Origin of the sequence: Burkholderia sp. AU31652, assembly GCF_002223155.1 — a bacterium.
Classification (GTDB): domain Bacteria; phylum Pseudomonadota; class Gammaproteobacteria; order Burkholderiales; family Burkholderiaceae; genus Burkholderia.
Genome location: NZ_NKFG01000003.1, coordinates 1,599,456 through 1,712,750 on the forward strand (window position 1 = coordinate 1,599,456; position 113,295 = coordinate 1,712,750).

Annotated in this window: 108 protein-coding genes, 1 other RNA gene and 1 pseudogene (2 of these 110 running past the window's edge); 38 read left to right on the forward strand and 72 right to left on the reverse strand. The window is 66.6% G+C overall.

Translation table 11 applies throughout. The annotated features are described in order from the left end of the window. Positions 1 to 579 carry the 5' portion of a hypothetical protein gene (locus tag CFB40_RS09955; RefSeq protein ID WP_089425553.1) on the reverse strand. Its footprint begins 174 nt before the window's first position, so only the first 579 of its 753 coding nucleotides appear in the window; it begins with the start codon at positions 577 to 579; its stop codon lies beyond the left edge, outside the window. Positions 580 to 739: 160 nt separating this feature from the next. On the opposite strand from CFB40_RS09955, the gene CFB40_RS09960 reads away from it, so the two are divergent. Continuing rightward, a complete protein-coding gene (locus CFB40_RS09960) occupies positions 740 to 3,067 on the forward strand; it encodes a Tex family protein (protein WP_089431156.1) in 2,328 nt (775 codons plus the stop codon). 111 nt (positions 3,068 to 3,178) lie between these two features. On the opposite strand, the gene CFB40_RS09965 is transcribed toward CFB40_RS09960, so the two are convergent. The 17 genes from CFB40_RS09965 to ndk all read right to left on the reverse strand — a co-directional run bounded on the left by CFB40_RS09965 (position 3,179) and on the right by ndk (position 21,913). After that, on the reverse strand, positions 3,179 to 5,095 hold the full coding sequence (locus CFB40_RS09965; protein ID WP_069248096.1) for a potassium transporter Kup: 1,917 nt from the start codon (positions 5,093 to 5,095) through the stop codon (positions 3,179 to 3,181). A gap of 276 nt (positions 5,096 to 5,371) precedes the next feature. Then, positions 5,372 to 5,968: a phosphoribosyltransferase gene (locus CFB40_RS09970; protein WP_011352251.1), complete on the reverse strand. Its 597-nt coding sequence runs from the start codon at positions 5,966 to 5,968 to the stop codon at positions 5,372 to 5,374. A gap of 7 nt (positions 5,969 to 5,975) precedes the next feature. Then, entirely contained in the window at positions 5,976 to 7,322 is a 1,347-nt protein-coding gene (locus tag CFB40_RS09975; protein WP_039360238.1) for an adenylosuccinate synthase, read from the reverse strand. Positions 7,323 to 7,435: 113 nt separating this feature from the next. After that, on the reverse strand, positions 7,436 to 8,584 hold the full coding sequence (locus CFB40_RS09980) for an ATP phosphoribosyltransferase regulatory subunit (RefSeq protein WP_011352253.1): 1,149 nt from the start codon (positions 8,582 to 8,584) through the stop codon (positions 7,436 to 7,438). Between the two features lie 114 nt (positions 8,585 to 8,698). Then, a complete protein-coding gene (locus tag CFB40_RS09985; RefSeq protein WP_011352254.1) occupies positions 8,699 to 8,890 on the reverse strand; it encodes a DUF2065 domain-containing protein in 192 nt (63 codons plus the stop codon). A gap of 36 nt (positions 8,891 to 8,926) precedes the next feature. Beyond that, positions 8,927 to 9,826, reverse strand: a complete 900-nt coding sequence (gene hflC / locus CFB40_RS09990; RefSeq protein WP_089431157.1) for a protease modulator HflC — start codon at positions 9,824 to 9,826, stop codon at positions 8,927 to 8,929. Positions 9,827 to 9,841: 15 nt separating this feature from the next. Next, positions 9,842 to 11,182 (reverse strand): FtsH protease activity modulator HflK, encoded by a 1,341-nt coding sequence (gene hflK, locus CFB40_RS09995; RefSeq protein WP_089425556.1) that lies wholly within the window; start codon positions 11,180 to 11,182, stop codon positions 9,842 to 9,844. A gap of 47 nt (positions 11,183 to 11,229) precedes the next feature. Next, the gene (gene hflX, locus CFB40_RS10000) at positions 11,230 to 12,405 is read right to left on the reverse strand and encodes a GTPase HflX (RefSeq protein ID WP_174946413.1); all 1,176 of its coding nucleotides are present in this window, start codon (positions 12,403 to 12,405) and stop codon (positions 11,230 to 11,232) included. 72 nt (positions 12,406 to 12,477) lie between these two features. Then, positions 12,478 to 12,717 carry an RNA chaperone Hfq gene (gene hfq / locus CFB40_RS10005; protein ID WP_006399927.1) on the reverse strand — a complete coding sequence of 80 codons (240 nt, stop codon included), beginning with the start codon at positions 12,715 to 12,717 and terminating at the stop codon, positions 12,478 to 12,480. Between the two features lie 154 nt (positions 12,718 to 12,871). Continuing rightward, positions 12,872 to 14,209: a ribosome biogenesis GTPase Der gene (gene der / locus CFB40_RS10010; protein WP_046545849.1), complete on the reverse strand. Its 1,338-nt coding sequence runs from the start codon at positions 14,207 to 14,209 to the stop codon at positions 12,872 to 12,874. A 247-nt stretch (positions 14,210 to 14,456) separates the two neighbouring features. Further along, positions 14,457 to 15,602: an outer membrane protein assembly factor BamB gene (bamB, locus tag CFB40_RS10020; protein WP_089425558.1), complete on the reverse strand. Its 1,146-nt coding sequence runs from the start codon at positions 15,600 to 15,602 to the stop codon at positions 14,457 to 14,459. Between the two features lie 41 nt (positions 15,603 to 15,643). After that, positions 15,644 to 16,273, reverse strand: coding sequence for a tetratricopeptide repeat protein (locus tag CFB40_RS10025; protein WP_039360256.1), 630 nt, complete (start codon positions 16,271 to 16,273; stop codon positions 15,644 to 15,646). Between the two features lie 55 nt (positions 16,274 to 16,328). Next, positions 16,329 to 17,669, reverse strand: coding sequence for a histidine--tRNA ligase (hisS, locus tag CFB40_RS10030; RefSeq protein ID WP_039360260.1), 1,341 nt, complete (start codon positions 17,667 to 17,669; stop codon positions 16,329 to 16,331). A gap of 16 nt (positions 17,670 to 17,685) precedes the next feature. Then, positions 17,686 to 18,990 (reverse strand): flavodoxin-dependent (E)-4-hydroxy-3-methylbut-2-enyl-diphosphate synthase, encoded by a 1,305-nt coding sequence (ispG, locus tag CFB40_RS10035; protein WP_089425933.1) that lies wholly within the window; start codon positions 18,988 to 18,990, stop codon positions 17,686 to 17,688. Positions 18,991 to 19,102: 112 nt separating this feature from the next. After that, positions 19,103 to 20,128 (reverse strand): helix-turn-helix domain-containing protein, encoded by a 1,026-nt coding sequence (locus CFB40_RS10040; protein WP_089431158.1) that lies wholly within the window; start codon positions 20,126 to 20,128, stop codon positions 19,103 to 19,105. Between the two features lie 164 nt (positions 20,129 to 20,292). Further along, positions 20,293 to 21,432: a 23S rRNA (adenine(2503)-C(2))-methyltransferase RlmN gene (gene rlmN, locus CFB40_RS10045; protein WP_089431159.1), complete on the reverse strand. Its 1,140-nt coding sequence runs from the start codon at positions 21,430 to 21,432 to the stop codon at positions 20,293 to 20,295. A gap of 55 nt (positions 21,433 to 21,487) precedes the next feature. After that, on the reverse strand, positions 21,488 to 21,913 hold the full coding sequence (gene ndk / locus CFB40_RS10050) for a nucleoside-diphosphate kinase (RefSeq protein ID WP_006478674.1): 426 nt from the start codon (positions 21,911 to 21,913) through the stop codon (positions 21,488 to 21,490). Between the two features lie 249 nt (positions 21,914 to 22,162). Between ndk and CFB40_RS10055 the strand changes: the two genes are divergently transcribed. Beyond that, entirely contained in the window at positions 22,163 to 22,861 is a 699-nt protein-coding gene (locus CFB40_RS10055; protein WP_006761414.1) for a Bax inhibitor-1/YccA family protein, read from the forward strand. 63 nt (positions 22,862 to 22,924) lie between these two features. On the opposite strand, the gene rlmD is transcribed toward CFB40_RS10055, so the two are convergent. Then, positions 22,925 to 24,379 carry a 23S rRNA (uracil(1939)-C(5))-methyltransferase RlmD gene (gene rlmD / locus CFB40_RS10060; RefSeq protein ID WP_306427338.1) on the reverse strand — a complete coding sequence of 485 codons (1,455 nt, stop codon included), beginning with the start codon at positions 24,377 to 24,379 and terminating at the stop codon, positions 22,925 to 22,927. Between the two features lie 163 nt (positions 24,380 to 24,542). Here rlmD and CFB40_RS10065 point away from each other — a divergent pair, with 163 nt between their 5' ends. After that, entirely contained in the window at positions 24,543 to 25,397 is an 855-nt protein-coding gene (locus CFB40_RS10065) for an endonuclease/exonuclease/phosphatase family protein (protein WP_089431160.1), read from the forward strand. A 33-nt stretch (positions 25,398 to 25,430) separates the two neighbouring features. Here CFB40_RS10065 and CFB40_RS10070 read toward each other — a convergent pair whose 3' ends face one another. The 10 genes from CFB40_RS10070 to ffs form a co-directional block, all read right to left on the reverse strand. Then, entirely contained in the window at positions 25,431 to 26,207 is a 777-nt protein-coding gene (locus tag CFB40_RS10070; RefSeq protein WP_039360281.1) for a 3'-5' exonuclease, read from the reverse strand. A gap of 3 nt (positions 26,208 to 26,210) precedes the next feature. Then, a complete protein-coding gene (gene rpoS / locus CFB40_RS10075; RefSeq protein WP_089425561.1) occupies positions 26,211 to 27,299 on the reverse strand; it encodes an RNA polymerase sigma factor RpoS in 1,089 nt (362 codons plus the stop codon). An 11-nt stretch (positions 27,300 to 27,310) separates the two neighbouring features. Beyond that, positions 27,311 to 28,198 (reverse strand): peptidoglycan DD-metalloendopeptidase family protein, encoded by an 888-nt coding sequence (locus CFB40_RS10080; protein WP_089431161.1) that lies wholly within the window; start codon positions 28,196 to 28,198, stop codon positions 27,311 to 27,313. A 5-nt stretch (positions 28,199 to 28,203) separates the two neighbouring features. Beyond that, a complete protein-coding gene (locus CFB40_RS10085; RefSeq protein ID WP_089425935.1) occupies positions 28,204 to 29,136 on the reverse strand; it encodes a protein-L-isoaspartate(D-aspartate) O-methyltransferase in 933 nt (310 codons plus the stop codon). Then, on the reverse strand, positions 29,133 to 29,894 hold the full coding sequence (gene surE / locus CFB40_RS10090; RefSeq protein ID WP_089425562.1) for a 5'/3'-nucleotidase SurE: 762 nt from the start codon (positions 29,892 to 29,894) through the stop codon (positions 29,133 to 29,135). The genes CFB40_RS10085 and surE overlap by 4 nt, the downstream gene beginning before the upstream one ends. 222 nt (positions 29,895 to 30,116) lie before the next feature. Continuing rightward, positions 30,117 to 31,322, reverse strand: coding sequence for a CaiB/BaiF CoA transferase family protein (locus tag CFB40_RS10095; RefSeq protein WP_089431162.1), 1,206 nt, complete (start codon positions 31,320 to 31,322; stop codon positions 30,117 to 30,119). Between the two features lie 47 nt (positions 31,323 to 31,369). Further along, the gene (recR, locus tag CFB40_RS10100) at positions 31,370 to 31,966 is read right to left on the reverse strand and encodes a recombination mediator RecR (protein WP_006478665.1); all 597 of its coding nucleotides are present in this window, start codon (positions 31,964 to 31,966) and stop codon (positions 31,370 to 31,372) included. 31 nt (positions 31,967 to 31,997) lie between these two features. After that, entirely contained in the window at positions 31,998 to 32,324 is a 327-nt protein-coding gene (locus CFB40_RS10105) for a YbaB/EbfC family nucleoid-associated protein (RefSeq protein ID WP_006482124.1), read from the reverse strand. Positions 32,325 to 32,416: 92 nt separating this feature from the next. After that, positions 32,417 to 34,780: a DNA polymerase III subunit gamma/tau gene (locus tag CFB40_RS10110; protein ID WP_089431163.1), complete on the reverse strand. Its 2,364-nt coding sequence runs from the start codon at positions 34,778 to 34,780 to the stop codon at positions 32,417 to 32,419. Positions 34,781 to 34,908: 128 nt separating this feature from the next. Next, an RNA gene (gene ffs / locus CFB40_RS10115) (signal recognition particle sRNA small type) lies at positions 34,909 to 35,007 on the reverse strand. A gap of 403 nt (positions 35,008 to 35,410) precedes the next feature. Between ffs and trxA the strand changes: the two genes are divergently transcribed. The 8 genes from trxA to CFB40_RS10155 all read left to right on the forward strand — a co-directional run bounded on the left by trxA (position 35,411) and on the right by CFB40_RS10155 (position 44,011). Beyond that, on the forward strand, positions 35,411 to 35,737 hold the full coding sequence (trxA, locus tag CFB40_RS10120; protein ID WP_006402348.1) for a thioredoxin TrxA: 327 nt from the start codon (positions 35,411 to 35,413) through the stop codon (positions 35,735 to 35,737). A gap of 193 nt (positions 35,738 to 35,930) precedes the next feature. After that, positions 35,931 to 37,193: a transcription termination factor Rho gene (gene rho, locus CFB40_RS10125; protein WP_006478662.1), complete on the forward strand. Its 1,263-nt coding sequence runs from the start codon at positions 35,931 to 35,933 to the stop codon at positions 37,191 to 37,193. A 133-nt stretch (positions 37,194 to 37,326) separates the two neighbouring features. Then, positions 37,327 to 37,827, forward strand: coding sequence for a MerR family transcriptional regulator (locus tag CFB40_RS10130; RefSeq protein WP_089431164.1), 501 nt, complete (start codon positions 37,327 to 37,329; stop codon positions 37,825 to 37,827). Further along, positions 37,824 to 39,380 carry an MFS transporter gene (locus CFB40_RS10135; protein WP_089425566.1) on the forward strand — a complete coding sequence of 519 codons (1,557 nt, stop codon included), beginning with the start codon at positions 37,824 to 37,826 and terminating at the stop codon, positions 39,378 to 39,380. The genes CFB40_RS10130 and CFB40_RS10135 overlap by 4 nt, the downstream gene beginning before the upstream one ends. 38 nt (positions 39,381 to 39,418) lie before the next feature. Next, complete coding sequence (locus tag CFB40_RS10140; RefSeq protein ID WP_089425567.1) at positions 39,419 to 40,252, forward strand: zinc-dependent peptidase; 834 nt, start codon at positions 39,419 to 39,421, stop codon at positions 40,250 to 40,252. 157 nt (positions 40,253 to 40,409) lie between these two features. Beyond that, a complete protein-coding gene (locus CFB40_RS10145; RefSeq protein ID WP_006753671.1) occupies positions 40,410 to 40,670 on the forward strand; it encodes a type B 50S ribosomal protein L31 in 261 nt (86 codons plus the stop codon). Positions 40,671 to 40,814: 144 nt separating this feature from the next. Beyond that, positions 40,815 to 42,647, forward strand: a complete 1,833-nt coding sequence (locus CFB40_RS10150; RefSeq protein ID WP_089425568.1) for an ArnT family glycosyltransferase — start codon at positions 40,815 to 40,817, stop codon at positions 42,645 to 42,647. Between the two features lie 2 nt (positions 42,648 to 42,649). Continuing rightward, on the forward strand, positions 42,650 to 44,011 hold the full coding sequence (locus CFB40_RS10155) for an MATE family efflux transporter (protein WP_089431165.1): 1,362 nt from the start codon (positions 42,650 to 42,652) through the stop codon (positions 44,009 to 44,011). Positions 44,012 to 44,022: 11 nt separating this feature from the next. On the opposite strand, the gene lipA is transcribed toward CFB40_RS10155, so the two are convergent. The 6 genes from lipA to CFB40_RS10185 form a co-directional block, all read right to left on the reverse strand. Continuing rightward, positions 44,023 to 44,988, reverse strand: coding sequence for a lipoyl synthase (gene lipA / locus CFB40_RS10160; RefSeq protein WP_089425570.1), 966 nt, complete (start codon positions 44,986 to 44,988; stop codon positions 44,023 to 44,025). 2 nt (positions 44,989 to 44,990) lie between these two features. Beyond that, a complete protein-coding gene (locus CFB40_RS10165) occupies positions 44,991 to 46,106 on the reverse strand; it encodes an acetoin dehydrogenase dihydrolipoyllysine-residue acetyltransferase subunit (RefSeq protein ID WP_089431166.1) in 1,116 nt (371 codons plus the stop codon). A 4-nt stretch (positions 46,107 to 46,110) separates the two neighbouring features. Then, complete coding sequence (locus CFB40_RS10170) at positions 46,111 to 47,115, reverse strand: alpha-ketoacid dehydrogenase subunit beta (RefSeq protein ID WP_060372406.1); 1,005 nt, start codon at positions 47,113 to 47,115, stop codon at positions 46,111 to 46,113. Positions 47,116 to 47,169: 54 nt separating this feature from the next. Beyond that, a complete protein-coding gene (locus tag CFB40_RS10175) occupies positions 47,170 to 48,189 on the reverse strand; it encodes a thiamine pyrophosphate-dependent dehydrogenase E1 component subunit alpha (RefSeq protein WP_089431167.1) in 1,020 nt (339 codons plus the stop codon). Between the two features lie 77 nt (positions 48,190 to 48,266). Then, complete coding sequence (locus tag CFB40_RS10180; protein WP_089425573.1) at positions 48,267 to 49,043, reverse strand: SDR family NAD(P)-dependent oxidoreductase; 777 nt, start codon at positions 49,041 to 49,043, stop codon at positions 48,267 to 48,269. Positions 49,044 to 49,101: 58 nt separating this feature from the next. Further along, complete coding sequence (locus CFB40_RS10185; RefSeq protein ID WP_089425574.1) at positions 49,102 to 50,160, reverse strand: ATP-NAD kinase family protein; 1,059 nt, start codon at positions 50,158 to 50,160, stop codon at positions 49,102 to 49,104. A gap of 529 nt (positions 50,161 to 50,689) precedes the next feature. Between CFB40_RS10185 and CFB40_RS10190 the strand changes: the two genes are divergently transcribed. After that, positions 50,690 to 52,606, forward strand: coding sequence for a sigma-54-dependent Fis family transcriptional regulator (locus CFB40_RS10190; protein ID WP_089431168.1), 1,917 nt, complete (start codon positions 50,690 to 50,692; stop codon positions 52,604 to 52,606). Between the two features lie 19 nt (positions 52,607 to 52,625). Here the strand turns inward: CFB40_RS10190 and CFB40_RS10195 are convergent, their stop codons facing one another. Together CFB40_RS10195 and CFB40_RS10200 are read right to left on the reverse strand one after the other, a co-directional pair. Then, a complete protein-coding gene (locus tag CFB40_RS10195; protein WP_089431169.1) occupies positions 52,626 to 53,060 on the reverse strand; it encodes a carboxymuconolactone decarboxylase family protein in 435 nt (144 codons plus the stop codon). Continuing rightward, entirely contained in the window at positions 53,044 to 53,511 is a 468-nt protein-coding gene (locus CFB40_RS10200; protein WP_089431170.1) for a MerR family transcriptional regulator, read from the reverse strand. Before CFB40_RS10200 ends, CFB40_RS10195 begins: the two co-directional genes overlap by 17 nt. 286 nt (positions 53,512 to 53,797) lie before the next feature. Between CFB40_RS10200 and CFB40_RS10205 the strand changes: the two genes are divergently transcribed. Then, positions 53,798 to 54,418, forward strand: coding sequence for a ComEA family DNA-binding protein (locus tag CFB40_RS10205; protein WP_089425577.1), 621 nt, complete (start codon positions 53,798 to 53,800; stop codon positions 54,416 to 54,418). An 88-nt stretch (positions 54,419 to 54,506) separates the two neighbouring features. Continuing rightward, entirely contained in the window at positions 54,507 to 54,944 is a 438-nt protein-coding gene (locus CFB40_RS10210) for a YidB family protein (RefSeq protein ID WP_069248127.1), read from the forward strand. Positions 54,945 to 55,047: 103 nt separating this feature from the next. Here the strand turns inward: CFB40_RS10210 and clpB are convergent, their stop codons facing one another. Both clpB and CFB40_RS10220 read right to left on the reverse strand, forming a co-directional pair. Next, on the reverse strand, positions 55,048 to 57,645 hold the full coding sequence (gene clpB, locus CFB40_RS10215) for an ATP-dependent chaperone ClpB (protein WP_089431171.1): 2,598 nt from the start codon (positions 57,643 to 57,645) through the stop codon (positions 55,048 to 55,050). A gap of 157 nt (positions 57,646 to 57,802) precedes the next feature. Next, the gene (locus CFB40_RS10220; protein WP_089425579.1) at positions 57,803 to 58,318 is read right to left on the reverse strand and encodes an Rrf2 family transcriptional regulator; all 516 of its coding nucleotides are present in this window, start codon (positions 58,316 to 58,318) and stop codon (positions 57,803 to 57,805) included. Positions 58,319 to 58,566: 248 nt separating this feature from the next. On the opposite strand from CFB40_RS10220, the gene CFB40_RS10225 reads away from it, so the two are divergent. After that, a complete protein-coding gene (locus CFB40_RS10225) occupies positions 58,567 to 59,127 on the forward strand; it encodes a group III truncated hemoglobin (RefSeq protein WP_089431172.1) in 561 nt (186 codons plus the stop codon). Between the two features lie 67 nt (positions 59,128 to 59,194). Here CFB40_RS10225 and CFB40_RS10230 read toward each other — a convergent pair whose 3' ends face one another. The 6 genes from CFB40_RS10230 to CFB40_RS10255 form a co-directional block, all read right to left on the reverse strand. Then, on the reverse strand, positions 59,195 to 59,671 hold the full coding sequence (locus CFB40_RS10230) for a molybdenum cofactor biosynthesis protein MoaE (RefSeq protein WP_089431435.1): 477 nt from the start codon (positions 59,669 to 59,671) through the stop codon (positions 59,195 to 59,197). A 10-nt stretch (positions 59,672 to 59,681) separates the two neighbouring features. Further along, a complete protein-coding gene (gene moaD, locus CFB40_RS10235; protein WP_089425581.1) occupies positions 59,682 to 59,939 on the reverse strand; it encodes a molybdopterin converting factor subunit 1 in 258 nt (85 codons plus the stop codon). A gap of 19 nt (positions 59,940 to 59,958) precedes the next feature. Next, positions 59,959 to 61,206: a molybdopterin molybdotransferase MoeA gene (locus tag CFB40_RS10240; protein ID WP_089431173.1), complete on the reverse strand. Its 1,248-nt coding sequence runs from the start codon at positions 61,204 to 61,206 to the stop codon at positions 59,959 to 59,961. Between the two features lie 242 nt (positions 61,207 to 61,448). Then, the gene (gene thrC / locus CFB40_RS10245) at positions 61,449 to 62,900 is read right to left on the reverse strand and encodes a threonine synthase (RefSeq protein ID WP_089425583.1); all 1,452 of its coding nucleotides are present in this window, start codon (positions 62,898 to 62,900) and stop codon (positions 61,449 to 61,451) included. Between the two features lie 12 nt (positions 62,901 to 62,912). Beyond that, positions 62,913 to 64,241, reverse strand: coding sequence for a homoserine dehydrogenase (locus CFB40_RS10250; protein WP_046545878.1), 1,329 nt, complete (start codon positions 64,239 to 64,241; stop codon positions 62,913 to 62,915). Between the two features lie 53 nt (positions 64,242 to 64,294). Further along, positions 64,295 to 65,533, reverse strand: coding sequence for a pyridoxal phosphate-dependent aminotransferase (locus CFB40_RS10255; protein WP_089425584.1), 1,239 nt, complete (start codon positions 65,531 to 65,533; stop codon positions 64,295 to 64,297). Between the two features lie 316 nt (positions 65,534 to 65,849). On the opposite strand from CFB40_RS10255, the gene CFB40_RS10260 reads away from it, so the two are divergent. From CFB40_RS10260 to CFB40_RS10300, 9 genes are all read left to right on the forward strand, one after another. Continuing rightward, positions 65,850 to 66,224 carry an Mth938-like domain-containing protein gene (locus tag CFB40_RS10260; RefSeq protein ID WP_012328660.1) on the forward strand — a complete coding sequence of 125 codons (375 nt, stop codon included), beginning with the start codon at positions 65,850 to 65,852 and terminating at the stop codon, positions 66,222 to 66,224. A 124-nt stretch (positions 66,225 to 66,348) separates the two neighbouring features. Further along, positions 66,349 to 68,025: a glycosyltransferase family 39 protein gene (locus CFB40_RS10265; protein ID WP_089425585.1), complete on the forward strand. Its 1,677-nt coding sequence runs from the start codon at positions 66,349 to 66,351 to the stop codon at positions 68,023 to 68,025. A 13-nt stretch (positions 68,026 to 68,038) separates the two neighbouring features. After that, positions 68,039 to 68,410 carry an EamA family transporter gene (locus CFB40_RS10270; RefSeq protein ID WP_011352303.1) on the forward strand — a complete coding sequence of 124 codons (372 nt, stop codon included), beginning with the start codon at positions 68,039 to 68,041 and terminating at the stop codon, positions 68,408 to 68,410. 134 nt (positions 68,411 to 68,544) lie between these two features. Next, a complete protein-coding gene (locus CFB40_RS10275; protein WP_089425586.1) occupies positions 68,545 to 69,696 on the forward strand; it encodes a DegT/DnrJ/EryC1/StrS family aminotransferase in 1,152 nt (383 codons plus the stop codon). 6 nt (positions 69,697 to 69,702) lie between these two features. After that, positions 69,703 to 70,740: a glycosyltransferase gene (locus tag CFB40_RS10280; RefSeq protein WP_089425587.1), complete on the forward strand. Its 1,038-nt coding sequence runs from the start codon at positions 69,703 to 69,705 to the stop codon at positions 70,738 to 70,740. Next, positions 70,737 to 71,684 carry a formyltransferase gene (locus tag CFB40_RS10285; protein WP_089425588.1) on the forward strand — a complete coding sequence of 316 codons (948 nt, stop codon included), beginning with the start codon at positions 70,737 to 70,739 and terminating at the stop codon, positions 71,682 to 71,684. The genes CFB40_RS10280 and CFB40_RS10285 overlap by 4 nt, the downstream gene beginning before the upstream one ends. Beyond that, positions 71,681 to 72,736: a bifunctional UDP-4-keto-pentose/UDP-xylose synthase gene (locus CFB40_RS10290; RefSeq protein ID WP_006482864.1), complete on the forward strand. Its 1,056-nt coding sequence runs from the start codon at positions 71,681 to 71,683 to the stop codon at positions 72,734 to 72,736. Before CFB40_RS10285 ends, CFB40_RS10290 begins: the two co-directional genes overlap by 4 nt. A gap of 13 nt (positions 72,737 to 72,749) precedes the next feature. After that, positions 72,750 to 73,646: a polysaccharide deacetylase family protein gene (locus tag CFB40_RS10295; protein ID WP_089425589.1), complete on the forward strand. Its 897-nt coding sequence runs from the start codon at positions 72,750 to 72,752 to the stop codon at positions 73,644 to 73,646. A gap of 107 nt (positions 73,647 to 73,753) precedes the next feature. Continuing rightward, positions 73,754 to 74,215 carry a peroxiredoxin gene (locus tag CFB40_RS10300; protein ID WP_006756046.1) on the forward strand — a complete coding sequence of 154 codons (462 nt, stop codon included), beginning with the start codon at positions 73,754 to 73,756 and terminating at the stop codon, positions 74,213 to 74,215. A 192-nt stretch (positions 74,216 to 74,407) separates the two neighbouring features. On the opposite strand, the pseudogene CFB40_RS39045 reads toward CFB40_RS10300, so the two are convergent. Next, positions 74,408 to 74,652, reverse strand: a pseudogene (locus CFB40_RS39045) (hypothetical protein); the annotation flags it as partial. Here CFB40_RS39045 and CFB40_RS10310 point away from each other — a divergent pair. Both CFB40_RS10310 and CFB40_RS10315 read left to right on the forward strand, forming a co-directional pair. Then, positions 74,548 to 76,350 (forward strand): PhoH family protein, encoded by a 1,803-nt coding sequence (locus CFB40_RS10310; RefSeq protein WP_089425590.1) that lies wholly within the window; start codon positions 74,548 to 74,550, stop codon positions 76,348 to 76,350. The pseudogene CFB40_RS39045 and the gene CFB40_RS10310 overlap by 105 nt on opposite strands. Positions 76,351 to 76,586: 236 nt before the next feature. Continuing rightward, on the forward strand, positions 76,587 to 77,681 hold the full coding sequence (locus CFB40_RS10315; RefSeq protein ID WP_089431174.1) for a C40 family peptidase: 1,095 nt from the start codon (positions 76,587 to 76,589) through the stop codon (positions 77,679 to 77,681). A gap of 148 nt (positions 77,682 to 77,829) precedes the next feature. Here CFB40_RS10315 and CFB40_RS10320 read toward each other — a convergent pair whose 3' ends face one another. The 10 genes from CFB40_RS10320 to CFB40_RS10365 all read right to left on the reverse strand — a co-directional run bounded on the left by CFB40_RS10320 (position 77,830) and on the right by CFB40_RS10365 (position 86,507). Next, entirely contained in the window at positions 77,830 to 78,840 is a 1,011-nt protein-coding gene (locus CFB40_RS10320) for an inorganic phosphate transporter (RefSeq protein WP_046543500.1), read from the reverse strand. A 10-nt stretch (positions 78,841 to 78,850) separates the two neighbouring features. Further along, the gene (locus CFB40_RS10325; protein ID WP_034188683.1) at positions 78,851 to 79,477 is read right to left on the reverse strand and encodes a DUF47 domain-containing protein; all 627 of its coding nucleotides are present in this window, start codon (positions 79,475 to 79,477) and stop codon (positions 78,851 to 78,853) included. Positions 79,478 to 79,615: 138 nt separating this feature from the next. Continuing rightward, on the reverse strand, positions 79,616 to 82,039 hold the full coding sequence (gene dnaB / locus CFB40_RS10330; RefSeq protein ID WP_089431175.1) for a replicative DNA helicase: 2,424 nt from the start codon (positions 82,037 to 82,039) through the stop codon (positions 79,616 to 79,618). 139 nt (positions 82,040 to 82,178) lie between these two features. Continuing rightward, positions 82,179 to 82,631, reverse strand: a complete 453-nt coding sequence (rplI, locus tag CFB40_RS10335) for a 50S ribosomal protein L9 (protein WP_021156519.1) — start codon at positions 82,629 to 82,631, stop codon at positions 82,179 to 82,181. A 27-nt stretch (positions 82,632 to 82,658) separates the two neighbouring features. Beyond that, positions 82,659 to 82,934 carry a 30S ribosomal protein S18 gene (rpsR, locus tag CFB40_RS10340; protein WP_006486248.1) on the reverse strand — a complete coding sequence of 92 codons (276 nt, stop codon included), beginning with the start codon at positions 82,932 to 82,934 and terminating at the stop codon, positions 82,659 to 82,661. 4 nt (positions 82,935 to 82,938) lie between these two features. Beyond that, entirely contained in the window at positions 82,939 to 83,238 is a 300-nt protein-coding gene (gene priB / locus CFB40_RS10345) for a primosomal replication protein N (RefSeq protein ID WP_011657069.1), read from the reverse strand. A 40-nt stretch (positions 83,239 to 83,278) separates the two neighbouring features. Then, on the reverse strand, positions 83,279 to 83,653 hold the full coding sequence (gene rpsF, locus CFB40_RS10350; RefSeq protein WP_006402295.1) for a 30S ribosomal protein S6: 375 nt from the start codon (positions 83,651 to 83,653) through the stop codon (positions 83,279 to 83,281). Between the two features lie 243 nt (positions 83,654 to 83,896). Then, the gene (locus CFB40_RS10355) at positions 83,897 to 84,787 is read right to left on the reverse strand and encodes an anti-sigma factor family protein (RefSeq protein WP_089431176.1); all 891 of its coding nucleotides are present in this window, start codon (positions 84,785 to 84,787) and stop codon (positions 83,897 to 83,899) included. Then, positions 84,777 to 85,418: an RNA polymerase sigma factor gene (locus tag CFB40_RS10360; RefSeq protein WP_089431177.1), complete on the reverse strand. Its 642-nt coding sequence runs from the start codon at positions 85,416 to 85,418 to the stop codon at positions 84,777 to 84,779. The genes CFB40_RS10355 and CFB40_RS10360 overlap by 11 nt, the downstream gene beginning before the upstream one ends. A 177-nt stretch (positions 85,419 to 85,595) precedes the next feature. Next, complete coding sequence (locus CFB40_RS10365) at positions 85,596 to 86,507, reverse strand: LysR family transcriptional regulator (RefSeq protein ID WP_089425595.1); 912 nt, start codon at positions 86,505 to 86,507, stop codon at positions 85,596 to 85,598. Between the two features lie 172 nt (positions 86,508 to 86,679). Between CFB40_RS10365 and gcl the strand changes: the two genes are divergently transcribed. From gcl to lysM, 5 genes are all read left to right on the forward strand, one after another. Beyond that, on the forward strand, positions 86,680 to 88,455 hold the full coding sequence (gene gcl / locus CFB40_RS10370) for a glyoxylate carboligase (protein WP_089431178.1): 1,776 nt from the start codon (positions 86,680 to 86,682) through the stop codon (positions 88,453 to 88,455). Between the two features lie 44 nt (positions 88,456 to 88,499). Next, entirely contained in the window at positions 88,500 to 89,309 is an 810-nt protein-coding gene (hyi, locus tag CFB40_RS10375; RefSeq protein WP_089431179.1) for a hydroxypyruvate isomerase, read from the forward strand. A gap of 41 nt (positions 89,310 to 89,350) precedes the next feature. Continuing rightward, a complete protein-coding gene (locus CFB40_RS10380; protein ID WP_089431180.1) occupies positions 89,351 to 90,244 on the forward strand; it encodes a 2-hydroxy-3-oxopropionate reductase in 894 nt (297 codons plus the stop codon). Positions 90,245 to 90,565: 321 nt separating this feature from the next. Continuing rightward, positions 90,566 to 90,691 carry a hypothetical protein gene (locus CFB40_RS39050; RefSeq protein WP_256093589.1) on the forward strand — a complete coding sequence of 42 codons (126 nt, stop codon included), beginning with the start codon at positions 90,566 to 90,568 and terminating at the stop codon, positions 90,689 to 90,691. 11 nt (positions 90,692 to 90,702) lie between these two features. Then, entirely contained in the window at positions 90,703 to 91,173 is a 471-nt protein-coding gene (lysM, locus tag CFB40_RS10385; protein ID WP_039367010.1) for a peptidoglycan-binding protein LysM, read from the forward strand. 97 nt (positions 91,174 to 91,270) lie between these two features. On the opposite strand, the gene CFB40_RS10390 is transcribed toward lysM, so the two are convergent. Continuing rightward, positions 91,271 to 92,293, reverse strand: coding sequence for an asparaginase (locus CFB40_RS10390; RefSeq protein ID WP_089425598.1), 1,023 nt, complete (start codon positions 92,291 to 92,293; stop codon positions 91,271 to 91,273). 261 nt (positions 92,294 to 92,554) lie between these two features. On the opposite strand from CFB40_RS10390, the gene CFB40_RS10395 reads away from it, so the two are divergent. The 3 genes from CFB40_RS10395 to CFB40_RS10405 all read left to right on the forward strand — a co-directional run bounded on the left by CFB40_RS10395 (position 92,555) and on the right by CFB40_RS10405 (position 94,394). Then, positions 92,555 to 92,845 (forward strand): PsiF family protein, encoded by a 291-nt coding sequence (locus CFB40_RS10395; RefSeq protein WP_043188161.1) that lies wholly within the window; start codon positions 92,555 to 92,557, stop codon positions 92,843 to 92,845. A 281-nt stretch (positions 92,846 to 93,126) separates the two neighbouring features. Then, positions 93,127 to 93,576, forward strand: a complete 450-nt coding sequence (locus CFB40_RS10400) for a hypothetical protein (RefSeq protein WP_174972708.1) — start codon at positions 93,127 to 93,129, stop codon at positions 93,574 to 93,576. Positions 93,577 to 93,806: 230 nt separating this feature from the next. Next, a complete protein-coding gene (locus CFB40_RS10405; protein ID WP_069248150.1) occupies positions 93,807 to 94,394 on the forward strand; it encodes a BPSL1445 family SYLF domain-containing lipoprotein in 588 nt (195 codons plus the stop codon). Between the two features lie 110 nt (positions 94,395 to 94,504). On the opposite strand, the gene CFB40_RS10410 is transcribed toward CFB40_RS10405, so the two are convergent. The 9 genes from CFB40_RS10410 to mltG form a co-directional block, all read right to left on the reverse strand. Next, on the reverse strand, positions 94,505 to 95,569 hold the full coding sequence (locus tag CFB40_RS10410; protein ID WP_089425599.1) for a glycosyltransferase family 4 protein: 1,065 nt from the start codon (positions 95,567 to 95,569) through the stop codon (positions 94,505 to 94,507). Between the two features lie 239 nt (positions 95,570 to 95,808). Then, complete coding sequence (locus tag CFB40_RS10415; protein ID WP_089431181.1) at positions 95,809 to 96,984, reverse strand: AAA family ATPase; 1,176 nt, start codon at positions 96,982 to 96,984, stop codon at positions 95,809 to 95,811. A 30-nt stretch (positions 96,985 to 97,014) separates the two neighbouring features. Next, the gene (locus CFB40_RS10420; RefSeq protein ID WP_089425601.1) at positions 97,015 to 98,187 is read right to left on the reverse strand and encodes a mechanosensitive ion channel family protein; all 1,173 of its coding nucleotides are present in this window, start codon (positions 98,185 to 98,187) and stop codon (positions 97,015 to 97,017) included. 89 nt (positions 98,188 to 98,276) lie between these two features. Continuing rightward, positions 98,277 to 98,633, reverse strand: a complete 357-nt coding sequence (locus CFB40_RS10425; protein WP_006485939.1) for a Rap1a/Tai family immunity protein — start codon at positions 98,631 to 98,633, stop codon at positions 98,277 to 98,279. Positions 98,634 to 98,752: 119 nt separating this feature from the next. Then, positions 98,753 to 99,463 carry an ankyrin repeat domain-containing protein gene (locus CFB40_RS10430; RefSeq protein WP_089425602.1) on the reverse strand — a complete coding sequence of 237 codons (711 nt, stop codon included), beginning with the start codon at positions 99,461 to 99,463 and terminating at the stop codon, positions 98,753 to 98,755. Between the two features lie 43 nt (positions 99,464 to 99,506). Continuing rightward, positions 99,507 to 100,286: a TatD family hydrolase gene (locus CFB40_RS10435; protein ID WP_089431182.1), complete on the reverse strand. Its 780-nt coding sequence runs from the start codon at positions 100,284 to 100,286 to the stop codon at positions 99,507 to 99,509. Between the two features lie 141 nt (positions 100,287 to 100,427). Continuing rightward, the gene (locus CFB40_RS10440) at positions 100,428 to 101,456 is read right to left on the reverse strand and encodes a DNA polymerase III subunit delta' (RefSeq protein ID WP_069248155.1); all 1,029 of its coding nucleotides are present in this window, start codon (positions 101,454 to 101,456) and stop codon (positions 100,428 to 100,430) included. 19 nt (positions 101,457 to 101,475) lie between these two features. After that, positions 101,476 to 102,096: a dTMP kinase gene (gene tmk, locus CFB40_RS10445; RefSeq protein ID WP_039367036.1), complete on the reverse strand. Its 621-nt coding sequence runs from the start codon at positions 102,094 to 102,096 to the stop codon at positions 101,476 to 101,478. Then, positions 102,096 to 103,115, reverse strand: coding sequence for an endolytic transglycosylase MltG (gene mltG, locus CFB40_RS10450; protein WP_089431183.1), 1,020 nt, complete (start codon positions 103,113 to 103,115; stop codon positions 102,096 to 102,098). The genes tmk and mltG overlap by 1 nt, the downstream gene beginning before the upstream one ends. A gap of 77 nt (positions 103,116 to 103,192) precedes the next feature. Here mltG and ygfZ point away from each other — a divergent pair, with 77 nt between their 5' ends. Beyond that, positions 103,193 to 104,227: a CAF17-like 4Fe-4S cluster assembly/insertion protein YgfZ gene (gene ygfZ, locus CFB40_RS10455; protein WP_089425605.1), complete on the forward strand. Its 1,035-nt coding sequence runs from the start codon at positions 103,193 to 103,195 to the stop codon at positions 104,225 to 104,227. A gap of 76 nt (positions 104,228 to 104,303) precedes the next feature. Then, positions 104,304 to 105,149 carry an NRDE family protein gene (locus tag CFB40_RS10460; RefSeq protein ID WP_089431184.1) on the forward strand — a complete coding sequence of 282 codons (846 nt, stop codon included), beginning with the start codon at positions 104,304 to 104,306 and terminating at the stop codon, positions 105,147 to 105,149. 20 nt (positions 105,150 to 105,169) lie between these two features. Here CFB40_RS10460 and CFB40_RS10465 read toward each other — a convergent pair whose 3' ends face one another. The 4 genes from CFB40_RS10465 to CFB40_RS10480 all read right to left on the reverse strand — a co-directional run bounded on the left by CFB40_RS10465 (position 105,170) and on the right by CFB40_RS10480 (position 107,585). Continuing rightward, complete coding sequence (locus CFB40_RS10465) at positions 105,170 to 105,610, reverse strand: GNAT family N-acetyltransferase (RefSeq protein WP_089425937.1); 441 nt, start codon at positions 105,608 to 105,610, stop codon at positions 105,170 to 105,172. Positions 105,611 to 105,661: 51 nt separating this feature from the next. Further along, a complete protein-coding gene (locus tag CFB40_RS10470) occupies positions 105,662 to 106,621 on the reverse strand; it encodes an alpha/beta hydrolase (protein WP_089425938.1) in 960 nt (319 codons plus the stop codon). 173 nt (positions 106,622 to 106,794) lie between these two features. Then, on the reverse strand, positions 106,795 to 107,274 hold the full coding sequence (locus tag CFB40_RS10475) for a PaaI family thioesterase (protein WP_046545900.1): 480 nt from the start codon (positions 107,272 to 107,274) through the stop codon (positions 106,795 to 106,797). After that, the gene (locus tag CFB40_RS10480; RefSeq protein WP_027787175.1) at positions 107,271 to 107,585 is read right to left on the reverse strand and encodes a Dabb family protein; all 315 of its coding nucleotides are present in this window, start codon (positions 107,583 to 107,585) and stop codon (positions 107,271 to 107,273) included. The genes CFB40_RS10475 and CFB40_RS10480 overlap by 4 nt, the downstream gene beginning before the upstream one ends. A 514-nt stretch (positions 107,586 to 108,099) precedes the next feature. Here CFB40_RS10480 and CFB40_RS10485 point away from each other — a divergent pair. Then, complete coding sequence (locus CFB40_RS10485; protein ID WP_089425608.1) at positions 108,100 to 109,023, forward strand: recombination-associated protein RdgC; 924 nt, start codon at positions 108,100 to 108,102, stop codon at positions 109,021 to 109,023. A 272-nt stretch (positions 109,024 to 109,295) separates the two neighbouring features. Here the strand turns inward: CFB40_RS10485 and CFB40_RS10490 are convergent, their stop codons facing one another. Continuing rightward, on the reverse strand, positions 109,296 to 109,826 hold the full coding sequence (locus CFB40_RS10490) for an isochorismatase family protein (RefSeq protein WP_089431185.1): 531 nt from the start codon (positions 109,824 to 109,826) through the stop codon (positions 109,296 to 109,298). 814 nt (positions 109,827 to 110,640) lie between these two features. Between CFB40_RS10490 and CFB40_RS10495 the strand changes: the two genes are divergently transcribed. Beyond that, a complete protein-coding gene (locus CFB40_RS10495) occupies positions 110,641 to 112,785 on the forward strand; it encodes a hypothetical protein (protein WP_089431186.1) in 2,145 nt (714 codons plus the stop codon). A 164-nt stretch (positions 112,786 to 112,949) separates the two neighbouring features. Here CFB40_RS10495 and CFB40_RS10500 read toward each other — a convergent pair whose 3' ends face one another. Further along, positions 112,950 to 113,295 carry the final stretch of a GGDEF domain-containing protein gene (locus CFB40_RS10500; RefSeq protein WP_089431187.1) on the reverse strand. It continues 1,055 nt past the right edge of the window, so the window shows 346 of its 1,401 coding nt (coding positions 1,056-1,401); its start codon lies beyond the right edge, outside the window — the gene reads right to left on this strand; its stop codon occupies positions 112,950 to 112,952.

Genomic DNA, 113,295 nt, shown 5'->3' on the forward strand with positions numbered 1-113,295 from the left:
CTGGAAGTCGCCCTGCTTCTGGTCGTATGCCTGCTTGTTCGCCGCGCGCTGCGGCCCTTCCGCGCCACGCTGCGCCTGCTTCAGCGCATTCTGCTCCTGCTTGTCGCGGAACGCAGCCGCGTTTGCCGCATCGTTCGCCGCGCGCTGCGGTGCTTCCGCCGCGTTCTGCGCCGCCTTCAGCGCCTGCTGCTGGTCGCGCTGCTGCGCACGCACCGCCCGCTGCTCGTCGTTGAGTGCGAGCTGCTCCTGGCGGATGCTCGCCCGCTCGTCGCGCATCTTTTCACGCGCCTTGCCGAGACAGTGATTGACGAAGAACTTGCTGTAGCAATCGTGCTCGGCCACCGCATAACGATAATCGTTTTCTGCGGAGCGTTGATTGAGCACTTTTTGACGGGCGTCGAAATCCGGTGCGGCCGTGGCCGTCACGGGCGCCGCCGCGGCGGCGGCCGGCGCGGTTGCGTCCGAAGCTTGCGCGAACGCGCTGGAAGGCCCGGCAGACAAAGCCGCGGCGAGCGCTGCGCCGAGCGCGACGAGAGAAATTCGGGAAGTTGGCAACGTCGTAGGAAAGCTGCGGGACATGTGTCAAATTCTATCACCCCCGGCTGGGCGCTCCGCCATTTATGGCAAAATGCCCCGCTTCACTCACCCGCGGCATCCGGCCCGTCGGGCCCGCCACGCAGCCCGCCGCTTCGGGCCTGCCGGCCCCCGCCGCGATTTCAGCAGGCAGATCATCCACGACATGACGGAAACCGTAGCACTCAAGATCGTACAGCACATCGCCACCGAACTGTCCGTCCAGCCGCGCCAGGTCGCGGCGGCCGTGCAACTCCTCGACGAAGGCTCGACCGTTCCGTTCATTGCCCGGTACCGCAAGGAAGTGACCGGCAACCTGGACGACACGCAGTTGCGCCAGCTCGAGGAACGCCTCCTGTATCTGCGCGAACTCGAGGATCGCCGTGCGTCGATCCTGTCGAGCATCGACGAACAGGGCAAGCTGACCGACGAACTGCGCGCCGCGATCGACGCGGCCGACAGCAAGCAGGTGCTCGAAGACCTTTATCTGCCGTACAAGCCGAAGCGTCGCACGCGTGCGCAGATCGCCCGCGAAGCCGGCCTCGAGCCGCTCGCCCAGGCGCTCCTCTCGAACCCGCTGCTCGACCCGCAGGCCGAGGCAGCCGCGTACGTCGACGCCGACAAGGGCGTCGCCGACATCAAGGCCGCGCTCGACGGCGCGCGCGACATCCTGTCCGAACAGTTCGGCGAGACGGCCGAGCTGCTCGGCAAGCTGCGCGACTATCTGCACAACCAGGGTGTCGTGTCGTCGGCCGTCGTCGAGGGCAAGGAAAACGAGGAAGGCGAGAAATTCCGCGACTATTACGACTACGCGGAAACGATCAAGACCGTGCCGTCGCACCGCGCCCTCGCGCTGTTCCGCGGCCGCAACGCGGGCGTGCTGACGGTCAAGCTCGGGCTCGGCGAAGAACTCGACGCGCAGGTGCCGCATCCCGGCGAGGCGATGATCGCGCGCCATTTCGGCATCGCGAACCAGAACCGCCCGGCCGACAAGTGGCTGTCCGACGTATGCCGCTGGTGCTGGCGCGTGAAGGTGCAGCCGCACATCGAGAACGAGCTGCTCACGCAATTGCGCGAAACGGCCGAAACGGAAGCGATCCGCGTGTTCGCACGCAACCTGAACGACCTGCTGCTGGCCGCGCCGGCCGGCCCGAAGGCCGTGATCGGTCTCGACCCCGGCCTGCGCACGGGTGTGAAGGTCGCGGTCGTCGACCGCACCGGCAAGGTGCTCGCGACCGACACGATCTACCCGCACGAGCCGCGCCGCGACTGGGATGGCTCGATCGCGAAACTCGCACGCATCGCCGCGCAGACGCAGGCCGAGCTGATCAGCATCGGCAACGGCACGGCGTCACGTGAAACCGACAAGCTCGCGGGCGAACTGATCGCGAAACACCCGGAGCTGCGCCTGCAGAAGATCGTCGTGTCGGAAGCCGGCGCTTCGGTCTATTCGGCATCCGAGCTGGCCGCGAAGGAATTCCCGGAGCTCGACGTGTCGCTGCGCGGCGCCGTCTCGATTGCACGCCGCCTGCAGGATCCGCTCGCCGAGCTCGTGAAGATCGAGCCGAAGGCCATCGGCGTCGGCCAGTACCAGCACGACGTGAACCAGCGCGAACTCGCCCGCTCGCTCGACGCGGTCGTCGAGGACTGCGTGAACGCGGTCGGCGTCGACGCGAACACCGCGTCGGCCCCGCTGCTCGCCCGCGTATCGGGCCTGAACGCGACGCTCGCGCGCAACATCGTCGACTACCGCGATGCGAACGGCCCGTTCCCGTCGCGCGAGCACCTGCGCAAGGTGCCGCGCCTCGGCGACAAGACCTTCGAGCAGGCCGCAGGCTTCCTGCGCATCAACGGCGGCGAGAATCCGCTCGACCGCTCGTCGGTGCACCCGGAAGCGTATCCGGTCGTCGAGCGGATGCTCGCGAAGATCAGCAAGCGCATCGACGACGTGCTCGGCAACCGGGAAGCGCTGTCGGGCCTGTCCCCGACGGAATTTGTTGACGACCGTTTCGGTCTGCCGACCGTGCGCGACATCCTGTCCGAACTGGAGAAGCCGGGCCGTGATCCGCGCCCCGAATTCAAGACCGCGACGTTCCGCGAAGGCGTCGAAAAGGTGTCGGATCTCGTGCCCGGCATGACGCTCGAAGGCGTCGTGACGAACGTCGCCGCGTTCGGCGCGTTCGTTGACATCGGCGTCCACCAGGACGGCCTCGTCCACGTATCCGCGATGTCGACCAAGTTCATCAAGGATCCGCACGAAGTCGTGAAGGCCGGCCAGGTCGTCAAGGTGAAGGTGATTGACGTCGACGTGAAGCGCCAGCGCATCGCGCTGACGATGCGCCTCGACGACGACGCGGCGGCGCCCGGCATGTCGTCGCGCGGCGGCCAGGATCGCGGCAACGCGGGGCGCGGCGCGGCCCGCCCGCAGCAGCGTTCGCGCGAGCCGGAACCGGCAGGCGCGATGGCCGCGGCATTCGCGAAGCTGAAGCGCTGAGCACCCGCAAGCCCCTGCGCGACAGATAAAAAAGCCCGCCGAAAGGCGGGCTTTTTTACGACTTCGGCAAACACGGCGCGCGGCCCGACGGCCTACGCGCCACACCTTGTGTCAGATCTCGATCTTCGTCCCGAGTTCGACCACGCGGTTTGCGGGGATCGAGAAGAAGTCGGTCGGCTTCGCGGCATTCTGGTGCATCCAGGCGAACACGCGCTCGCGCCAGATCGACATCCCGGGTAGATGCGTCGGCACGACCGTTTCGCGCGCGAGGAAGAACGACGTGTCCATCAGCTCGAACGTCATGTCGTGCGTGCGGCCGAATTCCTCGAGCACGGCCTTCACGTCCGGCGTCTCGTTGAAGCCGTACTCGGCCTTGACGATATACAGCCCGCCGCCCGCATCACGCGAGGACTGACGCTTGTCGTCGCGCACGTAAGGAAAGTCGCGCGTGACGAACGTGAGGAAAATGGTGCGCTCGTGCAGCACCTTGTTGTGCTTCAGGTTGTGCAGCAGGCTGACGGGCACGAGCTTGTCGTTGCCGGTCAGGTAGATCGCGGTACCCGACACGCGATGCGGCGGATGCGCGAGCAGCCCCTGCAGGAACGGCTCGAGCGGGATACCGTCGGCCGCCGTGCGCTCCTTGACGATGTGACGCCCCTTGTACCAGGTCATCAGCAGGAAGAACAGCAGCGCGCCGATGCCGAGCGGCAACCAGCCGCCCTGCGCGACCTTCAGCAGGTTCGCGCCGAAGAAGCCGAGGTCGACTGCGAGAAACACCGCGATGATCGCGCCGACCAGCAGCCGGTTCCAGTTCCACACCTTCACCATCACGACCGCGGCGAGCACGGTCGTGATCACCATCGTCGCAGTCACCGCGATACCGTACGCGGCCGCGAGGTTGTCGGAGCTCTTGAAGCCGATGACGATGCAGAGGATCACGAACAGCAGCAGCCAGTTCACGACCGGCACGTAGATCTGGCCGATCGCGAGTTCCGACGTGTGCAGCACCTTCATGCGCGGCACGTAGCCGAGCTGGATGGCCTGCGACGTCAGCGAATACGCGCCCGAGATCACCGCCTGCGATGCGATCACGGTCGCGACCGTCGACAGCACGACGAGCGGCAGCAGCCCCCATTCGGGTGCCAGCAGGAAGAACGGGTTCTCGATCGCCTTCGGGTTCTGGATCAGCAGCGCGCCCTGGCCGAAGTAGTTCAGCACGAGCGACGGCATCACGAGCCCATAGGCGGCGATGCGGATCGGCTTCGCGCCGAAGTGGCCCATGTCCGCGTAGAGCGCTTCCGCACCGGTCAGCACCAGCACGACCGAGCCGAGCACGACGTACGCCTGCAGCAGGTGATCGGCCATGAACGACGCCGCGTAATACGGGTTGATGGCGGCCATGATGCCCGGCACGCGCACGATGTGGTACACGCCGAGTGCCGCGATCACGACGAACCACAGCACCATGATCGGGCCGAACAGCTTCCCGACCAGCGCGGTCCCGTGACGCTGGATCCAGAACAGCGCGATCAGGATCACGATCGTGATCGGCAGCACGAGATGGGACAGGTGTGGTGTCGCGATTTCGAGACCTTCGACCGCCGACATCACCGAGATCGCCGGCGTGATCACCGCGTCCCCGTAGAACATGCACGCGCCGAAGATCCCGAGCGCCATCAGCGCGCCCGCGACGCGGGTCTTCGAGTCGAGCGGCCGCAATGACAGCGCCATCAGCGCGAGCACGCCGCCTTCGCCGTTGTTGTCCGCGCGCATCACGAACAGCAGGTACTTGATGCCGACCACCAGGATGATTGCCCAGAACAGCAGCGAGATCACGCCGAGAATCGATCCTTCGGTGAGCGGAATGCCGTGTGCGGGGCTGAACGCCTCCTTGAGCGAATACAGCGGGCTGGTGCCGATGTCGCCGAACACGACGCCGATGGCTGCTATCGCTAGCGCCCGCATCGAGTGTTGTTGCGTCGAATGCGGCGCGTGTGCTGCGTCGGTCGCGTGGATCGTGTCGTTCATATGAAGCGTAATAATCGGGTCCGGGTCGGACAAAACGAGCGCTATTCTACTCGCGCCCCCGTGAAACGCCGCCCTGCTCTGTTGCCTTGTCACCACGTGATCCACGCTGCGCATGCAATCCGGCGCGAGCTGTGGCAGGGCTGCCAATCATAGCCGGGGCAGCGGCGCCTGCCTACCGGATCCACGGTTCGCGCGGTGCCGGCAAGGATGGCGCCCCAATGAAAAACGGCGCCGCAAGCGGCGCCGTACAAGGCTTTTCGTCGATTGGCCGGCCGCTTATGCGCCCGAGCCGTCGCGCTGCGCGCGACCGCGCTTGATCCACGCCTCGAGGTTGTGCGGGCGAACCGTGTCCCACTCCTCGAACGGCTGATGAATCCACGGATTCGTCGGCAGGAACTGCGTGTGATAGTCGGGCTTGACCTTCGAGCAACCCTTGTACCAGAGCACGGCCGAGCGCACGGCCGTCACCGACGGATAGCGCTCCTTCAGATGCTCCTGCACGCGCGCAAGCGTGACGCCCGAATCGACGAGATCGTCGACCAGCAGCACGTTGCCCGCCAGGTTGCCGCGCGTCATCGTGATGTACTGCGCGATGTCGAGGTCGCCCTGCTCCGTGCCGGCCGCTTCACGGTACGAACTCGTCGCGAGGATCGCGAGCGGCACGTCGTAGATACGCGACAGTTGATCGCCGACGCGCAGACCGCCGCGCGCAAGGCACAGGATCTGGTCGAACTTCCAGCCCGATGCATGCACCTGGAGCGCGAGCAGCTCGATGAGACGGTGATACTCGTCCCAGCCTACCCACAGGTTCTTGTCGTCGTTGCGCGGATCGGTCATCAAGTCTGCCGCCGTCATCGTGATTTGCTGCGTCATCTGAAAATTACACCTTGAACGGATGGCGGAGCAGGATCGTTTCGTCGCGGTCCGGACCCGTCGACACCATGTCGACCGGCACGCCAGCCACTTCCTGGACGCGGGTCAGGTAAGCCTGTGCGTTCGCCGGCAGTGCTTCCCACGTCTTGATGCCGACCGTGCTTTCCTTCCAGCCGGCAAACGTTTCGTATACCGGCTCGCAACGTGCCACGTCAGCGGCGCCGCGCGGCAGGATGTCCACATCCTTGCCGTCGATCTTGTAGCCGACGCACAGCTTGACTTCGTCGAGGCCGTCGAGCACGTCGAGTTTCGTCATGCACAGGCCCGACACGCCGTTGATCTGGATCGAGCGGCGCAGCGCGGCTGCGTCGAGCCAGCCGGTGCGGCGCGGACGGCCGGTGACCGAACCGAATTCCTTGCCGACGTTCGCGAGCGTGACGCCAACCTGGTCCTGACGCTGCGGATTGTCCGCATCGTACAGTTCGCTCGGGAACGGGCCCGAGCCGACGCGCGTGCAATAGGCCTTCGTGATGCCGAGGATGTAGTTGAGCTTCTGCGGACCCACGCCCGCGCCAGCCGATGCCGCACCTGCGACGCAGTTGCTCGACGTGACGAACGGATAGGTGCCGTGGTCGATGTCGAGCAGCGTGCCTTGTGCGCCTTCGAACAGCAGGTTCTGGCCCGCATTGTTCGCGTCGTACAGGCGGCGCGACACGTCGGCCACCATCGGCTTCAGGCGGTCTGCATAGCCCAGCATCGTGTCGAGCGTGGCCTGGAAATCGACAGCCGCGCCGCCCAGGTACTGGGTCAGCACGAAGTTGTGGAAATCGAGGTTTTCGCGCAGGCGGTCAGCGAAGGTCTTCGCGTCGAACAGGTCCTGCACGCGCAGCGCGCGGCGGCCGACCTTGTCTTCGTACGCGGGGCCGATGCCGCGGCCCGTCGTGCCGATCTTGCCCGCGCCCTTGCGCGCTTCGCGCGCCTGGTCGATCGCGATGTGGTACGGCAGGATCAGCGTCGTGGCTTCGGAAATGAACAAGCGATCGCGCACGTTCACGCCCGCTTCTTCCAGCTCGCCGATTTCCTTGAACAGTGCTTCGGGGGACAGGACGACGCCGTTGCCGATGTAGCAGGCGACGCCTTCACGCATGATGCCCGACGGAATGAGGCGCAAGATCGTTTTCTTGCCGCCGATGATGAGGGTGTGGCCGGCGTTGTGACCGCCCTGGAAACGCACGACGCCCTGAGCGTGGTCCGTCAGCCAGTCGACGATCTTGCCCTTGCCTTCATCACCCCATTGCGTTCCCACGACGACGACATTGCGCCCGGGAGTCACGTTCACTGCGCTGGCAGACATGTTGATTCGTTAGCTGGTTAAAAACGTATTCTACCTATGTTCGCGGGCGATTCCGAATTTTTCCGTTTCGCTTCAACGATATGCACGCCGAAGCACGTCCCGCGAACGCCTGTTTATCGGGGTTCGACCACCCATGCGCCGTTGCGCTCGACGAGCGAACGGTCGCACGCGAACTCGTCGAGCACATGATCGTGGCCCGGCAGCGCCTGGATCACGACCTCACCCGCATCGCGCAGCGCCGCGACGGCCGCGCTCAGCGCGTCGTCCTGCGCCCACGGCGCGAGAATCGCGGTGCCGCGCGCCTCGACCGGCGAAATCCGCGCGAGCTCACGCAGGTCGAGCGAGAAGCCCGTAGCGGGACGGGCGCGGCCGTACGCCTGGCCGACGTGGTCGTAGCGGCCGCCCCGCGCGATCGCGTTCGGCACGCCGTCGATGTAGGCGCTGAACATCGCACCGCTGTGATATGCATAGCCGCGCAGGTCGCCGAGATCGATCGCCACTTCGGCACCTTTCGCCTGTGCCGCGAGCTGCGCCAGATCGTCGAGCGCCCGCGTGATTTCGGGCAGCACCGGCAAGCGTGTGCGCGCCTCGGCGAGCACGCTTGCGTCGCCATAGAGATGCGGCAGCGCGCGCAGCGCGGCGCGCGTATCGGCGCCGAGATCGTCGGTGAGCTCGTTCAGCAGCGGCACGTCCTTGCCCGACAGCGCGTCGTACAGCGACTCGCCGCGCTCGGCGGCCTGCGCATCGCGCGCCAGCAGCGCCGCGAGCACGCCCGCGTGGCCGAGGTCGAGACGAATGCGCGACAGGCCCGCGAGATGCAGCGCGTCGAGCATCAGCTGCTGGATCTCGAGGTCGGCTTCCAGCCCGGCATGCCCGTAGATTTCGGCGCCGATCTGGATCTGCTCGCGCGTCGCGTGCAGGCCGCGCGGACGCGTATGCATCACGTGGCCCGCATAGCAGAGGCGCGTCACGCCCTGGCGGTTCAACAGGTGCGCGTCGATCCGCGCGACCTGCGGCGTGATGTCCGCACGCAGGCCGAGGGTGCGACCCGACAGCTGGTCGACCAGCTTGAAGGTGCGCAGGCGCAGGTCTGCACCGCCGCTCGTCAGCAGCGATTCGAGATACTCGAGCAGCGGCGGCATCACCATTTCGTAGCCATACGAACGGAAGCGGTCGAGCAGCCTGCGGCGCAGCTCCTCGATCTTGCGCGCTTCCGACGGCAGTACGTCGGCGATATTCTCGGGAAGTAACCAGGTCGACATCGGTACGGTCCTACGACGGGAAACAGCGCGCGACACGCGCGCCGCGATGTGAATCGGAAATTCTGAATTCGGGCGGGACGAACGGCGGATAAGCCGTCCGGATCAAGTCTGCGGTCAGGTGGCGAGCAGCAGCAGTATGAGCCCGAGCACCATCACGATCAGCCCGCCGATCCGGATATGATGCGGCGGCCGCTCAGCTATTCTACGAAACGTGTCGCGCCAGGCGACGGGAAACACGAAGGGGAACGCCCCCTCGATGATCAGCATCAGCGCTACTGCGAGCAACAACGAGCCAGCCAGGTCCATGCGAGCGACGGCGCCGCTCGACGCGGCGCCCCAAGGTCAGTGTTTGCGGGGAGCAGGCGCCGCCGGTGCGGCACCGCCCGTCGGGCTGCGCATGAAGCGGAAGAACTCGCTGTCGGGGTCGACGACGATGATGTCGTTGCGCTTGAACGTGTTCCGGTAAGCCTGCAGGCTCGCGTAGAACTGGTAGAACTGCGGATCGCGGCCGAACGCGTCGGCGGCAATCGTCGCGGCCTTCGCGTCGCCCTCGCCCTTGATCGTCTGCGCGGACTTGTACGCGTTCGCGAGCACGGCCTGCTGTTCGCGTTCGGCGTCCGCCTTGATCTGCTCGACGTCGGCCGCGCCTTGCGCACGCACCTGCGCCGCCTGATCGCGCAGCGCGCCGATCATCCGCTGATAGACGGCATCGGTCTGCGCGGCCGGCAAGTCGACGCGCGTCAGCTGGACGTCGACCACGTCGACGCCGAAACCGGATGCCTTCGCCTTCACTTCGTCGCGGGCCGCATCGGCGATCGCACGCTGGCCGCCGAGCGCGTCGTCGAGCGCGCGCTTGCCGAACGCGTCACCGAGTGCGCTCTTCAGCGCGCCGGCGAGACGATCGCCGGCTGCCGACGGGTCACCGCCCGTCGTCGTGAAATACTTCATCGGATCGCTGATCCGGTACTTCACCGCGTAGGCGACGAGCAGGTCGCGCTTGTCTTCCGTTGCCAGTTGCAGCGGATCCGACGACTCGAGCGATTGCAGGCGCGTGTCGATCAGCGTGGCCGTCTGCAGCGGCGGCGGCAATTTGAAATGGATGCCAGGGCCCGCCAGTTCGGGTTGCGCGCCATCGCGCCCCGACAGCACGGCCGCATGGCGCGGATCGACGGTAAGGACGGTCGACGATGCCGCGAAGGCAACGATCACGATTGCGACGACGAGCGCAATGATTCGGTTCATGTTCTGCGCTCCCCGTTACTTCAGATCGTCTTCGCGCGACCGGCTGCGAAACGCCTCGCGCGATCGCAGCACGTCGGTGCCCGACGCCGCCACGGCCGACGCCGCACTCGCGGGCGCCGCCGCAGCCGGCGCGGCAGCCGCCGGTGCCGACGCGGCGTCGGGTGCAGATGCGCCCGTGGACGTCGCGGCGTTTTGTCGCCCCTGCTCGACGAGCTTGTCGAGCGGCAGATACACGACGCTGTTGCCGCCCTTGTTGCCGACGAACACCTTCGTCGAATTCGAATAGATTTCCTGCATCGTCTCGAGATACATCCGCTCGCGGATCACCGCAGGCGCCTTCGAGTACTGCGCATAGACCTGCTTGAAGCGATCGGCATCGCCTTCGGCTTCCGTGACCACGCGATCGGCATACGCCTTCGCTTCGTCGACGAGCTTCGCCGCATCGCCCTGCGCCTTCGGCAGCAGGTCGTTTGCATATGCTTGCGCGGCGCGCTTCGCGGCCTCGCGCTCATCACGCGCCTTCGCGACTTCACCGTACGCAGCCTGCGTCTGCTCGGGCGCCGCAACGCTCTGCATCGTGACGGCCGTCACCTCGAGCCCCGACTGGTAGCGATCGAGATCGCGCTGGATCGCGGCGGAGAGCTGCTCGCGCAGCGCGTCGCGGTCCTGGTTCAGCACGTCGGCCGCACTGCGCGTGCCGACGATCGCACGTACCGCGGCCTGGGCGGCCTGCGAGACGCTGCGCTCGGGGTCGACACTGCGGAACAGGTAGTCGGTCGCGGAACGGATGCGGTACTGGACGATGAAGCGCACGTCGACGATATCGGCGTCGCGCGTCAGCATCGCCGCTTCCTTCACGTTCGCGAGACGCACGACGTTGTTGCGGCCGATTTCGATCGAGCGGACCTGCGACGTATCGACGATCTCGTGCGACGCGAACGGATAAGGCGCACGCCAGTGCACGCCCTGGCCGACCGTGCCCGACAGCTTGCCGAGCTGGAGCACGACGCCCGTCTGCCCTTCCTGCACGACGAACAGCCCGCTGCCCGCGTAGACCGCGACCAGCACGCCGATCACGATGCCGACGCCGACGCGCGCGGCTCGCCCGTTGTCAGGACGGAAGCCGTTGCCGCCCTTGCCGCCGAACAGGCCGTTCAGGCGCCGGTTGAAGTTGCGCCACATCTCGTCGAGATCGGGCGGACCATCGCCGTCGCCGCCTTGCGGACGCTTCGATTCGTTCGGGCGGGGACGGGATCCGTCTTTGCCATTGCCTTCGCCGCGTCCCCAGCGGGGATCGTTGATCGACAGCAAGGCGCGCATCCGCCGCCAGGTACTCCGCTCGTTGTATTCGTTCACCAGAGTTTGTTCACCAGATTAGACGCCGACGAACCGGCCGGGACCGGTTAGCGCCCGTGTTCGGAAATCGTGTGGTCTTCGTGTGGTTCAGCGGGGGCGCCGTCGAGCGCGCCGTTGGGTAACGTCGCGCTGGAAAGGTGTTCCGCGGAGGCGATTTCGGCGATGGCGGCACGCAACGCGTCAAGACCCTGACCGGTGCGCGCGCTCAAAAAGACGCGCGAAATATTACCATACTCGTCCCGCTCGACCGCGTCGCCGCGGGCCGCCAGCTCAGGCACGGCGTCGATCTTGTTGAACACCAGCACCTGGCGGATCGTGTCCGCGCCGATCTCGTGCAGCACGCCATTGACCTGCTCGATCTGTTCAAGCCTGACCGCGCTCGACGCATCGACCACGTGCAGCAGCAGATCCGCGTGGATCGTTTCCTCGAGGGTCGCGCGGAACGCGGCGACCAGCTGGTGAGGCAACTCGCGAATGAACCCGACCGTATCCGACACGACGATCTGGCCGACCTCGTCGCCGAGGTACACGCGTCGCGACGTCGTATCGAGCGTGGCGAACAGCTGGTCGGCCGCGTAGGCCTGCGCTTTCGTCAGCGCATTGAACAGCGTCGACTTGCCCGCGTTCGTATAGCCGACGAGCGACACCGACATCGTGCCGCTGCGCGCGCGCTGGCGGCGTTGCGTGCTGTGTTGCCGACGCAGCCGGTCGAGCCGCGACTTCAGCATCTTGATGCGTTCGCCGATCAGCCGGCGGTCGGTTTCGAGCTGGGTTTCACCGGGGCCGCGCAGGCCGATACCACCCTTCTGCCGCTCAAGGTGGGTCCATGCGCGAATGAGCCGCGTCGACAGGTACTGAAGCTGCGCGAGCTCGACCTGCAGCTTGCCTTCGTGGCTGCGGGCACGCTGGGCAAAGATGTCGAGGATGAGGCTGGTGCGATCGACCACGCGCCTGTTAAGTGCCTGCTCCAGATTACGTTGCTGGGCCGGCGCCAATGCGTGGTTGAAGATGACGATTTCGACGTTGTGCGCGTCGCAGGCGAGCCGGAGTTCTTCGGCTTTGCCGCTGCCGATGAACATCTTGGCATCGGGACTGGAGCGACGACCCGTGAGGGTGACTGCGGGACGGGCCCCCGCGCTGGAGGCGAGAAGACTGAGTTCTTCGAGACTGGCTTCGAAATCGGTCTTGCCGAAATCGATGCCGACGAGCGCTGCGTTGATCAAATTTTCAGGTGTCAAGATAAGGCGGCTGGCATCGGTCGCTCGCGGCGACCGGATGCCGGCCGCTGCGATAGGTTAGGACGAGGCTTCCGCGTCCGGGTGGAAATTCACCGGGCGCGCCGGCACGACCGTCGAGATGGCGTGCTTGTACACCATCTGGGTCACCGTATTACGGAGCAACACGACGTACTGGTCGAACGATTCAATGTTCCCTTGAAGCTTGATGCCGTTGACGAGGTAGATCGAAACGGGAACGTGCTCTTTGCGCAGTGCGTTCAAAAACGGGTCTTGTAACAATTGCCCTTTGTTGCTCATGGCGTACTCCATCTTTTTTTGCAGGTTGATCTGGACTGGCGGCGAAGAAAAAGAGATCCGGCGCCAATCGCTACACTATAGCCGATTTTGCCTGGCCCGCCCGGGGCATAGGCCTTGCGGCCAACCCCTTGCGTGACGCGTGTAACAGACGTCTTCAGCTCTTGTCCGCGTACGGATTGTTCGACGAACGGAACTCTATGCGCAATGGAGTCCCTGTCAGCGAGAAAGTTTCGCGGAACCGGTTTTCCAGGTAACGCTTGTACGTTTCCGTCACGGCGTCGAGCGCGTTACCGTGGATGACGATGATCGGCGGATTCTGGCCGCCCTGGTGCGCGTAGCGCAGCTTCGGACGCACCGGGCCGCGACGGCGCGGCTGCTGGAATTCGACCGCCTCGATCAGCGCGCGCGTGAGCTTCGGCGTCGGCAGCTTCGCCATCGCCGCCGCGTACGCGTCGTCGACCGAGCGCATCAGCGTGCCGATGCCCGTCTTCTTCGTCGCCGAAATGAAGTGCGATTTCGCGAAGTCGAGGAATTTCAGCTTGCGGGTCAAATCCGCTTTCGCGCGATCGCGCGCATGCTCGTCGAGCCCGTCCCACTTGTTGACGCCGATCACGAGCGCGCGACCCTGTTCGACGACGAAGCCGGCGATGTGTGCGTCCTGGTCAGAAATGTCCTGCTGCGCATCCAGCAGAAGAATGACCACGTTGGCGTCGGAGATCGACTGCAGCGTCTTCACGACCGAGAACTTCTCGATCGCCTCGAACACCTTGCCGCGGCGGCGCAGGCCGGCCGTGTCGATCAGCGTGTATTTCTTGCCGTTACGCTCGAAGTCGACGTAGATCGAATCGCGCGTCGTGCCCGGCATGTCGAACGCGATCACGCGATCCTCGCCGATCAGCGCGTTCACGAGCGTCGACTTGCCGACGTTCGGGCGGCCGACGATCGCGATCTTGATGCCGCGCGAAGGATCGTTCTCGTCCTCTTCCTCCGGACGGTCCGCATAGGCGACATCCAGCGCCTCGTTGATCATGTCGGTGACGCCGTCACCGTGCGCAGCCGAGATCGCGCGCGGATCGCCGAGCCCGAGCTCGTAGAAGTCCGTCGCGACCGCCGTGTACTTCATCCCCTCGGCCTTGTTGACGACGAGGAAGATCGGCCGGCCGGTCTTGCGCAGGTAGTCGGCGATCGACTTGTCCTGCGGCGCGAGCCCGTTGCGGCCGTCGACGATGAACACGACGATGTCGGCTTCCTCGACGGCCTGCCGCGTCTGGCGTGCCATCTCGTGCAGGATGCCGTCCTTCGCGACGGGCTCGAAGCCGCCCGTGTCGACGACCAGGTACGGCCGCTCGCCGACGCGCCCTTCGCCATAATGGCGATCGCGCGTCAGGCCCGGCAAGTCGGCGACCAGCGCATCGCGCGAGCGCGTGAGCCGGTTGAACAGCGTGGATTTCCCCACATTGGGGCGCCCAACGAGGGCAATGACCGGTTTCATCTGTGTTTTCTACGGTGAAGCGCAGCAGCGGGAGGCCCGCTGCTGCGGGCGGCTGCGCTGAATGAAAATATCACGAATTCGCGCCGCGCCGGATGCGCGCGCCTGGCGCGCGTTGCACGCCATCGTCTTTCGTCTCGAACTGCCTTTCAAATACCGAGCGGCCGGGAGCACCGGCCGCCTTCAAGTCACGCGGCCGCGGCGCACGGGACAAGCCCGTCGCGCCGCGGCCGCGCATGTTTCCTGCGCGTCAGCGCGGACGGAATCCGTACAGGCCGCCGTCCTTCGTCTGCACGACGAGCGTATTGCCCGCGAGGACCGGCGCCGCCGTAATCGCGCTGCCGTCGGTCTTCATCCGTGCGATGAAGCTGCCGTCTTCGCGCGACAGGAAGTGCACGAAGCCCTTGTAGTCGCCCAACACGACCGCATGCCCGAGCAGATACGGCACGCCGACGTCACGGCTCTTCAGCTTGTCGTTGCGCCACAGCTGGTTGCCCGACGCGGCGTCGTACGCGGTCACGACCGACCAGTCGTCGCCGCCGGCGACCACCGAATCGTCCTGCGCGAGGCCGCTACGGCTCGAGAACGCCTTTTCCCACAGCGGGCGGCCCGAGTTCGCATCGAAGCAGCCAAGCTGACCCTGGAACGTCACCGCGCAGGCTTCCGCGCCCACGAGCGTCGGCGGACCGCTGACGTCGTTGATGCGCTCGACCTCGGTCACGCCCTTCGGGAACGACACCGGCGTCTGCCAGAACGGCTCGCCCGTCTGCAGGTTGATCGCGACCAGCCCGCCGCCGGGGAAGCCCGCCAGCACCGCCGCGTCACCCGCGAACGTCATGCCGGCCGACACGCGCAGGTTCAGCGGCACCGCACGGTTGCGGTAGTTCCACTTCTGCTCGCCCGTCTGCGCATTGAACGCAATCACCTGGCCGTCGATCGTGCGGACGACCACGAGGCCGTTGCCGACGAGCGGCGGCGAGAAGATCTCGCCCTGCACGGTGGTCTTCCACAGTTGCTTGCCGTCCGGGCCCAGCACGAACACGCCGCCCTTCAGCGCGCCGACCGCGGTCAGGTTGCCATCGCTGCCGACACCGGCCGACAGGTCGGAGCCGACCTTCGCGCGCCAGAGCGTCTGGCCCGTCTTCGCGTCGATCTTCTCGACCGAACCGTTCTCGCCCGCTGCATAGACGGCGTCGCCCACGGCCACCGGCGAGAACAGGTAGCGCCCGCCCTTGCCGACGCTCGCCTTCCAGACCTGTTGCACGTCCATCACGGGCTTGAACTCGGTGAGCGGCGTCGGCACGCGGCGCGCGTCCTTCGACGACGAGCAGGCCGCCAGTGCGAGGACAGCCGCCGCGCAGGCAACGGGCACAGCGTAACGTTTCAGCAAATTCATCGGTTAGCGAAGCAGAGTTAAGAGGTTGAGGGGACCGGGGTTCAGCCGCCGAGCGCGTCCAGCTTGAACTGCACGAGCTGACGCGCAGACTGGTCGTCCTTCGACAGGCCGTCGAGCGCGAGCTTGTACGCCGCGCGCGCATCGTCGGTCTTGCCTTGCGCGGCAAGCAGATCGCCGCGGCGATCGGCCACGAGGCCCTTGAATGCATCGACCGGCGTACCCGACAGCAGCGCGAGGCCCGCATCGTACGCCTTCTCGTCGAGCAGCAGCGACGCGAGACGCAGCTTCGCGATCTGCTTGTACTCGTCATCCTTGGCGTGATCGACGGCCCATTGCAGCTGCGCCTTCGCACCGGCCGAGTCGCCGGCTGCGTACAGCGTCTTCGCAGCGGAAAGTGCAGTCATCTGCGCATACGGCGTGCTGCCGAACTTGTCTTCCATGTCGGCGGCCGCGCGAGCGATCGTCGCCTTGTCGTTCGCGGCGGCGGCCTTCTGGACCTGTTCGTACAGCCCGGACGCCTCGGCAGCCTGACGGCGCTGCCAGTAGTTCCAGCCGTTGAAACCGGCCGCGACGACGAGCGCCGCGAGCACGATCCACGTGGTGAGGTTGCCCCAGCGGGCCCACCACGCCTTGACACTTTCAATCGATTCTTGTTCGTCGTGGTAACTCATCGGCGAGCGATTCCTTCCTGTTCAGGCTTTTCTTGTCGAGCGGATGCCAGCGCGATCAGTCGTCGCCGTCTTCGGCGGATGCAACCATCGCATTGATTAGGAATTCGGTCAAGCCTTCGACCGGTACGGTCTGCTGAACGTTCTTTTCCCCGTCTCCGCCCGCACCGCGCAGCGCTTTCACGCCCACCGTGCCGTTTGCGACCTCTTCTTCACCGAAGATCACCGCGAACGCGGCGCCGCTTGCGTCGGCCCGTTTCATCTGCGACTTGAAGCTCGCCGGCGCGCCGTCGGCGCTGCAGTGGAAGATCACGTCGAGGCCCGTGTCGCGCAGGCGCTCGGCCGCGATGAACGCCTGTTCACGCGCGGTCTCACCCTGGTGCACGACGTACACGTCGACGCCTTCCTGCTCGGGTGCGAGATCCTCTTCCTTCAGCAGCTCGAGGATCCGCTCGATGCCCATCGCCCAGCCGCATGCGGCGGTCGGCTTGCCGCCGAGCTGCTCGATCAGCGGATCGTAGCGGCCGCCGGCTGCGACCGTGCCCTGCGCGCCGAGCTTGTCGGTGACCCACTCGAACACGGTCAGGTTGTAGTAGTCCAGGCCACGCACGAGACGCGGGTTGATCTTGAACGGAATGTTGTTCGCGAGCAGCAGGCGCTGCAGCCCTTCGAAGTGCGCGCGCGACTCGTCGCCGAGGAAGTCGATCAGCTTCGGCGCGTTCTGCGCGATTTCCTGCAGCGCGGGGTTCTTCGTGTCGAGCACGCGCAGCGGGTTCGTATACAGGCGGCGCTTCGCATCCTCGTCGAGCACGTCGGCGAACTGCTCGAGGTACTTGATCAGTTCGACGCGATGCGCGGCACGCTCTTCGGCAAGGCCGAGCGAATTGATCTCGAGCTTGATGCCGGTCAGGCCGAGGTCGTCCCACAGGCGCTGGCACATCATGATGATTTCGGCGTCCGCATCAGGGCCCGCGAAGCCGAGCGCCTCGACGCCGACCTGGTGGAACTGACGATAGCGGCCGCGCTGCGGACGCTCGTGACGGAACATCGGGCCGATGTACCACAGGCGCTTCGGGCCGTCGTACAGCATGTTGTGCTCGATCGACGCGCGCACGACGGCCGCGGTATTTTCCGGGCGCATCGTCAGGTTCTCGCCGTTCAGCGCGTCGGTGAAGCTGTACATCTCTTTTTCGACGATGTCGGTGACCTCACCGATGCCGCGCGTGAAGAGCTGCGTGTGCTCGACGATCGGCGTGCGGATGTTCTGGTAACCGTAGGCGCGCAGCAGCGATTTCACCGTGGCTTCGAAGAACTCCCAAAGGCCGGCATCCTGCGGAAGGATGTCGTTCATGCCCTTGACGCCGGTGAGCTTCTCGATCTTGCGTTTTTGTTCAGTCATCGTGTGTGTGGACGAATTAGTTCGTGGCCTCAGCGCGGCCGTAGTTGCGTTCGACGTAGTCGCTGACGATCTGCTGGAATTCCTCGGCGATCCGCTCGCCGCGCAGCGTCTTGACCTTCTCGCCGTCGATGAAGACCGGCGCGGCCGGGTTCTCGCCCGAGCCCGGCAGGCTGATGCCGATGTTCGCGTGCTTCGATTCGCCCGGGCCGTTGACGATGCAGCCCATCACCGCGACGTTCATTTTCTCGACGCCCGGATACGCCTTGCGCCAGACCGGCATCTGTTCGCGCAGGTAGGTCTGGATCTGCATCGCGAGTTCCTGGAACAGCGTACTCGTCGTACGGCCGCAGCCCGGGCACGCGATCACCATCGGTGCGAACGAGCGCAGGCCCATCGTCTGCAGGATTTCCTGGCCGACGATCACTTCGCCCGTGCGCGACGCGCCCGGTTCCGGCGTCAGCGAGATACGGATCGTGTCGCCGATCCCTTCCTGCAGCAGCACGCCGAGTGCAGCCGTCGACGCGACGATGCCCTTCGAGCCCATGCCGGCCTCGGTCAGCCCGAGGTGCAGCGCAAAGCCGCAGCGGCGGCTGAGTTCGCGGTACACGGCGATCAGGTCCTGCACGCCGCTGACCTTGCACGACAGAATGATGCGGTTGCGGCCGAGGCCCAGCTCGACCGCACGCTCCGCCGAGCCGATCGCCGACTGGATCAGCGCCTCGTACATCACGCTCTGCGCATCCCACGGCTGCGAACGCGCACCGTTCTCGTCCATCATGCGCGCGAGCAGGTCCTGGTCGAGACTGCCCCAGTTCACGCCGATCCGCACCGGCTTGTCGTACTTGGCCGCCGCCTCGATCATCTGCGCGAACTGCGTATCGCGCTTCGCACCCTGGCCGACGTTGCCCGGGTTGATCCGGTACTTCGACAGCGACTCGGCGCAGCCCGGGTAGTCACGCAGCAGCAGGTGGCCGTTGTAGTGGAAATCGCCGACGAGCGGCACGGTCACGCCCATGCGGTCGAGCTGCTCGCGGATCGCCGGCACGGCGGCCGCGGCCTCGGGCGTGTTGACCGTGATGCGCACCAGTTCGGAACCCGCGTTCGCGAGTTCCTTGATCTGGATTGCCGTGCCGATCGCGTCGGCCGTGTCGGTATTCGTCATCGACTGCACGCGCACCGGCGCGTCGCCGCCGATCGTCACGAGCTGCCCGCCCCAGCGGACATCCACCGCATGCGATACGCGGCGCGGCTGGTGCCCGCCGAACACCGGCTCGGTTGAACAAATCTGACTGCTGCGTGGGGATTGAGCTTCGGATTGCATCGATAGATCCATTTACGCGGAATGCGCCGCGACGCGGCGCATGAATTGAAAAAGCGCCGTGCCCTCGCGGCCTGCCGATATCGACGACAGGCCTTCGCCACGGCGCTTGACGTCAGGGCAACGTGAACCGCGCCACATTACCCCGCGCTGCCGAATATTTTGCCGGATCGACAGGTTTTCCGTCGAACGCGATCGCGTCGAGGCCCGCCTTGTTGCCGATCGTGACCTTGAACGGACCGTCGCCGGCGACCTGCTTCGCCTCGCCGCCGTGCACCAGCCCGGAGAACAGCTCCTTGCCGCTCTTGTCGCGCACGCTGAACCAGCTGTCCTGCTTGACCTTCAGTTCGATCATCGACTGGCCGGCCGGCACCGCAACGCTCGCCGGCTGGGCCGGCGCGGCGGTGCTTGCCGCCGACGTTGCCACGACGGGCTGCGATGCGGCTGCCGTCACGACCGGCGCCACGGGCGCGGGCGCCGGAGCAGCCGACGCAACTGCCGGCGCCGGGGCTGCAGACGCAGCAGCCGGGGCCGGAACCTCATTCGCGACTGCCGCAGACGCACCGCTCGAAACCGCCCCTTCGACGGATGACGACGATGCCGCCGGCGCGCTCGCGGCCGACGCATGCTCCGCATCGCCGCTCTTGAAGCGCGCGAGCAGGCTCGACGAATCGCCGCCAGTGTGCCACATCAGTACGGCAACCACCGCGACGACGACGATCCCCGTGCCCCAGAGCCACGGGTGATGCCGCGACGACCCGCCCAGCGGAATCGACACGCGACCGCGCGGCAGATCCGTCCCCGACGACGCGGGCATCGACAGGTCGACTTCCGGCACCCCGCGCTCACGGCGCAACGCCTGCGCGAACGGTTCCGGATCGACGCCGAGCATCTTCGCGTAGCTGCGCACGACACCGAGCGCGAACGTCACGCCGGGCAAATGGCTGATGTCACCGGCCTCGAGTGCCCGCAGCTTCTGCGGTGCGACCTTGAGTCGCGCCGACACGTCGTCGACGGTCCAACCCCGCGTCTCCCGAAGCTGCGCCAGTCGGCTGCCGACTGCCGCAAGCGATTCCAACCCTGCCGGTGCCGGCTTCGCGCCATTCGTCTCTGCGCCGTTAGACGGCTGCGGCTCACTCATCCTTGTCCTCGCGTCGATTCTTCTTCACTGGCGGCCGCCGCCGGTTCCCGCCGGCCGGCACCCGCAACTGTCCATACCATGCGCGACGCCGAGGCGTCGCGACCGATCGCTATTCGCGTGTTGTACCGCTTAAAGGCCCTGGCATCCCCGGCCAGGCATCCCTGTCAAATCGCCCGAACTTCGATGATTTTTCCTGCTGCGCCCGTCCGTTCCGCGAGGCGCGTGCGGTCCTTCACTGCGCCGGCCAGCTGGCCGCACGCGGCATCGATGTCGTCGCCGCGCGTCTTGCGCACGGTCGTGACGACACCCGCGTCGATGAGGACCTGTGCAAAGCGCTTGATCTGCTCCGGCTTCGAGCGGATGAGGCCCGATTCCGGAAACGGATTGAACGGGATCAGATTGAACTTGCACGGCACGTCGCGTGTGACGGCCAGCAGTTCGCGTGCATGCGCTTCGGTGTCGTTGACGCCGTCCAGCATGCAGTATTCGAAAGTGATGAAGTCGCGCGGCGCGACTTTCAGATAACGCTGGCAAGCCGCCATCAGCTCGCGCAGCGGATACTTCTTGTTGAGCGGCACCAGCTCGTCGCGCAGCGGATCGTTCGGCGCGTGCAGCGACACGGCCAGCGCGACCGGCAGCTCGGCGCCGAGGCGGTCCATCATCGGCACCACGCCGGACGTCGACAGCGTGACGCGGCGGCGCGACAGGCCGTACGCGTTGTCGTCGAGCATCAGCCGCATCGCCGGCACGACCGCGCTGTAATTCAGCAGCGGCTCGCCCATGCCCATCATCACCACGTTGGTGACGACCCGTTCGGCCTTGCCGTTCGGGCCGGGCGCGCGGCCCAGGGACGCTCGCAACGCAAATTCGGCCATCCGGAGCTGGCCGATGATTTCAGCTGTCGACAGATTGCGGGAAAAGCCCTGCTTGCCCGTCGAACAGAAGCGGCAGTTGACCGCACACCCGGCCTGCGACGACACGCACAGCGTGCCGCGCGTCTCTTCCGGGATGAACACGGTTTCGACCGCATTGCCGTTTCCGACGTCGATCAGCCACTTGCGCGTGCCGTCGGCGGAAACGTGATCGCTGGCGATATCGGGCATACCGATCGACGCGCGGCCCTTGAGTTTTTCTCTCAAGGACTTCGCGAGATCGGTCATGCCGTCGAAGTCGCCAGCGTTGTACTGGTGGATCCAGCGCTGCAACTGCTTGGCGCGGAACGGCTTCTCGCCGAGGCTGCCGCAGTACGCGACAAGACCCTCGGCATCGAAGTCGAGAAGATTGACGGAAGTTTCGCTCGTCATGATGTGCTGCCTTGCCGCGTGCGCTGAATCCTGCCTACTTGCTGCCAGCCAGGGCTTAGCGCGAGTAAACGTTCATTTCCGGGAAGAAGAACGCGATTTCGACCGCTGCCGTTTCAGCAGCGTCCGAGCCGTGCACGGCGTTCGCGTCGATGCTGTCGGCGAAGTCGGCGCGGATCGTGCCCTTTTCTGCCTTCTTCGGATCCGTTGCGCCCATCAGGTCGCGGTTCTTCAGGATCGCGCCTTCACCTTCCAGAACCTGGATCATCACCGGGCCCGAGATCATGAAATCGACGAGGTCCTTGAAGAACGGACGCGCTGCGTGAACCGCGTAGAACTTCTCTGCGTCAGCACGCGACAGGTGTGCCATGCGCGATGCGACGATCTTCAGGCCGGCGCCTTCGAAACGGCTGTAGATCTGGCCGATCACGTTCTTTGCCACCGCATCCGGCTTGATGATCGACAGGGTGCGCTCGATTGCCATAAAAACTCCAAAAAATTAAGAAGTTACAGGTTCAAATGAATCCGCTATTGTAGCACGATCCCGTGTATCATTGCGATTGAACCCTTACACACGTGAAAGGTTCCGAATCCATATGTTTTGTGCCGCCTGGCCATTGAAACCTCCCGGCACGGAACGTATCTTAGCCATAGCTGCTCCGGTTTGCTGCGCCGCACACCGCGTGTGCCGAACCGGCCCCGGACGCCCACGCGTTCAATGTTAGGAGAAACCATGAACGACTATCCGTACAATTTCGGCCGCGGCGGTTCCGTCAGCACCGCCGAGGTTCGCAACCGCGTGCTGCGGAACACGTACTGGCTGCTCGCGCTGTCGATGGTGCCGACCGTGCTGGGCGCCTGGGTCGGCGTCGCGACGGGCTTCTCGCTGTTCGCGGCCACGAGCCCGATGATGAGCCTGCTCGCGTTCTTCGCGATCGCGTTCGGCTTCATGTTCGCGATCGAGCGGACCAAAAACAGCGCAGCGGGCGTATTCGTGCTGCTCGGCTTCACGTTCTTCATGGGCCTGATGCTGTCGCGGTTGCTGAGCTTCATCCTCGGCTTCTCGAACGGCCCGTCGTTGATCATGCTCGCGTTCGGCGGCACCGGCATCATCTTCGCCGCGATGGCGACGATCGCCACCGTCAGCAAGCGTGACTTCTCGGGGCTCGGCAAGTGGCTGTTCATGGGCGTGATCGTGATCCTGCTCGCATCGGTCGCGAACATCTTCCTGCAACTCCCGGCGCTGATGCTCACCGTGTCGGTGCTCGCGATCGCGATCTTCTCCGCCTACATGCTGTTCGACGTCCAGCGCGTCGTGAACGGCGGCGAGACGAACTACATCTCGGCCACGCTCGCGATCTACCTCGACCTGTACAACGTGTTCACGAACCTGCTCGCACTGCTCGGCATCTTCGGCGGCAACCGCAACTGACGTTCGCTACACGCCATGAAAAAACCGGCCCGCGGGCCGGTTTTTTTACGTCCGCCGCCTGACTCAGTCGCGCTCGAACAGCGCGATCGATTCGACGTGCGACGTATTCGGGAACATGTTCACGACACCGGCGCCCTTCAGGCGGTAGCCGGCCTCGTGCACGAGCAGGCCCGCGTCGCGCGCCAGCGTCGACGGGTTGCACGACACGTACACGATGCGCTTCGGCAGCGGACCTTCGCCGCTCTGCGCGATCTCGGCCAGCGCCTTCGACACCGCGAGCGCGCCTTCGCGCGGCGGGTCGATCAGGAACTTGTCGAATGCGCCGAGCGCACGCATGTCGTCGCCCGTCACTTCGAACAGGTTCCGGCATGCGAACGTCGTGTGGCCGTCGACACCGTTCTCGCGCGCATTCGCCAGCGCGCGCGTCGTCAGCGTATCGCTGCCTTCGATGCCCATCACCTCGCGCGACAGCCGCGCGAGCGGCAGCGTGAAGTTGCCGATCCCGCAGAACAGGTCGAGCACGCGGTCGTCGCGCGACGGCGCGAGCAGGCGCAGCGCGCGGCCCACCAGCACGCGGTTGATCTGATGGTTGACCTGCGTGAAATCGGTCGGCTTGAACGGCATGCGGATGCCGAATTCCGGCAGCGTGTAGTCGAGCGACACGTCGAGCGGATAGAACGGCGCCACCGTGTCCGGCCCTTTCGGCTGCAGCCAGAACTGCACCTTGTGCTCGTCCGCGAACGCGCGCAGCAGCGCTTCGTCGTCCGCGTTGATCGGCTCCAGCACGCGCAGCACGAGCGCCGTGACTTCCGAACCGACCGCGAGCTCGATCTGCGGCATCCGATCGCGGATCGACAGGCCCTCGACCAGCCGGCGCAGCGGCACGAGCATCGCCGACACGTGCGGCGGCAGCACTTCGCAGCTCGTCATGTCGGCGACGTAGCTGCTCTTCTTCTCGTGGAATCCGACCAGCACGCCGCCCTTCTTCGCGACGTTGCGCACGGTCAAGCGGGCGCGGTAGCGATAACCCCACGACGGGCCGTGAATCGGCGCGAACATCGTTTCCGCGCGCAGCTTCGCCAGGTGCCACAGATTGTCTTCGAGCACGCGCTGCTTGACCGCCACCTGCGCACGCATGTCGAGATGCTGCATCGAGCAGCCGCCGCAGGTGCCGAAGAACGCGCATTTCGGCTTCGTGCGCATCACGCTCGGGCGCAGAATGTCGACGACCGTCGCCTGCTCGTAGCTCGGCTTGCGGCGGAAGCTCGAATAGGTCACGCGCTCGCCCGGCAGCGCGCCCTCGACGAAGATGACCTTGCCCGGTTCGCCGTCCTCGGTGATCGTGCGGCCGACACCGCGCGCTTCCATGTCGAGCGATTCGATCTCGAGGACCGGGGCGATTCCGGGCGCGACGGGCGCGTTTCTTGATTTGCGCGCAGAAGTGGGGGCGGCTTCGGACACCAGCTTTTCCTGACAAACGTTGAAGAAGGCGAGATTGTAGACGACGCGGGCCCGCATCGCCCGCTTTGCATGCGCCAAGCGCCGATACTTAAGCATAGACGGCCCGGGATGGCGCCGGAACGGCCGGACAGGCGGGCCCGAGAGCGCCAGCGGCCACGTGGCCCGCGGCGCCGACTCAGGTACGCCCTGGCTCGAGATCCGCCCGACAGGAGATTCGACCATGCAACTGATCGACTGGAACATCCAATGGGGTCGGGACGCGGACGGCGGCGTCGATCTGTCGCGTACCGTCGCGGCGATCCGCGCGCTCGGCGACTTCGACGTGCTGTGCCTGCAGGAAGTCACGCGCGGCTTTGGCGCACTGCCCGGGCGGCCCGGCGCCGACCAGTTCGCCGAACTCGCGGCGCTGCTGCCCGGATATACGATCGTCGACGCGATCGGTGCCGACTTGCCGCCCATTGAAACCGGCGCACCGCGCCGCCAGTTCGGCAACGCAATCGCGACCCGCCTGCCGGTCGGGCGCGTGCTCCGCCAGTTGCTGCCGTGGCCGGCCGACGCCGGCGCGCCGTCGATGCCGCGCGTCGCGCTCGACGTCGAGTTGCAGACGCCCTTCGGGCCACTGCGGGTGGTCACCACGCATCTGGAATATTATTCGGCGCGCCAGCGGCTCGCCCAGGTCGACGCATTGCGCGACCGGCACCGCGAGGCCTGCGCGCATGCGGCACGACCGGCGCCCGCCGAAACCGCCGAGGGGCCGTTCAGCGCAACCGGCCAGCCATGCGATGCGATCGTCTGCGGCGACTTCAACAGCGCGTTCGGCAGTGACGCCTATTGCCGACTCCTGGAGCCGATCCCGGACGCGCCGTGCTTCATCGACGCATGGGTCGCGCGACACCCGGGCCGCATGCCACCGCCGACGGCGGGTGTCTACGACACGGTGCAATGGTCGGAGGGGCCGCTCGCGTGCGATTTCGTGTTCGTGACCGATACGCTGCTGCCGCGCGTTACGCGCTGTGAAATCGACGGCGACGTGCGCGCGTCCGATCACCAGCCGGTGCTGCTCGACCTGGCATGATCGCGCCGCCGGCCGCAGCGCACCTCGCCCGCGCTATGCGTCGAAACCGGCCAGGTATTCGGCCCAGTGCGACGCGGGCTCCTGTGCAAGCGAGTTCTTCACGAGCAGGATCTCGTCCGCATACTCGCTCGGCGTCAGGCCGCCGCGCATCAACTGGAACCGGCAGTACAGCAGGTAGGTATTGACGACGTCGGTTTCGCAATAGTTGCGGATTTCCTCGATCCGCCCGGCCTGGAACGCCGGCCACACCTGGCTGCCGTCCATGCCGAGCTTGCCCGGAAAGCCGCACATCTTCGCGAGCGCGTCGAGCGGCGCATTCGCGCGCGCCTGATACATCGCGAGCACATCCATCAGGTCGGTGTGCCGCGAGTGGTAGCGCGAGATGTAGTTGTTCCACTTGAAATCGCGATCGTCCTCGCCGAGATCCCAGTAGCGGCTCGCGGGGATGCCGTGTACGAGCGCGCGGTAATGGAGCACCGGCAGATCGAAACCGCCGCCGTTCCACGACACGAGCTGCGGCGTGTATTTCTCGATCACGCGGTAGAACGACTGGATCAGCGTCGCTTCGTTGTCCTGCGGCGTGCCGAGCGAGCGCACACGAAAACCGTTGTTGTCGCGGAAAACGCATGAAATCGCCGCGATGCGCTGCAGGTGGTGCGGCAGGAAATCGCCGCCGGTCTTCTCGCGGCGGGCCGCGAATGCATGCTCGGCCACCGCGGCATCGTCGAGTGTCGCGGGCAGGTCTTCCAGACGGCGAATGCCGTCGACATCGGGAATCGTCTCGATGTCAAAAACAAGAATCGGAGTCATCAGTTACAGAACGGCGTCCTTGCGCACGCCATTGGAGGCGAAAAACCGCTTGAGGCGCACCAGCGCTTCCTGCTGGATCTGGCGCACGCGCTCACGCGTGAGCCCCATTTCGTCGGCCAGCTCCTCGAGCGTTGCCGGTTCGATGTGGTTCAGGCCGAAGCGGCGCTCGATCACATGCCGATGCTTGTCGGACAGCCGCGACAGCCACGCGCGCGTCAGCGTCTCGAGCTCGCGGTGCTGAACCTCCGCGTCGGGCGACTGGCTCTGGTCGTCGGGCAGGAGGTCGAGCAGGCTGCTCGCGGGATCGAGGTCGAGCGGCGCGTCGAGCGACGCCGTGTGCTCGTTGAGCGCAAGGATGTCGGTGACTTCCTCGGCGGTCTTGCCGGTGAGATAGGCGATGTCGTCGATGCTGGCTTCGCGGCGCTCAGCCGCTTCACCCGTCGACATCGAGTTCTTTTCGAGGTGGCGCTTCGCGCGCAGCACCTGGTTCAGTTCGCGGATCACGTGCACCGGCAGGCGCACCGTGCGGGCCTGGTTCATGATCGCGCGCTCGATGCTCTGCCGGATCCACCACGTCGCGTAGGTCGAGAAACGGAAGCCGCGCGTCGGGTCGAATTTCTCGATGGCATGCATCAGGCCGAGGTTGCCTTCCTCGATCAGGTCGAGCAGCGGCACGCCACGGTTCAGATACCCCTTCGCGATGCTGACGACGAGACGCAGATTGCGCTCGATCATCACCTGCCGCGCCTCGAATTCGCCGGCCTTGGCCAGACGCGAATAGCGCTGCTCCTCCTCGACGGTGAGCAACGGCTTCACGCTGATGCGGTTCAGGTAATGCTGGATCGTGTCGGCCGTGAGCTCGGCCTGCAGCATCGTGCGGAAATCGTCGACATCGGGCGCCGCCTCGGCACGGCCTTCGCGCTCGTCGTCGCCACCGTCCGCGTCGGCGTCGCGTGCCTCGAGGTCACGCTCGTTATCCGCGACGTCGTCTTCGTCGTCCGTCGAAGCACCAGCTCGCCCCACCGATGCTTGCGTGGCTCGACTGATTTTCTCAGACTCGGCTTGCGGCTCGTGGCGCTTCGATTTCGGCATGGTCGTCTCGGTTATTGAGGCGGCAAATACTTCAGCGGATCGACAGGTTTACCCTGCCGGCGAACCTCGAAATGCAGCATCACGCGGTCGGAATCGCTGTTCCCCATCTCGGCGATCTTCTGCCCCTTCGTTACCGCGTCCCCCTCTTTTACCATCAAAGCGCGATTGTGTGCATACGCCGTGAGGTAAGTTGCATCGTGCTTGATGATAATGAGGTTGCCGTAGCCACGCAGGCCATTGCCCGAGTAGACGACGCGACCGTCGGCCGCCGCCTTCACGGTCTCGCCGGCCGACCCGCCGATATTGACGCCCTTGTTCTTCGCGTCGTCGAAACCGTTCAGCACGGGACCGCGCGCGGGCCATGCGAACGTCACGGGGCCGCTCGGCGCGGCAGCCGTATCGCTCGATGCGGCTGCTGCGGCCGGCGGCGTCGCGACCGACGTCGACGTGCCGGCGGCCGGCGTTGCCGGGCCGCTGCTGAGCGGCGCGGTCGCAACGGCGGCGCCCGCGATCGGTGCGGCGACCTGCGTGCCCGCAACGGCGGCACCGGCCTGCGGCGAAACGCGCAGCAGCTGGTCGACTTCAATCTGATTCGGGTTCGCCAGGTTGTTCCACGCGGCGATGTCGCGATAGTTCTGCCCGTTTTCGAGTGCGATCCGGTACAGCGTGTCGCCCGGCTTCACCCGGTAGTAACCCGGCGGCGCCGGCGGAAGCGGCGCCGCGGGCTGCGCGGTGCCGGTCGTGCCGAGCGAACCGGAGCGATCGACGACGGGCGCGTTGTCGAGCCGCGTCGCACAGGCGGCCAGAAGCGTGGAGAACGCAGCTACGCAGATCGCCCGCTGGGCGAGCGTGAGCGGTTCCCTGGAACGGTTGTTTTGCATCGCGCGCAACATACTCATCGGTTTCAAATTACTCCGGATTTTAAAGGGACAAAGAAAACGCGATCAAGCCGTGACTCTCGCCATTGCGCATGCGCGACGCGCTCGACGAGCGTGAGCACCTGGTGCTGCCCGCTCTGCGCGCCGACCGGCGCGACGAGCCGCCCGCCGATCGCGAGCTGCTCGAGCAGCGCCTGCGGCACGTCGAGCCCCGCCGCCGCGATCACGATCGCGTCGAACGGGGCCGCGGACGGCAGGCCGACACGCCCGTCGCCGTAGTGCAGACGGATGTTCGGCACGCGCAGCGGCCGCAGGTTCAGCTTCGCGCGCTCGTAGAGCGGCTTGATGCGTTCAATCGAATACACGTCGCGTGCCACGTGGCTCAGCACGGCGGCCTGATAGCCGCAGCCCGTGCCGATCTCGAGGACGCGCTCGAGCGTGCGGCCGGCCATCGCAAGCTCGATCATGCGCGCGACGACCGACGGCTTTGAAATGGTCTGCTGGTGGCCGATCGGCAACGCCGAATCCTCGTAGGCCTGCGTTGCGAGGCCCGGATCCACGAACATGTGTCGCGGCACCGCGGCCATCGCTTCCAGCACACGCGCGTCGGTCACACCGTTCGCGCGCAGCCGTTCGACCATCCGTTCGCGCACACGTTCCGACGTGAGCGCGAACGCGCCGGCCGGCGCGACGCTCGGTGCGGCCGGCTTCGGCATCGCGGGCTTCAGTGCGGTCGGCTTCGGTGCGGTCGCCGGCTTCGCGGCGGCGGAGCCGGGCAACGCCGATCGCGTCGCAGCAGGCTTCACCGCAACCGGTTTCAGCACGGCCGCAGGCTTGTCGGCGGCCTTCGATACCGCAACCGCCGCATGGCGTTCGCCGGCCCGACCGTCCGACTTGCGTGGCGCTCGCTTGAGATCTTCGAGCGCGAGCGGGAACCGCTTCGCGCGCTCGCCGCTCATGAAGCCCGCCCTCCGGCGCGCGCCCATTCGCGCGTCGCGGGCAGCATCTGCGTGTGCGTGAGGTCCAGCTGCAGCGGCGTGATCGACACGAAACCGTTTGCCACTGCGTGAAAATCGGTGCCGTCGCTGGCGTCCAGCGCTTCGCCCGCCGCGCCGATCCAGTAGATCGGTTCGCCGCGCGGGTCGGTCTGGCGGATCACCGGCTGCGACGGATGACGCTTGCCGAGGCGCGTGACCTTCCAGCCTTTCAGTTCGTCGTACGGCAGGTTCGGAATATTGACGTTGAGCAGCGGCTGGCCCGGCAGCGGATGCGCGAGAGAGTGCTCGACGATTTCCGCGGCGACGCGCGCGGCGTCCGCCAGATGGGCCCAGCCCTTGTCGACCAGCGAGAATGCGATGGCCGGCACGCCGAACATGATGCCTTCGGTGGCGGCCGCAACTGTCCCCGAATAGAGCGTGTCTTCGCCCATGTTCTGGCCGTTGTTGATCCCGGAAACGACGAGGTCCGGCCTGGCGTCGGCCATCCCCGTCAACGCGACGTGTACCGAATCGGTCGGCGTGCCGTTCACGTAGAAGAAACCCGTACTCGCCGCGCGCTGCACCGACAGCGGCCGCGACAACGTAAGGGAATTCGACGCGCCGCTGCAGTTCTGCTCGGGCGCGATCACCGTGAGCTCGGCCAGCGGCTGCAGCGCGTCGCTGAGCGCGGCGAGACCGGGGGCGAGATAGCCGTCGTCGTTGCTGAGTAGGATTCGCATCCGGCGATTGTAACCGAGGAAAGATGGCGCGAGAGCGACAGTCCGGCGACTGCGGATGGACGGCTGCGGGCACCCGGACACGCTGCGTCGCCGCGTTGCGGCGCGGCGTTCCGCGTGCTCAGGAAAACGCCGCGCCGCCCCGGGTTTTCCCCCGCTAACGGGTCGCCGTTGGGGCATGCCCAGTTCCGGGAGCCCGGCGCGAAGCGACAGGCCCGAGGATGCTCAAATCGCGCCCGCTTCGCGCAGTGCGGCAATCGCCGGCGCGTCGTAGCCGAGGCCGCGCAGCACCTCGTCCGTATGCTCGCCGAGTTCGGGCCCGAGCCAGCGCGTTTCGCCCGGCGTGTCGGACAGCTTCGGCGTGATGTTCGGCAGCGGGATGTCGGTGCCGTCGGCCAGCTTGAAGCGCTGGATCATCTGCCGCGCGACGAACTGCGGATCGGTAAACATGTCGGCGACGCTGTAGATGCGCCCGGCCGGCACGTCGGCCGCATTGAGCACGACGAGTGCTTCTTCGATCGTGCGCGGCGCAAGCCACGCGGCAATCGCGTCGTCGATTTCCTGTGTGCGCGGCACGCGCCCGTCGTTTTGCGCGAGCGCGGGATCGTCGGCGAGGTCGTCGCGCTCGATCGCCTTCATCAACCGCTTGAAGATCGGGTCGCTGTTGCCGCCGATCACGATGCTGCCGTCGCGGCACGCATACGTATTCGACGGCACGATGCCCGGCAGCGACGCGCCGGTGCGCTCGCGCACCATCCCGTACACGCCGTATTCGGGCACCACGCTTTCCATCATGTTGAAGACGGCTTCATACAGTGCAACGTCGACCACCTGCCCCGCACCGCCGTTGACCTTGCGGTGATGCAGCGCCATCAGTGCGCCGATCACGCCGTGCAGCGCGGCGATCGAATCGCCGATCGAGATGCCGATGCGCGGCGGCGGCAGCTCGGGATAGCCGGTGATGTGACGCAGCCCACCCATCGATTCGGCAATCGCGCCGAAGCCGGGCCGGTCGCGGTACGGGCCGGTCTGCCCGTAACCGGACAGGCGCACCATCACGAGGCCCGGGTTCTCGGCCGACAGCACGTCGTAGCCGAGCCCGAGCTTTTCGAGCAGGCCCGGGCGGAAATTCTCGATCACGATGTCGGCTTCGCGCGCGAGTTGCCGCGCGATCGCCTTGCCGGCGTCGGCCTTCAGGTTGAGCGTGACCGATTTCTTGTTGCGCGCCTGGACGGACCACCACAGCGACGTGCCGCCCTGCTCCGGATGGAGCTTGCGCCACTTGCGCAGCGGGTCGCCACCGTTCGGATCCTCGATCTTGATCACTTCCGCGCCGAATTCGGCGAACAGCCGCGACGCGAACGGCCCCGCGATCAGCGTTCCGAATTCGAGCACTTTGACGCCCGCGAGCGGGCCCTGGCTGGTGCTCATGTGTCTCCCTGGCATGAGGAACGGCGCCGCCGCCGGCGGCGCCCGGCTTACATCGTGCGGCGGTCGAGCATCGCGCGGGCGATGGTGCCCGCGTCGACGTACTCGAGTTCGCCGCCCACCGGCACGCCGCGCGCGAGGCGCGTGACCGCGAGCCCGCGCGCCTTCAGCGTCTGGCCGAGGTAGTGCGCGGTGGCTTCGCCTTCGTTCGTGAAGTTGGTCGCGAGCACGACTTCCTTGACAACACCATCGGACGCGCGCCGCACGAGGCGGTCGAAATGGATTTCCTTCGGGCCGATCCCGTCGAGCGGGCTCAGCCGGCCCATCAGCACGAAATACAGCCCGCGGTAAGTCATCGTCTGCTCGAGCATGATCTGGTCGGCAGGCGTCTCGACGACGCACAGCAGCGTCGGATCACGCTCTTCGTCGCTGCAGACCTCACAGATCTGCGCTTCGGTGAACGTGTTGCACTTCTCGCAGTGCTGCAGGTGCTCGGTCGCGAACAACAGCGACCGGCCGAGCCGCTCCGCGCCCTCCCGATCGTGCTGCATCAGGTGGACCGCCATGCGCTGGGCGGATTTCGGCCCGACGCCGGGCAGCACGCGCAACGCTTCGACGAGCGCGGACAGGGCGGACGGCTGTTTCATACGGCAGCAAAAAATGACACGGACGCTACGCTCAGAACGGCAGCTTGAAGCCCGGGGGCAACGGCAGGCCCGACGTCATGCCGCTCATCTTTTCCTGCGACGTCGCTTCGGCCTTGCGCACGGCGTCGTTGAACGCGGCCGCGACGAGATCCTCGAGCATGTCCTTGTCGTCCGCGAGCAGGCTCGGGTCGATCGACACGCGACGCACTTCGTTGCGGCACGTCATCGTCACCTTGACGAGACCGGCGCCCGACTGCCCTTCGACTTCGATCAGCGCAAGCTGCTCCTGCATCTTCTTCATGTTTTCCTGCATTTGCTGCGCTTGCTTCATCAGTCCGGCGAGGTTGCCTTTCAACATGGGAATACTCCTTCTTGATCGTGTGAAAACCGGCACGCGGCGCGTGCCGGCCAATGTGTGGGCGTGATTGTGCCTGTCGCGGGGCGCTCAGTTCAATGCAGCGTCGGCGGCGGCCCGTCCGGCGCCGCGTCGGCGAGCGGGCGCACCGAACCCTCGACGATACGCGCACCGAAATCGCGCACGAGCTGCTGCACGAACGGATCGCCGTGAATCTCCTGCTCGGCCTCGCGCTGGCGCGCCGCGCGCGCGGCCGCATCGAGCGCCGCCGCGGTACGCCGTGCGGGCCCGACTTCGACGGCCACCTCGACCGGCTTGCCGAGCGCATCGGCCAGCGCGGCCTTCAGCTTCGCCACCTGCGCGGCGTCCGCATATTGCGGCACCGGCACGGAAAGTTTCAACGTCGTCGCGTCGACGGCCGTCAGTTCGCTGTTGAACGCGAGCTGGTACGCGACGCCCTTGAGCGGCAGCCGCGCGGCCAGTGCCGGCCATTCGCCGTCGAAACCGACCGGATCGAGTGCGATCGCGGGCGGCAACGGACGCGTGTCGACCGGTGCGGACGGACGGGTTTCCGCCGGCCGAGGCGTGACGCGCACGTCGTCGGGGCCGCTGTCGAACACCGGCACGAAGCCATCGTCGGACGGGCCACCGAACATTTCGTCGGCGCTGAGGGGCACGTAGTCGTCGGGCGGGATGTCCTCCCACGGCGGCGACGCCTGGCGCGAATCGGCCGCCTGCGGCGCACGGGCCGCAGCGCGCGGCGTCGGCACCTGGACGGCGGCGGGACGCGGCGCAGCCGGCTTCTCGGCGGCCGGCTGGGCTGCCGGTTTCACGGCGGCGGCGCCTGCACGCCCGCGGTCGGACGACACGCGCATCCCCGCATTGCGCAACACGTCGAGCGCGGCGGCGGCGCCTCCGGAACGCGCCGCCGGACGCGCGGCGGGCTCGGGCGGCGCAGCACGCGGCATCGGTTCGGCCGGCGCAGCCGGCTCGTCACTTCGCTGCGCAACGGCAGCAGGCGGCTCGGGTTCCTTGCGGACAGGCGTCGGGTGATCGCCGGCCGGCTCCGCTTGCGGTGTTGCAGCCGTCTGCGGCTGCGGCGTTTCGATGACTGGCGCGTCAACCGGGGCCGGCGCGGCTGCTTCGACGGCAGCCGGTTTCACGGCCGGCCGGTCTGTTTCGTCGCCGGACTGCACCGGCGCCGCACGCACAACCGGTGCCGCGGGCGCTGCCGGGGCAATAGCCTGCGACCGCACTGCTTCGGCAGGTGCAGCCGATACCGGCTTCGCCGCAGCGGCCGATGCCGCCGCCACGCGCGGGCCCGGCACCGCACGCGGCGCGGACGGCTGGCCGACCGGCGCACTGCCGGCGGCAACCGCCGGCTCGAACGCAAGCATCCGCAGCAGCGTCATCGTGAAACCGGCGTACTCGTCCGGCGCCAGGCCGAGCTCGGCGCGACCGACCGTCGCGATCTGATAAAACAACTGGACCTGCTCGGGGCTCAGCGTCTCGGCGAAGCGGCGCAGGTCGCCCGCTTCGGGCCATTCGTCGAGCACCGAGCCCGGCGCGAACTGCGCCCACGCGATGCGATGCAGCAGGCTCGCGAGATCCTGCAGCGCGGTCGAGAACGACAGGCTGCGCAGCGACATCTCGTCGGCAATCGCGAGGATTTCCGGGCCGCCGCCCGCGGCGAGCGCGTCGAGCAGGCGCACCATGTAAGTCTGGTCGAGTGCGCCGAGCATGCCGGACACGGCCGACTCGGTCACCTCGTTGGCCGAATAGGCGATCGCCTGGTCGGTGAGGGACAGCGCGTCGCGCATGCTGCCCTGTGCGGCGCGCGCGAGCAGGCGCAGCGCCTGCGGCTCGAACGTGATCTGCTCTTCGCCGAGGATCCGTTCGAGATGCGACACGATGTGCCCGGCCGGCATCTGCTTCAGGTTGAACTGCAGGCAGCGCGACAGCACGGTGACGGGGATTTTCTGCGGATCGGTGGTCGCGAGGATGAACTTGACGTGCGGCGGCGGCTCTTCGAGCGTCTTCAGCATCGCGTTGAACGCGTGATTCGTCAGCATGTGCACTTCGTCGATCATGTAGACCTTGAAGCGCGCATCGACGGGCGCGTACACCGCGCGCTCGAGCAGCGCGGCCATTTCGTCGACGCCGCGGTTGCTTGCGGCATCCATCTCGACGTAATCGACGAAACGCCCTTCGTCGATCTCGCGACAGGCGCGACACACGCCGCACGGCTGCGACGTGACGCCGGTTTCACAATTGAGTGCCTTGGCGAAGATCCGCGACAGCGTCGTCTTGCCGACACCGCGGGTTCCGGTAAACAGATAGGCGTGATGGAGACGCCCGCCGTCGAGCGCGTGCGTGAGCGCCCTGACGACGTGCTCCTGGCCGACGAGCGAAGCGAAATCCTTCGGACGCCACTTGCGTGCGAGAACTTGATAGGTCATCGGGAAATTGTATCAGTAACGCTGCGTCGCGCCGACACGCGAAACGGTGCGGAAGACAGGCAAACGCGTAGGTAAAACGGAGTGGGATGCAGAAATAAAAAACGCCCGGCGAACGGGGCGAGATGGAAGGTGACGAGCCCAACCCTCGGCACTGGCGGAAAACGATTGTGGCTGCTTCGTTCCCGACCTGACCAGGTTCACCGCCCCACCATGCGAGGAGGCCCGTCACGGCATATTCTATCACCGCTTCCGGATGAATGCGACCGTTTGTTCGCACCAATGCGAATATGACCCGACAAACCGACGCGCATCGGGCCACGAAGCCCACCCGACGGGAATGGCCCGCGCGTCCACCCCTTGTAATTTGCGAGCCGGCCTCCACCTGCTGGACACAACGGTCGAACGTCGCGTCGTACCCCTACTCGCGTAGCGGCTACTATCGCCGCCCGCAGCAGATAGCAATTTAGGCTAATATGACGCCCGAACGACCCGCGAGCCGCGGCATGCAGCGCTTACACGCCTCCTTTCCGGAGAGTGGAGTGACCTGCCGCAGCGGCCGGCCGCCCACGGCAGCCGGTACGCCGCAACGCGCAAGCAGGCAGTCCCCGAACCGTAAGAGGTATTGACCCAATGAGCGAACAGATCAAACACATCAGCGACGCATCGTTCGAACAGGACGTCGTCAAATCCGACAAGCCCGTGCTCGTCGATTTCTGGGCCGAATGGTGCGGCCCGTGCAAAATGATCGCCCCGATCCTCGACGAAGTCGCGAAGGACTACGGCGACAAGCTGCAGATCGCGAAGATCAACGTCGACGACAACCAGGCAACGCCCGCGAAGTTCGGCGTGCGCGGCATCCCGACGCTGATCCTGTTCAAGAACGGCGCGGCCGCCGCGCAGAAGGTCGGCGCGCTGTCGAAGTCGCAGCTCACCGCATTCCTGGACAGCCACCTGTAATACAGGCAGTTCCGCGGACGTGTTGTCAGCCGGCAACACGTCCGTCGACAAGCCGCCGATCGCTCGCTCAAGCGCGAATCGGCCTATGCTAGAATTAAAAAACGTCTACAAGACGCATTTAAGTCTCTGAGCGCTTCCGCTCGCCCTCCTCCCTTTATTTCTTTCGTCGTCTCCTCCCTGGCGGGTTCTCCGTATGCATTTATCCGAGCTCAAGTCTCTGCACGTCTCCGAACTGATCGAAATGGCCAATGGCCTGGAGATCGAAAACGCGAACCGCCTGCGCAAGCAGGAGTTGATGTTTGCCATTCTTAAAAAGCGCGCCAAGACGGGAGAGACGATCTTCGGCGACGGTACGCTCGAAGTGCTGCCGGACGGCTTCGGCTTCCTGCGCTCGCCGGAAATGTCGTACCTCGCGAGCACCGACGACATCTACATCAGCCCGTCGCAGATCCGCCGCTTCAACCTGCACACCGGCGACACCATCGAAGGTGAAGTCCGCACGCCGAAGGACGGCGAGCGCTACTTCGCGCTGGTGAAGGTCGACAAAGTCAACGGGCAGCCGCCCGAGGCCTCGAAACACAAGATCATGTTCGAGAACCTCACGCCGCTGCACCCGAACAAGCCGCTGTCGCTCGAACGCGAAATGCGCGGCGAGGAAAACGTCACGGGCCGCATCATCGACATGATCGCGCCGATCGGCAAGGGCCAGCGCGGCCTGCTCGTCGCGTCGCCGAAGTCGGGCAAGACCGTGATGCTCCAGCACATCGCACACGCGATCAAGCAGAACCACCCGGACGTGATCCTGTTCGTGCTGCTGATCGACGAGCGCCCTGAAGAAGTGACCGAAATGCAGCGCTCGGTCGCCGGCGAAGTGATCGCATCGACGTTCGACGAACCGGCCACGCGCCACGTCCAGGTCGCCGAAATGGTGATCGAGAAGGCCAAGCGCCTAGTCGAAATGAAGCACGACGTCGTGATTCTGCTCGACTCGATCACGCGTCTCGCACGCGCGTACAACACCGTGATCCCGGCATCGGGCAAGGTGCTGACGGGTGGTGTCGACGCGAACGCACTGCAGCGTCCGAAGCGCTTCTTCGGCGCGGCGCGCAACATCGAGGAAGGCGGTTCGCTGACGATCATCGGCACCGCACTGATCGAAACCGGCAGCCGCATGGACGACGTGATCTACGAAGAGTTCAAGGGCACCGGCAACATGGAAGTGCACCTCGAGCGCCGTCTCGCGGAAAAGCGCGTGTATCCGTCGATCAACCTGAACAAGTCGGGCACGCGTCGCGAAGAAATGCTGATCAAGCCCGAGATCCTTCAGAAGATCTGGGTGCTGCGCAAGTTCATCCACGACATGGACGAAGTCGAAGCGATGGAATTCCTGCTCGACAAGATCCGCCAGACGAAGAGCAACTCCGAGTTCTTCGACCTGATGCGCCGCGGCGGCTGATTACCGTCACCCCGCACTCCAAAAACGGCCGCCCGCGCATCCTGCCCGGCGGCCGTTTTTCGGTGCCAACCTGAACGTGAACGTACAGGTTGATCTATAATCGCGTCATCGTCCGAACTCCCTCGTCCTCCCGATGCCGAATGACACCTCCACCCCGCTGCTGACCGTGAGCGATGCGGCGTCACGGCTCGGCGTCACGCCGCGCACGCTGAAGTATTACGAAGAGCGCGGGCTCGTCACGCCGTCGCGCAGCGAAGGCCGCTACCGCCTGTACGACGAGGCCGACCTCGAGCGCTTCGCCCGCATCCTGCGGCTGCGCGCGCTCGGTTTCTCGCTGCATGGCATCACCGAGATGCTGAAGCGCCCGCTGGAAGAAACGGGCGACGGCCGGCGCCGCTATTCGGACGCGTCGCTGCGCGACATCCGGACCGGCCTGGCCGACCAGGTCGACACACTCGACAGGCGGATCGCGGCCGTCCAGCGCGAACTGAAGGAAGCCGTCGCGCTGCGCAAGGAACTGCAGCACGACATCGACTACGTCGAACGGCGTCTTGCCGGCGAAAACGCCGATGCGCTGATCGCGCAGCGGCAGGCCGAAGCCGGCACGCGGCGCACGCGCAAGGCGCGCGAGTGAGCGCGATGCCCGGTCGCTCGCCACTGTGGAGCCGCGCGAACCTGCGCGCGGACCTGTTCCCGTGGGCGCTCGCGCTCGTTACCGGCATCGACTACTTCGACAACGCGATCTTCTCGTTCTTCGCGAGCTACATCGCGGGTGGCATCAACGCATCGCCCGATGAACTCGTGTGGTCGTCGAGCGCCTACGCGGTCACCGCCGTGCTCGGCATCCTGCAGCAGCAATGGTGGGTCGACCGGCTCGGCCATCGCCGCTACGTCGCCGGCTGCATGCTGATGTTCTCGTTCGGCGCGATCGCGGCCGCGCTCGCCGACACGTCGCTCGAGCTCGCGTTCGCGCGCGGCTTTCAGGGCTATTTCATCGGCCCGATGATGGGCGCTTGCCGGATCCTGATCCAGATCAGTTTCAAGCCGCAGGAACGGCCGCCCGCGACACGCGCGTTCCTGATCATGATCCTGCTCGGCAGCGCGCTCGCGCCAATCGTGGGCGGCCTGCTCGTCGCACATTCGACGTGGCGCGCGCTGTTTGCGTGCTCGGCGCCGGCCGGCATCGCGTTCGCGATCCTCGCGCTGCTCACGCTGCCCGATTCGGGCCGGACACCCGACGACGAACGCGGCTCCGGACACTTCTGGCCGTATGTCGTGTTCGCGCTCGCGCAAGGCGCGCTGCAGATCGTGCTGCAGCAGGTGCATTACCAGCTCTATAGCGGCTCGCCGATGCTGATCCTGCTGACGATCGCAGGGATCGGCGCGCTTGCGTGGTTCGCGTATCACCAGTGGCATCATCCGACGCCGCTCGTGCGCCTGCACGCGTTCCGCGAACGGACGTTCCAGGTCGGGCTGCTGCTCTACATGTTCTATTACTACGAGTCGACGGGCTTCAGTTACCTGACGTCGCGTTTTCTCGAAAGCGGGCTCGGCTATCCGGTCGAGAACGCCGGGCGGCTGGTGGGCACGATGTCGCTGATTTCAGCCACTGCGCTGTTCGCGTACCTGCGTTACGCGAAATTCGTCACGCACAAGAAGTGGTTCGTCGTGCCGGGGTTCGCGATCGCCATCACGGCCGCGCTGTGGATGACGCGGATGACGCCGCAGGTCGGCGAAGCCGCGCTGATCGTCCCGCTGCTGCTGCGCGGATTGCTGCTGCTCTTCATCGTGCTGCCGGTGGCCAACCTGACATTCCGGATCTTCGCGATCGACGAATATACGCACGGCTACCGGTTGAAGAACATCGTGCGGCAACTGACGATCTCGTTCGCGACGTCGTCGGTCATCATCGTCGAACAGCACCGCGTGGCCGTGCACCAGACGCGGCTCGTCGAGCGCGCAAACGTGTTCGATCCGCTGTTCCAGCAGACCGTCGATGCGCTGACGCACAGCTATGCCGCCGCCGGCCATGCGCTGAACGAGGCGCACGGCCTCGCGATCGCGTCGATCGCGCGCATGGTCGCGCAACAGGCGTCGTTCCTCGCGTCGCTCGACGGCTTTTACTTCCTGGCGGGCGTGGCGCTCGTCGGCGGCCTTTTTGCGGCATGGCAAAAAGAGATCGATTGAGTTAAAAGACAGGCTTTGGATTTCCGCGAGCCGCCTTCATGCTCTCGAAACTGACCCGCTGGTTCGACGACCGCCGCCGCGACCGCGCGCTGCGCAGCCACCCGATCTCCGACGCGCTGTGGCAGGAAACCGTCGAGCGCCTGCCGTTCCTTGCGGCACTGCCGCCCGACGCGCTCGGCCGGCTGCGCGAACTGACGAGCCTGTTCGTCGCGAAGAAATCGTTCTCGACCGCGCACGGGCTCGAGTTGACCGACGCGATGATCGTCTCGATCGCCGCGCAGGCCTGCCTGCCCGTGCTGAATCTCGATCTGTCGCTGTATGACGGCTGGGTCGGCGTCGTCGTGTATCCGGGCGAATTCGTGATCCGCAAGACGGTGCAGGACGAGGACGGGGTCGTGCACGAAGTCGAGCAGGACGCAAGCGGAGAGGCCTGGGAGGGCGGCCCCGTGATCCTGTCCTGGGAAGACGCGCAGATGACGGACGGCCACGACGCGTACAACGTCGTGATCCACGAGTTCGCGCACAAGATCGACATGGTCAACGGCGCGGCCGACGGTTATCCGCCCCTATTTCGCCGCTGGCACGCGCCCCACCTCGATGCGCAGGCCTGGGCCGACGTGTTCGAGCACGCGTACGACCAGTTCTGCGCGCGCGTCGACGCGGTGCCGGACCGTGCGTGGGCACGCTTCGAGCGGGACTCGCTGATCGATCCCTATGCCGCCGACCACCCGTCGGAATTCTTCGCGGTATGCAGTGAAGCGCTGTTCGTCCGGCCGAAGGCGTTCGAGTCCGAATTTCCGGAGTTGTACCGGCTGCTCGCGCGCTACTACCGGCAGGATCCGGCCGGCACCGGCGCGCTCGACGCACCGTGAAAATTATTCGTCAACCATCTGATTTTCTGGCATAATCGCCGTTTTTCGACCTTAGGCAAGTGGCTCGCGCCGGGCTTGGCGTCGTCTGGTTTGCGCAATGTGCGCGTTCCGGCACGGCAAGCGGCGGGTTGGCTACCGCTCTCACCAAGGAAAGACCATGAAAGAAGGCATCCACCCGAACTACCGCGAAGTCGTCTTCCAAGACATGTCGAACGGCTTCAAGTTCATCACGCGCTCGACGATCCAGACGCGCGAAAACATCGAACTCGACGGCAAGACCTACCCGCTCGCCAAGATCGAAGTGTCGTCGGAATCGCACTCGTTCTACACGGGTCAGCAAAAGATCATGGACACGGCAGGCCGTGTCGAGAAGTTCAAGAACAAGTTCGGCGTTCGCGCCAGCGGCAAGGCGAAGTAAGCTTCGCACTGCATCCGGTGGTTGCATTGCACCGGTACCGCACAAAAGGGCAGCCCAGGCTGCCCTTTTTTGTCTCTGCTCGCCCGGCAGGCGCCAGCCGGCGCCCGGGCATCGACCTGACGCGCAACAGCGGGCGCGTCTACAATGCCGGATGCTCGAAACCGGCTCGACCGCGCGCATCCGCGCCGGCCACCCGCCCATAACAAATCGCTCATCTGCATGAAGCCTGTCGTCCGTCTCACCGCCTCCGCCACGCGCGCGCTACCGCGCTGGCTGCTGCTCACGCTCTGCTTCGTCTACGCCGCGTTCGGCCTGTTCGGCCGCGACCCGTGGAAGAACGAGGACGCGGCAGGCTTTGGCGTGATGTGGACGATGGCCAAGGGCGGCTGGCACGACTGGCTGCTGCCGAACCTGGTCGGCAAGTTCATCACGACCGACGGGCCGCTCGGCTACTGGCTCGGCGCGCTGTCGATCCGCGGCCTCGGCCCGTGGGTCGACGCAAGCAACGCGTCGCGCGTCGATACCGGCGTGCTGTTCTGCGTCGCGTGTGCATTCGTCTGGTACGCGGCCTACCTGCTCGGCCGGCGTGCCGAGGTCCAGCCGTTCAAGTACGCATTCGGCGGCGAGCCCGAGCCGCGCGACTACGGCCGCACGCTCGCCGACGGCGCGCTGCTGGTGCTCGTCGCCTGCTTCGGTCTCGCGGAGCGCGGGCACGAAACGACGCCGCAGCTCGCGCAGTTCGCGTGGATCGCGATGCTCGTCTACGGGATCGTGCGCGGCATCGACAAGCCGATGCAGGGCGCGCTGTGGTGGGGCCTCGCGATGGGCCTCGTCGCGCTATCCGGCAATCCGGTGCTGGTCGTCGCGCTGCTCGCCGGCACGGCCGTGCTGTGGCTCGTCACGCCCGAGATGCGCAACCTGCGCCTGCCGCTGGTCGGCGTGCCGCTCGCGGCAGCGATCTTCGCGCTGTGGCCGCTGGCCGCATTCGTCGCGGCGCCCGACGATGCCGCATGGTTCTTCAACCAGTGGATCCACGGCAGCCTGATGCGCTTTTCCGGTCCGCCGACCGCGGTGCTCGGCTATGCGGCGAAGAACCTGCCGCTGTTCACGTGGCCCGCGTGGCCGCTCGCCATCTGGGCATGGTGGAGCTGGGCCGGCATGCGCCGCCGTGCGCACGTCGCGATTCCGCTGTCGGTCGCCGTACCGCTCGTCGCGCTCGTGATCCTGCAGAGCCAGCAGTCGAACCGCATGTACATGCTGCTGCTGCCGCCGCTCGCGGTGCTCGCGACGTTCGCGCTGCCGACCCTCAAGCGCGGCGCGATCAACGCGATCGACTGGTTCGCGGTGCTGAGCTTCACGATTCTCGGCACCTTCGTGTGGCTCGTGTGGCTCGCATCGATCACCGGCTTCCCGCATCCGCTCGCGCGCAACCTCGCCCGCCTCGTGCCCGGCTACGAGCCGCACTTCAAGATCCTGTCGTTCATCTGCGCGGTGATCGCCACCGTGTGCTGGTGCTTCCTGGTGCGCTGGCGCATCTCGCGGCAGCCGAAAGTGCTGTGGCGCAGCGTCGTGCTGTCGGGTGCGGGCACCACGCTGATGTGGGTGCTGCTGATGACGCTGTGGCTGCCGATCGTCAACTACGGCCGGACCTATCGCGACGTCGCGCAGCAGATCGCCGTGCACCTGCCGTCCGACTACGAGTGCATCTCGCCGGTACGGCTCGGTGACGCGCAGATCGCGACCTTCGCGTATTTCGGCAACATGCGCTTCGATTTCTCCGGCGACTGCGACGTGATCCTGCGCCAGGACCGCTCGGACTTCGGCGAGCCGAGCTCGATGTCGCAATACGTGTGGCGTCTCGTGTGGGAAGGCCGCCGCGCCGCCGACCGTGACGAGCGCTTCCGCCTGTACGAGCGCATCGAACGGCCGAAGACGCCCGTCAAGCGGCGTCCGCCGCGCCGCCAGCCGGCCGATTGACGATGTTTGGCGACATCCGCCGGATCGTCGGTCTCGCATGGCCGGTGCTCGTCGGCCAGCTCGCGATCATCGCGTTCGGCGTGATCGACACCGCGATGGTCGGGCGCTACTCGGCCGTCGATCTCGCCGCGCTCGGGCTCGGTTCGTCGATCTACATCTCGATCTATATCGGCCTGACGGGCATCCTGTCCGCACTGCAGCCGATCACCGGGCAGCTGTACGGCGCGCGGCGCTATGCCGAGATCGGCGAGGAAGTGCGCCAGGCGCTGTGGCTCGCGCTGCTGCTCGCGGTGCCCGGCTTTCTCCTGCTGCATTTTCCCGAACCGCTGCTGCGCGCCGCGCACACGCCTGCCGCGCTGCACGACCGCACCGTCGATTATCTGCGCATCCTGTCGTACGGGCTGCCCGCCAGCCTCGTCTTCCGCATCTACAACGCGCTGACCAACGCGGCCGGCAAGCCGCGCCTCGCGATGATCCTGCAGATCGGCGCGCTGCTGCTCAAGTTCCCGCTCAACGTGTGGTTCATCTTCGGCGGGTTCGGCGTGCCGGCCCTCGGCGGCCCCGGCTGCGGGCTCGCGAGCACGCTGATCAACTGGGCACTCGCGCTGATCGGCTACACGCTGCTCGCGAAGCTCGACGTGTTCGCGCCGCTCGCGATCTTTTCGCGCTTCTGCTGGCCGGTCTGGGAGCGCCAGAAGGCGATCCTGAAACTCGGCGTGCCGATGGGCCTGTCGTACCTGATCGAGGTCACGTCGTACACGTGCATGGCGCTGTTCATCGCGCAGTTCGGCACGACGACGCTCGCCGGCCACCAGATCGCCGGCAACATCGGCGCGGTGCTGTACATGACGCCGCTGTCGATCGGCGTGGCGGCGTCGACGCTGGTCGCGCGCGCGCTCGGCGCCGGACGGCCCGAGGAAGCCCGGCTGCTCGGCCGGCACAGCGTGATCTTCGCGTGCGGCATCGCCGCGACCTACGGCCTGCTCGTGTTCGTGCTGCGCCCGCTGATCATCGGCGGCTATACGCCGAACCCGGCCGTCGCCGCGGCCGCGATGCCGCTCGTCGCGATCGTCGCGTGCTACCACGTCTTCGATGCGCTGCAGGTCACGTCGGCGTTCGTGCTGCGCGCCTACAAGGTCGCGGTCGTGCCGACCGTGATCTATGCGGTCGCGCTGTGGGGCGTCGGGCTCAGCGGCGGCTACGTGCTCGGTTTCGACGTGGGCGGCATCGCGCCCGCATGGCTGACCGGCGCGCGCGGCTTCTGGTTCGCGAACACGATCAGCCTGATGCTCGCGGGCGCCGGGCTCGTGCTGTACCTGCGCCGCGTCAGTCGTGCGCACGCCGCTGCTTCCACGTCCGCCTGACGCGCCGCCCGCTACGTCTCCTCCAGCACGTCGGCCGCGTGATACGACGACCGCACCAGCGGGCCGGCGACGACTTCCCTGAAACCGAGCAACAGCGCCTCGTCGCGCCACGCGGCAAATGCGTCGGGGCTCACGTAGCGCCGCACGGGCAGATGGTGCGCGGACGGCGCGAGATACTGGCCGAGCGTCAGCACGTCGACGTCATGCGCACGCAGGTCGCGCAGCGTGTCGCGCACTTCGTCGTCGCACTCGCCAAGGCCGAGCATCAACCCCGATTTCGTCACCAACTCCGGCCGTGCCCGCTTCGCCTGCGCGAGCAGTTCGAGCGAGCCGCGATAGTCGGCGCCCGGCCGCGCCGCGCGATACAGCGACGGCACCGTCTCGATGTTGTGGTTGAACACGTCGGGCCAGGCCGTCGACAGTGCATCGAGTGCGCGGGCCACGCGGCCGCGGAAGTCCGGTGTCAGCACTTCGACGCCGATGCCCGGCACGCTCGCGCGCACCGCCGCGATGCATGCGGCGAAATGCGCGGCGCCGCCGTCGCGCAGGTCGTCGCGATCGACCGACGTGATCACGACGTAGCGCAGCCCGAGCGCCGCGGCCGCATCGGCCAGCCGCGTGGGCTCGTCGGGATCGAGCGGTTCGGGACGGCCGTGCGCGACGTCGCAGAACGGGCAGCGCCGCGTGCACAGGCCGCCCATGATCATGAAAGTCGCCGTGCGCTGCGCGAAGCATTCGCCGATGTTCGGGCACATCGCCTCCTCGCAGACGGAATGCAGCCGATGATCGCGCAGCACGGCCGCCATGTCGGCGACCGCCGCGCTCATCATCGGCCGCGCGCGCAGCCACGGCGGCTTCGGCAACGCCGCACCGGCCGCGGGCTCGACGCGCACCGGAATGCGCGCGAGCTTGTCACGGCTTCTCGCGCCCGGCTGGCCGAGCGCGGTAAGGCTGGGTCGTTCGAGCGCGGCGGCCATCGTCAGTCTCCGAGAAACGCGACGATCAGGCGGTTCACGTCGGCGGCCGCCTCCATCTGCACCATGTGCCCGCTGCCGGCGATCACCTCGGCACGCACGCCGTCAGGCAAGCCCTGCGCGTGCTGCGCCGGGATCACCTGGTCGTGCTCGCCCCAGATCACGAGCGTGCGCGGCGCAAGCGTCGCGAGCCGGTCGCGGAACACGCGCCGCTGCGCGGCACCGTCGAACGCGGCATGCGCGATCTTCTCCAGCGCGGCCTGCACGCCTTCGAGGCGCTTGTACTTGACGAGATCCTCGACGAGCTGCCGCGTGACCAGCGCGTTGTCCGCGAACAGCGCGCCAAGGTGCGGCTTCAACGTATTGCGGCTGTTGCCGGCGACGAAGCCGTCGATGTAAGCGCGGTTGATGTCGGTGCCGAGCCCCGCGCTCGCGATCAGCGTCAGCGACGCGACCCGTTGCGGCGCGCGCTCGGCCGCCGCCATCGCGACCGCACCGCCCATCGAATGGCCGATCAGGTGGGCGTGGTCGATGCCCTTCGCATCGAGCAGCGCGAGCACCGCGTCGGCCAGTTCATCGAGGCTGCCCGTCTCGACCGCCTTGCCCGACTCGCCGTGACCGGGCAGGTCGAGCGCCCACACCGGCCGGTGCGCGGCGAGATCGGCGTGATTGAACAGCCAGTTGTTGAGATCGCCGCCGAAGCCGTGGATCAGCACGGCGGGTGTGCCGCTGCCTTCGCCGAGCTTCAGGAAGCGCACCATCCGGCCGCCGATCTGCGCCTTCTCGGGCTGCGGGCCCGCGGCTTCGTCGGACGCCGCGCTCGGCACGAAATCGCGCTGGAATTCGGCGATCGCCGCGTCGATGTCGGCATCGCTCGCGTCGGCGGCCGCGACGACGCCGAGCAGCGCGCCGACCGGCAGCGTCTCGCCTTCCTGCGCGACCTGCCGGCGCAGCGTGCCGTCGAACGCGCATTCGACGCCCGACGAGATCTTGTCGGTCTCGACGTCGAGCACTTCGTCGCCCTTCGTCACGCGTTCGCCGAGCGCCTTCAGCCAGCCGTTGACCTGCCCCTGCTCCATCGACAGCCCCCACTTGGGCATCGTGATCATGTGAATCGACATCGTGTCAGCTCCTCGTCTTCAGGACCGCCTGCGCAATCGCATCGGCGGACGGGATATACAGGTCTTCCAGCACGCTCGCGAACGGCGCGGGCGTATGCGGCGCGGTCACAAGCCCGATCGGCGCCTTCAGCGCGTGGAATGCACGCTGTGCGACGAGCGCGGCGATATCGGTCGCGATCGAGCAGCGCGGGTTCGCTTCGTCGACGACCACCACGCGTCCGGTGCGCTCCGCGCTTTCGAGAATCGTTTCCTCGTCGAGCGGCGACGTCGTGCGCAGGTCGATCACGTCGACCTGGATCCCGTCCTTCGCGAGCTTCGCGGCCGCGTCCATCGCGAGATGCACCATCCGGCCGTACGTGACGATCGTCGCGTCGTCGCCGTCGCGCATCACGTTCGCTTCGCCGAACGGAATCGCATAGGACTCCTCCGGCACGTCGCCTTCGCGGGTATAAAGCAGCTTGTGTTCGAGGAAGATCACGGGATCGTTGTCGCGGATCGCCTGGATCAGCAGCCCCTTCGCGTCGTACGGCGTCGACGGGCACACGACCTTCAGCCCAGGAATGTGCGTGAACAGCGACGTCAGCATCTGTGAATGCTGCGCGGCCGCGCGAAGGCCTGCGCCGTACATCGCGCGGATCACGACCGGCGTCACGGCCTTGCCGCCGAACATGTAGCGGAACTTGGCGGCCTGGTTGAAGATCTGGTCGAAGCACACGCCCATGAAATCGATGAACATCAGCTCCGCGACGGGCCGCATCCCGCACGCGGCAGCACCGACCGCCGCGCCGATGTAGCCGCCCTCCGACAGCGGCGTATCGAGCACGCGGCCCGGAAACTTGTGGAACAGCCCCTTCGTCACGCCCAGCACGCCGCCCCACGCGTCGTCCTCGCCCGGCGCGCCCGCGCCGCCTGCATTGTCCTCGCCCATCACGATCACGCTGTCGTCGCGCGCCATTTCCTGCGCGAGCGCTTCGTTGATCGCCTGCGAATAAGTGATCTTCCTTGCCATGTCTGTCTCCTGGAATGTTCGGTTCGCCGTGCCGGCTGCGGTATCAGGCCGCGCTCACGGGTACGACACGTAGACGTCGGTCAGCAGGTCGGCGGCGTCGGGTACCGGCGCGGCCTTGGCCTGCGCGACCGCATCGTCGATCAGGGCCTTCACCTGGGCATCGACTGCGCGCAGGTCGGCGGTCGTCAGCGCCTCGGCCCGCACGACACGCGTTTCGAAATGCTTCAGGCAGTCCTTCTCGTCGCGCAGCTTCTGCACTTCCCCCGGTGCGCGATAGGTTTGCGCATCGCCTTCGAAGTGGCCGAAATAGCGCGTGAACTTCACCTCGACGAGCGTCGGACCGCCACCATTGCGCGCGCGTTCGACGGCTTCGCCGAGCGCTTCATGTACCGCGAAAAAGTCGAAGCCGTCGACGATCACGCCCGGCATCCCGAACCCGTTCGCGCGATCGGCGATGTTGTCGGTCGCGACCGACCAGCTCGACGACGTCGCTTCCGCATAGCCGTTGTTCTCGGCCACGAAGATCGCGGGCAGCCGCCACACCGACGCAAGGTTCATCGATTCGAAGATCACACCCTGGTTCGATGCGCCGTCGCCGAAGAAGCACACGCCGACGCCGCCGGTATTCTTGTGCTTCGCCGCGAGCGCCGCGCCGCAGGTATTCTTGTGCTTCGCCGCGAGCGCCGCGCCGCAGACGAGCGGGCCGCCAGCGCCGACGATCCCGTTCGCGCCGAGCATCCCCATCGACAGGTCGGCGATGTGCATCGAGCCGCCCTTGCCGTGGCAGACGCCCGTCTTCTTGCCGTAGATCTCGGCCATCATCCCGTGCACGTCGACGCCCTTCGCGATGCAATGCCCGTGGCCGCGGTGCGTGGTCGCGACGTAGTCGTCGAGGCCGAGGTGCAGTATCGTGCCGACCGCGGACGCCTCCTCGCCCGCATACAGGTGAACGAAGCCGGGAATCTCGCCGGTCGCGAATTCGACGTGCAGGCGCTCCTCGAATTCGCGGATCGTGCGCATCAGCCGGTAGGCGTCCAGCAGCTTGTCCCTGCTGAGCTGTGTCGAAGCGGTCATGTGTGTCTCCTGAGTAGGTCTGACTGCGAATGCCGCCGCGGCCGGGCCGCGGCGACGGATTGCACGGCCCGCGGCCGTCAGTGGAACGTGAAGCCGCCGTCGACGTTCACGGCCTGGCCCGTCACGTTGTCCATCGTCGCGAAGAACAGCGCGAGCCGGCCCATGTCCTCCGGCGTCTGCGCGCGGCCCTGCGGAATCAGCGTCAACTGGTGCCGCTGCCACGATTCCTCGACCGATTCGCCGTCGGTCTTCCATTCGTCGGACAGCCGGTCCCACATATACGTCCGCACGATGCCGGGGCAGATCGCGTTGACGGTCACGCCGTCGCGCGCGACCTCCTTCGCAAGCGCGTTCGTGAAGCCGACGACCGCGAATTTCGATGCGCTGTAATGCGCGAGATTCGGAAAGCCCTCCTTGCCGGCGATCGACGCGACGTTGATGATCCGGCCGCGGCCCTGCGCCTTCAGCGGTGCGAGCGCCGCCCGGCAGCCGAGGAACGTGCCCTTCGCGTTCACGTCCATCACGACATCCCAGTCGCGCTCGGTCAGTTCGCCGACCGGATGAATGCTGATCACGCCCGCGCAGTTCACGAGGATGTCGAGCCGGCCGAGGTCGGCGAGCGCCTGCGCAACCATCGCGTCGACCTGCGCGGCCTGCGTGACGTCGACCTTCGCAACCGCCGCCCGGCGGCCGAGCGCGCGTACCTCGCGCGCGGTGGCGTCGAGTGCGTCGTCGAGCAGGTCGGCCAGCAGGATGTCGGCGCCCGCACCGGCAAGCGTCAGGGCAATGCCGCGGCCGATGCCGCGCGCGCCGCCCGTGACGATGACGACCTGTCCTTCGAGTGGGGCTGTCATGGCGATGTCTCCTTGTCGATCGTTATGGATGTCGAAATGTCACTCGGTAAAAGATTGCTCAATAGCGCCACTCGCCGGCATCGCGCAGCAGCTGGCGTGACGACGCGTAGCGCAGCGTGCGCCCGACGTCGACCGTCAACGGCCCGCACCAGTCGAGCGAGATCTCGTAGCGATCGCCGCGCGCGACCTCGATCTCGCGCTCGCCGTCGAACGCGAGCGTGCCGTGCTCGAACGGAATCGTCTGCCACGCACCCGGCTCGAGCCGCTCGCAACTGCGCATCACGACGCGGTCCACGCGGCCGGGTGCAATCGGCGCGACGAGCGGCGTGCCGGCGGTCTCGCCATCGGCCGCGAAGCGCATCGCAAGCCCGTGCGGCGCGCTGCGTTCGAGCGGCGCCCACGCGCCGCCGAGCGCGGACAGACCGATCCCGTCCGGTTCCGCGAATGTCAGGTACAGCGAATCGATGTCGGCGGACCCCGAGATCGCGCGGGCGCCGATGAAGCGCTGCCGCGCGGCGCATACGTCGACGAGCGCGATCTCCTCGCGCCCCGGCTGCGCGCCCGCCACGCAGCGCACGACGAGCCGCTTGTTGCGCGTGAACGCGACTTCGGCCGGCACCGCGCCGGTCGCGGCGAGTCCTGCCGCGACGCCGGCGACCGTGGCTTCACGATGCTCGGGAAATGCGTTGTTGGTGCCGGTGGACAGCGCGACGAGCGGCGTCGCGCCGCAGTGCGCGGCAACCGCACGATGGGTGCCGTCGCCGCCGAGCACGACGATCAGCGCGACTTCCATCCGGTGCAGGTACGCGGCGCCGGCCTGGGTATCGGCGACGGTGTCGGTGATCGGCAGGTCGACGAATTCGACCTCGGGCCAGCGCTCGTGCGGCGCGACCGCACGGTGCGTGTCGATCGCACGCAGCAGCAGCGTCGCGATGCCCGTCCGGTCGCGCAGCGTCAGCACGCGCTCGACGCCCATCGCGCCGAGGCCGGCCAGCAGGCGCACGATCATGTTTGCCTTCTCCGCCGTCGGAAACACGGAGGCATGCGTCGTGAGGCGGCGGATGTCGCGCCCTGATGCGGGGTTCGCGATCACGCCGACGGTAACGGGCATCGTCACGGGTTCGTCTCCATCCAGTTGGCCTGTCGCGGCGCGTTGGCGTGCCGCGACTCTGCCTGTCTCGTCCGCTGCCATCGCCGGGCGGCGGATCGTCGTCGACGCGACCGCGCCGACTTGCCCGTGATCTCTGCAAGCGGCGTGCCACCCTGCGTGCGATGAACGTGAAACCCTTGTGAATGCTTACGCGACGGGGATGCCGGTGTGCCGGAATCGCCGCGGGAAGCACGGCGCGCGCGGCCATTCGGCCCGCTCGTCTCACCGCGTCGATACGACGAAACGGCCACCGCGACGCCGGCGCAAGCGCACCGCCCTGCCCGCAAACCCCGCCATATCGCGGCGCCGCGCAGGCCGCGTCATGCCGGACGGTCTCCGCCTGTCGCACATGAACGCGTCTCAACGACACGAGACAGCCCCCGATACCGTGAGACGAACGTCTCAGGCTCGCCGCGTGCTGCGATGCAATGTGATCCGTCGAACGGGATGTGCTACAAGAACATCGCATCCCCGCCGTACGGAACCGGAGCCGACCATGCCCTACGCCGTCCCCCAGGCCCAGCACGCCGACCGCGTGCTCGGCGCGCTCGCCGGACGCCTGCCCGCGCCGGCCGACTCCACGCGCCTCGTGTCGTCGTGGCAGCGGTCCCTGGAGCGTTACAGCCTCGACCCCGCTTCGTCGATCGGCCCGCGCGTGCTGACCGCGGCCGAGCTGCGCGAAGTGCGCGACAAGGAGGAGGCCTTCCTGCGCGCGTCGGGCCAGTGCCTGACGCGGCTGCACGACATGATCCGCGTCGCCGACTACTGCGTGATGCTGACCGACGCGCACGGCGTGACGATCGACTACCGGATCGACCGCGAGCGCCGTAACGACTTCCGCCATGCGGGGCTGCACATCGGCTCGTGCTGGTCGGAAAGCGAGGAAGGCACCTGCGGTGTCGCGAACGTGCTGACCGATCTCGCGCCGATCACCGTGCACAAGACGGATCACTTTCGCGCGGCGTTCACGACGCTCACCTGCAGCGCGGCGCCGATCTTCTCGCCGGGCGGCGAGCTGATCGGCGTGCTCGACGCGTCGGCCGTTCATTCGCCCGACGGCCGCGACAGCCAGCGTCTCGTCTATCAGCTCGTGCGGCAGAGCGCGGCGCTGATCGAGGACGGCTACTTCGTGCACAGCACCACGCAGCACTGGATCCTGTTCGGGCATCCGAATCGTCACTACGTCGAAGCGCAACCCGAGTGGCTGATCGCGTTCGACGAATGCGGCAACATCGTCGCCGCGAACCGGCAGGCGCGCGACGCGCTGCCGGCGCTGCGCGAACCGCGCCATATCGACGAGATCTTCGATGCGACCGAGATGCCGCTGCGCGATGCCGCGCGGCTCGATGCGATCGTCGCGCTGCGGCTGCGCGCGACCGGCGCGCCGCTCTATGCGCGGCTGCGTGCGCCGCTACGGCGCACCGGCCGCGAGCCCGGCACGGCCTCGCGCCGCCCGGGAAGCGCGCAACGCCACGTCGGCGCGCTGACGCCGTTTCTGCACAGCAGCGATGCGCATATCGCGCAGCAGGCCGAACTCGCGCTGCGTGTCGCAAGCAAGCGGCTGCCGATTCTCGTGCTCGGCGAAACCGGTGCGGGGAAGGAAGTATTCGCGCGTGCGATCCACGATGCCGGCGCGCGGCGTGCGCGGCCGTTCGTCGCGGTCAACTGCGGCGCGCTGCCGGAAGCGCTGATCGAGAGCGAACTGTTCGGCTATGCGGCCGGCGCGTTCACCGGCGCACGCAAGCATGGCGCACGCGGCAAGATCGCGCTCGCCGACGGCGGCACGCTGTTCCTCGATGAAATCGGCGACATGCCGCTCGCGCTGCAGACGCGCCTGTTGCGCGTGCTCGCCGATGGCGAAGTCGTGCCGCTCGGCAGCGATACGCCCGTGCGCGTCGATCTCGACGTAATCTGCGCGACGCACCGCGATCTCGCACGCATGGTGGCCGACGGCACGTTCCGCGAGGACCTCTACTACCGGCTGAGCGGCGCGACGTTCGAACTGCCGCCGCTGCGCGAGCGTGCCGACGTGCGCGACGTGATCGCCGCCGTATTCGCCGAGGAAGCGCAGGCCACCGGCCACGTGCTGACGCTCGATGCGACGCTCGCCGAACAGCTCGCCGCGTATCCGTGGCCCGGCAACGTGCGGCAATTGCGCAACGTGCTGCGCTATGCGTGCGCGGTGTGCGACGCCGCGCGCGTGACGCGGCGAGATCTGCCGGCCGAGATCGCCGCGCAACTCGGCGGCGTCGTACCCGGCACGCTGCCCGACGACGAACGCGGCCGCATCGTCGCGGCGCTCACCGCGCATCGCTGGCGGCCCGACGCGGCCGCGCAGGCGCTCGGCATCTCGCGCGCGACGCTGTACCGGCGCATCGCGAAGCACCGGATCGTCGCGCCGCACCGCGCGTGACGCGCCGGCGCGCGCTTCGTCATGCGGTCTGCCCGGCCGCTTCGTTCGCGCCTGCCGCGTCACCGGCCGCTTCATCGCGCCGCGTGAACACTTCATGCGCGGCGAACAGCGCGTTGAGCGCGGCCGGCATCCCCGCGTACACGGCCATCTGCATGAACACCTCGACGATCTCGTCGCGCGTGCAGCCGACGTTCAGCGCGGCCTCGATATGCACCTTCAGCTGCGGTTGCGCATTGCCGAGCGCGGCCAGCGCCGCGATCGTCGCGATCTCGCGCGCTTTCAGGTCGAGCTGCGGCCGGCTGTAGATGTCGCCGAAACTGAATTCGACCAGGAGCCGCCCGAAGTCCGGCGCGATCGGCGCGAGCGCCGCGATCACGCGCTCGCCCACTTCGCCGTCGATTTCCTTCAGTTTGTTCCAGCCACGCGTGTAGCGGTCTTCAACCAGTCGTTCCATTGTGTCCGTCCTGTTCCGAGAAAGAGTGAGAAGGTCTTGCCCGTCGTGCCATCTCCCGCTCCTGTGCCTCATAGTTCACGATCTTGTCGCTGATCACATCGAGGCTCGCCTGCAGCTCCGCGATATGCGCGCGCACTGCCTCGTGATGTGCGACGAGCAGGCTGCGCCGCGCACCGAAGGTCGACTCGCCTTGCGCGCGCAGCGCCGCGAACGCCTGCATCTGCGCGATCGGCATGCCGGTCGCCTTCAGGCGCATCACGAAGGCCAGCCAGTCCAGGTCGGCCGGCGCATAGAGCCGGTGCCCGGCCGCCGTGCGCGAAATCGCGCGCAGCAGGCCGGCCTGCTCGTAGTACCGCAGCGTATGCGTCGACAGGCCGGTCATTTCGGCGACCTGGCCGATCGTCAGCGGACCGGCAGAGGCAGAGGAAGGTTGGGTTACGGTTTTCGACATGGCAGGAACAAGGTTAGGAGTTAGAGTTCACTCTAAGTCAAGCGCTATCGAACAGCCAGTACGACGATCATCGGCGACACCCCGGCGACACCGTAAAGAATGGTCAAAACCGCCGCCCGGCGCAGGTTTCGGTCTTTACAGCGCCGCAAGCCTTCAGCAAGATTCGGTCAGCCTGTCTTAAAAAGGGCACGCATTTGTCCTATGCTTAACGGCGACGCCCGGCCGGGCGTCACGCCGCCGTCCGTTGCAACAGCCATTCATCCGTCAGAACCAGGGAGCCTTTGCCATGCTGAAAAAGCTGCTGATGCTGTTCGTCGCGCTATCGCTGTCGCTCGCCGCAGGCCTTGCCGCGGCCGTCGAAGTCAACACGGCTGACCAGGCCGCGCTCGAGTCCGTAAAGGGTCTCGGACCCGTGAAGTCGAAGGCGATCATCGACGAACGCACCAAGAACGGCCCGTTCAAGGACGCGGACGATCTCGCGAATCGCGTCAAGGGCCTCGGCACGAAGTCGGTCGGGCATCTCGAGGAAAACGGCCTGACGATCGGCGGCGCGTCGACGCCGCCGAAGGGCGTGAAGCTGTCGAAGCCGGCCGCGACGACATCGGCTACCACGTCGGCCACGACGTCGGCAGGCACGGCGTCGACGTCCACGACCGCGACGGCCGGCACGACGGCCACCGCGCCGGCACCGGCGGCACCGGCGGCAAGCGCGCCGGATACGGCGGCGAAACCGGCCAAGGCCAAGCGCATGACGAAGAAGGAAAAAGCGGCCGCAGCAGCGGCGGCATCCGCCGATGCGGGTGCGAGCGCACCGGCCGCCGCGTCGTCGACAAAAGCGACGAAGGGTTCGAAGAAGAAAAGCAAGAAGGACAAGGCAGCCTCCGCCGCCGCGGCGTCGGGCGCCTGATGTGCGCCGCGCGCGCGACGGCGTGCGCGCGGCATTCGTTCAACGGGCGCCCACGGCGTGGCGCCCTTATCGGTAAAGGTGAAGAACCATGGGTCTCCTCGACATCGTTGGCGGTCTGCTCGGCGGCCAGGCCGGCGGCAACTCGCAAAGCGCGCTGATCACGACCGCGCTCGAATTCATCAACAACCAGCCGGGCGGCCTGAATGGCCTGATCGAGAAGTTCAAGGCCGGCGGCGCCGGCGACATCATCGGCTCGTGGGTCGGCACCGGCCAGAACCAGCCGATCTCGCCGGACACACTGCAGAACGTGCTCGGCTCGGACGCGATCGGTGCGCTCGCGAGCAAGTTCGGTGTCGATCCGTCGATGGCCTCGACCGTCCTCGCGCAGGTGCTGCCGCACGTCGTCAACCACGCGACGCCGGATGGCGCGGTGCCGGCCGACGGCCAGGCACAGGTCGACCCGTCGAACGTGCTCGGCTCGCTGTCGCAGATCGCCGGCATGTTCGGCGGCAACAAGCAGGGCTGACGCGCTGCGTCGTTGCGACGCGCCATAAGCAAACACCCCGCCGAGGCGGGGTGTTTGTTTTTGCGCGCCCGGCGCGAACCGGGCGGCAGCCAAAGGCCTGCGATCAGTGAACGACGCGGTCGAACACGAACTGGCCGTCGTTGACGTCGACCGGGATCACGTCCTTCGGACCGAAGCGGCCCGCGAGGATCAGCTTCGCGACCGGGTTCTCGATCTCCTGCTGGATCGCGCGCTTCAGCGGCCGCGCACCGAACACCGGGTCGTAGCCGACCTTCGCGATCTGTTCGAGCGCCGCCGGCGACACGTCGAGCGCCATGTCGAGCTTCGCAAGCCGATCGTGCAGGCGTGCGAGCTGGATCTTCGCGATCGACTCGATGTTGCTGCGGTCGAGCGCATGGAACACGACGACGTCGTCGATCCGGTTCAGGAACTCGGGGCGGAAATGCTGCTTCACCTCGAGCCACACGGCGTCCTTGATCTCTTCCTGCGGCGCACCCGTCATCGCCTGGATGACCTGCGAGCCGAGGTTCGACGTCATCACGATCACCGTGTTCTTGAAGTCGACCGTGCGCCCCTGCCCGTCTGTCATGCGGCCGTCGTCGAGCACCTGCAGCAGCACGTTGAACACGTCCGGATGCGCCTTCTCGATCTCGTCGAGCAGGATCACGCTGTACGGCTTGCGGCGCACGGCTTCCGTCAGGTAGCCGCCTTCCTCGTAGCCGACATAGCCCGGCGGCGCGCCGATCAGCCGCGCGACGCTGTGCTTCTCCATGAACTCGCTCATGTCGATGCGGATCAGGTGCTCTTCCGAGTCGAACAGGAACGACGCCAGCGCCTTGCACAGCTCGGTCTTGCCGACACCGGTCGGGCCGAGGAACAGGAACGAGCCGTACGGACGGTTCGGATCGGCGAGACCAGCGCGCGAACGACGGATCGCGTCGGCCACCGCGCTGATCGCCTCGTCCTGGCCGACCACGCGCTCGTGCAGCTTTTCCTCGATGTGCAGCAGCTTCTCGCGTTCGCCCTGCATCATCCGCGACACCGGGATCCCGGTCGAACGCGACACGACTTCCGCGATTTCCTCCGCACCGACCTGCGTGCGCAGCAGGCGCGGCCGCGTCGGGTTGTGCTGCTCCTGCTCTTCGGCCTGCGTGACCTGCTTCAGCTGCGCCTCGAGCTGCGGCAGCTTGCCGTACTGCAGCTCGGCAACCTTCTCCAGCTTGCCGTCACGCTGCAGCCGCGCGATGTCCGCCCGCACCTTCTCGATCTCTTCCTTCAGCTGCGCGCTGCCCTGCACCGCGGCCTTCTCGGCGGTCCAGATTTCCTCGAGGTCCGCATATTCGCGGCCGAGACGCTCGATCTCTTCCTCGATCAGCTGCAGGCGCTTCTGCGACGCTTCGTCCTGCTCCTTCTTCACGGCTTCGCGCTCGATCTTCAGCTGGATCAGGCGGCGGTCGAGCTTGTCCATCTCTTCGGGCTTCGAATCGATTTCCATCTTGATCTTCGAAGCGGCTTCGTCGATCAGGTCGATGGCCTTGTCCGGCAGGAAGCGGTCGGTGATGTAGCGGTGCGACAGCTCGGCCGCGGCGACGATCGCCGGGTCGGTGATGTCCACACCGTGGTGCAGTTCGTACTTCTCCTGCAGCCCGCGCAGGATCGCGATCGTCGCCTCGACGCTCGGCTCGTCGACGAGCACCTTCTGGAAGCGGCGCTCGAGCGCGGCATCCTTCTCGATGTATTTGCGGTATTCGTCGAGCGTGGTCGCGCCGATGCAGTGCAGTTCGCCGCGCGACAGCGCCGGCTTCAGCATGTTGCCCGCATCCATCGCGCCTTCGGCCTTGCCCGCGCCGACCATCGTGTGGATTTCGTCGATGAAGACGATCGTCTGGCCTTCGTCCTTCGCGATGTCGTTGAGCACCGCCTTCAGGCGCTCCTCGAATTCGCCGCGATATTTCGCGCCGGCGAGCAGTGCGGCCATGTCGAGCGACAGCACGCGCTTGCCCTTCAGCGTCTCGGGCACTTCGCCGTTGACGATCCGCTGTGCGAGCCCTTCGACGATCGCCGTCTTGCCGACGCCCGGCTCGCCGATCAGCACCGGGTTGTTCTTGGTGCGGCGCTGCAGGATCTGGATCGAACGGCGGATTTCGTCGTCGCGGCCGATCACCGGATCGAGCTTGCCCGCACGGGCGCGCTCGGTCAGGTCGACCGTGTATTTCTTCAGCGCCTCGCGCTGGCTTTCCGCGTCCTGGCTGTGCACCTGCGAGCCGCCGCGCACCGCGGCGATCGCGGCTTCGAGCGCCTTGCGCGTGAGGCCGTGCTGGCGGGCGAGCTTGCCGGCCTCGCCCTTGTCGTCGGACACGGCGAGCAGGAACATCTCGCTCGCGATGAACGTGTCGTTGAGCTTCTGCGCTTCCTTGTCGGCCTGGTTCAGCAGCCCGGCGAGTTCACGGCCGATCTGGATGTCGCCGCCCGTGCCCGTCACTTGCGGCAGGCGCGAGATGGCCTCGTTCAGCGCGCCTTGCAGCGCCTGAATGTGAACGCCCGCGCGCGACATCAGCGAGCGGGCTGAACCGTCCTGCTGCGCGACCAGCGCCGCGAGAACGTGAACGGGTTCGATGTATTGATTGTCGCGGCCTGCCGCGAGGCTTTGCGCGTCCGCGAGTGCTTCCTGGAACTTGGTGGTGAGCTTGTCGATTCTCATTTAGTCGAGACCTCCAATTTTCGATTACCACCAAGATGAGGATGGTTATGCGGCTTTCAAGCGAAATTCGGGTTGATTCAGCGCAAAAATCGATGGATAACCTTGAAGCGGCCCCGGCACGGGCCATGGCCGGATCGAGACGCGCGGCGAGCGCGTATCAGCCGGCCGTCGACGGCGGCTCGACGGACGCTGGTGCGTCTTCCGGCAAAGGCTCGGCGCGCAGGCGCACGACCGGGTGGATGCCGAGCAACGCGGCGAGCGGCGAAGCGGGCTCGATCAGTTCGCCGAGCGTGTGACGGTCGAGTTCGGCGAAAAATGCATCGCGCGCGGCCGCCAGCACGCCCTTCAGCCGGCAATGCGGCTCGATCACGCAGCCGCGCGATTCGCCCTCGGCCGAAAAGCAGCCGACCAGCGCGAAATCGCTCTCGGTCGCACGCACGACCTCGCCGACGGTCAGTTGCAACGATTCCGGGAACAGCCGCAGCCCGCCATTGCGACCGCGGACGGTGTCGACCCACCCCAGCTCGCCGAGCTGCTGCACGACTTTCATCAGATGGTTCTTCGAGATGCCGTAGGCGTCCGAGATCTCCTGGATCGTAGCGAGCCCCTCGCCGCGCACGGCAAGGTACAGCATCACGCGCAGCGAATAGTCGGTGTAGTCGGTGAGTCTCATGGGCGAATACGGAAAAAATCGATCGTGCCCCGATGACGTGAGCCGGGCCGACCGGGATGCGCACGAGGCCGGCTGACGGCCCTGCTCCGCGGCCCCGGGTTGCCGGAATGGCGCGCGCGCAATAAGATGCGTGACACTTACACGTTTTTCAGGGGTGTTGGACGCTATTTTGCGTCAAAATTTGGCCGGTGTCCTACTCGATGCCCGCGCCGCCCCTGTCGTTGCCTATTTCTGCCGGCCCTTTTGCCATGACCGTCCTGCCCGCCTCTCCCGATACCGCACCGGCCCGCCCACGCGACACCGAGCCGACCGAAGCGAACATCCGCGATCTCGTCTACGCGTTCTACGACCGCGTGCGCGCCGATCCGCTGCTCGGGCCCGTGTTCGACGCGAAGCTGGCCGGCCGCTGGGACGACCACCTGCCGAAGATGGTCACGTTCTGGTCGAGCCTCGTGCTCGGCACCAAAGGCTATCGCGGCAACGTGCAGCAGGCGCACCAGCCGCTCGACGGGATCGAGCCGGCCCATTTCAGCCGCTGGCTGTCGCTGTTCCTGAAGACCGTCGAGACGCGCTACGCGCCGCCCGCGGCGATCCGCTTCATGGAGCCGGCGCTGCGGATCGCGCAGAGCCTCCAGTTGAGCCGGTTCGGCTGGGACTACCCGATTCCGCCCGAGCAGCAGGCGCTGCTCGACGCGATCGCGCCGCGCCGTCGCGATGCAGGCGACGATCCGCACGCGTTGCCGTCGCGTGCCCGCGGTGAGCCGTTTCCGACGAAGATCATCGGGCGCAGCGGCGATCCGGACGCGTAACGGGCAGCCGTCACGCGCGACGCTTGGCGCGCATGCGGCATAGCGCCGCATTACCCTGGCGCCACGCTCAGCGCCGTGTGTTCCTCGATTCGATGCCCCAGCGCGCGAGCGCGGCATCGTCGGTGCTGCGCGCATCGACCCAACGCTCGCCATCCGGCGTCGTTTCCTTCTTCCAGAACGGCGCTTCGGTCTTCAGGTAGTCCATCACGAACTCGCACGACGCGAACGCATCGCCGCGGTGCGACGCCACCGTTGCGACCATCACGATCTGGTCGAGCGGCAAGAGCCTGCCGACGCGGTGCACGATCGCGACGTCGATGCCCGGCCAGCGCCGGCCGGCCTCGGCGGCAATCTTCTCGAGCGCCTTCTCGGTCATCCCCGGATAGTGCTCGAGCTCCATCGCGGCCACCGAATCGCCTTCGTTCAGGTCGCGCACCGTGCCGACGAAGCACGCGACCGCGCCGATCTTCGGGTTGCGCGCACGCAATGCCGCGACCTCGGCGTTCAGGTCGAAGTCGTCGGTCTGGATTCGTACCGTTGCCATCGCCGGCACCTCACCCGCCCGTCACCGGCGGAAAGAACGCGACTTCGCAGCCTTCGGTCAGCCGCGTGTCGGGATCGGTCATTTCGTGATTGCACGCCATGCGCAGCGCGCGCCCTTCCGAGAGTGTCTCGGCCCACGCCCCGCCGCGCACGCGTAGCCACGCGCGGACATCGCCCACGGTCGTGACGCTGTCCGGCACGTCGGCCTGCTCGTCGGCAACACCCAGTGCCTCGCGTACGCTTGCAAAAAATTTCAGTTGAATCTTCATGGTTCGGGAAGCCGTCGCGTTACGACAGCAGTTCGGAAAACGGAATGAAACGCACGGTCTCGCCGGCGCTGATCGCGTGCTGCGGCGGATTGTCGATCAGGCCATCGCCCCACACCGTCGACGTCAGCACCGCCGAGCTCTGGTTCGGGAACAGGTCGAGGCCGCCGGCCGCGTTGACGCGCGCACGCAGGAATTCGTTGCGCCGGTCGCCCTTGTTTTGCGAAAAGTCGGCACGCAGCGACAGCGCGCGCGGTGCGACGTCGCGCACGCCGGACAGGCGCAGCAGGAACGGCCGCACGAACAGCAGGAACGTGACGAAGCTCGACACCGGGTTGCCGGGCAGCCCGATGAAGTGCGCATCGGGGCGTTCGTCGCCACGGCGCACCGCGCCGTACGCAAGCGGCTTGCCGGGCTTCATCGCGATCTGCCACAGCGCGAGCCGCCCTTCGGCCTCGACGGCCGGCTTCACGTGATCCTCGTCGCCGACCGACACGCCGCCGCTCGTCAGGATCACGTCGTGATCGCGTGCAGCCTCGCGCAGCGTGTCGCGCGTCGCGGCGAGCGAATCGGGCACGATCCCGTAGTCGGTCACGTGGCAGCCGAGCCGCTCCAGCAGCCCGCGCAGCGTGAAGCGGTTCGAGTTGTAGATCGCGCCGGGCTTCAGCGGCTCGCCCGGCATCGTCAGTTCGTCGCCGGTGAAGAACACCGCAACGCGAATCCGCCGCGCAACCGGCAACTGCGCACAGCCGACCGACGCGGCCAGGCCGAGCGCCTGCGGCGTGAGCCGCGTGCCGACCGGCAGGATCACCGAGCCCTGCCGGATATCCGCGCCCTGCGCGGTGATCCATTCACCGGCCTTCGGCGTGTGCAGGATCTCGACTGCATCGCCGTCGGCCGACGTCTGTTCCTGCATCACGACGGCGTCGGCGCCCGGCGGCACCGTCGCGCCGGTGAAGATCCGTGCGGCCGTGCCGGCTGCGAGCGGCGCGGCCGGATGACCGGCCGGAATACGCTGCGACACCGGCAAACGCCGCTCGCCATGCAGCAGGTCGGCGACGCGCACCGCATAGCCGTCCATCGCGCTCGTATGCATCGGCGGCACGTCGAGCGGCGAGCTCACGTCGGCCGTCAGCACGCGGCCGAGCGCGTCGAGCGTGGCGACGGTTTCGGCGCCGGGCAACGGCTTCGCGGCATCGAGCAGCGCGGCGAGCGCCTCGGCGGTCGACAGCATCGGCGCGCGCGGCGCCGCGGGATTCGGGTTCGACATCGATGGAATCGGGGATCGTTGGATTCAATACGTCATTGTAGCGACGCCGTCGCGCGGGCGCGCGATATGGCCGACATGCGGAAACTGTGATTCGCGCGAGCACGCCGGTCTGACACTTGTTTCGGCGTAGCGCGTCGATAGCCGCGCGGCACCGCCAAACGAAACGGCCGAAACGCCGATCCGTTCGACGAATCGGCGTTCCGGCCGTCCTGCTCAACCGGGCCCGCAGGCCCGGCCGTGCGTCATGCGCCCGTATGGGCGGCGATGAAGTCCTTCACCTGCTGCGCGTCGGCCTTCACGACCTCGAAACGCTGCGGCAGCGCCTCGAGACCGTCGAATGCGGCCGGCCGCTCGGCTTCGCGATCGAGTGCTTCGCGAATCGTCTCGCCGAACTTGATCGGCTGCGCCGTCTCGAGCACGACCATCGGCACGCCCGCGTCGAGATGCTCGCGCGCGACTTTCACGCCGTCGGCCGTATGCGTGTCGATCATCGTGTCGTAGCGCGAGAACACGTCGCGGATCGTCGCGATGCGATCCGCGTGGCTGCTGCGGCCCGACACGAAACCGAACTCGGCGACGCGCGAGAAATCGCCGCTCGCCGCGAGATCGAAGCCGCCCTTCTCCTCGACGTCGCGGAACAGCTGCATCACGCGCGCCGGATCGCGGCCGAGCAGGTCGAACACGAAGCGCTCGAAGTTCGACGCCTTCGAGATGTCCATGCTCGGGCTGCTCGTGTGATAGGTGTTCTCGGCGCTGCGCACGCGATACGCGCCCGTGCGGAAGAACTCGTCGAGCACGTCGTTCTCGTTGGTCGCGACCACGAGCTTCGCGATCGGCAACCCCATCATCCGCGCGATGTGGCCTGCGCAGACATTGCCGAAGTTGCCCGACGGCACCGTGAACGACACGCGCTCGTCATTCGACCGGGTGGCCGCGAAGTAACCCTTGAAGTAGTACACGACCTGCGCGACGACACGTGCCCAGTTGATCGAGTTGACCGTGCCGATCTTCTGCTGCGCCTTGAACGCGTGATCGTTCGACACGGCCTTCACGATGTCCTGGCAATCGTCGAACACGCCTTCGACCGCGAGGTTGAAGATGTTCGGATCCTGCAGGCTGAACATCTGGGCCGTCTGGAACGCGCTCATCTTCTTGTGCGGCGACAGCATGAACACGCGCACGCCGGCCTTGCCGCGCATCGCGTATTCGGCCGCGCTGCCCGTGTCGCCGGACGTCGCGCCGAGAATGTTCAGCGACTGCCCGTGCTTCGCGAGCGTGTACTCGAACAGGTTGCCGAGCAACTGCATCGCCATGTCCTTGAACGCGAGCGTCGGGCCGTTCGACAGTTCGAGCAGCGAGATCGGCGCGCCGTTCTCGGTGCCGAGCGTCTTCAGCGGCGTGATGTCGGACGCGTTCTCGCCATGGCGCGTGTTGCGGTACACGTCGGCCGTGTACGTGCGGCGCGTGATCGCGCGCAGGTCGTCGGCCGGCACGTCGTCGCAGAACTTCGACAGGATCTCGAACGCGAGATCCGCGTACGACAGCGTGCGCCAGCGCGCGAGCTCGTCGGCGGACACCGTCGGATACTCGGCCGGCAGGTAGAGCCCGCCGTCCTTCGCAAGACCGCCGAGCAGGATGTCGGAGAACGTGTGGCGCTCGCCGATGCCGGCGCCGCGCGTGGAGATGTAGTTCATGTCGCCCTCAGCTCAGTTCAGCGCTTCCATGCGCAGCTTCGTCACCTTCGACACGACCGTCGCGAGGCTCTCGATTTGCGCGATCGCCGCATTGACGTTCTTCTCGACCGTTTCGTGCGTGATCAGGATGATGTCGGTTTCGCCGTTCGCACCGTCGACCTGCTCCGACTCCTTCTGCAGCAACGCGTCGATCGAGATGCCCGATTCGGCGAGGATGCGCGTGATCGCGGCCAGCACGCCGGTCTGGTCGGCAACGCGCAGGCGCAGGTAGTAGCCGCTCGTCACTTCCTCGATCGGCAAGATCGGCGTGTTCGACAGGCTGTCGGGCTGGAACGCGAGGTGCGGCACGCGATGCTCGGGGTCCGCCGTGTGCAGGCGCGTGACGTCGACGAGATCCGCGACCACGGCCGATGCGGTCGGCTCCGCGCCCGCGCCCTTGCCGTAGTACAGCGTCGTGCCGACCGCATCGCCGTGCACGACGACCGCGTTCATCGCGCCTTCGACGTTCGCGAGCAGGCGCTTCTCCGGGATCAGCGTCGGGTGCACGCGCAGCTCGATGCCGTTTTCGGCGCGGCGCGTGATGCCGAGCAGCTTGATCCGGTAGCCGAGTTCTTCCGCGTAGCGGATGTCGGTCGCGTCGAGCTTGCTGATGCCCTCGACGTACGCGCGCTCGAACTGCACCGGCACGCCGAACGCGATCGCGCTCATGATCGTCGCCTTGTGCGCGGCGTCGACGCCTTCGATGTCGAAGGTCGGATCGGCTTCCGCGTAGCCGAGCTCCTGCGCGGCCTTCAGCGCGGTCGCGAAGTCGAGCCCGCGATCGCGCATTTCCGACAGGATGTAGTTGGTCGTGCCGTTGATGATGCCCGCGATGTACTGGATGCGGTTCGCGGTCAGGCCTTCGCGCAGCGCCTTGATGATCGGGATGCCGCCGGCGACGGCCGCCTCGAACGCGACCATCACGCCCTTCGCGCGCGCGGCCTCGAAGATCTCGGTGCCGTGCACCGCGAGCAGCGCCTTGTTGGCCGTCACGACGTGCTTGCCGTTCGCGATCGCGCGCAGCACGAGCTCGCGCGCGATGCCCGTGCCGCCGATCATCTCGGCGATGATCGCGATCGACGGATCATCGACGACCGAATTGAAATCGTCGGTGATCTGCGCGGCGCCGGCATCGCCGCCGAGCGCAGCCAGCGCCTTCGCCGGGTTGCGCACCGCAATGCGCGTCACCTCGATGCCGCGCCCCGCGCGTCGCTTGATTTCTTCCTGGTTGCGGCCCAGCACCGTGAAGGTGCCGCTGCCCACCGTGCCGAAGCCCAACAGGCCAACTTTGATCGGTTCCATGCTGCGTGTGATCGAATGAGTAAGAATTAGTGAGTTCCGTGTGGCCGTGCCGCTCAGGCCGAATGGCGCTTGCGGTAGCCGTCGAGGAAGCGTGCGATCCGGTTGATCGAATCGGTCAGGTCGTCGAGATTCGGCAGGAAGACCACGCGGAAGTGATCCGGCGTCGTCCAGTTGAAGCCCGTGCCCTGTACGAGCAATACGCGCTCCTCGAGCAGCAGGTCGAGAATGAACTGCTGGTCGTTCTGGATCGGATAGAGCTTCGGGTCGAGGCGCGGGAACATGTACAGCGCGGCCTGCGGCTTCACGCAGGTCACGCCCGGGATCGACGTGAGCATGTCGTACGCGAGCTCGCGCTGCTTGTACAGGCGCCCGCTCGGCACGATCAGCTCGTTGATGCTCTGGTAGCCGCCGAGCGCCGTCTGGATCGCGAACTGCCCGGGCACGTTCGCGCACAGGCGCATCGACGACAGGATGCCGAGCCCCTCGAGATAATCCTTCGCGTGCCGGCGGTTGTCACCGCCGAGGCCCGACACGGCCATCCAGCCCGCGCGATAGCCGCACGAGCGATAGCTCTTCGACAGGCTGTTGAACGTGACGGTGATCACGTCCTCCGACAGCGAACCCAGCGCCGTGTGCTCGAGGCCGTCGTAGACGATTTTGTCGTACACCTCGTCGGCGAACACGATCAGCCCGTGCTGGCGCGCGATCTCGAGCAGTTCGAGCAGCAATTCGTCCGAATAAAGCGCGCCCGTCGGGTTGTTCGGGTTGATCACGACGAGCGCCTTCGTGTTCGGCGTGATCTTGCGGCGGATGTCGTCGAGATCGGGCATCCACGCGTTCTGCTCGTCGCAGACGTAATGCACCGGCGTGCCGCCCGACAGGCTGACCGCCGCCGTCCACAGCGGGTAGTCGGGCGCGGGCAGCAGCACTTCGTCGCCGTCGTTCAAGAGCGCCTGGGTCGCCATCACGATCAGCTCGGACGCGCCGTTGCCGATGTAGATGTCGTCGAGGCCGACGCCCACGACGCCCTTTTCCTGCGTGTAGTGCATCACGGCCTTGCGCGCCGAGAACACGCCCTTCGAATCCGAATAGCCGGACGACGTCGGCAGGTTGCGGATCATGTCCTGGATGATCTCGTCCGGCGCGTCGAAACCGAACGGCGCGAGGTTGCCGATGTTCAGCTTGATGATGCGGTGGCCTTCTTCCTCGAGGCGCTTCGCGTGCTCGAGCACCGGGCCACGGATGTCGTAGCAGACGTTGAGCAGCTTGTTCGACTTCTGAATCGGTTTCACGACGACACGGTTCCTGGGTTGGCCTTGCGGCCGGGGGACGGGATCAAAACTGGAAAGCGGCCGGTCTGTGCGCGCTGTCTAGACTGGGGAAAAAGCGGGCGGTCGGGCGCGGCTTGTGGCGACGCGCGACGCAAGTGGCGCCCGGGGGCGACCAAAAAGTTATAATTTAGCGGATTTTGGCTGACTTTCGCAATGCACCATAGCCGCGCCGGGCCCGCGCCGTCAGGCGTCCCGCGTGCCCGGGCAAGCGAAACCGGCCATCCGGGCCCGTGTGGCCCTGCGATACATTCCCCCTACGGAACCGCGGAATACCGATTTGAAACTGCACCAGGACACGAGCGGCGCGCTCAACACCGTCACCGGCTACGGCCCCGATTATGTCGACGTCAATCTCGAACGCCATGAAACGAGCGTCATCGTGCTGCCCGGCGCGCCGGTCCAGGCATGGCCCGTGTCGTCGTTCGACGCGCTCGCGCCCGAGCATTTCGCGATGCTGCTCGACCCGACACCCGAACTCGTGATCTTCGGCAGCGGCGCGCGGCTGCGCTTCCCGCACCCGCGGCTCGTCGCGGCGCTCACGGCGAAGCGGATCGGCGTCGAGACGATGGATTTCCAGGCGGCCTGCCGCACCTACAACATCCTGATGGCCGAGGGCCGCAAAGTCGCCGCCGCGCTCTTAATTGAACGTTAATCCCGGATGCGGTAAAACTCGGGCCGGCGCAGCGGGTCGATCCCCCGGATCGGCCCGGCCAGGCCGCCCGCCCCCGGCGCAACCCGCCGGCGGCCCGTCACAATAACCAACAGGCTGAAAATCCATGAACGATACGCCGTCGAGGCTACCGCTCAATCGCATCACGCTCGTCCTCCTCGTCATCGCGCTCGCGATCGTCTGGTTCGCGCCGCTCGGGCTGCGCCACCTGATCCCGAGCGACGAGGGCCGCTATGCGGAAATGGCGCGCGAGATGTTCGTCACCGGCGACTGGATCACGCCGCGCTACAACGGCTACAAGTATTTCGAGAAGCCGCCGCTGCAGACCTGGCTGAACGCGCTCACGTTCGCGTGGTTCGGCATCGGCGAATGGCAGGCGCGCCTCTACACGGCCGTCGCGAGCTTCGCCGGCATCCTGCTGGTCGGCTACACCGGCGCGCGCCTGTTCAACCCGCTGTCGGGCTTCCTCGCCGCCGTCGTGCTCGCGTCGTCGCCGTACTGGAACCTGATGGGCCACTTCAACGCGCTCGACATGGGGCTCGCGTTCTGGATGGCGCTGTCGCTGTGCTCGCTGCTGCTCGCGCAGCGGCCCGGGCTGCGCCCGGCCGCGGCACGCGGCTGGATGTGGGCATGCTGGGCCGCGATGGCGTTCGCGGTGCTGTCGAAGGGCCTCGTCGGCCTGATCCTGCCCGGTGCCGTGCTCGTGCTCTATACGCTGATCGCACGCGACTGGGCGCTGTGGAAGCGCCTGTACCTGGTGAGCGGCCTCGTGATCTTCTTCGCGATCGTCACGCCTTGGTTCGTGCTCGTCCAGCAGCGCAACCCCGAGTTCTTCAACTTCTTCTTCATCGTCCAGCAGTTCCGCCGGTACCTGACCCCGGAACAGAACCGCCCGGGCCCGCTCTACTACTTCGTGCCCGTGCTGCTGGTCGGCTTCCTGCCGTGGCTGTCGGTCGCGTGGCAGAGCATCCGCCATGCGCTGCGGATGCCGCGCCAGCCGAACGGCTTCTCGCCGATGCTCGTGCTGCTGATCTGGAGCGCATTCATCTTCCTGTTCTTCAGCGCGTCGCATTCGAAGCTGATCTCGTACGTGCTGCCGGTCGCGCCGGCGCTCGCGCTGATCATCGGCGCGTACCTGCCGTTGATGAGCGCCGACCGGTTCCGCCGCCACCTGCTCGGCTATCTCGTGTTCCTCGTCGTCGCGGCGTTCGGGATCATCTTCCTTGCGTATCAGGGCGATGCCCGTACGCCGAACGCGCTGTACCGCGCGTTCCAGATGTGGCTGTACGCGGGCCTCGCGGTCGCGGCCGTGCTGACCCTCGCGGCCGCATGGCTGAACCGCCGCGCGGGCGCGGCCGCCGCGCTCGCCGCCTTCGGCGCCGCGTGGCTCGCGTTCGGCACGATCGGCGGCACCGGTCACGACGAATTCGGCCGCTACAGCTCCGGCGCACTGCTCGCGCCCACCGTGCGCGCCGAACTGGCGAAACTGCCGGCCGACACGCCGTTCTACTCGATCGAGATGCTCGATCACACGTTCCCGTTCTATATGGGCCACACGACGATCATGGTCCAGCGCCAGGACGAGCTCGCGTTCGGGATCTCGATGGAGCCGAACAAGTGGATTCCGACCGTCGACGAGTGGATCACGCGCTGGAAGCAGGAAACCCATGCGCTCGCGATCATGCCGCCCGGCGAGTACGACAACCTGGTCAAGCAAGGCGTGCCGATGCGCGTGGTTGCACGCGACAACCGCCGCGTGATCGTCGAGAAACCGCAATCGTAAGGACGCCCGCTGCATGAATCCCGTTTCGTTCGTCTGCATCATCACCGGCGTGATGCTCAACGCCTGTGCGCAACTTCTGCTGAAAGCCGGCGTCAACGCCGTTGGACACTTCGAATTCAGCCGTGCGAACATTATCCCGGTCGGCCTGAAGATCGCGACCCAATTGCCGATCATCGGCGGCCTCGGCTGCTACGTGCTGAGCGTCGTGGTCTGGATCGTCGGGCTGTCGCGGGTCGACGTGTCGATCGCGTACCCGATGCTGTCGCTCGGCTACGTCGTCAACGCATTCGCGGCCTGGTACCTGTTCGGCGAAGTGCTGTCGGTCCAGCGGCTCGTCGGCATCGGCATCATCCTGATCGGCGTGCTGGTGCTCGCGCGAAGCTGAGCACGCCCGCCGCGCGCATTAAGCGTCTGCCTACAAAAAATCACGGTGCGATTCCGCCAACCGGTGTTTAATGCCGGTTTCGGCCGGGATCGCCCGACCCTTTTATTACACGCCATTACAGGCCAAAAGCGTACATGAGCCAGACTACCGCTCCGTTTCTGCCGTTCACCCGCCCCGAGATCGATGAGGAAACCATCCAGGGCGTCGTCGACGTGCTGCGCTCGGGCTGGATCACCACCGGCCCGCAGAGCCAGAAATTCGAGGCGGCGCTGTCCGAGTACTGCGGCGGCCGTCCGGTCCGCGCGTTCAATTCGGGCACCTGCACGCTGGAGATCGGCCTGCGCATCGCGGGCGTCGGCCCCGGCGACGAAGTGATCACGACGCCGGCGTCGTGGGTCTCGACCAGCAACGTGATCCTCGAGACGGGCGCGACACCCGTGTTCGCCGACATCGATCCCGTCACGCGCAATATCGACCTCGACAAGCTCGAGCAGGCGATCACGCCGCGCACGAAGGCCATCATCCCCGTGTTCCTGTCCGGCCTGCCGGTCGACATGGACCGCCTGTACGCGATTGCGCGCGCGCACAAGCTGCGCGTGATCGAGGATGCGGCGCAGGCGTTCGGCTCGACGTGGAACGGCAAGCGCATCGGCGCGATCGGCGACATCGTGTCGTTCAGCTTCCACGCGAACAAGAACCTGACGACGATCGAAGGCGGCGCACTCGTGCTGAACAACGAGGAAGAAGCGACGCTCGCGCAGAAGTACCGGCTGCAGGGCATCACGCGCACGGGCTTCGACGGGATGGACTGCGACGTGCTCGGCGGCAAGTACAACCTGACCGACGTGGCCGCGCGCGTCGGCCTCGGCCAGCTGCCGCACATCGAACGCTTCACCGCGCAGCGCCGCGCGCTTGCGCGTGCCTACTTCGCCGCATTCGACGGTAGCGCAGCCGTGAAACTCGGCGTCGGCCTGCCGATCGCCGAATTCGAGAACGGCAACTGGCACATGTTCCTGATCACGCTGCCGCTCGAGCGCCTGACGATCACCCGCGCCGAGTTCATGGCGCAGATGAAGGAACGCGGCATCGGCACGGGCATCCACTACCCGGCGATCCATCTTTTCACGCTGTACCGTGCACGCGGCTTCAAGGAGGGCATGTTCCCCCACGCCGAACGGTACGGCGCGTCGACCGTCACGCTGCCGCTCTTCACGCAGATGACGGACGGCGACGTGCGTCGCGTGGTCGACGCCATCAACCAGATTTGTGAACAATACGGAAAATAAGCGTACATGAGTCACCTTGAAGCACGCGCCGGGCATCCGGCCGCCGGGCACCTGGACGCCGGCCGGCCCGAAGTATCGGTCATCATCCCCGTGTACAACGAGGAAGACGGCCTCGCTGCGCTGTTCGCGCGGCTGTATCCGGCGCTCGACGCACTCGACACGTCATACGAAGTGATCCTGATCAACGACGGCAGCCGCGACCGCTCGGCCGCGATGCTCGCCGATCAGTTCCACGTCCGTCCCGACACGACGCGCATCGTGCTGCTCAACGGCAACTACGGCCAGCACATGGCGATCCTCGCCGGCTTCGCGCAATCGCGCGGCGAGATCGTCATCACGCTCGACGCCGACCTGCAGAACCCGCCCGAGGAAATCGGCAAGCTGATCGCGAAGATGCGCGAGGGCTACGACTACGTCGGCTCGATCCGCAAGCAGCGCCAGGACAGCCTGTGGCGGCGCAAGGCGTCGCAGATGATGAACCGCCTGCGCGAGCGCATCACGCGCATCAAGATGACCGACCAGGGCTGCATGCTGCGCGCATACAGCCGCCGCATCATCGACACGATCAACGTGTGCGGTGAAGTCAACACGTTCATCCCCGCCCTCGCGTACACGTTCGCGCAGAAACCGACCGAAATCGAGGTCGCGCACGAGGAGCGCTTCGCCGGCGAGTCGAAGTACTCGCTGTACAGCCTGATCCGGCTGAACTTCGACCTCGTGACGGGCTTCTCGGTCGTGCCGCTGCAGTGGCTGTCGTTCATCGGCGTAATCCTGTCGCTCGGCTCCGCCGCGCTGTTCGTGCTGCTGCTCGTGCGACGCTTCATCGTCGGCGCGGAAGTGCAAGGCGTGTTCACGCTGTTCGCCATCACGTTCTTCCTGCTCGGCGTGATCATCTTCGCGCTCGGCCTGCTCGGCGAATACGTCGGCCGCATCTACCAGCAGGTGCGGGCACGGCCGCGCTACCTGATCCAGGCCGTGCTCGAGCAGCACGACGGCGTGCCGCCGGTGCCGGCCGGCGCGAACCGCACGGGTACCGCGCAATGAAGCCGCGCGCAGTCGTCTTCGCGTATCACAACGTCGGCGTGCGCTGCCTGCAGGTGCTGCTCGCGCGCGGCGTCGACGTCGCGCTCGTCGTCACTCACGAGGACAACCCGAACGAGAACATCTGGTTCGGCAGCGTCGCATCCGTCGCGGCCGAGCACGGCATTCCGGTCGTCACGCCGGCCGATCCCGCCGATCCGGCGCTGCGCCGAGCGGTATCCGACGCGCAGCCGGACTTCATCTTCTCGTTCTACTACCGGCACATGCTGCCGGTGGACCTGCTCGCGATCGCGCCGAAGGGCGCGTACAACATGCACGGGTCGCTGCTGCCGAAATACCGGGGTCGGGTACCGACCAACTGGGCGGTGCTGAACGGCGAAACCGAAACCGGCGCGACGCTGCACGAGATGGCGGCGAAGCCCGACGCGGGCGCGATCATCGGCCAGACCGCGGTGCCGATCCTGCCGGACGACACGGCCACGCAGGTGTTCGACAAGGTCACGGTAGCGGCCGAGCAGACGCTCTGGCGCGTGCTGCCCGCGCTGCTCGCGGGCGAGGCGCCGCACCTGCCGAACGATCTCTCGACCGGCAGCTACTACGGCGGGCGCAAGCCCGAGGACGGCCGCGTCGACTGGTCGAAGCCGGCCGCGCAGGTCTACAACCTGGTGCGCGCGGTCGCGCCCCCGTATCCGGGCGCGTTCACGGACGTCGACGGCACGCGTTTCGTGATCGCGCGCGCGCGCCTGGCGGCGCCCGGCAGCGCGGCTGCGGCCGCCGCGGCAGATTTGCCGCCCGGCCTGCACGTAAGCGATAATGCGCTATTCGGCGTCTGCGGCGACAGCCGCGCCCTATCCATTCTCGAGCTGTGGCAGCAGCGCGACGGCAGCGAAACCGTCGTGACGCCCGCGGAATTCGCGCAGTTCATTCATTCTTCCCGTCATTCATGAAAGCAAAAAAAGTCCTGATCCTGGGTGTGAACGGCTTCATCGGCCATCACCTGTCGAAGCGCATTCTTGAAACCACCGATTGGGAAGTGTTCGGCATGGACATGCAGACCGATCGGCTGGGTGACCTCGTCAACCACGAGCGGATGCATTTCTTCGAAGGCGACATCACGATCAACAAGGAGTGGGTCGAGTATCACGTGAAGAAGTGCGACGTGATCCTGCCGCTCGTCGCGATCGCGACGCCCGCCACCTACGTCCAGCAGCCGCTGCGCGTGTTCGAACTCGACTTCGAGGCGAACCTGCCGATCGTGCGTTCGGCCGTCAAGTACGGCAAGCACCTCGTGTTCCCGTCGACCTCCGAGGTCTACGGCATGTGCTCGGACGAGCAGTTCGACCCGGATGCATCGGCCCTCACCTACGGCCCGATCAACAAGCCGCGCTGGATCTACGCGTGCTCGAAGCAGCTGATGGACCGCGTGATCTGGGGCTACGGGATGGAAGGCCTGAACTTCACGCTGTTCCGCCCGTTCAACTGGATCGGCCCGGGCCTGGATTCGATCTACACGCCTAAGGAAGGCAGCTCGCGCGTGGTCACGCAGTTCCTCGGCCACATCGTGCGCGGCGAGAACATCAGCCTCGTCGACGGCGGCTCGCAGAAGCGCGCGTTCACCGACATCGGCGACGGCATCAGCGCGCTGATGAAGATCATCGAGAACAAGGACGGCGTCGCGTCGGGCAAGATCTACAACATCGGGAATCCGAAGAACAACTTCTCGGTTCGCGAACTCGCACACAAGATGCTCGAGCTGGCGGCGGAATTCCCCGAGTACGCCGATTCGGCCAAGCAGGTGAAGCTCGTCGAGACGACGTCCGGCGCCTACTACGGCAACGGCTACCAGGACGTGCAGAACCGCGTGCCGAAGATCGACAACACGATGCAGGAACTCGGCTGGGCGCCGCAAGCGACGTTCGACGACGCGCTGCGCAACATCTTCGAAGCGTATCGCGGCCACGTCGCCGACGCGCGCGCGCTCGTCGAACAGCAAGGCTGATCGGGACGTTCGCTTGGCTCGCATCGTCCTCAAGATCGACGTCGACACGCTGCGCGGCACGCGCGAAGGCGTGCCGAACCTCGCGCGCATCTTCGACCGCTTCAATGCGCGCGCGACCTTCCTCTTCAGCCTCGGGCCCGATCACACGGGCTGGGCGCTGCGGCGCGTGTTCCGCCCCGGCTTCCTGAAGAAAGTGTCGCGCACGTCGGTGGTCGAGCACTACGGTGTGAAGCAGCTGATGTACGGCGTGCTGCTGCCGGGCCCCGACATCGGCCGCCGCGCGATCGCCGACATGCGTGCGATTCACGAGGCCGGCTTCGAATGCGGGATCCACACGTGGGATCACGTGTACTGGCAGGACAACGTCCGCGCGCGCGATCGCGACTGGACCGCGCGTGAAATGCAGAAGAGTCACGCGCGCTTCATCGAGGTCTTCGGCGCGCCGCCCGTCACGCACGGCGCGGCCGGCTGGCAGATGAACGATTCCGCATTCGAGCAGATCGACGCATGGGGGATGCGCTACGCCTCCGACGGCCGCGGCCATTCGCCGTACCTGCCCGTCGTCAACGGCCGCACGCTGTCGCACGTGCAGATGCCCACCACGTTGCCGACGCTCGACGAAGTGCTCGGCATCGACGGCGTCGACACGCACAACGTCGCCGCGCACATCCTCAAGTTCACCGAAACCAATCCGCACGACCAGGTGTTCACGCTGCATGCGGAACTGGAAGGCCAGAAGCTCGCGCCCGTGTTCGAGCAACTGCTCGCCGGCTGGCGCGCACAAGGCCATACGTTCGCGACGATGGGCGACTACCACGCGACGCTGGACCGCGACTCGCTGCCATCGTACCCTGTCACGTGGGGCGAAATCCCCGGCCGCTCCGGCGAACTGATCGTCCAGCCCGACTGAGTTCGCACGAGCCGGCGTCGCCGCTGCGCCCTTGCGGCGCGCTGCCGCGACGCCCCGCCGTACCGCGCCGCCGCAGCGGCGCCTTTCCATAACAACAGGAGAAACACGTGTCCGTCGAAGTTGACCGTCAAGTTCCCGATTTCACCGCACCGGCCACGGGCGGCGACATTTCGCTGTCCGACCTGAAGGGCAAGAAACTCGTGCTGTACTTCTATCCGAAGGACAACACGCCGGGCTGCACGACCGAAGGGCTGCAGTTCCGCGATCTCTATCCGAAGTTCAAGAAAGCCGGTGCGGAAGTCATCGGCGTGTCGCGCGACAGCCTGCGCTCGCATGACAATTTCAAGGCAAAGCTCGAACTGCCGTTCCCGCTGATTTCCGATGCCGACGAGGCGCTGTGCGCGCTGTTCGATGTCATCAAGATGAAGAAAATGTATGGCAAGGAAGTGCGCGGAATCGAGCGCTCCACGTTCCTGATCGATGCCGACGGCGTGCTTCGCCAGGCATGGCGCGGCATCAAGGTACCGGGTCACGTGGACGACGTGCTAAGTGCTGTACAAGCGCTTTGAGGCGCGTTATATTGGGCCGCAATGAATGCCAGTTCGCCCCATATTTCTCGTAGCTGCGCCGGTGCTCGTTGCGATGCTTGCCGGCACCTGACGCGCATTACGACCGTATCAGCCAAGCCGCATGCCTCTATCGACGAGGCAGCGGCTTTTTTTATGGATTGCGCGCCGGGCCTCGGTCCGGCCCTCACCGCGTCAAGGAGCTGATCGACACTTAGGCGAACCGGCTAGACGAACTTCCTGTGCGCCACCGCGCGCAAACTGCATGCGTCTACGTCACGCAGGATGCGATCAGCGGCGCACGCCATGCGACACGATTCCTCCCGAGGGACACCATGCCTTTGCCTACTCCCCCCAGCAAGCTCGGCAGCCTGCTGCCGCCCGACGAATACAAGGCGAAAGCGCGGCCCGCGAAAGCCGCGAAGAAATCCGCCGAAGGGGACGCATCCACAGCCGGTGACTTTGGTCCGGCGAGCGTGGCCCAACCGATGACCGAAGCCGCGAACACGGCCGCGCCTTTGCGCGCCGTCGCGTCTTCGGCGCAAGATGCGGCGAGCGCACCCGCTCGCGGCCGCAAGACCAAACAGACGGCTGCCCTGCTGCAGCCGATGCCGGCGCCCGCCGAACCCGCGGCGCCCGTCGTTGCACGCAACGACAAACCGGCTGCCGACAAACCGGCCGCCGCACCGGCGCGCGATACCGGCGCCGCGACGAAGTCGCGCAGCCGCAAGCCCGCCGAAGCCGAACTGCAGAAACTGTTCGTGCTCGACACCAACGTGCTGATGCACGACCCGAGCAGCCTCTTCCGCTTCGAGGAACACGACGTCTATCTGCCGATGATGACGCTCGAGGAACTCGACAACCACAAGAAGGGGATGTCCGAAGTCGCGCGCAACGCACGCCAGGTCAGCCGCACGCTCGACGCGCTCGTCGCCGATGCCGGCCCGATCACGGCCGGCATCCCGCTGTCGCGCCTCGGCAGCCGCGAGGCGCTCGGCCGCCTGTACTTCCAGACGAAGCTGGCGGACATCGCGCCCGTCGAAGGCTTGCCCGAAGGCAAGGCCGACAACCAGATCCTCGGCGTCGTGCGCGCGCTGCAGCGCGACCGGCCCGATCGCCAGGTCGTGCTGGTGTCGAAAGACATCAACATGCGGATCAAGGCGCACGCGCTCAGCCTGCCCGCGGAAGACTACTTCAACGACCAGGTGCTCGAGGATAAGGACCTCCTGTACAACGGCGTGCGCGAACTGCCGCAGGACTTCTGGACCAAGCATGCGAAGGGCATGGAGAGCTGGCAGGACACGAAGACGGGCACCACGTACTACCGCGTGACCGGCCCGCTCGTCGCGTCGATGCTCGTCAACGAGTTCGTCTATCTCGAGCCGCAGAACGGCGAGCCGACGTTCCATGCGATCGTCCGCGAGCTGAACGGCAAGACGGCGCTGCTGCAGACGCTGCGCGACTACAGCCACCACAAGAACAACGTGTGGGGCATCACCGCGCGCAATCGCGAGCAGAACTTCGCGCTGAACCTGCTGATGAACCCCGAGATCGACTTCGTCACGCTGCTCGGCCAGGCCGGTACCGGCAAGACGCTCGTCGCGCTCGCGGCCGGCCTCGCGCAGGTGCTCGACGACAAGCGCTACAACGAGATCATCGTGACGCGCGCGACCGTGCCGGTCGGCGAGGACATCGGTTTCCTGCCGGGCACCGAGGAAGAGAAGATGCAGCCGTGGATGGGCGCATTCGACGACAACCTCGAAGTGCTGCAGAAGACCGACGACGCTGCGGGCGAATGGGGCCGTGCCGCGACGCAGGAACTGATCCGTTCGCGCCTGAAGGTGAAGAGCATGAACTTCATGCGCGGCCGGACGTTCGTCGACAAGTACCTGATCATCGACGAGGCGCAGAACCTGACGCCGAAACAGATGAAGACGCTCGTCACGCGCGCCGGCCCGGGCACGAAGATCGTGTGCCTCGGCAACATCGCGCAGATCGACACGCCTTACCTGACCGAAGGCAGCTCGGGCCTCACGTACGTCGTCGACCGCTTCAAGGGCTGGGGCCACAGCGGCCACGTGACGCTCGCGCGCGGCGAACGCTCGCGGCTCGCCGACTACGCGTCGGACATCCTGTAACGCGACAGGCCGGCCCGTCGGCCGGTTTTCGACGCCTCGCGGCGCTCCTATCAGGAGCGCCGTTTTTATTTGGGGTCGAAGACGTAAGTAACGCTTCGTCACGCAACAACGCAGTTTACGCGCGAAACTTCAAGTAAATTCTCAGGAATGGTTGCTTAAGCCCCGCCGGAGCGTCTACCATCGGGTCTGTCTGTTGTCATACGATTCGCGAGCGCGCCGCGCTCGCCCGCCTCGCCATGCTTCGAATTTGGGTCCCCGTCGCCGTCGTTTCCCTGCTTGCGGCCTGCTCCAGCGTGCCGCCGCAGTCGGCCTCGCGCTCCGATTCGGGCATGAGGATCACGACACCGCGCGCGTTCCCCGCCCCCGCCAATTTCCCGAAATTCGTCGATCACAGCGTCGGCCAGGAAGAAATCTCGATCCAGGCGATGAGCCTCGTCGGCGTCCCGTATCGCTGGGGCGGCAACACGCCGACGAGCGGCTTCGACTGCAGCGGGCTCGTGCGCTACGTGATCGGCCGGGCGGCCGACGTGAACCTGCCCCGCACGACGGCCGACATGAGCGGCCGCGGCGTGTCGATCGAGCCCGACCAGATCGCGCCGGGCGACCTGATCTTCTTCAATACGACCGGACGGCCGCATTCGCACGTCGGCATCTATGTCGGCAAGCTGCGCTTCGTCAACGCACCGTCGACGGGCGGCACCGTGCGACTCGACTACCTGACGAACCCGTACTGGGCCAAGCGTTTCGACGGCATTCGCCGCGTCGCGCCGCCGCGTGGGGCGCCAACGCCGTTCGATGCACCGACCTACGAGGCAAAGCGCGACGAGCCGCGCAGCGCGCCGGCGGCCGCACCGGCCCCGGTGGTCCTGACGGCCGCTGCGCCGCGGCCGCCTGCCTATGCGTCGTCGCAAGCGAGAACCGCGCAGGCGCCTGCGCCCGCGCCGGTCATCGCTGCCGCACCGGTCGTGACGACCGCCGCAGCCGCACCCTCGGCCCCGGCCGCCGATCCGTACGAACCGCCGCCACCGCGCAGGCAGGCCGCGCAGCAACAGGCAACGTCAGTGAATGACGGGATGACCGCGATGACGGCCAATGCAGCGCCTGCCGCCCCGGTCGAGTCCGGCACGCAGATTCCGACGACGGCGCTCACGGCCGCCCAGGCCGCCGCGTTCGATGCCGAACCGCCGCCTGCCACCGCGCCGGCGTCTCCGCGCGGTATCGAACCCGCACCGGTGCAGGTATTGCGCGCGTCGACGCAATCCGCGCCCGTCGGCCCGCGCACCAGTACGGCAGACGATCCGATCGCGCGGTTTGCGAACGGAAGCTACTGACCGGCTGCCCGAACCTCGACAGTCAATCACGTTGGCGGTATCTGCCGGCGCCCCACCCGTTCCGTCGCAAACTCCCCGCTCCAAAAGAAAATGCGCCGCAGCCTTTCGGCTTGCGGCGCATCGGATGTCGATCCGGCTACCTCGGCGATCAGAAGATCTGGTGACCGAGCCACCATCCGCCGGCCGCGAACAATGCGGCCGCGGGCAGCGTCAGCACCCATGCCCACACGATGTTGCCGGCCACGCCCCAGCGCACGGCCGACAGCTTCTGCGTCGCGCCGACACCGACGATCGCGCCGGTGATCGTGTGCGTGGTCGACACCGGAATGCCGAGGAACGACGCGAGGAACAGCGTCATCGCGCCACCGGTTTCCGCACAGAAGCCACCAACCGGCTTGAGCTTCGTGATCTTCTGGCCCATCGTGCGCACGATGCGCCAGCCGCCGAACAGCGTGCCGAGGCCCATCGACAGGTAGCACGCGCCGATCACCCACGCCGGCGGCGCATCGGCGGTCGCCGACGCATAGCCCGACGCAATCAGCAGCATCCAGATGATGCCGATCGTCTTCTGCGCGTCGTTGCCGCCGTGGCCGAGGCTGTACAGCCCGGCCGACAGCAGCTGCAGCCGGCGGAAGCGCCGGTCCACCTTGCTGGGCGCGGTGCGGAAATACAGCCACGACACGCCGAGCATGAACAGCGAGCCGAGGATGAAGCCGAGCAGCGGCGAGATGAAGATGAACGCGATCGTCTTCAGCAGCCCGTCGATGTTCAGCGAGCTCCAGCCTGACTTCGCGAGCGCCGCACCGACGAGGCCGCCGATCAGCGCGTGCGACGAGCTCGACGGGATCCCGTAGTACCACGTGATCACGTTCCAGCCGATCGCGCCGACCAGCGCGCCGAATATGACGTAGTGGTCGACGATCTCGGGGTCGATCGTGCCTTTACCGACGGTCTGCGCGACTTTCAGGTGGAAGATGAAGTACGCGATCACGTTGAACGCGGCCGCGAACACGACGGCCTGCTGGGGCTTCAGCACCCCGGTCGACACGACGGTGGCGATCGAGTTCGCCGCGTCGTGAAAGCCGTTCATGAAGTCGAATACGAGCGCGACGAGCACGAGTGCCGCGACCATCCATAGGGCGAGTTGTATCGAATGCATCGTGGTCCGCTCAGGCGTTTTCCAGCACGATGCCTTCGATGATGTTCGCGACGTCCTCGCACTTGTCGGTGATCTCTTCGAGCAGCTCGTAGATCGCCTTCAGCTTGATGAGCGTCTTCACGTCGTCTTCCTCGCGGAACAGCTTCGACATGGCCGCGCGCAGCACGCGATCGGCCTCCGACTCCCAGCGGTCGATCTCCTCGCACTGCTTGAGGATCTGCGCCGACTGCTTCATGTCGGACAGCAACCCGACCGCCTGCTGCACGTGCTGGGCCGACTGCGTGACGATGTGCGCGAGCTGGCTCGCTTCGGACGTGACGGAACGTACGTCGTACAGCGACACGGCGGTCGCGACGTCTTCCATCAGGTCGAGGATGTCGTCCATCGTCGTGATCAGCTTGTGGATCTCATCGCGATCGAGCGGCGTGATGAAAGTCTTGTGCAGCAGATCGATCGCCTCGTGCGTGAGCTTGTCGGCGGCCTTCTCGGCGGTTTGCACGTTTTGCTTGTGAATCTCGGCGTCGGCGAGATTGTCGATCAGCAGTTCGAGCTCGCGGCCACCGGAAACGATGTGCTTCGCGTGCGCGTTGAAGAGTTCAAAGAACTTGCCCTCGGTGGGCATGAATCGACCGAACATGGGATTCCTGAGAGATTGTCAAACTACTGTCACGAAAACGGGCGACATTGTACCGTTTTCGGCCGCGCCGCGACGCGCGCACATGCGCGCGCCGGGATTGGATACAACGTTTGGCGATTTAGGGCTTTACAACCGGCGTTACTCGCCGTAGAACGTCTGCGCCCCTGCAAAGTTGTCGAACTTCGTGTATTGCCCCAGGAACGTGAGCCGAACGGGGCCGATCGGGCCGTTACGCTGCTTGCCGATGATGATTTCGGCCGTGCCCTTGTCGGGGCTGTCCGGGTTGTAGACTTCATCACGGTAGATGAACAGGATCACGTCCGCGTCCTGTTCGATTGCGCCGGATTCACGCAAATCCGACATCACCGGGCGCTTGTTCGGGCGTTGTTCGAGGCCGCGGTTCAGCTGCGACAGCGCGATCACCGGCACGTCGAGTTCCTTCGCGAGGCTCTTCAGCGATCGCGAGATTTCCGAGATTTCGGTCGCGCGGTTCTCGCCCTGCGACGAACCCGACATCAGCTGCAGGTAGTCGACGATGATCAGGCCGAGCTTGCCGCATTGCCGCGCCAGCCGCCGTGCGCGCGAGCGCAATTCCATCGGGTTCAGGCCGCCGGTTTCGTCGATGAAGAGCTGCGCCTCGCTCATCTTCTGCACCGCGTGCGTCAGTTTCGGCCAATCCTCGTCCGTCAGGCGGCCCGTCCGCATCCGGTGCTGGTCGAGCCGGCCGATCGAGCCGAGCATCCGCATCACGAGCTGGGTACCCGGCATTTCCATCGAGAACACCGCGACCGGCAGCCCGTACTCGACCGCGACGTATTCGCCGATGTTCATCGAGAAGGCCGTATTGTGGGTCACGACGTAATCGTCGGTCACGTACAGCCGAGACGGATGCGAAACCGAGATGCACTGCGTGGCAGTCCGGCGCGATGGCTCGATACCAGTAATCACCGGCAGCTTGCGGCGCGTCCGGCCGGCCGTCAGCCGCTCGCGCTTGCCCTCGAACAGGAACAGGCTCTGCGGATCTGGATGACTGATCGTGCAAACGTAAGCCGTCGCACCGGCCTTGCGTTCGCCGTCGACAGTGAAGCTCGTCGCCTTTTCGACCACCTGGCACCACGCACCAAGCGAACGCGCCAGTTCGCGCACGTCGCTCGCCAACTGCGCACTGGCGGTCGAATAACGCACCGTACCCCACGACTCGACCCAGCCGTCGGTGTCGAGCAGCCCGCGCAACAAATCCAGCCGCGCGTCCTTGTCCGCATCGAGGTAGATACGCGGGATGAACTTGTCGTAACTCGTCCTCCCCCACACACCGAGCTGCTCGAGCGCAGCCTTGAGCGGGTTGACGGACGGCCGGGCCTCCGCGGCCGTCGACCGCCGGCGCTTGATGCGCCAGTCGTACTGGCCTGCGTATTCAAGTTCGAGCGACACGTCGACACGCTCGCGCATCCGGTTCAACGTTTCCTCGGCCTTCACGCTGAAACGCACGGCAGTCCCGCCGAGCGCACCATCGCCCAGCAGCGCGCCGAGTACCCACGGATCAACCGGCAGCGCCTCGCCATGACCAAACTCGCCGGTCGGCATGTCGATCCACAACCGGTTCCGGTAGCGTTCGCGCATCAGCAACGTGCGAATCTCCGCGGTCGACAGCACTCGCGGCTTTTCCCACTCACGGAAATGGACGCACCACAGGTGCTCGTCGCAGCATTCGGCCGAACGTCCATCCGAAAAGCTGACCCGATACACCTGGCGTTCGCCCTGCGGGTAGATGCCGGTCACGATCGACGATGCACCGTCGACCGAAGCAAGCGCATCACCGATCGCCAGCTCGCCCATCGGCTTCCAGCCAGTCAACGTCCTGACGCGCGCGTCGAGCGGCTGTGCCTTACCCATCGACGGGCGCCCCGCAACGATGATCAGTTCACCGCCGTGCATCCCGGACGTCATCCGGTCGAGGTCGACGAAGCCCGTCGGCGTGCCCGTGACGTCGCTCGGGTTCGCCGTGTGGTACAGCGTATCGATGCGCTCGACGACCTGCGTGAGCAGTGGGCCGATCTCGAGGAAGCCCTGGTTGCCGCGCGCGCCCTCTTCGGCGATCGAGAACACCTTCGACTCGGCCTCGTCGAGCAGCTGGCGGACTTCCTTGCCCTGCGGGTTGAACGCATCGGCCGAGATTTCGTCGGCGACCGACACGAGCCGGCGCAGCACCGCGCGGTCGCGCACGATTTCCGCATAGCGGCGGATGTTCGCCGCGCTCGGCGTGTTCTGTGCGAGCGCGTTCAGGTAGGCCAGGCCGCCGACGTCGTCGGCCTTGCCGGACGTGGTCAGCGCTTCGTACACGGTCACGACGTCGGCCGGGCGCGTCGACGCGATCAGGCGGCCGATGTGCTCGTAGATGATCCGGTGGTCGTAGCGGTAGAAATCGCCCTGCGACAGGAAGTCGGCAATCCGGTCCCAGGCCGCGTTGTCGAGCAACAGGCCGCCGAGCACCGACTGCTCGGCTTCGACCGAATGCGGCGGGACTTTCAGCGATTCGATTTGAGGATCTTGCGGCGCGTTCATGGGTTGGGATTATCGCGAATTACACAGGACGGCGCCATACCGGCCACCGGCGAACGGGCAATAAAAAAGGCAGGCCCCGGTTGCCCGGGCGCCTGCCCTTGTCCGGACGGCGGAAGCCGCCCGGAAAGCTTGCGTACGCTTACGCGTGGTCGCCGATCACGTTGATCGTGACGTCGACGACGACGTCCGTATGCAGCGCGACCTGGACGTTGTGCTCGCCGATCATCTTCAGCGGGCCTTCCGGCATGCGAACTTGCAGCTTCTCGACTTCGAAACCTGCCTTCTTCAGCAGTTCCGCGACGTCGCCGTTCGTGACCGAGCCGAACAGACGGCCGTCAACGCCCGACTTCTGCGTGATTTCGAACGACTGGCCGTTCAGCTTCTCGCCGACTGCCTGCGATGCTGCCAGCTTTTCAGCGGCGATCTTTTCGAGCTCGGCGCGGCGAACTTCGAATTCGGCGATCGCTTCCTTCGTTGCACGGCGAGCCTTGCGGTTCGGGATCAGGAAGTTGCGAGCGTAACCGTCCTTGACCTTGACGATGTCGCCGAGGTTACCCAGATTGGCGACTTTTTCCAACAGAATGATTTGCATTCGAATTCTCCTTATTGCGTCGCCTGATTACGCCTTGTGCTGATCGGTGTACGGCAGCAGCGCGAGGAAACGCGCACGCTTGATGGCCGTATCCAGCTGACGCTGATAGTGCGCCTTCGTACCCGTCAGACGAGCCGGCGTGATCTTGCCGTTTTCGCCGATGAAGTCCTTCAGCGTTTCCGTGTCCTTGTAGTCGATCTGCTCGACGCCTGCAGCCGTGAAACGGCAGAACTTCTTGCGCTTGAAGAGCGGGTTTTGTTGCTGACGACGCTTGTCGAATTTCTTACCAGTCGGGCGGGGCATGATTTCAGTCCTTTCCAATGTCCTGCAATGCTGTGATGTGAAACACCAAGGTTCTCGCGTTGCGGCTTTTCTTTGCCAGGAAGCCCGTGAACAGCGTTTCGACGCCCATTTCACGACTCTCCAGCCTGCCGCTCGCCTCACCGGCCGCCACCGCCTCGATCGTCATTTCGACCTGACGGGGAATGCCTGCTTCGACGACTTCCGTGCGGTGATGCAATGTGGCGCTTGCGATCGGAACACCTGCCGGCGTATATCGCACCGGTGCGCGTTCGACGACGCTTGCCGTCAATTGCAACCTGTTCACGTGAGTGACGCGCTCCTTGATGGCTTAATGAATGACGAACTTAAGCCTGCGCTTCGGTCGGCTGAGCTGCAGCCGCCTTCTTGGCTTCTTCGCGCTGAACTTCCTTCATCATCGGCGACGGGCCGGTTTCGGCCTTCTTCATCTTGACGATGAGGTGGCGCAGCACGGCGTCGTTGAACTTGAACGCGTGTTCGAGTTCGTCGAGCGTCGTCTGGTCGCACTCGATGTTCATGCAGACGTAGTGAGCCTTCGCGAGTTTCTCGATCATGTAGGCCAGTTGGCGACGGCCCCAGTCTTCGACGCGGTGGATCTGACCGCCGTGCGACGTGATCGTGGTCTTGTAACGCTCGATCATCGCGGGCACTTGCTCGCTCTGATCGGGGTGCACGATGAATACGATTTCGTAATGACGCATTACACACTCCTTGTGGATTAAAGCCACCCGGGCGTCTGAACCGGTGTGGCAAGTGAGAAGCCGAAGATTCTAACCCGGATACGGGGCGCATGCAAGGCCAATCGACGATTCGCGCGCGGATTCGGCCATGTTTTCAAAGACTTGAAGGGGCGAACCCGCGCAGCCCAGGCGTTCTTCGGTGCATTGCCCGGTCAGGGTCGGAACAGAAACGCGCGGCAAGCGGCAGGCCGCCGCCCGCCGCCGTCACTCGGTGCGTGTCACGCCGAGTCGCGCATCGAGCGCGGTCCTGAACGCCGCGAGCGCCGACGGTTCGGCGTCGGTCACGGCCCACCAGGTCATTCCGGCCGCCTCCCAGCGGTCGAGCGCGTAGCCTTGCGACACGGTCGTGTACGGCGCCCCCGGCCCCTCCCCGGCCGGCCGCACGTAGACGTCGATCACGTGCTGCCGGTAACGGTAGACGAGCACCGCGACGCGGCGCCGCCCGACGTAGTCGAGCCGGCCGCCGACCAGCGCGAAGCCGGCCGCCGCGAGGTCCTCGACCGGCGGCGCATAGTCGATCCGGCCGTTGAACCACGGCTTGACCGTGTGCCGGTCGGTCGAGATCACGTCGATGTCGCGCGCGGACAGGTCGGCCCGCACGTGGCTCGACACGAGTTCGTCGACCGTGCGGTCGGTGTCGGCGTGGCGGGCAGACAACGTCATCCCGCCCGCCGCGGCAAGCGCCACCAGCAGCGCGACGCCCCAGCCGAGGCCGGGCAGCGCGGCCACGCGCGGCCCCATGCCGGCCGACGCCGGGCGTGCCGACCCGCCTTGATCCGTCAGCCACGAAAACCAGCGGCGGCCGCGCGGACGCGGCTGCGGCGTTGACCGCGGTTCGGGCTGCGGCTGCGCCTGCTCGCGCACGGGCGCATCGGCCGCCGCCGGCAGGCTCGCGAGAATGCTGGCCCGCAACGCATCCGGCGCACGGTGGTAGTCGGCCTGGCGCACGGCCTGCACCAGCGTGACGATCCGCGCGCGTTCGCGGCGGCACGCTTCGCACGCTTCGACATGCTGCTGGACCCGCAACGCATCGGGCGCCGACAGCTCGCGGTCGACGTCCGCGTCCAGCAACGCTCGCGCTTCGTTACAGTCCATCGATAGCCTCCGATGCGGTTCCGCCAGCCGGCGCACGGCCCGGCCTGCCTTCGGCCGCCGGTGCCGGCTCGCCGCCCAGCAGCGCGGCGAGCTTGCGCCGGCCGCGTGCGAGCCGCGACATCACGGTGCCGACCGGCACGTCCGCGATCGCCGCAATCTCGCGGTAGCTCAGGTCCTCCATCTCGCGCAGCACGAGCACCTCGCGGTATTCGGGTGCCAGCTTCGCGAGCGCTTCATTCACGAGCCGCACGTTCTCGCCGCGCAGCAGGTGCGCGAGCGGATCGTCGGTCGCGGGTTGCCAGTCGTCGGGCACGTCGGTGTCGTCGAGCGTGTCGGGCAGCGCAACCTCGTGCGCATGCGTGCGGCGCCGCCATTCCGTGTACCAGGTGTGGCGCACGATCGTCAGCAGCCAAGGCCGGGCGTTGTCGCCGCGACACGAATCGACGAAGCGCAGTGCGCGCATGCACGCGTCCTGGACGACGTCGTCCGCATCGCCGGCGTTGCCGCTCAGCCAGCGCGCGAGGTTGTACGCGGCGTCGAGATGCGGCAGCACGAGCGCACGAAACCGCTCGCCGCGCGCCACCGCGTCGTCCGCCGACCGCTCTTCGACCGCCTGTCCGGCTTGCCCCACATGGCCTCCCTGGTCCCGGCGGCCGAAGCCGCGCCCGTTCCGAGCACGGTGCCCGGACAGACTGGCAACGTGCACGCTTGATGACCTTACCGTCGTTGCGTCGAGTTTATTCCCGCGCCGCGCGCCCGAAGCGTAAAAAATCGCCGGATGGTCCTGTGGCCGGGCCGCCCGCGCCGGTTATGGCGTGGTGCTCCAGTAGCCCGGGCTCGCGTAAGCGGCGCGCAGGTAGTCGATGAAGTAGCGCACGCGCGCCGGCACGTAGCGCTGCTGCGGGTAGACCGCGAGGATGTCGTAGTCGGGCAACGCATATTCGTCGAGCACGGTTTCAAGCTCGCCCGTCTCGAGCTGCGCGGCGATCTCCCACGTGGAGCGCCAGCCGAGCCCGAGACCTTCGGCCACCCAGCGGTGCAGCAGCTCGCCGTCGTTGCAGTCGAGATTGCCCGCCACGCGCATCGTCGCGATCTTGCCGTGGCGCTGGAAATACCAGCCGCGGTTCTGCCCGCCCTGCAGGTTGAACGCCAGGCAGTTGTGCTTGAGCAGGTCGTCGAGCGACTTCGGCCGGCCGTGCTGGCGGAAATACTCGGGCGTGCCGCACACGACACGCCGGTTCGATGCGAGCTTCACCGCGACGAAGTTCGGATCGACGGCCCCGCCGATCCGGATCGACAGGTCGTAGCCTTCGCGCACGAGATCGACGACGCGGTCGGTCAGGTTGAACGACAGCTGCATCTCGGGCTTGTCGGCCAGAAAGCCGGGAGCGTGCGGTGCGACGTGCTTGCGCCCGAATGCGGCCGGCGCGGACACGATCAGGTGCCCGCTGACCGCGCGGCGCCCGGCGGCCAGCTCGTTCTCGGCCTGGTCCCATTCGGACAGGAGGCCGCGACAACGCTCGAGGAACGCGGCGCCCTCCTCGCTGACCACCAGCCGTCGCGTCGAGCGGTACATCAGCTTCACGCCGAGACGCTTTTCGAGCGCGTCGATGCGCCGCCCGAGCACCACCGGCGACACGCCCTCCTCGAGCGCCGCCGCCGCGAGGCTGCCGGCATCGGCCACCCGCACGAACGTCTCGATCTGCTTGAAGCGATCCATCTCCCGTCTCCGTCTCTGTGCCGGCACCGGCGGAAAGCCCCGCCCGGCCGTCATTCCATACTTTTAGTTTCGAAAAAAGCGACTTCGGCTGATCTTATCAAACCTTTCCTGCATCCCTAAAGTGTCCCCAACAGACCCATTTGCAAGATCCACCCCATTCAAGGAGACATTCATGGCCAAGATGAGAGCCGTCGACGCTGCTGTGCTCGTGCTCGAGAAAGAAGGCATCCAGACCGCGTTCGGCGTGCCGGGCGCAGCGATCAACCCGTTCTACTCGGCCATGCGCAAGTCGGGTGGCATCAGCCACGTACTGGCACGCCACGTCGAAGGCGCGTCGCACATGGCCGAAGGCTTCACGCGCGCGGCCCCGTGCAACATCGGCGTGTGCATCGGCACGTCGGGCCCCGCCGGCACCGACATGATCACCGGTCTTTATTCCGCTTCCGCCGACTCGATTCCGATCCTCGCGATCACCGGCCAGGCACCGCGTGCCCGCCTGTACAAGGAAGACTTCCAGGCCGTCGACATCGAGTCGATCGCGAAGCCCGTCACGAAGTGGGCCGTCACCGTGCGCGAGCCGGCGCTCGTGCCGCGCGTGTTCCAGCAGGCATTCCACCTGATGCGCTCGGGCCGTCCGGGCCCGGTGCTGGTCGACCTGCCGATCGACGTGCAGCTCGCCGAAATCGAATTCGACATCGACACGTACGAACCGCTGCCGGTCTACAAGCCCGCGGCCACCCGCGCGCAGATCGAGAAGGCGCTCGCGATGCTCAACGACGCGGACAAGCCGCTGATCGTGTCGGGCGGCGGCGTGCTCAACGCAGCGGCGGAAGACCTGCTCGTCCAGTTCGCCGAAACGATCGGCGTGCCGGTGATCCCGACGCTGATGTCGTGGGGCGCGATTCCGGACGATCACCCGCTGATGGCCGGCATGGTCGGCCTGCAGACGTCGCACCGCTACGGCAACGCCACGATGCTCGCGTCCGACTTCGTGCTCGGTATCGGCAACCGCTGGGCGAACCGCCACACGGGCAGCGTCGAGGTCTATACGAAGGGCCGCAAGTTCGTGCACGTCGACATTGAGCCGACGCAGATCGGCCGCGTGTTCGGCCCGGATCTCGGCATCGTGTCGGACGCGAAGGCCGCGCTGGAACTGTTCGTCGCCGTCGCACGGGAATGGAAGGCCGCCGGCAAGCTGAAGGACCGCAGCGCATGGGTCGCGGAATGCCAGGAACGCAAGCGCACGCTGCAGCGCAAGACGCACTTCGACAACGTGCCGGTCAAGCCGCAGCGCGTGTACGAAGAGATGAACAAGGTGTTCGGCCGCGAAACGTGCTACGTCAGCACGATCGGCCTGTCGCAGATCGCCGCCGCGCAGTTCCTGCACGTGTTCAAGGCGCGCAACTGGATCAACTGCGGCCAGGCCGGCCCGCTCGGCTGGACGATCCCCGCCGCGCTCGGCGTGCGTGCAGCGGACCCGAGCCGCCCGATCGTCGCGCTGTCCGGCGACTACGACTTCCAGTTCATGATCGAGGAACTGGCGGCCGGCGCGCAATTCAAGCTGCCGTACGTGCACGTCGTCGTGAACAACTCGTACCTCGGGCTGATCCGCCAGGCGCAGCGTGCATTCGACATGGACTACTGCGTGCAGCTCGCGTTCGACAACGTGAACGCGCCGGAGCTGAACGGCTATGGCGTCGACCACGTGGCCGTCGCGGAAGGCCTCGGCTGCAAGGCGCTGCGCGTGTTCAAGCCGGAAGAGATCGAGCCGGCGCTGCGCCAGGCGCAAACGCTCGCGGAAGAGTTCAGCGTGCCGGTGGTCGTGGAAGTGATCCTCGAGCGCGTGACGAACATCTCGATGGGCACCGAAATCGACGCGATCAACGAATTCGAGGATCTCGCCGAAAAGGCCGAGCACGCACCGACCGCGATCTCGATGCTCGACTGAACCGCACGACATTTTTTGACTGACCGACCGAAGAGGCTTAGCTCATGCCGAAGTTTGCTGCAAACCTGACCATGCTGTTCAACGAAGTGCCGTTCCTCGACCGCTTCAAGACGGCCGCCGACGCGGGCTTCGACGCCGTCGAGTTCCTGTTCCCGTATCCGTACGCGAAAGAGGAACTCGCCGAGCGCCTCGAGACGCATCGCCTGCGCCTTGTGCTGCACAACCTGCCCGCCGGCAACTGGGACCAGGGCGAGCGCGGCATCGCGTGCCTGCCCGATCGCGTCGGCGAGTTCCAGGAAGGGGTCGGCCGTGCGATCGAGTACGCAAAGGCGCTGAAGGTGCCGCAACTGAACTGCCTCGTCGGCATCCCGTCGGCCAGCACGGCGCGCGACAAGACGTTCGTCACGATCGTCGACAACCTGCGCTTTGCCGCCGATGCGTTGAAGCGCGAAGGCATCCGCCTGCTCGTCGAGCCGTGCAACAGCTTCGACATCCCGGGCTTCGCGCTGAACCGCTCGTCGGAAGGGCTCGACGTGATCCGCGCGGTCGGCTCGGACAACCTGTTCCTGCAGTACGACATCTATCACATGCAGCGCATGGAAGGCGAACTGGCCGCGACGATCGAACGCAACCTCGCGTCGATCGGCCACGTCCAGCTCGCGGACAACCCGGGCCGCAACGAGCCGGGCACGGGCGAGATCAACTACGCGTTCCTGTTCGCGCTGCTCGACCGGCTCGGCTATGCCGGCTACGTCGGCTGCGAGTACAAGCCCCGCACCACCACGACGGAAGGCCTCGGCTGGCTGCACAGCGTCGCCGGCTGCGCACCGGGCTCGGCGCGGCGCGCCGCCTGAGATCCGCCCTTTCCGTTTTCAGCCCTATAGGAGACTTTCACATGGCAACCATCGGTTTCATCGGCCTCGGCATCATGGGCGCGCACATGGCGCGCAACCTGCTCAAGGGCGACCACCAGCTCGTCGTGAACGGCGCGTTCCCGATCCCGGACGACCTGCGCACGAGCGCGAAGGTCGTCGCGAACTCGACCGAAGTCGCAAAGAACGCGGACATCATCATCTCGATGGTGCCGGACACGCCGGACGTGCGTAACGTGCTGTTCGCCGACGACGGCGTCGCGAAGGGTCTGACGGCCGGCAAGCTCGTGATCGACATGAGCTCGATCTCGCCGCTCGACACGCAGGAATTCGCGAAGCAGATCAACGCACTCGGCTGCGACTACCTCGACGCGCCGGTGTCCGGCGGCGAAGTCGGCGCACGCGAAGCGACGCTGACGATCATGGTCGGCGGCCCGGAGACGGCATTCGAGCGCGCCAGGCCGCTGTTCGAGAAGATGGGCAAGAACATCACGCTCGTCGGCGACAACGGCGCGGGCCAGACCTGCAAGGTCGCGAACCAGATCATCGTCGCGCTGAACATCGAGGCGGTCGGCGAAGCACTGCTGTTCGCCGCACGTTCGGGTGCCGATCCGGAGCGTGTACGCCAGGCGCTGATGGGCGGCTTCGCCGCGTCGCGCATCCTCGAAGTGCACGGCGCGCGGATGACGAAGCGCACGTTCGATCCGGGCTTCCGCATCGAGCTGCACCAGAAGGACCTGAACCTCGCGCTCGACGGCGCACGCAAGCTCGGCCTCGCGCTGCCGCATACGGCCAGCGCGCAGCAGCTGTTCAGCGTGTGCGCATCGCACGGCGGCAAGGCATGGGATCACTCGGCACTCGTGCGTGCGCTCGAGATCATGTCGAACTTCGAGATCGGCCAGACGCCGGCCGCGTAACACGGCTGCAACGATGCGCGTTTTTGCTGCGATGGCGGACGCGCGCGACAGACACACGTGACCGGCACGGCCGGTCGCATCGATGCGCGACACGCTCGCGCATCACGGTGGGGCGCCCCGCCCTGCACTGCCGATGGCATGCGGGACGGGGCGAAAAACGCCGCTCTGGGCTGAGAGCGGCGTGGTGGGGTCCGCAGCGGCACCCGGCGACGCCGGGGAAGCCTTGGTCGGTCAGACGTCGTCGTCGGGTGTCCGCCTGTCGGATTTCGCGTATTACATTTCTTTACGTTCAAGCGTGCGATTTTTCATGCAATCGTCGTCATGAACGCCTACACTTTCGCCACGCCTTTCGAGAAAACCGCCGCGCTAGCGTTCACTTCCGGTGACCGCGCCCAGCGCGGTGTTTTTTTCGCCACTTCACGGCGCGTTTTCTTTTCAACCACCTAAGGAGTGCAACGATGGGTCTTCTTTCGTTTATCAAAGAGGCGGGCGAAAAACTGCTGGGTCATGCCGATGCGCAAGCCGCGGAAGATCCGAATGCCGCAAACCAGACCGCGGCCGATGCCATCAAGAACTACATCAACACGCAAGGCCTCGACACGTCGAACCTGACCGTGGCGTTCGACGGCGCATCGCGCACCGTGACGCTGTCGGGCAGCGTCGCCGACCTCGACACGAAGGCCAAGGTCAAGGTCGCGGCCGGCAACGTGCAAGGCGTCGCGGGCGTCAACGACGACGATCTGCAGCCGGACGATCCGGAAGTGCAGTACCACGACGTGAAGCCGGGCGACACGCTGTCGGCGATCGCCAAGGAAGTCTACGGCGACGCGAACAAGTACCCGGTGATCTTCGAGGCGAACAAGCCGATGCTGTCGAGCCCGGACCGGATCTACCCGGGCCAGAAGCTCGTGATTCCGCCGCAGTCCTGAGCATTGTTGCCGGACTGACGGACAAAAAAAGCAGGCCGATGGCCTGCTTTTTTCATGGTGACGCGCGCGGCCCGCGCCGCGCGTATCGGTCAGTCGGTCACAGCGTATCGAACGCGCGTTGCAGCGCGTCGCGGCCGTGAATGCCGTTCGCGAGCGCGAGCATCAGCAGCACCCGCGCCTTGAACGGGTTCAGCGACCCTGCGCTCACGAAGCCGAGCGCATCGTCGCTCGCGGCGCCGTTGCGCATCACGTGCCCCGACCCGACGCGCGACGCGCGAACCACCGCGACGCCTGCCTTCACCGCATCGGCCAGCGCCGCCTGCAGCGTCGCATGGATCGAGCCGTTGCCCGTGCCCGCGACGACGAGACCGCGCACGCCGGCCGCGACGAGCGCATCGACGGCCGTGCGCGTCACGCCCGCGTAGCTCGCGACGACTTCGACGGGCGGCCACGCGGCGGCGATCGCCAGTTGCGTGTCGCGCGAACGCGTGACGCGGCGGGCGAATTCGACCCGGCCGTCCTGCACCCAGCCGAGCGCGCCGAGCTCTGGCGACTGGAACGCATCGACCGCATAGGTGCTCGTCTTCACGACGTCGCGCGCGCCGTGGATTCGGTTGTTGAATGCGACCAGCACGCCCTGCCCGCGCGCGGACGGATGCGCGGCCACCGTCACCGCATTCAGCAGGTTCAGCGGGCCGTCGGACGACAGCGCGGTCGCCGGCCGCATCGCGGCCGTCAGCACGACCGGCTTGTCGCCGTTGACGACCAGGTGCAGCGCATACGCGGTTTCCTCGAGCGTGTCGGTGCCGTGGGTGATCACGATGCCGTCGACCGCCGGGTCGGCCATCAGCGCGTCGATCCGCGCGGCGAGCGTATTCCACAGCGGCAACGCGAGATCCTTGCTGTCGATGCTGGCGATCTGCTCGGCGTCGACGCGCGCGACGGACGCAAGCGCCGGCACCGCGTCGACCAGGAAAGTGACGCCGAGCGCGCCGGCCTGGTAGCCGGCCGTGCTGGCTGCGTCGGGCGCGGCGCCGGCGATCGTGCCGCCGGTGGCGAGCACGGCGATGCGCGGCAGGGCCGACGCGGACGAAGGGGATGCGGAATTCGAAGTGTTCATGGCCGCGATTGTAAAGGCTTGCGGCCAGGTTCCGGCGCGGCGACCGAGGCCGGCCGCCGCGCATCATGGTTTGTCCCGATCGTCCGGCAACACGTGCCGTCAACGGCCGTGGCATCCGCAACGTTATAGAAAGTGCCGTTTTGGTGTTTTCACATTGATTTGCCATAATCGGAGCGCGCTGTGCGATGCGACCCTATCGTCATTGCACGGTGCTTCGTGACGGCGTCGATCACACGCAATTCACCCCATGGGAGTGTCGAAATGAAAATCCAATCGCTCGTAGCCGCAGTGCTTCTCGGCGGCATGCTGGCTTCCCCCGCGTTCGCGGCGAACAGCCAGCAGGACAAGATGAAGGCCTGTAACACCCAGGCAGCCGGCAAGACGGGCGACGAACGCAAGGCGTTCATGAAGGACTGCCTGTCGGCGAAGCCCGCGAAGGCCATGTCGCAGCAGGAAAAGATGAAGGCGTGCAACACGCAGGCCACCGGCAAGAAGGGCGACGACCGCAAGGCGTTCATGAAGAGCTGCCTGAGCAGCCAGCCGGCCGCCTGAGTTCCGGCGCTCCCGTATTTAATGCCGCGCACCGCTTCGGCGGGCGCGGCATTTTTGTTTTCGTTGCACGCGCATCGACGCGCCCCGCTCGGCCCCGCCGCCGCGCTGTTGCAACAGCCTCCCGCCCCGCTTTTCCAGCCTGCCGCACCGGCGCCGCCACATGGTGCGGCAATTCGCCGCGTTTTCTTCTATGATGGCTGCAACGCGGCCCATCCAAGTACAAGAAGCGCCATCGGGCCGCCCTCGAGACAGACGCGCACACGCGTCAAACGGAGGCATGGATGGCATGGAGACAACACCGCTGGTTCCGCCGCTGGCTGATCGTGATCGTGTTCTGGGCCGTGCCCGTCGCGATCGTCGCCGTGCGCGAGATCCGCGAGGAAATGGCGTACAACAAGGCGGACCTGCAACTCGCGCTGACCACCTGGCAGCTCAGCGACGCGCAGCAGGCCGCCGGCGCCGCCGCGAAGTGCCACGGGGATCCTGACGAGGCGCGCGCGGCCGGCTGCCCGGCCGACGTGCTCGCCGGCAATGCACCGCGCCAGCAGGCAGCCCGCGACGAATACGTGGTGCGCCGCAATACGCTCGCAGGCTACCTGTGGCATGCGTTCGTCGGCTACTGGGTCGTGCCGGCCGCGTTCCTGTTCGCCTGCGGGGTCGTGATCGCGCTGATCCGCCGCGCGCTGCGCCGTCCCCCGATCAAGCCGCCTGTTCCACCCGTCACGCACTGATGCGCGCGGCAGCAGCCGCCGTCCGATCAAACGCCGTGTTTCCCGCATGCCGATGCGATGTCGGCGCGCGGTTGCCGGTTCGTCCGTTGGCGCGCCGCGACATCCCCGAGCGATTTGACGCTTTTTCACGCTGCAACGAAAAGAGGCTGTAATCCGCTGTGATATAACTGCCGACGTGATCCGCTCCCTGAGCGAGACTCACTCCGAACATCATCCGATGGAGAAGAACGATGCAAAAACGGAATCTTGTGCTGAAAGCCGCCGCTGCGCTCATCGTCGGTAGCCTTGCGCTCACCGGTTGCACCACCACCCCGGACAAGCCGGACAACGCCGCAACGAACGCGTCGAAGCGCCAGGCAATCGACTCGAGCGTCGACGCCACGCTGTCGCGCATGTACTCCACGGTCAAGGGTTCACGCGAACTCGTCGCGAAGTCGCGCGGCGTGCTCGTCTTCCCGGACGTCATCCAGGCCGGCTTCATCGTCGGCGGCCAGTCCGGCAACGGCGCACTGCGCGTCGGCGGCAGCACGGTCGGCTACTACAACACGTCGTCGCTGTCGGTCGGCCTGCAGGCCGGTGCGCAGTCGAAGGCGATCGTGTTCCTGTTCATGACGCAGGAAGCGCTCGACGAATTCCGCGGCTCGGACGGCTGGGCAGCCGGCGCAGGCGCGTCGGTCGCGCTCGTGAAGATGGGCGCGAACGGCGCGGTCGACTCCAACACGGCCACCGCGCCGGTCCAGGTCGTCGTGCTGACGAACGCGGGCCTGATGGGCGACGTGTCGATCAACGGCACGAAGGTCACGAAGCTGAAGATCTGACGCTCGGCACCGCCCGTGCGCACCGCGCGCGGGCCATGCACAAGCACAAACGGCGATGTCCTTGCGGGCATCGCCGTTTTTTCATCCGCGCGCGTCGTGCGCCTCGCGCGTCAGGTCGTCGAGTCGATCACCTTGAAGCGCGAGCGCTTCTGCGCGCGGATCACCGACTGGTAGACGTCGACATACTGCTGCGCCATGCGGCGCGACGTGAAGCGTTCCTCGAAGCGCTGCCGCACGCGCGCTCGCGGCAGCAGGTGCAGCCGATTCACGGCGGCCACCGCGCTGATTTCGTCCTCGACGATGAAACCCGACACGCCCTCGTCCACCACTTCGGGCACCGCGCCGCGATTGAACGCGATCACCGGCGTGCCGCACGACATCGCCTCGATCATCACCAGGCCGAACGGCTCCGGCCAGTCGATCGGGAACAGCAGCGCATGCGCGCCCGACAGGAATTCGGCCTTCTGGTGATCGGCGATCTCGCCGATGAATTCGACGTGCGGCAACGCGAAGAGCGGCTTGATCTCGCGCTCGAAGTATTCCTGGTCGGCCGCGTCGATCTTCGCGGCGATCTTGATCGGCAGCCCGCACTGGCGGGCGATGCGGATCGCCGTGTCGACGCGCTTCTCCGGCGAGATGCGGCCGAGGAACGCGAGATAGCGCGGCTCGACCGGCTGCGGCATGTACAGCGTATCGGGCAGCCCGTGGTAGACCGTCGTCAGCCATTTCGCCTGCGGCAGCGGCTGGCGTTGCGCGTTCGAGATCGAGATCACCGGCGCGGTGTTGAACGTGTCGAACACCGGCTGCTGCTCGGGGAGGTCGAGCCGGCCGTGCAGCGTCGTCACGTAGGGCGTTTCCTGCCGGTTGAAGACCGAGAACGAGTAGTAGTCCATGTGGAAATGGAGCACGTCGAAGTCCTTCGCGCGGCGCGCGACCGTCTCCATCAGCAGCATGTGCGGCGCGACCCGGTCGCGGATCGACGAATCGAGCCGCAGCGCGCGCGGCCAGACCGGCTCGAGCTTCGCCCGCGTCGTCGAATCGCCGCTCGCGAACAGCGTCACATCATGGCCGAGCTCGACGAGCGCCTCGGTGATGTAGGACACGACGCGCTCCGTGCCGCCGTACAGCTTCGGCGGCACCGATTCGGTCAGCGGCGCGATCTGGGCAATTCTCATGGTCCACGTCTCCTGTGTCCTGTCCGTTGCGTCACGGCCGGCGGGCCTTCGGGCTTTCACGCCCCGGCCCCCCATGCAGCGCCAGCCGGATATCCGTTCATTATTGGCGATCCCGCTGCGCGGAACCGCCCGTCTTTCATTTTATGGGTGTTGTTACAGGCAGGATACATTCCGCCCGTCGGGCCGATCCGGCCCCCGATGCGACGATCGCGTCCGAACGCATGCCGCCGCCCTGCCCGTCAGCGTGACGGCCACTTCCACGGCGGCAGGTCGCGCGTATCGGCATCGACGAGCCCGGTCGCGCCGAGCTGCTTGTCGAGCACCAGCGATTCGCAGCCGGCCTCGCGCTCGAGCGTCGCGATGAGCCGCGCCGCGTGCGACACGACGAGCACCTGCGAACGCTGCGCCGCCTGCGCGATCAGGCGGCCGAGCGCCGGCAGCAGATCCGGGTGCAGGCTCGTCTCCGGTTCGTTCAGCACCATCAACGCCGGCGGCCGCGGGGTCAGCAGCGCGGCCGCGAGCAGCAGGTAGCGCAGCGTGCCGTCCGACAGCTCGGCCGCCGCGAGCGGTCGCAGCAGCCCGGGCTGGCGCATCAGCACGTCGAAGCGGCCACGGCCGCCCGGATTGTCGATCTCGACCGACGCACCGGGAAACGCGTCGTCGAGCGCCGCATCGAGCGCCGCGCCGTCGCCGATCTCGCGAATCGTCTGCAACGCGGCGGCGAGGTCGGCGCCGTCGTCCGCGAGCACCGGCGTATGGGTGCCGATGTGCGACTGTCGCGCCGGCGCCTGCGCGTCGGTCCGGAAATGGTCGTAGAAGCGCCACGAGCGGATCCGTTCGCGCACCGCGATCATCTCGGGCGCGCCGGTCGGATCGGCGAACTCGGTCATCATGCTGTCGAAGCTGGCCACCGGCTGCGGAATCGTCTGCCAGTCGCCCGACGCGGTGCGCGCGCGGATCTGCGCGCCCTGCCGGTCGACCAGCAGCGTCGACGGGCGCAACATCGCGCCGCCCCAGATGCACTCGCGCTTCACCACCGGATCGAGCGAGAACTGCGAGCTGCTCGGGATCGGCATGCCGAGATCGATCGCATAGCCGAAATCGTCGCAGGCGAAGCCGAGCTTCAGGCTCACGGGCCCCTTGCGCACCGTGCCGGTGACCGGTGCATCGCCGTCCAGCATCGCCCTCGAAAAGCGCTCGGGGCCGGCCCACAGCGTCGACGGCAACCCGCCTTCGCGGGCAAGCGACGGGATCACGCGCCCCTGCGCGGTGTCGGCGAGCAGCCGCAGTGCGCGGTACACGCTCGACTTGCCGCTGCCGTTCGGCCCCGTGACGACGTTGAGCGCCGCGAGCGGCACGATCAGCTCGCGCAGCGAGCGGTAATTGGCGATGGCGAGCGTGTTCAGCGCGGTCATGACGATGGAAGGTGAGCGTGCGGGCCGCTGTCAGCGGCCTTCGGCGGTCTGCGGGTCGGCTGCGGTATTGGCCGCCGTGCTGGCGGCAGGCGAGCGCGCGTGCGGCCGTTCGGGATTCGGCGCGTCCGGCGCGGCATCGTGCGGATACAGTTCCATCCGGCTGCGCGGCAGGCATTGCGGATAGCGGTCCTGCAGGTAGGCGATCAACCCTTCGCGCACGCGGCAGCGCAGATCCCAGCACGATGACGAGTCGGCCGCGCTGACGAGCGCGCGCAACTGCATCGTGCGCTCCGTCGCGTCGGTCACCTGAAGCACCTGCACGCGGCCGTCCCACTCCGGCGCCGCGTGGACGAGCCGCGCGAGTTCCTCGCGCAGCGGCGCGAGCGGCGTGCGGTAATCGACCGACAGATAGACCGTGCCGATGATTTCCGAGCTGCTGCGCGTCCAGTTCGTGAACGGGTTCTCGATGATCCATTGCAGCGGCACGACGAGGCGCCGCTGGTCCCACAGCCGCACCGACACGAACGACCCGGTGATTTCCTCGATACGCCCCCACTCGCCCTGGATCACGACCACGTCGTCGAGCCGGATCGGCTGCGTGAGCGCGATCTGCAGCCCGGCGATCAGGTTGCCGAGCACCGGCCGTGCGGCAATACCGGCGACCAGGCCCGCGACGCCGGCGGACGCCAGCAGGCTCGCGCCGACCTGGCGCACGTTCGGGAACGTCATCAGCGCGGCGCCGGTGCCGATGATCACGATCAGCACCATCACGGTCCGCACGAGTACCTTGGCCTGCGTATGGATGCGCCGGGCCTGGAGGTTGTCGGCCGTATCGATCGGATGCGCCTGGATGATGGCATCGCCGACGCCGGCCGCCAGCCGCACCAGCAGCCACGTGAGCGAAACGATGGAGCCGACCGCCGCCGCCGTGCGCATGCCGCGCACGAACGCCATGCCGTCGTCGGCCTGGACCCACAGGAATTCGAGCGCCAGCAGCGCGAGCACGACGAGCGACGGCCGGTCGATGTAGCGCAGGATCGCGCTCATCAACGGATACGGCTGCGCGATGCGCTTGACGATGCGTGCGCCGAGACGGTGCACGACCGTGACGACCAGCAAGACGATGACGGACACGGCCAGCGTGCCGAGCCATGAATGCAACGGCGCATCGGTGATGCGCTGCAGTTCCTCGATTGAAATCATCGGCGCCCGTGGGTTGTGAGGCGCGCACGCCTCGTCCTGGATGCGTCGGCGACGCCCGGGCCGCGCGCGGGCCCGGACACGGCGTCAGGTCAGTTGCCGCTCCTGCAGGGAAACGCCTTGCCGAGACCGAGCGACACCGCGGTGCTCGCGTTGTAGTCGGCCAGCTTCGGATTTTCCGCGATGTACTTGCGCACCGCGTCGGTCATCTGCTGCGCCCGGATGTCGGGCGGCAGGCAGAAATACTGGCCGACCCGCGGCCCCGTCGTGCCGCCGATCGCATCGATGGTGTTGTAGACGCCGTCGGCGGCTCCTTCGATGTAGGCCGCGCACGACGCCCGCGATTTGACGTCCGTCTTCGCGCACAGCCGGTCGAGATCAGCGCCCGTGAAAGCCGCCGCCGACAACGGCACGGCAAACGCCGCGGCACAAAACATTGCGCGCAACATGGTGTTCCTTATGTCAATGCGGCCCGAGGCCGCCTGCTGCCTTGGCCGGCGCGGCGCCGGGACGCCCTGCTCCGGCCGGAATCCGGCCGGGCGGGCACCGTCTGCCGCACCGAAAACCGTCATTTTGCACTCTTTTGCGCCTCTGCCGGCGTCGATGCCCCGATGCGGGTCGTCCGCTTGCTCAGGATCTCGATCGCGTCCGGCGCGTTGTAGTGCTTCGCGAATTCGAGCGCGGTGATGCCGAGCTGGTTCTTCACCTGCGGATCGGCGCCCTGGTCGAGCAGCAGCGTGACCGTCGACGGATGGTTGCCGCGTGCGGCCATCATCAGCGGCGTCGTGCCGTTCGGCGAGGCGGTATCGATGTACGCGTCGTGGTCGAGCAGCAGCTTCACGACTGCGTCCTGGCCATTGGTGGCCGCGTAGTGCAGCGGCGCCCAGCCCTTCTTGCTGACTTCCGCGCCCTTGTCGATCAGCAGCTTCGCGAGGCCGACGTCGCCGTTCAGCGACGCGAGCATCAGCGCGGTTTCGCCGGCCTTGTCTTCCTTCTCGAGGTCGACGTTCGGCGTCGTGGCGAGCGCCGCCGCGACCTTGTCGGACTTCTCGCGCGCGGCGATCACGATCAGCGGGTCGCCGTTCGGCGCGATCGTGTTCGGGTCGAGCTTGCCGCTCTTGAGCTGCTTGCCGATGTCGGCGATGTCGTCGAACTTGACGGCCTTGACGATCGCATCGAGCGATTCGGCATGCGCGCCGGCTGCCGCGAACAGGCCGCTCGCGACGAGCGCGGCGGCAACGAGTGCGCGTTTCGGCAGATGGTTGGTCGGCTTCGTCATTGTTGTGGGCTCCTTCCCTGGGTTGTCGGCTGCGCGCCCGTCGTTAGCGGGCGATCTTGAACAGCCGGAAAAAGTTCTGCGTCGTCGCATCGGCGAGCGCCTCGACGGCGATCCCGCGCTCGGATGCGATAAAGCGTCCGACATGGCTGACGTACGCAGGTTCATTCGGCTTGCCGCGATACGGCACCGGCGCGAGGTACGGCGAGTCGGTCTCGATCAGCAGCCGGTCGAGCGGCACGCGCCGCGCGACGTCCTGCACGTCGGTCGCATTCTTGAACGTGACGATGCCCGACAGCGAGATATGGAAGTTCTGCGCGAGCGCCTGCTCGGCCACCGGCCACGGCTCGGTGAAGCAGTGCATCACGCCGCCCGGCACGTCCGCGCGCTCCTCGGCCATGATCCGCAGCGTGTCTTCCGACGACGAGCGCGTGTGGATGATCAGCGGCTTCATCGTCGCGGTCGCCGCGCGGATATGCGTGCGAAAGCGTTCGCGCTGCCATTCCATGTCGTCGATCGAGCGGCCTTCGAGCCGGTAGTAGTCGAGGCCCGTTTCGCCGATCGCGACGACCTTCGGGTGCGCGGCCAGCTCGACGAGCTCCGCGAGCGTCGGCTCGTGCACGTCCTCGTGATCGGGATGCACGCCGACCGACGCATAGACGTTGTCGTGCGCGTCCGCGATCGCCAGGACCTCCGGCAGCGTCTCGAAATCGACCGACACGCACAGCGCGTGCGTGACGTCGTGCTCGCGCATGTTCTCGAGAACGGCCGGCAGGCGGTCGGCCAGGCCCTTGAAATTGATATGGCAGTGAGAGTCGACGAACATCGTGTTTCCTGAATACGTAAGGCGGGCGCTCATGCGCGCGCCGGCATGCGGCAACGGGCGGCGTTCGCGGGCCGGACGGCCGCGGTCGCGTCGCGCCGCGGGCCCGTCATCGTTTCGCAACCCACGAGAAACAATGCCGGGTCACGCGAACATTTCCCGGTATCCGAGAAACAATTCCTCGAATACGAGCCGCGCGTTGAGCGGATGGTTCTCGACCGTCCGCTGCCGCGTCACGGCCTTCATGAAACGGGCGAACGCGTTCGCATCGACCGCTTCCGCGCAGCGCGCGAGCGCCGCCGCGTGCATCGGGAAGTAGCGCGGCGCGCCCGCCATCCGCTGCGCGAGCAGATCGTACAGCCAGCGCTGCAGCCAGCCGAGCACCAGCGGCACCGGCAGTTTCTGCAGCGTCTCGCCGCACGCGAACGGGTCGCAGGCCGCCCCGGCCGCGAGCTGCCCGAGCGTGTAGTCGCGCAACGGGCGGTTCTCGTCGCTCGCGAGCGCCAGCGCGGCGAGCGGCGCACCGCCGGCCTCGGCGAGCAGCGCCGGCGCGTGATCGACGCCCTGCGCGGCGAGCCAGGCCGCGGCCGCGTCGGGCGCCGGCACCGCCATCGGCCACTGCCGGCAGCGGCTGATGATGGTCGGCAGCAGGCGGTCGATGCGCGCCGACACGAGCAGGAACACGACGCCGGACGGCGGTTCCTCCAGCGTTTTCAGCAGCGCGTTCGACGCGGCGACGTTGAGCGCTTCGGCCGGATACAGCACGACGACGCGCGCGCCGCCGCGGTGCGAACCGACCCCGCAGAAGTCGAGCAGCGCACGCACCTGCTCGATCTTGATTTCCTTGCTCGGCGCCCGCGTCTTCTTGCCGCCTTCGTCCGCGTCGGCCGCCTTCGCGTCGTCCGCAGCGCCCGGCGCCTCGCCCGCCAGCGCCTCGGGCAGCACGATCCGGTAATCCGGATGGTTGCCCTGCGAGAACCAGGTGCAGGCCGCGCAGGTGCCGCACGGCTCGCCGTTCGGCTGCGGCGATTCGCACAGGAAGCCCTGCGCGAGATGCTGCGCGAACTGCAGCTTGCCGATCCCGGCCTGGCCATGCAGCAGCAGCGCGTGCGGCCATTGCGCACGCAGTTGCTGCAGGCGGTTCCAGTCGTCGGTTTGCCACGGATAGATCATGGGGTGCGTTCCTTGCGAATTACAGCGCGGCGAGCACGCGTTCGAGCTGCTGGCGGATCTCGGGAATCGTCTGCGTCGCGTCGACGATCGCGAAGCGGTGCGGCGCTTCTTCCGCGCGCCGCAGGTACTCGCTGCGCGTGCGCGAGAAGAACGCGTCGGATTCGCTCTCGAACTTGTCGGGCATGCGCGCGGCGCCGCGGCGCTCGCTCGCCACCTGCGGCGCGACGTCGAACAGCACCGTCAGGTCGGGCTGGAACCCGCCCTGCACCCAGCGCTCGAGCGTCTCGAGCTTGTCGCGCGGCAGCCCGCGGCCGCCGCCCTGGTACGCGAACGTCGCATCGGTGAAGCGATCGGATACGACCCAGTCGCCGCGCGCGAGCGCCGGCTCGATCACGAGCGCGAGATGCTCGCGGCGCGCGGCGAACATCAGCAGCGCTTCCGTCTCGAGATCCATCGGCTGGTTCAGCAGGATCTCGCGCAGTTTCTCGCCGAGCTGCGTGCCGCCCGGCTCGCGGGTGACGACGACTTGCCGGCCGGCCGCGGCCAGCTTGCCCTGGAGGCGTTCGCAGAACCATTGCAGGTGGGTGGTCTTCCCCGCCCCGTCGATGCCTTCGAACGTGATGAATTTACCGCTCGCCATTATTGACCTCGTATGTACTTGTCCACGGCCTTGTTGTGGTCGCCGAGCGTGTCCGAGAACACGCTCGTGCCATCGCCTTTCGCGACGAAATAGAGCGCGCTCGTCGGTGCCGGGTTGATCGCCGCCTGCAGCGCGGCCACGCCCGGCAACGCGATCGGCGTCGGCGGCAGCCCGCGTCGGGTGTAGGTATTGTAAGGAGTGTCGGCCTGCAGGTCGCGCTTGCGCAGGCGGCCGTCGTACGCATCGCCGAGCCCGTAGATCACCGACGGATCGGTCTGCAGCGGCATGCCGATGCGCAGCCGGTTCGCGAACACGGCCGCGACGAACGCGCGGTCGGCCGCATGGCCCGTTTCCTTTTCGACGATCGACGCGATCGTCAGCGCTTCGTAAGGCGTCTTGTACGGCAGGCCCGGCACGCGCGCGGCCCAGGCCTCGTCGAGACGCGTCTGCATCAGATGGTACGCGCGCCGGTAGATGTTCAGGTCGCTCGTGCCCTTGTCGAACAGATAGGTGTCGGGGAAGAACAGCCCCTCGCCGCTGCCGCGCTGCACCGCGCTGTCCGGCGCGCCGATCGCGCGCAGTAGCTCGGCGTCGCTCATGCTGGCCGTCGCGTGCGCAAGATCGGGGTTCGAGTCGAGTTCCGCGCGCATCCGCTTGAAGGTCCAGCCTTCGATGACCGTTGCGACGTACTCGTTCACGTCGCCGCGCGCGATTTTCTGCAGCACCTCGTAGGGCGTGATGCCGGTCTTGAATTCGTAGTTGCCGGACTTGAGCCGGCTCGACAGCCCGAGCACGCGCGTCATCGCGACGAAGCCGAGCGGCGCGACCGGCACGCCGCCACGCTTCAACTGCAGCGCGACGCTCTTCACGCTGCTGCGCGGCTTGATCGTGACGTCGAGCGATGCCGAACCCAGCAGCAGTGGCCGGGTTGCCCAGTAATACCCGCCGCCCGCGCCGGCAGCGGCCACGACGACGGCCAGCGCCACGATCGTCGCGGCGCATTTCTTCAGTAGGGACATGGAAACGTGACTCAGGTAAGACCCATATAATACTTGCTCGCCTCCGTCAAAGTCAGGGTTGACTGTTCCCTCATTCCATGAGCACACCGTTCGCTTCACCGGCAGTCCAGGCCGCACCCGCCTCGCTCCCCGTTTTCCCCCGTCCGTCCGCCGCCGATTTCGATGCGCCGGGCGCCTGCATGCCGTTGCCGCAGTTCGGCGTGATCGACGTGGCCGGCGATGATGCCGCGACGTTCCTGCACAGCCAGCTCACCAACGACATCGAACATCTCGACGCCGCGAGCGCGCGGCTGTCCGGCTATTGCTCGCCGAAGGGGCGCCTCCTCGGCTCGTTCCTCACGTGGCGCGCCGGCCACGGCGTGCGCCTGCTGGTGTCGAAGGACGTGCAGCCCGCCGTGCAGAAGCGGCTGTCGATGTTCGTGCTGCGTGCCAAAGCGAAGCTGACGGATGCGAGCGACGCGCTCGCGGTGGTCGGTTTCGCGGGCGACGTGCGCGACGCGCTGTCGGGCATCTTCGACGCGCTGCCGGACGGCGTGCACGTGAAGGTCGACGGGCCCGCCGGCACACTGATCCGCGTGCCCGATGCAGCCGGCCGCAAGCGCTATCTGTGGATCGGCCCGCGCGCCGAAGTCGACGCGCGCATCGCCGCGCTCGGCGGGTCGCTGCCGGTCGTGTCGCCGGCCGTCTGGGACTGGCTCGACATCCGCGCGGGCGAACCGCGCATCACGCAGCCGGCCGTCGAACAGTTCGTGCCGCAGATGGTCAACTTCGACGTGATCGGCGCCGTCAACTTTCGCAAAGGGTGCTACCCGGGCCAGGAAATCGTCGCGCGCAGCCAGTACCGCGGCACGATCAAGCGCCGCACGGCGCTCGCGCACGTCGCCGGCGAGACCGATACCGTGCATGCCGGCGTCGAGCTGTTCCACAGCGACGATCCCGGCCAGCCCTGCGGGATGATCGTCAACGCGGCGGCCGCGCCCGCGGGCGGTGTCGACGCGCTCGTCGAGATCAAGCTCGCCGCGCTCGACAGCGGCACGGTGCACCTCGGTGCGGCCGACGGCCCGGCGCTCGCATTCGATACGCTGCCGTACGCGTGGCCGACGGAAGCGTGATGCACTGACAACCCGTTCGCGCGCCGGCTCGCGAGTCGCAGCCGGCGCCCGATGTTTCCTCCGAGAGATTCGCCCGATGTGTCTGATTGCCTTCGACTGGCAGCCCGATGTCGCCGCCGGTCCCGTCTTTACCCTCACCGCCAATCGTGACGAGTTCTTTCGTCGGACCAGCGCGCCGCTCTCGTGGTGGGAAGATGTACCGGGCGTGCTGGCCGGCCGCGATCTCGAAGCGGGCGGCACGTGGCTCGGCGTATCGCGCGACGGCCGTTTCGCCGCGCTGACGAACTACCGCGCGCCGTTCGACATCCGCGCGGGCGCGCCGACCCGCGGCAAGCTCGTGTCCGACTTCCTCGGCGGCCCGTCCGTCGCGCCGCTCGACTACCTCGGGCGGCTCGCGGAGCATGCGGCCGTCTACAACGGCTTCAACCTGCTCGTCGGCGACTGGCGACGGCGTGAGCTCGCGTGGTTCTGCAATCGCGCGCCCGAAGGCGAAAGTGCTGTCTCCGCACCCGTCGCGGTCGCGCCCGGCGTGCATGCGTTGTCGAATGCGCGACTCGATACGCCCTGGCCGAAAGTGGTGCGCAAGCGCGCGGAGCTCGGCACGCTGCTCACCGACAATCCGACCCCGTCGCTCGACGAACTGATCGCGCTAATGCGCGACCCGCATGTCGCGGACGACGACGCACTGCCGCACACCGGCATTCCGATCGAGCGCGAGCGTGCGCTGTCGGCTGCGTTCATCGAGACGCCTGAATACGGTACGCGCGGCACGACCGCGCTGCGCGTCACGATGAAGGAAGGCGTGCGGCTGACGGTCGAGATCAAGGAGCGCTGCGACGACGACGGCTCGCACCGCACCGTTCGCCCGGGCACGTTCGAGCGCGCGCTCACGTTCGACCTCGACGCGACGCCGCCGCGCTGAGCACGCGAACAGGCGCCGCGCTACGGCGCGCGCGCCATCTCGACGTGCGGCACACCGGCTTCGACGAACGGTTCACCGACCGCCGCGAAGCCGTGCCGCAGGTAAAACGACACGGCCGAATCCTGCGCGTAGAGCCGCACGACGATTTCGCCGCGGCGCCGCGCCGCCTCCAGCAGCGCGTTCAGCACCGCTGATCCGACGCCCTGCCCGCGCGCATCGGCCAGCACCGCGACGCGGCCGATCGTGCCGGACGGCAGCAGCCGCCCCGTCGCGACCGCGCGGCGCGCGCCGGTCGCCGCATCGACGCGGTACGCCACCGCATGGAGCGACAGCGGATCGTCGTCGTCGAGTTCCCATTCCGGCGGTATCTGCTGCTCGCGCACGAATACCGCGTCGCGGATCCGCGCGGCGTCGCCGCCCAGGACCGTCCAGTCGCCCGTTTCCACCTCGCCGTTCGTCATCGCAGCCCCCATGCGGCGCATACGCCGCTCAACCACCGCCGTCAAACGTTGTCAAACGTCGTCGAATGCGGCCTTCAACGCCGCGACCGCGTCGGCATGCGCGGCCCGCACCTCGGGCACGTAGCCGCCCATCTTGAAGAATTCGTGGATCATCCCCGGATAGCAGACCAGCGTGACCGCGTTTCCCGCCGCGCGCAACTTCTCCGCATACGCGGCGCCTTCGTCGCTCAACGGATCGTATTCGGCCGTCGCAATCCACGCCGGCGCAACGCCCGCGAACGACGGCGCATCGCGCGTGCCGTCGAGCGGTGCGAAACGCCAGTCGTCGCGGTCCGCCCGATCGCGCACGTATTGCGTGAAGAACCACTGGATCGTGTCCTGCGTCAGCAGGTAGCCGTTCGCGAGCCGTGCATGCGATTCGGTATCCTGGAAGCCCGTCACGCCCGGGTAGATCAGCATCTGCAGCGCAACGCGAATGCCTGCGTCGCGTGCGAGCACCGCGCAGACGGTCGCGAGTGTGCCGCCCGCGCTGTCGCCACCGACGGCCAATCGTTCGGCATCGATGCCGAACGTGGCCGCTTCGCGATGCAGCCATTGCAACGCGTCGTCGGCGTCGTTCACCGCGGTCGGAAACCTGTGTTCGGGCGCGAGCCGGTAGCCGACCGACAGCACCGCACATTGCGCATCGTGCGCGAACATCCGGCACAGCGCATCGTGCGTATCGACGCTGCCGACCGTGAAGCCACCGCCGTGGTAGTAGACGAGCGCGGGCAGCGGCTCCGCGAGGCTCGGCGCGACCGGCAGGTACAACCGCGCGCCGATCGTGCGGCCATCGCGCGTCGGCACGACGCACGCCTCGACCGAATGCATCGGCGCCGGTGCGACGTCGAGGATCGGCGCGCTCTTCTCGTACGCGGCGCGCGCCTGCTGCGGCGTCTGGTGGTGATAGGACGGACGTTTCGCGCGCTCGATCATGTCGAGCACCTGGGCGATCTTCGGATTCAGCGGCATCGGTGAGGACGGCGCCTGCGGGGCACCGTGAACGGACGAGCGTGCATGATGCCATGCGCGCGCCAGGCGGGCGTGATGCGCCGTGTGTTGCGACATTCCGCGGTGGGCGATACACGCCGCAAAACAAAACGGCCCTGCCTGTGAAAAGGCAGGGCCGCCGTGCGTCCGGGCGCTTACGCGTCGCTCGGGCCGGGCTGGGCGTCCGGCGCCGTGCGCGAACGTTGCCGCTTGATGTCGCGGCCCACCGCGAGCCGCCGCATGTACTTGAACGTGCCGAGCGCCTTCGCGACGAAATTGCCGTCGCTGTCGCGCACTTCGCCTTCGCAGTACGCCATCGTCGTCGAGCGATGCATCACGCGCCCGTAAGCGCGCAGTTCGCCGCGCCCCGGCTGCATGAAGTTCACCTTCATCTCGACCGTGACGACGCCGATACCGTCGTCGGTCAGGCTGCGTGCGGCCATCGCGAGCGCGATGTCCGCGAGCGTCATCGTCACGCCGCCGTGCGCGATGCTCCACGTGTTCATGTGCCGCTCCTCGAGCGGCAGCACAATCTCGCTTGCACCGTCCTTCGCGGACACGAGCTGCACGCCGAGCATATCGACGAACGGGCTTTCGATCGACGGGCCGTCCGTCGGGGTTGCCGCGTCGCTCATCGTGCGCTGTCGACGATGTAGTCGACGCACTCGCGCGATTCGGCCACCGCGACGACGAATTTCTTCACTTCCTGGTGAACCGGATGCACCTGGTAGGCATCGAGTGCGGCCTTGTCCGCGAAATCGGATACCAGCACGATGTCGGCGGTCGCGTCGAGGCCGGGCGTCGCCACGCCGACATCGATCTGCAGCGTGCCCGGCACGAGGTCGCGGCAGCCTTCGAGCTTTTCCTTCAGCTTCAGCGCGTTTTGTGCGCGCGTCGCGCCTTCGGCCGATTCTTTCAACTTCCACATGACGATATGACGGATCACTTCGGTTGCTCCTGTTCGTTCCGGTTCGGCGACTTGCCTGTCACCCTTGCCAATCGGGCATCTTACGCCCTTCGGCCGCTCGCTTGCGTTCGCCGGAAGTGGCATCCGGCCGAGCAAGATGCGGGTAATAAAGCGGGTATCGTTTCGCTTACCCGAAGGCGATACCCGCTTTATTACCGTGCCACTTGATGCCATCAAGTTCCGACCAGCGAAGGCAGACGACAAGCCTACCAAATTTGCCGACTTCGATGGGCTGGATCTGTTGGTGCATCCACCCGGCTTCAGGCTCTGGCGACACACGTACTGAATTGCCGGGACGGAGAATCTCCTTGCCATCGGCGAAGGCAAAGCAACTTTTCGAGCAGGCGTCGCTCCCGTTCCGTGGCGAATTTGGTGAGCGATGCCCACCTACCCGGCACGACATCCATCTACGATCGGACCGTCACCTCGAGCAACCGAATCCGCACCCGAAGCATCACCGTCATATAGAATGGTGCGCTTTGCCCGTACTCCTATGTGGTTCAAGAACCTTCAGCTTCATCGTCTTCCTGCACCTTGGGCCGTTACCCCCGATCAGATGGAAAAATGGCTGGCGCCCCACGCGTTCCAGCCGGGCACCAGCGTCGAAATGCAGAGCCATGGATGGGCGTCGCCGCGTGACGACGGCGCACTCGTGTATTCGATCAACCGGCAGATGTTGCTGACGTTTCGTGCCGAGAAGAAGCTGCTTCCGGCGTCGGTCGTCACTCAGGTGACCAAGGCCCGCGCGCTTGAAATCGAGGAGCAGCAGGGCTTCAAGGTCGGACGAAAGCAGATGCGCGAACTCAAGGAGCAGGTAACCGACGAACTGCTCCCGCGCGCGTTCACCATTCAGCGCGATACCCGCGTGTGGATCGATACGGTGAACGGCTGGCTCGTCATCGATGCGGCTTCACAGGCTGTTGCCGACGACGTTCGCGGCCTGCTCGTCAAATCGATCGATCAGTTGCCGCTCGCCGGTGTTCAGGTGGTGCGTTCGCCGGTCGCCGCGATGACGGATTGGCTGTTGTCCGGCGAGGCGCCGGGCGGATTCACCGTGGACCAGGACGCCGAATTGCGCTCGAGCGGCGAAGGCGGCGCCACGGTGCGATATGTCGGCCACGCGCTGGAAGCGAACGACATGCGCCGGCACATCGAGGCCGGCAAGCAATGCATGCGCCTGGCGATGACCTGGGACAACCGGATCTCCTTCGTGCTGACGCCGTCGCTGACGATCAAGCGCGTGACGCCGCTCGACGTGATCAAGGAAGCGGCGGATCCGACCGCGCAGAACGACGATGAACGCTTCGACTCGGATGTCACGCTGATGACCGGTGAATTGGAGCGGATGTTGGCCAGCCTCATCGATATCCTGGGTGGCGAGCAGCGCGACTCGGCGCATCAGGCGGCAGCGGCCTGAACGCTGTCGGCGGCCGAGAAACCTCACCCTCAACGACGGCGAGGTTTCGAGCCGGCGCGACAGTTCGACGAGAACTGTCGTCGCGCGGTCGGAGGGTCGCGACCAGGCGTTCACGCACGATTCTTCTCCGTGTCGCCCTCCGACGCGAGGATGCCGCCCACGACCGCCGGCAGCCAGCCTGCCAAACCTGACGGGGCCAATGCGCCGACATCCCGAGATTCACGCATCCGACGCCAGGAACGCTGCTCCCGTCAGCGCACGAGCGCCGCGACTCATTTGATCAGGCGCAGCACCTCGCGAAAACGCGGATGCCGGCTGGAACCCAGCCATTCGAACCCGATCATCTCGACCGTCGCGATTTGCACCCCCGCCGCCCCGAGCCGGGCGATCCCCTCGTCCCGGTCGATCGTCCTGCGCGAACCCACGGCATCGCTGACCACCGTGACTTTGCGGCCGCTGCGCAACAGCCCGAGCGCTGTTTGCAACACGCACACGTGCGCCTCGCAACCGGCGACGATGATGCTGTCGCGCCCGTCCGGCAATGCCTCGACCAGGCCCTCCGCGCAAGCGTCGAAATGGTCCTTGACGACGGTGTGCGAGCACAGCTCCTTGATCTCCGGTACGTTCCGGCCCAACTGGACGGGGCTCTGCTCGGTACCCATCACCGGCACCCCGAGTATCTGCGCAATACGGGCAAGTCGGACTGCCTGCGTGACGACGGATGACCCTTCGTGAATCACCGGCATCAGCCGCGTCTGAAAATCAACCAATACGACCACTGAATCGTCGGGCACGTGCAGCACGGTGCATTCTCCGGAGTGAAGGCGACGTCAACCACCATCGGCCATCGATGAAAAGTCGCTCGGTCGCAAGATCGTCAGCCCCGCAGACGACGAATATCGAATCGCATCAATGGCCGACTGCTCCAATTCGGTAAACGGAAGCGGTCTCCAAGACTACCAAACTTGCCGGCGCCATTGACGCGATCGCATGGAGTCCGGTTCTCGGGATCACCCATCGGTTCGGTCGCAGGAACGCCGGTTGCTCACCGCTCCGTATCGCCGCATCCATCGCATTCCGTTTGCACCGCCCGAGACACCGCGACAGGCAAACCGCCACCATTCAATCCCGGTTCGCAATCAATCACCAATACCGACATCGATTGCCAATCGATTTTCACCAAACTCGATAATCAGAACATCTCTATTTCTCCGTGAAACCGCATATTTTACCGACCCAACAAGCAAGAATTGCGACCTCATTCCGGAACATTATTCGAAAACCATCAAATCATTATTGACTTCGACTTTATCCGAACTTTAGAATCCCCTACGACAGCTTACGTTTCGTTTTTCACGCCGTGCACGCCCTCATGTCGGCACGGCACCGGAACGCCAACAGAGAAGTGTTTCATGCCTGGCCGGGGCAGCGCCTCCTTTTGCTTTCAATTCCGGCATTAACCATCAACCGGTTAATTACCATTCAATTCACCCCAGAAGCACGCCCGGATTAATTCCGAATTTCCCAGGAATTCCGCAATACCGGACGAAGCAGGTCGAGCACCCGCTCATTCGATAATTCTCATAAAAATCGCCAGTCAGCAGGAGGGACATCAACATGCATCGCCTTGCGAAGTCGCTGTGTCTCGGATTCATCTGCGCCGGCCTGCTCGCGGCCTGCAATGACGACGACGTCAAATCGAGCACCCCGCCGTCGAACAACGCCGCACTGTCGTTCCGCATGGACACCGGCGGCCAGATCAACGCGTTCTACCGGCAGGACAAGGTCGCCGCACACCTGCTGGTGCGCTCGTCGACGAAGCCGCGTCTGCTCGTGGTCTTCCCCGCCGGCAACAGCGGCACCGGGCTGTGGTTCGACGACACCGCGCAGCCGGTGAACTGGAGCCTCGACACGCCACCGTCCGCGCTATCGGCACCCGACGCGCACGGCCGTCCGCTGTACGGCATCGGCGCCGACGTGTCGGTGGACACCAACACGCTGACGATCCGGCAGGGCGTGCTCAGCAACGTGCGCTTCCTGCGCGACTTCAACGGCGGCGCCACGATTCCGCAGGAGATCCTCGCCGCACCGACGGTTCAGGGCAGCGCCGCGCAATGGCAACGCGACCGGATCGACGGCGCGCCCGGCTATTCACTGCGCATCACGCTGCGCGACGGCGGCAGCATCACGCCGGCAGCGGGCGGCAAGCTCGTCCTGAGCGCACCGGCGGGCTCGCACACGCTGCGGCTGCATGTCGATGCGCTGTCGGGCGAGACGCCGTTGTCGCCGATCACGCGCGCCGACCTGCTCGCGCCCTCGGTGAACCCCGACCCGGTGAGCCAGAACGTGCTCGAATTCCTGAGCTTCCACGACAAGCTGCTGGCCGGCTCGTGGCAGTACGACACCTACTTCGGCCGCGACACGCTGATCTCGGTCCGCATGCTGATGCCCGTGCTCGAGCCCGCGGCGATCGAGGCCGGCCTGTCGTCGGTGCTGAGCCGGCTGTCGATCGACGGCAAGGTCGCGCACGAGGAAGGGATCGGCGAATTCGCGCTCGTCGACAACCAGAAGAACGGGCGGCCGAACGATCCGACGCCGACCTACGACTACAAGATGATCGACAGCGACTACCTGCTCGCGCCGATCGCGGCCGCGTGGCTGATCGACGATACGCGCGGCCAGGCCCGCGCGACCGCCTATCTCGCGCAGCGCGGCAGCGACGGGCAGACCCTGGGCACCCGCCTGGTCGTCAACCTGCTGCACGTCGCGACGACCGCGCAGCCGTTCGCGCAACAGCCGACGGTCGCGAACCTGATCCACCTGCGGCCCGGCGAAATCGTCGGCAACTGGCGCGACAGCACCGACGGGCTCGGCGGCGGCGTCTATCCGTATGACGTCAACGCGGTGCTCGTGCCGGCCGCGTTGCGCGCGGCGAACGCATTCCTCGCGCGTGGCCTGCTCGATCCGTATCTGGATGCCGGGCAGCGCGCGACGCTCGCCAACACGGCGAACCAGGCGGCCACGTGGGAAACGCAGGCGCCGCCGCTGTTCCAGGTCAGCGTGCCGGCCGCACAGGCGGCCACCGACGTGTCGGCCTATGCGCCGTCCGCGGGCGTGCCGGCCGGCGCCGCACCGGGCACGCCGCTGGCGTTCTACGCGCTGTCGCTCGATCAGCAGGGCAACCCGATTCCGGTGATGAATTCGGACGGCGGCTTCGCGCTGCTGTTCGGCACGCCGCCGGACGACGAGCTTCAGCGGATCGTCACCGACGTCACGCGGCCGTTCCCGACCGGGCTCGTGACCGATGCCGGCATGCTGATCGCGAACCCGGCCTATGCAAATCAGGCGCTGTGGCCGAAATTCACGAGCTCCGCGTATCACGGGACGGTGATCTGGTCGTGGCAGCAGGCGATGTGGGTGGCCGGGCTCGATCGCCAGCTCGCGCGCCAGGACCTGTCGGCCGCGACGCGCACGCTGCTCACGCAGGCACGGCAGACGATCTGGCAGGTGATCTCGAACGGGCGCGACATGCGCACGTCGGAGATGTGGACGTGGTCCTACGTGAACGGCAAGTACCAGACCGATGCATTCGGCACGCGCAGCGCGGACGCCACCGAGGCGAACGCGGCACAGCTCTGGAGTACGACGTATCTCGCGATCCGCGACCCGCAGCAGCGCGCGGGCAAGTACTGGTGGCAGGCGTCGCAGCGGATGCAGGATGCGCAGCCGAAGCAGAGCGCGGCGGCCCTGGCAGCGCGGTAGCGCATCGCCGGTCGCGTGCCGACCGGGCATGATCAAAAGCCCCGGGGCGTGACCGCCTCCGGGGCTTCGTCAGAAATCGAGGCGCTGGACACAGCGTCTGTACGCCCGGGTGGCCGAATGTTCCGCGTCCGTTCACCCGCGCCCGTGTGCCGCGCCCACCCGTATCACCGCGCCACGACCCGGTTCCGCCCTTCCCGCTTCGCCTGGTACAACCGTTCGTCGACCACGCGCAGCAACGCATCGACCGTGCTGCCGTCGGCCCCGTATTGCGCGACGCCGACACTGACCGTCACCTGCACGCGCTTGAAATCGAGCCCGAACGGCGAACTCGCGATCGACGAGCGTACGCGTTCGGCCGTCATCCGAGCGCCTTCGAGCGGCATGTCCGGCAGCAGCGCCATGAACTCCTCGCCGCCGACCCGCGCGAGCCCGCCGGCCGGCCGGATCGCATCGAGGCACTGGCGCACCACGCCGCGCAGCACCTCGTCGCCGATCTGATGCCCGTACGCA

Bases quoted from the DNA above. Each gene is read 5' to 3' on its own strand.
- CFB40_RS10285 (WP_089425588.1), top strand. From the start codon at position 70,737: ATGAAGCCGCGCGCAGTCGTCTTCGCGTATCACAACGTCGGCGTGCGC.
- CFB40_RS10055 (WP_006761414.1), top strand. From the start codon at position 22,163: ATGAACGACTATCCGTACAATTTCGGCCGCGGCGGTTCCGTCAGCACC.
- CFB40_RS10365 (WP_089425595.1), bottom strand. From the start codon at position 86,507: ATGGATCGCTTCAAGCAGATCGAGACGTTCGTGCGGGTGGCCGATGCC.
- CFB40_RS10400 (WP_174972708.1), top strand. From the start codon at position 93,127: ATGGCATGGAGACAACACCGCTGGTTCCGCCGCTGGCTGATCGTGATC.
- CFB40_RS10355 (WP_089431176.1), bottom strand. From the start codon at position 84,787: ATGGACTGTAACGAAGCGCGAGCGTTGCTGGACGCGGACGTCGACCGC.
- CFB40_RS10110 (WP_089431163.1), bottom strand. From the start codon at position 34,780: ATGACCTATCAAGTTCTCGCACGCAAGTGGCGTCCGAAGGATTTCGCT.
- CFB40_RS10435 (WP_089431182.1), bottom strand. From the start codon at position 100,286: ATGTTCGTCGACTCTCACTGCCATATCAATTTCAAGGGCCTGGCCGAC.
- CFB40_RS09970 (WP_011352251.1), bottom strand. From the start codon at position 5,968: ATGACGCAGCAAATCACGATGACGGCGGCAGACTTGATGACCGATCCG.
- CFB40_RS10270 (WP_011352303.1), top strand. From the start codon at position 68,039: ATGAATCCCGTTTCGTTCGTCTGCATCATCACCGGCGTGATGCTCAAC.
- CFB40_RS10460 (WP_089431184.1), top strand. From the start codon at position 104,304: ATGTGTCTGATTGCCTTCGACTGGCAGCCCGATGTCGCCGCCGGTCCC.
- lipA (WP_089425570.1), bottom strand. From the start codon at position 44,988: ATGGCCGCCGCGCTCGAACGACCCAGCCTTACCGCGCTCGGCCAGCCG.
- CFB40_RS10405 (WP_069248150.1), top strand. From the start codon at position 93,807: ATGCAAAAACGGAATCTTGTGCTGAAAGCCGCCGCTGCGCTCATCGTC.
- CFB40_RS10025 (WP_039360256.1), bottom strand. From the start codon at position 16,273: ATGAGTTACCACGACGAACAAGAATCGATTGAAAGTGTCAAGGCGTGG.
- CFB40_RS09980 (WP_011352253.1), bottom strand. From the start codon at position 8,584: ATGTCGACCTGGTTACTTCCCGAGAATATCGCCGACGTACTGCCGTCG.
- CFB40_RS10280 (WP_089425587.1), top strand. From the start codon at position 69,703: ATGAGTCACCTTGAAGCACGCGCCGGGCATCCGGCCGCCGGGCACCTG.
- CFB40_RS10485 (WP_089425608.1), top strand. From the start codon at position 108,100: ATGTGGTTCAAGAACCTTCAGCTTCATCGTCTTCCTGCACCTTGGGCC.
- rplI (WP_021156519.1), bottom strand. From the start codon at position 82,631: ATGCAAATCATTCTGTTGGAAAAAGTCGCCAATCTGGGTAACCTCGGC.
- tmk (WP_039367036.1), bottom strand. From the start codon at position 102,096: ATGGCGAGCGGTAAATTCATCACGTTCGAAGGCATCGACGGGGCGGGG.
- bamB (WP_089425558.1), bottom strand. From the start codon at position 15,602: ATGAATTTGCTGAAACGTTACGCTGTGCCCGTTGCCTGCGCGGCGGCT.
- CFB40_RS10265 (WP_089425585.1), top strand. From the start codon at position 66,349: ATGAACGATACGCCGTCGAGGCTACCGCTCAATCGCATCACGCTCGTC.
- mltG (WP_089431183.1), bottom strand. From the start codon at position 103,115: ATGTCCCTACTGAAGAAATGCGCCGCGACGATCGTGGCGCTGGCCGTC.
- CFB40_RS10195 (WP_089431169.1), bottom strand. From the start codon at position 53,060: ATGGAACGACTGGTTGAAGACCGCTACACGCGTGGCTGGAACAAACTG.
- ygfZ (WP_089425605.1), top strand. From the start codon at position 103,193: ATGAGCACACCGTTCGCTTCACCGGCAGTCCAGGCCGCACCCGCCTCG.
- CFB40_RS10320 (WP_046543500.1), bottom strand. From the start codon at position 78,840: ATGCATTCGATACAACTCGCCCTATGGATGGTCGCGGCACTCGTGCTC.
- CFB40_RS10080 (WP_089431161.1), bottom strand. From the start codon at position 28,198: ATGAGTATGTTGCGCGCGATGCAAAACAACCGTTCCAGGGAACCGCTC.
- CFB40_RS10470 (WP_089425938.1), bottom strand. From the start codon at position 106,621: ATGCCGCTGAATCCGAAGATCGCCCAGGTGCTCGACATGATCGAGCGC.
- CFB40_RS10155 (WP_089431165.1), top strand. From the start codon at position 42,650: ATGTTTGGCGACATCCGCCGGATCGTCGGTCTCGCATGGCCGGTGCTC.
- CFB40_RS10070 (WP_039360281.1), bottom strand. From the start codon at position 26,207: ATGACTCCGATTCTTGTTTTTGACATCGAGACGATTCCCGATGTCGAC.
- CFB40_RS10190 (WP_089431168.1), top strand. From the start codon at position 50,690: ATGCCCTACGCCGTCCCCCAGGCCCAGCACGCCGACCGCGTGCTCGGC.
- CFB40_RS10140 (WP_089425567.1), top strand. From the start codon at position 39,419: ATGCTCTCGAAACTGACCCGCTGGTTCGACGACCGCCGCCGCGACCGC.
- recR (WP_006478665.1), bottom strand. From the start codon at position 31,966: ATGAAACAGCCGTCCGCCCTGTCCGCGCTCGTCGAAGCGTTGCGCGTG.
- CFB40_RS10225 (WP_089431172.1), top strand. From the start codon at position 58,567: ATGACCGTCCTGCCCGCCTCTCCCGATACCGCACCGGCCCGCCCACGC.
- CFB40_RS10420 (WP_089425601.1), bottom strand. From the start codon at position 98,187: ATGATTTCAATCGAGGAACTGCAGCGCATCACCGATGCGCCGTTGCAT.
- CFB40_RS10200 (WP_089431170.1), bottom strand. From the start codon at position 53,511: ATGTCGAAAACCGTAACCCAACCTTCCTCTGCCTCTGCCGGTCCGCTG.
- clpB (WP_089431171.1), bottom strand. From the start codon at position 57,645: ATGAGAATCGACAAGCTCACCACCAAGTTCCAGGAAGCACTCGCGGAC.
- CFB40_RS10415 (WP_089431181.1), bottom strand. From the start codon at position 96,984: ATGACCGCGCTGAACACGCTCGCCATCGCCAATTACCGCTCGCTGCGC.
- CFB40_RS39050 (WP_256093589.1), top strand. From the start codon at position 90,566: ATGAACGCCTACACTTTCGCCACGCCTTTCGAGAAAACCGCCGCGCTA.
- CFB40_RS10425 (WP_006485939.1), bottom strand. From the start codon at position 98,633: ATGTTGCGCGCAATGTTTTGTGCCGCGGCGTTTGCCGTGCCGTTGTCG.
- ndk (WP_006478674.1), bottom strand. From the start codon at position 21,913: ATGGCAATCGAGCGCACCCTGTCGATCATCAAGCCGGATGCGGTGGCA.
- rpsR (WP_006486248.1), bottom strand. From the start codon at position 82,934: ATGCCCCGCCCGACTGGTAAGAAATTCGACAAGCGTCGTCAGCAACAA.
- CFB40_RS09965 (WP_069248096.1), bottom strand. From the start codon at position 5,095: ATGAACGACACGATCCACGCGACCGACGCAGCACACGCGCCGCATTCG.
- CFB40_RS10275 (WP_089425586.1), top strand. From the start codon at position 68,545: ATGAGCCAGACTACCGCTCCGTTTCTGCCGTTCACCCGCCCCGAGATC.
- CFB40_RS10065 (WP_089431160.1), top strand. From the start codon at position 24,543: ATGCAACTGATCGACTGGAACATCCAATGGGGTCGGGACGCGGACGGC.
- CFB40_RS10410 (WP_089425599.1), bottom strand. From the start codon at position 95,569: ATGAGAATTGCCCAGATCGCGCCGCTGACCGAATCGGTGCCGCCGAAG.
- CFB40_RS10220 (WP_089425579.1), bottom strand. From the start codon at position 58,318: ATGAGACTCACCGACTACACCGACTATTCGCTGCGCGTGATGCTGTAC.
- CFB40_RS10250 (WP_046545878.1), bottom strand. From the start codon at position 64,241: ATGGAACCGATCAAAGTTGGCCTGTTGGGCTTCGGCACGGTGGGCAGC.
- CFB40_RS10495 (WP_089431186.1), top strand. From the start codon at position 110,641: ATGCATCGCCTTGCGAAGTCGCTGTGTCTCGGATTCATCTGCGCCGGC.
- moaD (WP_089425581.1), bottom strand. From the start codon at position 59,939: ATGAAGATTCAACTGAAATTTTTTGCAAGCGTACGCGAGGCACTGGGT.
- rho (WP_006478662.1), top strand. From the start codon at position 35,931: ATGCATTTATCCGAGCTCAAGTCTCTGCACGTCTCCGAACTGATCGAA.
- CFB40_RS10310 (WP_089425590.1), top strand. From the start codon at position 74,548: ATGCCTTTGCCTACTCCCCCCAGCAAGCTCGGCAGCCTGCTGCCGCCC.
- CFB40_RS10040 (WP_089431158.1), bottom strand. From the start codon at position 20,128: ATGAGTGAGCCGCAGCCGTCTAACGGCGCAGAGACGAATGGCGCGAAG.
- CFB40_RS10095 (WP_089431162.1), bottom strand. From the start codon at position 31,322: ATGAGCACCAGCCAGGGCCCGCTCGCGGGCGTCAAAGTGCTCGAATTC.
- CFB40_RS10465 (WP_089425937.1), bottom strand. From the start codon at position 105,610: ATGACGAACGGCGAGGTGGAAACGGGCGACTGGACGGTCCTGGGCGGC.
- hisS (WP_039360260.1), bottom strand. From the start codon at position 17,669: ATGACTGAACAAAAACGCAAGATCGAGAAGCTCACCGGCGTCAAGGGC.
- CFB40_RS10145 (WP_006753671.1), top strand. From the start codon at position 40,410: ATGAAAGAAGGCATCCACCCGAACTACCGCGAAGTCGTCTTCCAAGAC.
- rpoS (WP_089425561.1), bottom strand. From the start codon at position 27,299: ATGCCGAAATCGAAGCGCCACGAGCCGCAAGCCGAGTCTGAGAAAATC.
- ispG (WP_089425933.1), bottom strand. From the start codon at position 18,990: ATGCAATCCGAAGCTCAATCCCCACGCAGCAGTCAGATTTGTTCAACC.
- hyi (WP_089431179.1), top strand. From the start codon at position 88,500: ATGCCGAAGTTTGCTGCAAACCTGACCATGCTGTTCAACGAAGTGCCG.
- trxA (WP_006402348.1), top strand. From the start codon at position 35,411: ATGAGCGAACAGATCAAACACATCAGCGACGCATCGTTCGAACAGGAC.
- hfq (WP_006399927.1), bottom strand. From the start codon at position 12,717: ATGAGCAACAAAGGGCAATTGTTACAAGACCCGTTTTTGAACGCACTG.
- CFB40_RS10175 (WP_089431167.1), bottom strand. From the start codon at position 48,189: ATGACCGCTTCGACACAGCTCAGCAGGGACAAGCTGCTGGACGCCTAC.
- lysM (WP_039367010.1), top strand. From the start codon at position 90,703: ATGGGTCTTCTTTCGTTTATCAAAGAGGCGGGCGAAAAACTGCTGGGT.
- CFB40_RS10105 (WP_006482124.1), bottom strand. From the start codon at position 32,324: ATGTTGAAAGGCAACCTCGCCGGACTGATGAAGCAAGCGCAGCAAATG.
- rpsF (WP_006402295.1), bottom strand. From the start codon at position 83,653: ATGCGTCATTACGAAATCGTATTCATCGTGCACCCCGATCAGAGCGAG.
- CFB40_RS10395 (WP_043188161.1), top strand. From the start codon at position 92,555: ATGAAAATCCAATCGCTCGTAGCCGCAGTGCTTCTCGGCGGCATGCTG.
- CFB40_RS10440 (WP_069248155.1), bottom strand. From the start codon at position 101,456: ATGATCTATCCGTGGCAAACCGACGACTGGAACCGCCTGCAGCAACTG.
- CFB40_RS10150 (WP_089425568.1), top strand. From the start codon at position 40,815: ATGCCGGATGCTCGAAACCGGCTCGACCGCGCGCATCCGCGCCGGCCA.
- CFB40_RS10205 (WP_089425577.1), top strand. From the start codon at position 53,798: ATGCTGAAAAAGCTGCTGATGCTGTTCGTCGCGCTATCGCTGTCGCTC.
- CFB40_RS10085 (WP_089425935.1), bottom strand. From the start codon at position 29,136: ATGAGCGGCGAGCGCGCGAAGCGGTTCCCGCTCGCGCTCGAAGATCTC.
- CFB40_RS09985 (WP_011352254.1), bottom strand. From the start codon at position 8,890: ATGGACCTGGCTGGCTCGTTGTTGCTCGCAGTAGCGCTGATGCTGATC.
- CFB40_RS10390 (WP_089425598.1), bottom strand. From the start codon at position 92,293: ATGAACACTTCGAATTCCGCATCCCCTTCGTCCGCGTCGGCCCTGCCG.
- CFB40_RS09960 (WP_089431156.1), top strand. From the start codon at position 740: ATGACGGAAACCGTAGCACTCAAGATCGTACAGCACATCGCCACCGAA.
- CFB40_RS10315 (WP_089431174.1), top strand. From the start codon at position 76,587: ATGCTTCGAATTTGGGTCCCCGTCGCCGTCGTTTCCCTGCTTGCGGCC.
- dnaB (WP_089431175.1), bottom strand. From the start codon at position 82,039: ATGAACGCGCCGCAAGATCCTCAAATCGAATCGCTGAAAGTCCCGCCG.
- CFB40_RS10165 (WP_089431166.1), bottom strand. From the start codon at position 46,106: ATGTCGATTCACATGATCACGATGCCCAAGTGGGGGCTGTCGATGGAG.
- CFB40_RS10240 (WP_089431173.1), bottom strand. From the start codon at position 61,206: ATGTCGAACCCGAATCCCGCGGCGCCGCGCGCGCCGATGCTGTCGACC.
- CFB40_RS10380 (WP_089431180.1), top strand. From the start codon at position 89,351: ATGGCAACCATCGGTTTCATCGGCCTCGGCATCATGGGCGCGCACATG.
- CFB40_RS10475 (WP_046545900.1), bottom strand. From the start codon at position 107,274: ATGAGCGACGCGGCAACCCCGACGGACGGCCCGTCGATCGAAAGCCCG.
- thrC (WP_089425583.1), bottom strand. From the start codon at position 62,900: ATGAACTACATCTCCACGCGCGGCGCCGGCATCGGCGAGCGCCACACG.
- rlmN (WP_089431159.1), bottom strand. From the start codon at position 21,432: ATGACGAGCGAAACTTCCGTCAATCTTCTCGACTTCGATGCCGAGGGT.
- CFB40_RS10230 (WP_089431435.1), bottom strand. From the start codon at position 59,671: ATGGCAACGGTACGAATCCAGACCGACGACTTCGACCTGAACGCCGAG.
- CFB40_RS10170 (WP_060372406.1), bottom strand. From the start codon at position 47,115: ATGGCAAGGAAGATCACTTATTCGCAGGCGATCAACGAAGCGCTCGCG.
- CFB40_RS10325 (WP_034188683.1), bottom strand. From the start codon at position 79,477: ATGTTCGGTCGATTCATGCCCACCGAGGGCAAGTTCTTTGAACTCTTC.
- gcl (WP_089431178.1), top strand. From the start codon at position 86,680: ATGGCCAAGATGAGAGCCGTCGACGCTGCTGTGCTCGTGCTCGAGAAA.
- der (WP_046545849.1), bottom strand. From the start codon at position 14,209: ATGAAACCGGTCATTGCCCTCGTTGGGCGCCCCAATGTGGGGAAATCC.
- CFB40_RS10290 (WP_006482864.1), top strand. From the start codon at position 71,681: ATGAAAGCAAAAAAAGTCCTGATCCTGGGTGTGAACGGCTTCATCGGC.
- CFB40_RS10180 (WP_089425573.1), bottom strand. From the start codon at position 49,043: ATGACAGCCCCACTCGAAGGACAGGTCGTCATCGTCACGGGCGGCGCG.
- surE (WP_089425562.1), bottom strand. From the start codon at position 29,894: ATGCGAATCCTACTCAGCAACGACGACGGCTATCTCGCCCCCGGTCTC.
- CFB40_RS10430 (WP_089425602.1), bottom strand. From the start codon at position 99,463: ATGACGAAGCCGACCAACCATCTGCCGAAACGCGCACTCGTTGCCGCC.
- hflC (WP_089431157.1), bottom strand. From the start codon at position 9,826: ATGAACCGAATCATTGCGCTCGTCGTCGCAATCGTGATCGTTGCCTTC.
- rlmD (WP_306427338.1), bottom strand. From the start codon at position 24,379: ATGCGGGCCCGCGTCGTCTACAATCTCGCCTTCTTCAACGTTTGTCAG.
- CFB40_RS10130 (WP_089431164.1), top strand. From the start codon at position 37,327: ATGCCGAATGACACCTCCACCCCGCTGCTGACCGTGAGCGATGCGGCG.
- CFB40_RS10210 (WP_069248127.1), top strand. From the start codon at position 54,507: ATGGGTCTCCTCGACATCGTTGGCGGTCTGCTCGGCGGCCAGGCCGGC.
- CFB40_RS09975 (WP_039360238.1), bottom strand. From the start codon at position 7,322: ATGTCTGCCAGCGCAGTGAACGTGACTCCCGGGCGCAATGTCGTCGTC.